Annotated in this window: 43 protein-coding genes and 3 pseudogenes; 20 read left to right on the top strand and 26 right to left on the bottom strand. The window is 69.6% G+C overall.

Features of this window, described 5'->3' with window-relative positions:
* Positions 1-106: 106 nt before the first annotated feature.
* Together ACIBLA_RS33140 and ACIBLA_RS33135 are read right to left on the bottom strand one after the other, a co-directional pair.
* A complete protein-coding gene (locus ACIBLA_RS33140) occupies positions 107-658 on the bottom strand; it encodes a TetR family transcriptional regulator (RefSeq protein ID WP_363245781.1) in 552 nt (183 codons plus the stop codon).
* A 127-nt stretch (positions 659-785) separates the two neighbouring features.
* Positions 786-1,994 carry an MFS transporter gene (locus ACIBLA_RS33135; RefSeq protein ID WP_399200774.1) on the bottom strand — a complete coding sequence of 403 codons (1,209 nt, stop codon included), beginning with the start codon at positions 1,992-1,994 and terminating at the stop codon, positions 786-788.
* On the opposite strand from ACIBLA_RS33135, the gene ACIBLA_RS33130 reads away from it, so the two are divergent.
* From ACIBLA_RS33130 to ACIBLA_RS33055, 16 genes are all read left to right on the top strand, one after another.
* Positions 1,875-2,738 carry a sigma factor-like helix-turn-helix DNA-binding protein gene (locus ACIBLA_RS33130; protein WP_399200776.1) on the top strand — a complete coding sequence of 288 codons (864 nt, stop codon included), beginning with the start codon at positions 1,875-1,877 and terminating at the stop codon, positions 2,736-2,738. The genes ACIBLA_RS33135 and ACIBLA_RS33130 overlap by 120 nt on opposite strands.
* Positions 2,739-2,815: 77 nt before the next feature.
* Positions 2,816-3,277 carry a cytochrome P450 gene (locus tag ACIBLA_RS33125; protein WP_399200772.1) on the top strand — a complete coding sequence of 154 codons (462 nt, stop codon included), beginning with the start codon at positions 2,816-2,818 and terminating at the stop codon, positions 3,275-3,277.
* Positions 3,278-3,631: 354 nt separating this feature from the next.
* On the top strand, positions 3,632-5,032 hold the full coding sequence (gene glyA / locus ACIBLA_RS33120) for a serine hydroxymethyltransferase (protein WP_363245778.1): 1,401 nt from the start codon (positions 3,632-3,634) through the stop codon (positions 5,030-5,032).
* Complete coding sequence (sbnA, locus tag ACIBLA_RS33115; protein ID WP_363245777.1) at positions 5,029-6,063, top strand: 2,3-diaminopropionate biosynthesis protein SbnA; 1,035 nt, start codon at positions 5,029-5,031, stop codon at positions 6,061-6,063. The genes glyA and sbnA overlap by 4 nt, the downstream gene beginning before the upstream one ends.
* Positions 6,044-7,105 carry a 2,3-diaminopropionate biosynthesis protein SbnB gene (gene sbnB, locus ACIBLA_RS33110; protein ID WP_399200771.1) on the top strand — a complete coding sequence of 354 codons (1,062 nt, stop codon included), beginning with the start codon at positions 6,044-6,046 and terminating at the stop codon, positions 7,103-7,105. The genes sbnA and sbnB overlap by 20 nt, the downstream gene beginning before the upstream one ends.
* A gap of 2 nt (positions 7,106-7,107) precedes the next feature.
* Positions 7,108-7,314: an MbtH family protein gene (locus ACIBLA_RS33105; RefSeq protein WP_363245775.1), complete on the top strand. Its 207-nt coding sequence runs from the start codon at positions 7,108-7,110 to the stop codon at positions 7,312-7,314.
* A complete protein-coding gene (locus tag ACIBLA_RS33100) occupies positions 7,311-11,948 on the top strand; it encodes an amino acid adenylation domain-containing protein (protein WP_399200769.1) in 4,638 nt (1,545 codons plus the stop codon). The genes ACIBLA_RS33105 and ACIBLA_RS33100 overlap by 4 nt, the downstream gene beginning before the upstream one ends.
* Positions 11,945-13,831 carry a hypothetical protein gene (locus tag ACIBLA_RS33095; protein WP_399200767.1) on the top strand — a complete coding sequence of 629 codons (1,887 nt, stop codon included), beginning with the start codon at positions 11,945-11,947 and terminating at the stop codon, positions 13,829-13,831. Before ACIBLA_RS33100 ends, ACIBLA_RS33095 begins: the two co-directional genes overlap by 4 nt.
* A gap of 7 nt (positions 13,832-13,838) precedes the next feature.
* Positions 13,839-16,235 carry a M20/M25/M40 family metallo-hydrolase gene (locus ACIBLA_RS33090; RefSeq protein WP_399200766.1) on the top strand — a complete coding sequence of 799 codons (2,397 nt, stop codon included), beginning with the start codon at positions 13,839-13,841 and terminating at the stop codon, positions 16,233-16,235.
* Positions 16,236-16,241: 6 nt separating this feature from the next.
* On the top strand, positions 16,242-18,200 hold the full coding sequence (locus ACIBLA_RS33085) for an ATP-binding cassette domain-containing protein (RefSeq protein ID WP_399200765.1): 1,959 nt from the start codon (positions 16,242-16,244) through the stop codon (positions 18,198-18,200).
* Positions 18,201-18,218: 18 nt separating this feature from the next.
* On the top strand, positions 18,219-23,600 hold the full coding sequence (locus ACIBLA_RS33080; protein WP_399200764.1) for an amino acid adenylation domain-containing protein: 5,382 nt from the start codon (positions 18,219-18,221) through the stop codon (positions 23,598-23,600).
* A 100-nt stretch (positions 23,601-23,700) separates the two neighbouring features.
* A complete protein-coding gene (locus tag ACIBLA_RS33075; protein ID WP_399200763.1) occupies positions 23,701-33,318 on the top strand; it encodes an amino acid adenylation domain-containing protein in 9,618 nt (3,205 codons plus the stop codon).
* A 32-nt stretch (positions 33,319-33,350) separates the two neighbouring features.
* Positions 33,351-34,133 (top strand): thioesterase II family protein, encoded by a 783-nt coding sequence (locus ACIBLA_RS33070; RefSeq protein WP_399200762.1) that lies wholly within the window; start codon positions 33,351-33,353, stop codon positions 34,131-34,133.
* Positions 34,134-34,149: 16 nt separating this feature from the next.
* Positions 34,150-34,533: a nuclear transport factor 2 family protein gene (locus tag ACIBLA_RS33065; RefSeq protein ID WP_363246801.1), complete on the top strand. Its 384-nt coding sequence runs from the start codon at positions 34,150-34,152 to the stop codon at positions 34,531-34,533.
* Between the two features lie 31 nt (positions 34,534-34,564).
* Complete coding sequence (locus tag ACIBLA_RS33060; protein WP_399200761.1) at positions 34,565-35,662, top strand: branched-chain amino acid aminotransferase; 1,098 nt, start codon at positions 34,565-34,567, stop codon at positions 35,660-35,662.
* Positions 35,663-35,693: 31 nt separating this feature from the next.
* A complete protein-coding gene (locus tag ACIBLA_RS33055) occupies positions 35,694-36,452 on the top strand; it encodes an alpha/beta hydrolase (protein WP_363246799.1) in 759 nt (252 codons plus the stop codon).
* Positions 36,453-36,510: 58 nt separating this feature from the next.
* Here the strand turns inward: ACIBLA_RS33055 and ACIBLA_RS33050 are convergent, their stop codons facing one another.
* The 9 genes from ACIBLA_RS33050 to ACIBLA_RS33010 form a co-directional block, all read right to left on the bottom strand.
* A complete protein-coding gene (locus tag ACIBLA_RS33050; protein WP_399200760.1) occupies positions 36,511-37,062 on the bottom strand; it encodes a flavin reductase family protein in 552 nt (183 codons plus the stop codon).
* The gene (locus ACIBLA_RS33045; protein WP_399200759.1) at positions 37,063-38,739 is read right to left on the bottom strand and encodes an AMP-binding protein; all 1,677 of its coding nucleotides are present in this window, start codon (positions 38,737-38,739) and stop codon (positions 37,063-37,065) included.
* An 11-nt stretch (positions 38,740-38,750) separates the two neighbouring features.
* Positions 38,751-39,053 (bottom strand): acyl carrier protein, encoded by a 303-nt coding sequence (locus ACIBLA_RS33040; RefSeq protein ID WP_399200758.1) that lies wholly within the window; start codon positions 39,051-39,053, stop codon positions 38,751-38,753.
* Complete coding sequence (locus ACIBLA_RS33035; RefSeq protein WP_363246795.1) at positions 39,050-40,249, bottom strand: acyl-CoA dehydrogenase family protein; 1,200 nt, start codon at positions 40,247-40,249, stop codon at positions 39,050-39,052. Before ACIBLA_RS33035 ends, ACIBLA_RS33040 begins: the two co-directional genes overlap by 4 nt.
* Positions 40,250-40,258: 9 nt before the next feature.
* Entirely contained in the window at positions 40,259-41,098 is an 840-nt protein-coding gene (locus ACIBLA_RS33030; RefSeq protein WP_363246794.1) for a hypothetical protein, read from the bottom strand.
* A 15-nt stretch (positions 41,099-41,113) separates the two neighbouring features.
* Positions 41,114-42,157, bottom strand: coding sequence for a U32 family peptidase (locus ACIBLA_RS33025; RefSeq protein ID WP_363246793.1), 1,044 nt, complete (start codon positions 42,155-42,157; stop codon positions 41,114-41,116).
* 77 nt (positions 42,158-42,234) lie between these two features.
* Positions 42,235-43,452 (bottom strand): cysteine desulfurase family protein, encoded by a 1,218-nt coding sequence (locus ACIBLA_RS33020; RefSeq protein ID WP_363246792.1) that lies wholly within the window; start codon positions 43,450-43,452, stop codon positions 42,235-42,237.
* A complete protein-coding gene (locus tag ACIBLA_RS33015; RefSeq protein ID WP_363246791.1) occupies positions 43,427-43,825 on the bottom strand; it encodes an iron-sulfur cluster assembly scaffold protein in 399 nt (132 codons plus the stop codon). The genes ACIBLA_RS33020 and ACIBLA_RS33015 overlap by 26 nt, the downstream gene beginning before the upstream one ends.
* Before the next feature lie 4 nt (positions 43,826-43,829).
* The gene (locus ACIBLA_RS33010; RefSeq protein WP_363246790.1) at positions 43,830-44,996 is read right to left on the bottom strand and encodes a hypothetical protein; all 1,167 of its coding nucleotides are present in this window, start codon (positions 44,994-44,996) and stop codon (positions 43,830-43,832) included.
* A 142-nt stretch (positions 44,997-45,138) separates the two neighbouring features.
* Between ACIBLA_RS33010 and ACIBLA_RS33005 the strand changes: the two genes are divergently transcribed.
* The 3 genes from ACIBLA_RS33005 to ACIBLA_RS32995 all read left to right on the top strand — a co-directional run bounded on the left by ACIBLA_RS33005 (position 45,139) and on the right by ACIBLA_RS32995 (position 47,041).
* A complete protein-coding gene (locus ACIBLA_RS33005) occupies positions 45,139-45,501 on the top strand; it encodes a BlaI/MecI/CopY family transcriptional regulator (RefSeq protein ID WP_363246789.1) in 363 nt (120 codons plus the stop codon).
* A 120-nt stretch (positions 45,502-45,621) separates the two neighbouring features.
* Entirely contained in the window at positions 45,622-46,497 is an 876-nt protein-coding gene (locus ACIBLA_RS33000) for a M48 family metalloprotease (RefSeq protein ID WP_363246788.1), read from the top strand.
* A gap of 58 nt (positions 46,498-46,555) precedes the next feature.
* Entirely contained in the window at positions 46,556-47,041 is a 486-nt protein-coding gene (locus ACIBLA_RS32995) for an SRPBCC family protein (RefSeq protein ID WP_399200757.1), read from the top strand.
* 100 nt (positions 47,042-47,141) lie between these two features.
* Here ACIBLA_RS32995 and ACIBLA_RS32990 read toward each other — a convergent pair whose 3' ends face one another.
* The 5 genes from ACIBLA_RS32990 to ACIBLA_RS32970 form a co-directional block, all read right to left on the bottom strand.
* A complete protein-coding gene (locus tag ACIBLA_RS32990; RefSeq protein ID WP_399200756.1) occupies positions 47,142-48,734 on the bottom strand; it encodes a DHA2 family efflux MFS transporter permease subunit in 1,593 nt (530 codons plus the stop codon).
* A gap of 192 nt (positions 48,735-48,926) precedes the next feature.
* Positions 48,927-49,658, bottom strand: a complete 732-nt coding sequence (locus tag ACIBLA_RS32985; RefSeq protein ID WP_363246607.1) for a cation transporter — start codon at positions 49,656-49,658, stop codon at positions 48,927-48,929.
* Complete coding sequence (locus ACIBLA_RS32980) at positions 49,658-49,993, bottom strand: metalloregulator ArsR/SmtB family transcription factor (RefSeq protein WP_363246606.1); 336 nt, start codon at positions 49,991-49,993, stop codon at positions 49,658-49,660. Before ACIBLA_RS32980 ends, ACIBLA_RS32985 begins: the two co-directional genes overlap by 1 nt.
* 71 nt (positions 49,994-50,064) lie before the next feature.
* Positions 50,065-51,741, bottom strand: a complete 1,677-nt coding sequence (locus tag ACIBLA_RS32975) for a serine/threonine-protein kinase (RefSeq protein WP_399200755.1) — start codon at positions 51,739-51,741, stop codon at positions 50,065-50,067.
* Positions 51,742-51,853: 112 nt separating this feature from the next.
* Entirely contained in the window at positions 51,854-52,522 is a 669-nt protein-coding gene (locus tag ACIBLA_RS32970; protein WP_363246604.1) for an O-methyltransferase, read from the bottom strand.
* A 196-nt stretch (positions 52,523-52,718) separates the two neighbouring features.
* Between ACIBLA_RS32970 and ACIBLA_RS32965 the strand changes: the two are divergent.
* Positions 52,719-53,250 (top strand): annotated as a pseudogene (locus ACIBLA_RS32965) (dihydrofolate reductase family protein).
* A 58-nt stretch (positions 53,251-53,308) separates the two neighbouring features.
* On the opposite strand, the pseudogene ACIBLA_RS32960 reads toward ACIBLA_RS32965, so the two are convergent.
* The 10 genes and pseudogenes from ACIBLA_RS32960 to ACIBLA_RS32915 all read right to left on the bottom strand — a co-directional run.
* A pseudogene (locus ACIBLA_RS32960) lies at positions 53,309-53,521 on the bottom strand (WYL domain-containing protein); the annotation flags it as partial.
* Between the two features lie 51 nt (positions 53,522-53,572).
* Positions 53,573-54,910, bottom strand: a complete 1,338-nt coding sequence (locus ACIBLA_RS32955) for a gluconate:H+ symporter (RefSeq protein WP_363246603.1) — start codon at positions 54,908-54,910, stop codon at positions 53,573-53,575.
* A 91-nt stretch (positions 54,911-55,001) separates the two neighbouring features.
* Positions 55,002-57,821 carry a LuxR C-terminal-related transcriptional regulator gene (locus ACIBLA_RS32950; RefSeq protein ID WP_399200754.1) on the bottom strand — a complete coding sequence of 940 codons (2,820 nt, stop codon included), beginning with the start codon at positions 57,819-57,821 and terminating at the stop codon, positions 55,002-55,004.
* A 909-nt stretch (positions 57,822-58,730) separates the two neighbouring features.
* Entirely contained in the window at positions 58,731-59,999 is a 1,269-nt protein-coding gene (locus ACIBLA_RS32945; RefSeq protein ID WP_363246601.1) for a cytochrome P450, read from the bottom strand.
* Positions 60,000-60,043: 44 nt separating this feature from the next.
* Complete coding sequence (gene cysC / locus ACIBLA_RS32940) at positions 60,044-61,888, bottom strand: adenylyl-sulfate kinase (protein WP_399200753.1); 1,845 nt, start codon at positions 61,886-61,888, stop codon at positions 60,044-60,046.
* A complete protein-coding gene (gene cysD / locus ACIBLA_RS32935; RefSeq protein WP_399200752.1) occupies positions 61,888-62,790 on the bottom strand; it encodes a sulfate adenylyltransferase subunit CysD in 903 nt (300 codons plus the stop codon). Before cysD ends, cysC begins: the two co-directional genes overlap by 1 nt.
* Positions 62,787-63,734, bottom strand: a complete 948-nt coding sequence (locus ACIBLA_RS32930; protein ID WP_363246598.1) for a sulfite exporter TauE/SafE family protein — start codon at positions 63,732-63,734, stop codon at positions 62,787-62,789. Before ACIBLA_RS32930 ends, cysD begins: the two co-directional genes overlap by 4 nt.
* 122 nt (positions 63,735-63,856) lie before the next feature.
* On the bottom strand, positions 63,857-74,347 hold the full coding sequence (locus tag ACIBLA_RS32925) for a type I polyketide synthase (RefSeq protein ID WP_399200775.1): 10,491 nt from the start codon (positions 74,345-74,347) through the stop codon (positions 63,857-63,859).
* A 50-nt stretch (positions 74,348-74,397) separates the two neighbouring features.
* Positions 74,398-85,860, bottom strand: a pseudogene (locus ACIBLA_RS32920) (SDR family NAD(P)-dependent oxidoreductase); the annotation flags it as partial.
* Between the two features lie 54 nt (positions 85,861-85,914).
* Positions 85,915-86,787 (bottom strand): phosphopantetheine-binding protein (locus ACIBLA_RS32915; protein ID WP_399200751.1); only part of this gene is annotated, 873 nt, incomplete at its 5' end.

Raw genomic sequence — 86,787 nt, 5'->3', positions numbered from 1 at the left:
GCAAGCGCGAGGGTTTCGAGGTCTGTCGTCACAAACGGACCAACGAGACCCTCGCTTCATGCACACGACCACGACTTCGGACTTACTCATCTAGGCGCCACGCGGATCAGCCCGCGGTGGTCGTGGTGATGCGGGTGATGGCCTCAAGCGTCAGTGTGCGGTCGTGCGGTTCGCGGGCCAGGGCGCGGTGGAGTGTCAAGCCCTCGATGAGGGCATCGAGTTGGCGGGCGGTCGCCGGGTCGAAGTGTTTCTCCAGGTGGACGCGGCTGCGGCGCATCCACTCGTGGGTGAGTTCTCGGTAGTCCGGTTGACGTGAGGCGAGGGTGTACAGCTCCTGGGTGAGGACGAGGTCGCGCTGCGGCCCCTCGGACAGGGCGTGGACGAGGTCGGCCACCGCCGCTCGTGCCTGGGCGCGGTCGGTGGGGGCGGAGAGATAGGTGTCGAAGACCTGGACGATGTGGTCGGTGAAGCGGCCGAAGGCTTCGCGCAGCAGTTCGTCGATGCCGCTGAAGTGGTATGTCATCGAGCCCAGGGGCACGCCGGCTCGCGCGGCGATCTTGCGGTGGGAGACGCGGGCAAGGCCCTCTTCGGCGATGAGGTCGAGAGTGGCGGCGATGATGCGTTCGCGGCGCTGCGGGTCGGTGTGTCCGGTGGCCATGTCGTCGCGCTCAGAGGGGACGGACCGGGCGTACGGCCCGCTGTGGGCGGCGGACGGTCTTCGTGCGCGGGTCCTGCCCGCGGTGGTCCATCGGCATAGGTGGGAACGTACATGGACCAGCGGCCGATTACCTGTCTCGGGGCCGTAGCACCCCTGCCAGCAGCATCACGCTCAGCCCGGCCAGGGGCACCACCAGCAGGCCGACCCGCAGGCTGGTCGCGTCGGCGACGAGCCCGACGATCGGCGGCGAGAGCAGGAAGCCGAGCCGCATCAGCCAGGAGACGATCGTGAGCCCTGAACCCGGCTTGAGGCCGGGCAGTTCGTCGGCCTCGTGCATCGCCGCGGGCACCAGGGTCGCCACCCCGAATCCGGCCGCGGCGAACCCGAGGGTCGTGCCGGTCGCCGTGGGCACGGCCAGGGCCAGGCCCATGCCGACGGCGACGACGAGCCCGCCGAGGCGCGCGACCGTACGCTGGCCGAACCGGTCGACGAGCCTGTCGCCGATCAGGCGGCCGATGAACTGGGCTCCGACCAGGGCGATGTAGCCGGAGGCGGCGAGCGTCGCCGAGGCGTGGAGCGAGTCGGAGAGGTAGAGCGCGGCCCAGGAGCTGCCCGCGTCCTCGACGAGCGTGCCGGCCGCGCCGATGACGACGAGCGCGGCCAGCACGTAGCGGATGCGCGGCTGGACTTTCGTACGCTCCTCATGCCCCGGCTCGCGCTCCCGCTTCGGGTCCCCCGCGTCCGGCTCGGTGTCGGGCCCGGTCAGACAGAACCGCAGCGCCACGCAGGCGGCGGTGCCGAACACCACCGCCGAGATCAGCAGATGCTGCCCGCGCGGCAGCCCGAGCGCGATGGCTCCGGCGGCCATGGAGCCCCCGACGACCGCGCCGACGGACCAGATGGCGTGGAAGGAGTTGATGATGGAGCGGCCGTAGCGGCGCTGCACGCGCAGCCCGTGGGCGTTCTGCGCGACATCGGTGATCGCGTCGCTCGCCCCGGCCAGGAAAAGGGCCGACGCGAACAGCACCACGGAGTCGGCGAGACCGGCGGCCAGGACGCCCGTGCCGGTCAGCAGAGTGCCTGCCACGGCCACGCGTCCGGATCCCAGTCGGCGGACGAGCACCCCGGCCGCCAGGCCGGCCGCGATGGCGCCCGTGGGGAACGCCGCGACGGCCAGCCCGTAGGCGGCGTTGCCGATGCCGAGGTCCGCCTTGATCTGCGGAAAACGCGGCAGAAGGTTGGCGAACAGCGCCCCGTTGGTGAAGAAGAGCACGGCAACGGCCGTGCGGGCCTGCCGTTCGGCAAGGGCGGGCGGGCGCAGTACGTCAACAGTCATGAGCGCGAGCCTACAATCAGAGCGTACGAACGTACACTCCTCCCCGTAGGCTGCCGGTTCTCGGGTCAATGGATCCCCGAGCCGCTGCCCGAGCCCACGGAGTGGGTCACCGGGCGGCCGGGTGACGCCACGCTCGACCCGGCCGACCGGATCACCCTGGACGAGTCGGTGAACATGGCCTTCCTCGTGGTGCTCGAATCCATGACCCCGGCAGAGCGCGTCGCGTTCATCCTCCATGACGTCTTCCGCTACGCCTTCGCCGAAATCGCCGAGATCACCGGCCGCACACCGGCGGCCTGCCGCCAGCTGGCCTCCACGGCCCGCCGCCGAGTCCGCGTGTCGCAGGAGGCTCCCGCGACTCCGACGGCGCGGCAGGCCGGCATCGTGAGGGACTTCAAGCGGGCATGGGAGACCACCGACATCGCCGCCCTCATCGGCCTCCTGGACCCCGATGCCACCATGACCGCCGACAGCGGCGGACTCGTCAGAGCCGTACTCCACCCCATCGAAGGCGGTGCACAGATCGCGCGCACCTATGCCGACATCACCAACGCGGCGCCTCCCGGCCTGACGATCCGGGAGCGTACCGTCAACGGCCGGCCCGGCCTGGTCTCGCAATTCGACGGCGTCACCGTCACGGTGTTCGCCTTCCATGTCGTGGGCGACCGGATCAAGCACATCTGGGCAGTGCGCAACCCCGAGAAGCTCCGTACCTGGACGGACGGCCAGAAGACGACGAGTTGATCGCCGATCTGGTCAAGGGCGCCCCGGCGCAACGGACTTGAGAAAAAAGCAGACGATCCCGCCGTCTTCGCCGTGGCATGCTGGCGACGGCGCTCGAAGGGGCGCGCGACCACGGGGAACGGGGACACGGCGCCATGAAGACGGGCCGCTGCACTGGGTACACGTGCCTGACGGGGCGGCGTCGCGCCGGGCCTTCGGCCATCGGGGACACGGTCATCCCCGCGGGGGATCCGGTGCTGGTCGCGCTGGCAGCCGCGAATCGCGACGAGAGCAAGTTCGAGGACTCCGAGCGCTTCGACATCGAGCGGGACACCCACGGGCACCTCGCCTTCGGACACGGGATCCACTACTGTCTCGGCGCCCCGCCGGTCCGGACCTCGTCCTGGACGCCGAACCGGACGATCTGGAGTGGCTTCCCGGCTCCCCGCTGGGCGGAGTCCGGCGACTCCTGGTCCGCTGGCAGCTCCCGCGGCACACCCGGCCGGCAATCACCATCGCAACGTTCGCATTCGCACATCACGAGCACGTCGCCGCGATAGCTGAATAGGGCATGAATCCCCGTCCAGGAGGAGCCGGCCGGGCCGTGCGACCGGATACCGGTTAGGTAACGTGCAGCCCCGCAGAGGTTAAAGTTGGGACTGGACGCAGGGTGTCGCATATGACATTCTCAACCTCACCGGTCGAGCCGAGGACAGGCTCCGGCCGAGAGGGCTTTATCATTGCGATAAGCGGGGGAAGCTTTTCGCGGAAACCATGCCGTACGCACCCTGGTCAAGGTGCGTGCGTGGTATTTTTTCGCGCTCTCCCCGTGAGTTCTCAGAACGTCGTGCCATTACGTCGCACCGTCCTCGGCAGGACGGCGTGACGATTCACCCGGGGGGGTACGCTGCCGCATGGTTTTCCAAGGACGCCGGGCCGAACACGGCGGGCAGTTACGTTCGGCGCTGGGGCCTTTCCTGCAAGGCGGGGCGGATCTGCTCGCCCTGGAGGACCCCCTGCTGCATCGCGCGCTGACGGCCGAACACAACCGGCAGAACGACACGTTGATGATGGTGGCGTCGTCCAGCATCGTCGATCCGTCGATCCTGGCCTGCATGTCGTCCGTCGCGATGAACGTCACCGCTGAAGGACTCCCCGGTGCGCGCTATCATGCGGGCTGCCGGGAGATCGACCCCGTCGAGCAGTACGCGATCGACCGGGCCATGGCCGTTTTCGGGGCCCGTTACGCGAATGTGCAGGCCCACTCGGCCACGACCGCGAATTACGCCGTCCTTTCCGCGCTCCTCGATCCGGGCGATGTCATCCTGGGAATGAAGCTGGACCAGGGCGGTCATCTCACCCATGGATATCCGGTCGCTTATTCCGGCACCTACTTCAAGGCCGTCAATTACGGTATCGACGACGCGGGACGCATCGACTACGAGCAGGTCAGGGAACTCGCGCTCGAACACCGCCCTAAGATGATCATCTGCGGTGCCACCGCCTATCCGAGAACCGTCGAATTCGCCCGGTTCCGCGAGATCGCGGACGAGGCCGGCGCCCTTCTGCTGGCGGACATCTCCCATATCGCGGGCCTGGTGGCCACCGGTCTGCACCCCAGTCCCATCGACCATGCGCACATCACCACGACATGCACGCACAAGCAACTCGGCGGCCCGCGCGGCGCGCTGATCATGTCCGGCCGGGACGCGGACACCCCGACGGGCAAACGTGGGAAACCGCTCTCGCAGCAGCTGTCACGGGCGGTCTTCCCGTACTTCCAGGGCGCGCCGGTCCTTCCCGCCATCGCGGCCAAGGCGCGGATGCTGCACCTCGTCCAGGGCGAGGAGTACCGCGCGACCGCACGGCGGATCGTCGACAACGCGGCGCTGCTCGCCGAAGCCCTGACCGAGCTGGGCTACCGGGTCATCACCGGGGGCACCGACAACCACATCGTGCTGCTGGACTTCATCGGTTCTCCGTTGAGCGGTCTGGTCGTGGAACGGGCCCTGGAGGAGGTCGGAATCGTGGTCAACAAGAACCACATACCCGGCGACCCGAGGCCGTCCGCCGTCACCAGCGGTGTGCGCATCGGGACGAACTCCATCGCCCAACGCGGCTTCGGTGCCCTTGAGATGCGCCAGTGCGCGCGGCTCATCGACTCCGTCCTGCGCGCCGTCCGCCCGCTCGGCGACCGCGACTACGAGCTGGAGGAGTTCACCCGCCAGGCCGCGCGTACCGAAGTCCGCAAGCTCACCTCGCAGTTCCCGATCCCGCGATACGGCCCGGTCGACCGCTGGGAGCTCGACGAGTGAGCGCACTGCTCGGCAGGCTCGACATGCTCAGCGCGTCCTTCGGGGAGACGCCGGTCGTCAAACTGGCGGACGACAAGGTCGAGTTGTACGCGAAACTGGAATTCGCCAACCCCAACGGCAGCAGCAAGGACCGCTCGGCGTTCTGGATCCTCAAGCGGGCCATCGAGCGCGGTGACGTCACCCAGGACACCACCGTCGTCGAATCCTCCTCCGGGAACTTCGCGATCTCGATGGCCTCGTTCTGCCAGGCGCTCGGCATCCGTTTCGTCCCGGTCATCGACCCCAACTGCAACGCGCCCACCGAGGCGTACCTGCGGAACATCTGCGAGCGGGTGGTCAAGGTCGAGGACCCCGACGGCTCCGGCGGCTATCTCCGTACCCGGCTGGCACGGGTCAAGTCGCTGTGCGCCGAACTGGCCCCGGTGTACTGGCCCAACCAGTACACCAATCCGGACGCCCTGGAGGCTCACTACCGGATGACCGGGGGTGAACTGAGCGGTGTCTTCCGGAACATCGACTACGTCTTCGTGGGTGTGAGCACCGGTGGCACCATCGCCGGGGTCTCCCGACGGCTCAAGGAGCGCTTCCCGAACATCACCGTGGTGGCTGTCGACGCGGCGGGCTCGGCCATCTTCGGCCAGCCGCCCAGCCCCCGGCGTATCCCCGGCCTCGGCTCCAGCGTCGTACCGGAGCTGTGCCGCCGGGCGGAGATCGACGACGTCGTCATCGTCCCGGAGCGCCAGGCCGTGGACGGCTGTCACGAGCTGTTCCGGCGCCACGGCCTGTACGCGGGCGGCTCAACGGGCAGCGTCTACGCGGCGATCCGCGGCTACTTCGAACGATTCCCGCCGCCGGGCAGCCGGCCGACGGTCCTCTTCCTCTGCGCCGACCGAGGCGTGAGCTACGCACACACGATCTACGACCCCACCTGGGTGCGCGAGCACCTCGACGACGACGCCGCCCCCGCGCGGACCATCGTGCTGTCCCAGTCGGTGGGCCGAAAGGAAAGTCATGCCGGGTACGTCCTCTGACCCGTCCCTGCCCACCCCACCGCCGCTGCCCCCGCTGCCGTCCCTGCGTACACTCACCGGCGCCGATGTGCTCAAGCACGTCGAGGGCAACCGTCCCGAGTGCGTGGACGTCGTACGCCGCGGCTATCTCACCCACGCGAGTGGGGACAGCTCCAATCCGCACAGCGCTTTTCTGCGCTTCCCGCACCGCCCGACCTCGCGGATCATCTCCCTCCCCGCCTATCTGGGCGGTGAGTTCGAGGTCGCGGGCATCAAGTGGATCGCCAGCTTCCCGGAGAACCCGTCGGCCCGCGGTATCCCGAGGGCGTCGGCCACGCTCGTCCTCAACGACACCGAGACCGGCTACCCGTTCGTGTGCATGGAGTCGTCCATCGTCTCCGCCACCCGCACCGCGGCGTCCGCCGTGCTCGGCGCGGAGACCCTGACCGGCGGCCGGGGCGCCGCGCGGGTCGGTGTGGTCGGCACCGGCCTCATCGCCGGGCACGTCTGGAAGTTCCTGCGCGACCTGGGCTGGAAGGTCGGCGGGTTCCGCCTGTACGACCAGAACCGCGCGCACGCGGAGCGCTTCGGGCGGATGCTGGCCGACGAGGGCGCCGAGGACGTGGTCGTCGTCGACGAGGTGCGCGAGTCGTTCGCCGACTGCGACCTGGTGGTGCTCACGACGGTCGCCGGCGAACCGCACATCCACGACCCCGGTCTGCTGGCGCACGCGCCCGTGGTGCTCCATCTGTCGCTGCGCGACCTGGCACCGGAGATGGTGCTGAGTGCCCAGAACATCACCGACGACGTGGACCACGCCGTCCGCGAGCGGACCTCGTTGCATCTGGCCGAACAGCGCGCCGGCAACCGGGACTTCATCGACGGCACCATCGCCGGTGTGCTGAGCGGCGAGGTCTCCCTCGACCGCACCCGGCCGGTCGTCTTCGCGCCCTTCGGGCTCGGCGTGCTGGACCTGGCGATCGGCAAGTGGGTCCACGACCGGGCCGTCGCCGAGGGCGACGGACACGACATCCCTGATTTCTTCGGCGAGGCAGTGAGGTAGTCATGAGCGACGACACCATGCGGTACAAGGTCGTGGTCAACCACGAGGAGCAGCACTCGATCTGGTTCGCCGAGCGGGCGCTGCCGGCCGGCTGGACCGAGACAGGTTTCGCCGGGACCCGCGAGGAGTGCCTGGAGCACATCGCCGAGGTCTGGACGGATCTCACCCCGAAGTCGGTCCGGACGCGTCTCTCGGGAAGGGCCACGTGACTTCCCTGGACGAGCGCCTGGCGGCTCTGCCCGCGAATCGCCAGGCGCTGCTCGCCAAGCTCCTCGCGGAGCGTCGCGCGGCTGCCCGGCCCGAGATACCCCGAGGTGAGGGACCCCGGCCGCTGTCCTTCGCCCAGTGGCAGTTCCACTTCCTGTGGCAGCAGGACCCGGACAGCGGTCTCTACAACGTGCCCATGGCCCTGCGGCTGCGCGGCGAACTGCGCGCGGCCGAGGCGCAGTCGGCGCTGCGCGAGGTGGTGCGCCGCCACGAGATCCTGCGCACCACTTATGTCGCGCACGGGGACGAGCCGCGGACGGTCCTCGGCGATCACGAGGACCTGCGCCTCGCGCGTACGGACCTGTCCGCCCTCCCCGAGGACCAGCGGGAGCCCGCCGCGCGGGCGCTGGCCGCCGACCTCGCCGCGGCCCCGTTCGACCTGGCACACGAACTGCCCCTGCGTGCCGCGCTGATCGAGCTGGCGGACGACGACCACGTCCTTCTCATCGTGGTCCACCACATCGCCACCGACGGCGCGTCCACGGAGATCCTGTTCCGCGAGTTCTCCGCCGTGTACGGCGCGCTGTGCGCGGGTGAGCGGGCCACGCTCCCCGAACTGCCCGTCCAGTACGCCGACTACGCGGGCTGGCAGCGCACCCGCACCGAGGGCGAACGGCTGGAGAAGGGCCTCGACTTCTGGGAGGCCTGGCTGGAGGGCGCCGAGACGTCGCTCGACCTGCCGACGGACCGGCCCCGCCCGGCCCGGCCCACGCACCGCGGCGGCCGACGGCGCCGGCGACTGCCGCGTGAACTCGCCGCGCGTACCCACGCGTTCTCCGCGGAGCACGGCGTCACCCCGTTCATGACCGCGCTGACCGCGCTCGGCGTGGTGCTGCGCCGGCAGACAGCGAAGCGGGACTTCCTCATCGGTACGCCCGCCTCCAACCGGCCGACACCGCACACCGAGGGAATCATCGGCTGCTTCGCCAACACGCTGGTGCTTCGGGTGCGCCCGCAGGGCACGGCGACGGCCGTCGAGGCGGTGCGCCAGGTACGGGACGACGTGGTGGCCTCCTACGACCATCAGGACGTGCCGTTCGAGAAGGTCGTGGCCCGGCTGCGGCCGGAGCGCACCCTCGCGCGCAACCCGCTGTTCCAGGTGATGTTCGTCTACCAGCAGGTCCCGGAGGCCGGCGCCCTGCCCGGTGTCGGCGTCGAGCGGTTCGACCTGCACAACGGCACCGCCAAGTTCGATCTGGACCTGTCGCTGCTGGACGGGCCCGACGGCATCGACGTCAGCTGCGAGTACGACGCCGACGTCTTCACGCCGGAGCGTATCGACGCCCTGCTGGGCCATCTGGAGCACGCCCTCACCGCCCTGGTCTCCGACCCCGACACGGTGCTCTCGGCGCTGCCCGTCCTCGGCGACGAGGAGGCCTCCCGCACGGCTCACGAGTGGAACGACACGGCTGTCGACCTCCCCCACGACAGCACGATCGCCGAGCTGTTCGCGCGGCGCGTGGCGGCGTCCCCCGACGCCCCGGCCGTCCGCACCACCTCCGGCACCCTCAGCTACGCGGAGCTGGACCGGCGCTCGAACCGGCTGACGCGGATCCTGGCCGAGCACGGCGCGGGCCCCGGCACGGTGGTCGGCATCGCGACGGACCGGACCGCGGACCTGCCGCTCTGCGTCCTGTCTGTGCTGAAGGCCGGCGCCGCCTATCTGCCGCTGGACACCGCGCACCCGGCCGGCCGGCTGGCGCTGATGCTCGACGACTCCGGGGCGACGGCGGTGCTGAGCAGCGGCTCGGTCCGCGAGCGGCTGCCGGAGACGGACGTACCGGTGCTGGTGCTCGATGAACTGACGGAGCGTCTGGAGGGCCTGGAGGACAGGCCGTTCGACTCCCCGGCAGTTCCGGACGACCTCTGCTACGTCATCTTCACCTCCGGTTCCACCGGGCGGCCCAAGGCGGTCAGCCTCGACCAGCGGGGCCGCGTCAACAACTTCGCCGACTTCAACAGCCGCTTCACCGTGGGCGAGGGTGACGCCGTGCTGTCGGTGTCGTCGCTCGGCTTCGACATGACGGCGTACGACGTCATCGGCACCCTGCTGGCGGGCGCCGCCCTCGTCCTGCCCGACCCGGCACGTGAGCGCGACCCCGGCCACTGGCTCGACCTGATCGCCGAACACCGGGTCACCGTCTGGCACTCCGTGCCCGCGCTGCTCGGTCTGCTCATCGACGCGGCGGCCGACCTGAGCGTCGAGCGGCTGGACACCCTGCGTGTCGTGCTGCTGGGCGGCGACTGGATCCCGGTGACGATGCCGGACCGGCTGCGTGCCCTGTCCCCCGGCGCCCGCGTCATCAGCCTGGGCGGGGCGACGGAGGCGTCGATGGACTCCACGATCTTCGAGATCGACGAGGTCGACCCGGACTGGCGGAGCATCCCGTACGGACGGCCCATGGCCAACCAACTCGCGTACGTCGTGGACCCCGAGGGGCATCTGGTCCCGCAGGGCGTGCCCGGTGAGCTGTTCCTCGGCGGTGTCGGGCTGGCCCGAGGCTATCTGGGTGCCGCCGCGCAGACGGCGGAGCGGTTCGTGCCCAACCCGTACAGCGGGGTGCCGGGCGACCGCATGTACCGCACCGGCGACCTGGCGCGCCAGCGGCCGGACGGGGTCCTGGAGCTGCTGGGCCGTATCGACTTCCAGGTGAAGATCGCGGGCAACCGTATCGAGCTGGGCGAGGTCGAGGCGGCGCTGCGCGCCCAGCCCGAGGTCGCCGAGGCGGTGGTGGCCGCCCCCGAGACCGGCGGAGTACGCGCGCTCGTCGGCTACGTGGTGCCGGCGGCCGGTACGGAACCGGACACGGGTGCGCTGCGCGAGCGGCTGCGCTCGGTTCTGCCCTCGTACATGGTGCCCGCCTCCCTGGTCCGCCTGGAGCGGATACCGCTCACCCCGAACGGCAAGGTGGACCGGGGACGGCTGCCGGCCCCCGGTGCCGAAGTCCCCGTCGGCGGGGCCGCCGGTGGCGGCCGGGCGCCGAGCACGCCCACCGAGCTGACGCTCGCGGAGGTCTGGCGCGAGCTGCTGGGGCGTGACGACATCACCGCCGACGACGGGTTCTTCGCCGTGGGCGGTGACTCGGTGGCCTGTATCCGGATGGTGACCCGCGCCCGCGCGGCCGGGCTCGAACTGTCGGCGCGTCTGGTGTTCGAGCACCAGAGCATCGGCGAGCTGGCGGCGGCCGTGGACCGTGCGGCGGCACAGGAAGCGGAGAAACCGGCGGAGCGGCAGAGCGGCGACGCCGTGGACGCGGCAGGTGAGGCGTCCCAACTGGCGCCGATCCAGCGGCACATGCTGTCCGTCGCCGGGCAGCGCCCGGTGCCCGGTCTCTATGTCATCCAGTCGGCGTTCCCGCTCCCCGGCGACCTGGACGAGAAGGCGTTCCACGCGGCCTGGGAGTGGCTGTTCGAACGTCACGCGATCCTGCGCACCTCCTACCGCGACCTGGCGTCCGGCCTGCCCCGGCCGGTGGTCGCCGACCGGGTGGAACTGCCTCTCGTCTCACGGGACTTGCGCGGGATGACGCCCGAGGATCAGGAGCGTGAGGTCCTGGCCGAGCTGGACGAGCAGCAGCGCGGCGGTTTCGCGCTCGATACGGCTCCGCTGATCCGGCTTCTGTCCTACCGACTCACGGACGAGGTGCGGCTGGTCACCCAGCTGCATCACTACAGCCTGCTGGACGGCTGGTCCTGCATGCAGCTGCGGCGTGAACTGCTCGTCGCCTACCTGGCGTTCGCCGCCGGTGAGCAGCCGGAGCTGCCCGAGCCCCTCGCGTTCTCCCGGCATGTCGAGTGGATCGCGGACCAGGACCGGGGCGGCGCCGCGCGGTTCTGGGCGGAGTATCTGCGTGACTGCCCCGGCCCCTGGGCGCCGGATCCGGCGGACGGGCCCGCGGAGGTGGGCCGTCCCGTCCGGCTGGTGCACGAGCTGGACGCCGAACTGCTGGCCGCGCTGGACACGTTGGGCCGTGAGCGCGGCGTCACGTTCGCCACGCTGGTCCAGCTGGCCTGGGCGGTGGTGCTGGCGGGCCGCTCGGGCACCGACGACGTGGTGTTCGGCATCACCGCGTCGGGCCGGCCCCCGCTCGCGGGTGCCGACGCGGCCGTCGGGCCGTTCATCAACACCATGCCCGTGCGGTTCACCGCTCGGGAGGACGAGCCGGTGGTGGACGCCGCGCTGCGGCTGCAACTGGAGCGGGCCACCGCCGAGGAGCACGGTGTGCTCCCGCTGGGGGAGATGGCCGGGGGACGGGACCTGGCCACGGTGCTGGTCTTCGACAACTACCCGGTCGACGAGTCCCTGAAGGCGGCCGAGCTGCCGGTCGCGGTCGACCATCCGCTGCTCACGCGCGATCTCGGCCTGGCCCAGACCGAGTTCCCGGTCCGGGTCGACATCCTGCGCGGCGCACAGGACGCACTCGCCCTCACCTTCGCCGCCGACCGGCCCGTGCCGCCCGACGCCGACCGCCTCGGGCCGGGGCTCATCGCCGTACTGGAACACCTGCGGTCGGGGGCCGAGGCTCCGCTGACCGGGCTGGTGACGCGCATCCGCAAGGAAATGAGGGACGCATGAAGACGGTGACGACGGTGGAGCTCTCGGTGTTCGAGAGGATCACCCCACTGGTGTCCGGCTATCTGGAGGCGTACGCGTCGACGGACCCGGTGGTCAGCAAGGAGTACCGCTTCGACAAGTACACGACCAGCATCAAGACCCCGCTCGACACCATCGCGCGGGATCTGCTTGCCAAGGACTCGGACGTCTTCGCGTTCTCGGCGTACGTCTGGAACATCGGCCTGGTGCGGCCGTTGGTGAAGATGCTGCGTGAGGCGAAGCCGGACGCCAGGATCATGCTGGGCGGCCCGCAGGTGATGCACCACGGGCTGCGCTATCTCGACCCGCACGACGAGAAGCTGTCGCTGTGCAACGGTGAGGGCGAGGTCTCCTTCACCGAGTATCTGCGGGAGCTGACGGAGCCGCGCCCCGACCTCAGCAAGGTCGCCGGGCTGAGCATCTATCAGGACGGCGAGCTGGTGAACACCGGCGACCGGGCCCGTCTCAAGGACCTGGACAGCATTCCGTCGCCGTTCCTGTCCGGGCTCATCGCGCCCGAGTACACCATCAGCATCATCGAGACGAACCGAGGCTGCCCGTACCACTGCGGCTTCTGCTTCTGGGGCGCGGCGACGAACGACCGGGTGTACCGCTTCGACGAGGAGCGGGTGCGCGACGAGCTGACGTGGATGTCGCGCAACGGCACGCTGTTCCTCTACATCGCGGACGCCAACTGGGGCATGCTCGCGCGGGACGTGGAGTTCTCCGAGCACATCGCGTCGCTGACGCGTGAGAACCATCTGCCGAACGTCGTCTACTTCTCCTCGGCGAAGAACAAGCCGCACGCCGTCACGAAGATCACCGGCATCTTCCAGGAGGCCGGGCTCGTCACCTCGCAGCCGGTGTCGATGCAGACGCTGGAGCCGGAGAGCCTGAAGATCATCCGCCGGGACAACATCAAGCTGGACGCCTTCGGTTCGGTCCAGGACGATCTCCGTGACCGGGGGCTGAGTTCGTTCATCGAGCTGATCTGGCCGCTGCCGGGCGAGACGCTGGAGACGTTCAAGGCCGGCATCGGCACGCTGTGCGAGAAGGACGCGCACACGATCATCTCGTACTCGCATCTGCTGCTGAACAACACACCGCTCTACCACAACCGGGAGAAGCTGGGCCTGGTCACCCGGCCCGCCGGCGGGGGTGTCGCCGAGGCGCAGATCGTGGTCGCCACCGAGCAGGTCAGCGCGGAAGAGTTCGTGGAGGGCATGCGGTACTTCTACGCGGTCCACGCGGTGCACAACACCCGCAGTCTCCGCGCCACCAGCAAGTATCTGACCGGCAAGGGCATCATCACCTTCCCCGAGCTGTTCTCCGCATTCGTCGAGCACTGGCGCTCCCTGCCCGAGGACGATCCGATCGTCGAGTACGTCGAGCGGTCGATCCGGGACGCGCTGTACTACGACGTCGGCAACTACGGCCTGTTCATCCACACAGTGCTGCACGAGCACCGGGCGCTGTTCACCCGGCAGTTGCGGGAGTTCGCGAAGGCGCAGCCGTGGTGGTCGGACGAGACGGCGCGCGGGCTGTTCGAGATCGATCTGCTCAACCGCCCGTACGCGTACAGCACGACGCCGCTGGAGGAGCACGACCACGCCTTCGAGGTCCTCAAGGTGACGGGCCGTGAAGGCCGCACATACACGGTCGAGTTGGAGCCGTCCTGGCACGAGGCCCTGGCGAGCGCGGTCCGGCTGGACCCCGCACCGCCGAACGGCTCGGTGTTCACCGTGGACCACAGGCGGTTGCAGTACCCGTTCATGGCCGGCCAGAGCAACGATCACCACGGCAACTACTGCCACGGCATGATCGAGAAGATCGAGAACATCGTCCCGTTCTGGCGAACGGCCTGAGTCCGCCATGTCCGTGAACACCTCAGAGCAGTTGTCCCGTGACACGGCGCCCGACGCGCCCGACGCCCGTGTCCGGGGCGCGCACCGCGCGGTGCTCCCCGCCGTCCTGGCCGTACTGGCGCTCCTCGGCGTCGTGGCGGTCATGGCCGCCGCACCGCCGCCCGCGAAGGACGCGAACGCGCCCTCGGCGCAGTTCTCCGCCGGGCGCGCCGAGGAGCATCTGCGGCAGATCGCGCAGCGACCGCACCCGCTGGGCACCCCCGACAACGCGCGGGTGCGCGGCTACATCGCGGACACCGCGCGGGCGCTGGGCGCCGACGTCCGGGTCGAGTCCGGGGACGTCATACGCCCGGCCTGGGGCAATCCGTTCCCGGCCGCGACGGCGCACAACGTGATCGCCCGCGTGCCGGGCAAGGACCGGCGGCTCAGCGACGGCAAGGCGCTGCTGCTCGTCTCGCACTACGACTCCGTGCCGACGGGTCCGGGCGCCGCCGACGACGGCGCCGCCGTCGCGGCCATGCTGGAGACAATGCGCGCGGTCACGAGCGCCGGAGGGCTGCGCAACGACGTGGTGTTCCTCTTCACCGACGGCGAGGAACTCGGCGCGCTCGGTGCGGAGATGTTCGTACAGAAGAACGGCCTCGACGGGTACGGGGCGGTGCTCAACTGGGAGGCCCGTGGCAGCCGGGGCCCCGTGATGATGTTCGAGACCAGCACGGGCAACGGCCGGCTGATCGACTCGTTCGCGGACAGCGGCAGGCCGGTGGCCAACTCGCTGGCGTACGAGGTCTACAAGCGGATGCCCAACGGCAGCGACTTCACCGTCTTCCGTGACGAGGGCGCCGTCGGTCTCAACGCGGCGTTCCTGCACGGCTTCCACGACTACCACTCGCCGCGGGACGACCTCGAACAGCTCAGCCGGGACAGTGTCCAGCACCAGGGCGACCTGATGCTCGGTCTGGTCCGGGGGCTCGGCGAGCAGGACCTGCGGGAGCTGCGCGAGGGCGGGAACAGCGTCTACTTCGACCTTTTCGCCCGTGTTCTCGTGCACTATCCGGGTGGATGGGCGCTGCCGCTCGCCGTGCTCACCGTCCTGGGTCTGGCCGTCGTCGTGTGGCGGGGCGCGCGCGCCTCAGCGCTGCGGGTGACGGGGGTGCTCGCGGTGGCGGGCACCGGTTTCGGCGCGGTGCTCGTCGCGGCCCTCGGTGCGCTCGGGCTGTGGGCCGCCGCCGCGGCGCTGCGGCCGGAACTCGCGGCGCTGCCGCTGTCGGAGCCGTACGAACGGGGCTACTTCGCGGCCGGGTTCCTGGTGCTGGCCGCCGCCGCGCTGTTGGCGGCGGTCCGGCTGCTACGGGGGCGGCGCCCGGCGGAGTCGCTGGGCGGCGCGCTGGTCGTCGGGGCGGTGCTGCTGCTGGTGCTGGTCATCGTGGTGCCGGGGACGAGCTTCCTGTTCCAGTGGCCGCTGCTGGCGGCGCTGCCCGCGCTGTGGTGGTCCTGCCGGGGCACCGAGGAGGAGCGGTCCGCGGCGCCGGCCTGGGTGGGGACACTGCTCGCGGCGGCCGGCCCCGCCGTGGCGATCGTGCTGTTCGCACCGCTGGTCGACAACCTCCTGATCGCGCTCGGTATCCCGCTGGCTGCGGTGGCGGTGCTGGTGGCGGGCATCGGCGCCGTACTGCTGCTGCCGTTGCTGGCCCGGCTGCCCCGGCCGGGGACGCTGGCCGCCGCGGCGGGTGTGCTGGCTCTGGCGCTGGTGGGCACCGGACTGCTGCGCTCGGACTTCGACGCCGAGCACCCGCGCCCCAACTCCCTGCTGTACGTGAAGGATCTGTCCCGGAATACCACGAAGTGGATCACCGGCGACCCTGAGCCGGACGCCTGGACACGGAAGGTGCTGGGCGAGAGCCCGGAGCGTGTCTCGGCGGCCGACTACTACCCGCAGCGCGGGGACGAGCCGGTCCTGACGGCCGGTGCCCCCGGACTCGACCTGCCGGCGCCCACCGTGAAGCTGGTCGACGACTCGACCTCGGGCGACACCCGGCGGGTGCGTTTCAAGGCCACCTCGCAGCGCGAGGCGTGGCGGATACAGATCCGGCTGCCGCGTGAACCGCTGAAGTCCTGTGTCGTCGCGGGCGTACGGATGGACAAGGCCGCGCTCGCCAAGCAGGGCGAGGGCGCCGAGGGAGTGGTCTTCCAGTTCACCGGCGCGGGCGCCGTCGATGGGGTGGACATCTCCTGCGACACCGAGGCGGGCGCCGAACTGCCCGTGGACGTGTCCGACTACACCATCGGGCTGCCGGCCGAGGTCGCCGCGCTGGTCGGCCCGCGCCCGAAGGGGACCGTCCCGGTGTCCTTCGGTTTCGCCCCGGACGATTCTGCGGTCGTCCGTCAGATCACCACCCTCTGAGGAGACATGGCGCGCAACGACGAGGCCACCGCGATCGAGGTCCGTAACCTCACCCGCACCTATCAGTCCGGCAAGCACGGCGAACTGGTGCGCGCGAACGACGATCTGACCTTCAGCATCGCCCGCGGCGAGGTGTTCGGTCTGCTGGGCGCGAACGGGGCGGGCAAGACCACCCTGGTCTCCCAGCTCCTGGGGCTGGTGCGGCCGACCTCGGGGTCCATCCGCGTCGAGGGGGTGGACGTGGTGTCGGATCCCGAGGCGGTCAAGGCGGTGACCGGATTCCTGCCGCAGACCGGGCTGTCGATGAGACTGGTCGAGGTCCGGCGGGCACTGCACTACACGGGGCGGCTGCGCGGACAGTCGGAGAGCGAGGCGAGGCGTCAGACCGGTGAGCTGATCGAGGAGTTGGGCCTCGCCGACGTGGCCGACCGTTACGTCGACCAGCTCAGCGGCGGCATGATGCGGCTGGTGAACTTCGGCATGGCGCTGATGGGCCGGACGAAACTCCTCATCCTCGACGAGCCGACGAACGAGCTGGACCCGCACAATCGGCGGCTCATCTGGGACATGGTCGCCCGGCGCAGCGCGACGGAGGGCACGACGGTCGTCCTGGTCACGCACAACGTGCTGGAGGCGGAGAAAGCCGTGCACCGGGTCGGTGTGATGCACGCCGGCCGGATCACCGCCCTGGGCACGCCCGGTGAGCTGAAGGCGCGGCTGGGCGACAAGGTGCGGATGGAGCTGTTCGTCAAGGACGGCAAGGCGCTCCTGTCCGAGGAGATCGACATGCTGGGCGGTGTCGGGTCCGTCGTCGCCGGGAGCCGCGAGGGTACGTATCTGATCCACTCCGACCCGGAGCAGATGGCGGGGCTGGTGCAGGCCGTCACGCGCGATCTGGGCATGGCCCGCGTGGACGACTTCCGGCTGACCCGGCCATCGTTGGAGGACGTCTATCTGAGCATGGACGGCGGGGTCCTGGCCGGGGCGCCGGAGACGGAGCCCGAGACGGAGCGGGAGGCCGAGCCGGAGCGCGAACCGGTGCCCGTATCCGCACCCGTACAAGAGGGGGAATCCGCACCCGAGTTGGAGTCGGCGCAGGGCGGCCTGCGGACCGTCACCAAGGCCTCGCCCACTGCGGTCTCGTCCGCCGTCTCGTCCGTCACCCCGCGCTCTCCCGCGCCCGCGCCCGCGCCCGACGGGAAGACGGCGCAGGGACGCGCCCGTCGGCTGCTCGTCGACCTCAAGTACCTGTGGCTCGAACAGATGCTGGAGGTACGCACCACCTGGACCTGGAGCCTGCTGTTCGGCCTGCTGATGCCGGTCGCCATGGTGTTCGGCCTGTCCCGTATCGGCGGCGGGCTCAACGACGCGAACAGCCTGCTGTACATCGTGAGCGGCGCGGCGATCTTCTCCGTCGCCACCGAAGGCGTCGCGACGCTGGCCCAGCGCATCGGGGTGATCAAGAACGACGGCATGATGGTCTATTACGCGTCACTGCCCATCAGCAAGGCGTCGTTCGTGGCGGCGATGATCCTGTCACGACTGCTGCTGATCATGCCGGGACTGATCACCCCGATGATCGCCGCCGGGCTGATGTACGACGTGGACTTCGTCATCTCACCGGCCCTGGTGATCGTCCTGCCGCTGTCCTGTCTGGCGCTGTCCGCGATCGGTCTCGCGATCGGCACGCTCATCGACAGCATGGAACTGATCGTCGTCATCACCAATCTGCTCATCTTCGTGCTGCTGCTCGCGGCCCCGGTGCTGATCCCGCCGGACTCGCTGCCGCTGCCGCTGCGGATCATCGGCTATCTGCTGCCGCCGACCTACGCCGCCGAAGCGTTGCGCCACACCCTCACCGGTGACCTGGACGCCGTATTCGCACTGGACATCGCGGTGCTGGCCGCCATGACCGTGCTCGGGCTGGCAGGAGCCACCCGTTGGATCCGCTGGCGTCTTGCCTGAACTAGAGGAGTACCCGTTATGGACCAGTCTGTTGTCAGCGCTTCGACGTTCGTCGACGTGGTTGCCGAGCGGGCAGCCCTGTCGTCGGGCACCGCGTTCCAGTTCGTCACGCCGGGCAGCCCCGAGCGCCCCGCCCTCACCTTCCCCGGTCTGCACGACCGCGCGCGTGCCATCGGCGCCCTGCTCGCGGACCGGGTCGACCCCGGTGACCGGGTCCTGGTGCTGCTGCCGCCCGGCCTGGACTACGTCGCGTCCTTCCTCGGCTGTCTGTATGCCGGGGCCGTCGCCGTACCCCTGTACCCGCCGAGCAAGGGCAGCTACTCGGCGCGCCATCGCGCGGTCCTGGCCGACTCCGCTCCGGCCGCCGCGCTCGTACCGGGCAGCGTCCTCGCCGACCCGGCCGAACTCGTGGGGGCCGCGGGCATACCCGACCTCCCGCTGATCGCGGTGGACGGTGAGCTGCCGGCGCCGGACGAGTGGCGGCGGCCGAAGATCGACGCGGACAGCATCGCCTTCCTCCAGTACACCTCGGGCTCCACCGCCACCCCGCGCGGCGTGGTCGTCACCCACCACAACCTGGTGGTCAACTCCCGGCAGATCCAGGAGCGGTTCGGCGCCTCGGCCGACACGCCGGTGGTCAGCTGGCTTCCGCCGTACCACGACATGGGGCTCATCGGCGGCATCCTGCAACCCGTCTACGCCGGCGCGACCGCCACCCTGTTCTCGCCCGTCTCCTTCATCACCCGGCCGTTGGAGTGGCTGAGGCTGATCTCGGAGACCGGCGCCCGGATCAGCGGCGGTCCCAACTTCGCGTACGACTTGTGTGTGGACCGTATCCCCGAGGCCGCTCTCGCCGAACTCGACCTGTCCCACTGGGAGATCGCCTTCAACGGCGCCGAGCCGGTGCGCGCGAGGACCCTGGAGCGGTTCGCCGAGCGCATGGCCCCTCTCGGCTTCCGGCCCGGTTCCTTCTTCCCGTGCTACGGCCTCGCCGAGGCCACCCTCATGGTCTCCGGCCGCAGGGTGGGCGACGCCCCGGTGGCCGAGTCGTTCGACGCCGACTCACTGGCGCCGGGTCGGCCGGCCGTACCCGCCGACGACGGGCTGCGGGTCGTCGGCTGCGGGCCGGTCGCCGAGGACCTGGCCGTCACCGTGGTCGATCCGGAGACGGGCACCGTCTGCCCGCCCGGCACCGTCGGCGAGATCTGGGCGGCCGGCGAGAACGTCGCGGCCGGCTACTGGGGCCAGGACGACCAGGACGGAAAGACGTTCGGCGCCCGGCTCAGCGGGGACGACCGCGGCCATCTGCGCACCGGGGACCTCGGGTTCCTGCGGAACGGCCAGCTGTATGTGACGGGGCGCAGCAAGGACCTCGTCGTGGTGCGCGGTCGCAACCACTACCCGCAGGACCTGGAGCAGTCCGCCCTCGACGCGCACACCACGCTGCGCCGTGGAGCCGCCGCCTTCGCGCTGGAGAGCGAGCGCGGCGAAGAGGTGTGCCTCGTCCTGGAGACCGCGGTCGGTCACCGTACGGAGGAGATCGGAGAGGTGACCGTTGAGGTACGCGATCGGGTGGCCAGGGAGCACGGCGTGGCCCCCGGCACGATCGTCTTCGTCCGGCCCGGCCAGATCGCCCGTACCACCAGTGGCAAGATCCAGCGGTCGCGGACGCGGGACCTGCTGTTGGACGGTTCGCTGAAGGTGGTGCACCGCTGGAACGCCCCGGCCGCCGGAGCGCCGGGGCTGCGTGACACGCTCGCCGCGCTGCCGGAGCACCAGTGGCAGCGGACGGCGCGGGACACGGTGCTGGAGCTGGTCGGCAGCAGGCTGAACACCGTGGTCGATCCGGCGCTGCCGCTGGTCTCCCAGGGGCTGGACTCGCTCGCCGCCATCGACCTCAAGGTCGTCGTGGAGGAGGCCCTGGGTCTGGAACTGCCGCTGGATGCCCTGCTCGCCGGGGCGAGCGTGGACGAACTGCTTGACTCGGCAACGCCGTTGTCCGCCGAGACGTCCTCCCCCATCGGCGCCGGCTCCGACGCCTCGGACTCGTCCGACGGTGGACGCCGGCCGCTGTCGAGCAACCAGCAGGCGCTGTGGATCCTTGAGCGCCAGCACCCGGACAGCGCCGTCCAGCACATCAGTGTCGCGCTCAGGCTGCTCACCGACGTCGACACCGACGCCCTGCGCCGTGCCTTCCAAGGACTCGTCGACCGGCATCCCACCCTGCGTACCGCCCTGCACTGGGGCACGGACGGCGAGTCGTACCAGGAGGTGCTGGACCACCAGGGTGTCGCGTTCATCGTCGAGGACGCGGCGCATCTGGACGAGCGGCAGCTGAGCGAGCGGCTGCGCCGTGAGGTCCGCGGCGAGCGCATCGCGCTGTCCGCCGGGCAGGTCCTCCAAGTGGCCCTGTTCCGCAGGCCGGACGGGGACGTCCTGTCGTTCGTCGTGCATCACATCGCGGTCGACATGTGGTCGATCGCGATCCTCACCGACGAACTCGGGAAGCTGTACGCGCGGGAGACCGGTCACGGCGTCGAGCTGCCCGCACCGCCCGCCGCCCGGTACACGGAGCTGGCCCGGCGCCAGGCCGCGCTGCTCGACGCACCGCGCGGCCAGGCGCTGTGGGAGTACTGGCGCGGCGAACTCGACGGCGCCAGGCCCGTATGGGAACTTCCCGCCGACCGTCCCCGGCCGCCGTCCCTGACGTACCGGGGCGACACGGTCGTGCTGGACATCGACGCCGGTACGACGGCGGCCCTGCGCGAGCGCGCGGCGAGCGAGGGCACCACCCTGTTCGTGGCGCTGCTCTCGGTCTTCCAGAGCCTGGTCCAGCGCTACACCGGAGAGGACGACTTCCTGGTGGGTGTCCCGGCCTCCGGCCGTACCGACGCCGCGCTGCACGGTGTGGTGGGCTACTTCGTCAACCCGGTGCTGATCCGCTCCCGGATGGACGGCGCGCGCTCGTACTCCGAGCAGCTGCGCGAGACCAAGCGGTCCGTCGCCGCCGCGATGCGGCATCAGGACATGCCCTTCCCCGTCCTCGTCGAACGGCTCGGGCTCGCGCGCGAGGCGTCCCGGCCGCCCGGCTACCAGGTCATGTTCAATCTCACCAAGTCCCATCTGGCCGACGCCGGGGACCTCACGTCCCTCGACTTCGGCCGCGCCGGCTCCCGGCTGAACCTGGGTGAACTGCGCGCGGAATCGCTGGAGTTGGCCCGGAAGACCGCGCAGATCGACATGACGATGGTCGTCACGGAGACCGGCGACCATCTCGAAGCGGCCATCAACTTCTCCACCGATCTCTTCGACCGCGAGACGGTGGAGCGTTTCGGCGCGAACTTCGCCGACCTGGCGGCCCGCCTGGTCGAGCAGCCGGCACTGCCGCTCGCCGACGTCCCGTCCGCCGGTGAGGACGATCTGCGCCGGATCGAGGCCTGGAACGACACGTCCACCGCGTACCCGCGCGAGCGGACCGTCCCGGAGCTGTTCGCCGAACACGTCGCCGCCCGGCCCGACTCCCCAGCCCTCACCTACGGTGAACTCTCCTACAGCTACCGGGAGTTGGACCGGGTCTCCAACGCCCTCGCCCGCCGGCTGCGGGAACTTGGCGTACGCGCCGAGACACCGGTCGGCCTGTACGTGGACCGCGACCCGGCGGTCGTGGTCGCGATGCTGGCCGTCGCCAAGGCCGGTGGCGCGTACGTGCCGTTGGACCCGGCACACCCGCCGCACCGGCTGCGGCACATCCTCGCGGAGTCGGGGGCCGCCGTCGTACTCACCCGGCCCGGAGGCTCCCTCGCCGAGCTGGTCGGCGACGACCCGAGCGACGACCCGGGCACCGTCTCCGGGCTGCCCACCCTCACACCGGGCGACTTCATGACGCCCTCGATCGCCGCGGACCCGGCCCACGACACCGCCGCGCCCGTCGCGCACGCGGGGGCCGGTGCCTCCGACGGTCTGCTGTACGTGATGTACACCTCCGGTTCCTCGGGCACGCCCAAGGGAGTCTGCGTCACCCACCGCAATGTGGTCCGGCTGGTCCGGGACACCGCGTATCTGTCGCTGAACCCCGGTGACCGGGTCACCCAGATCTCCAACGCCGCCTTCGACGCGGCCACTCTGGAGATCTGGGGAGCCCTCCTCAACGGCGCCCAGCTCGTCGGCTTCGGCAAGGAGACGGTCCTGTCGCCCCAGTTGCTCGCCGCCGCGCTGCGGGAGCACGACATCCACACCGTCGTCATGGCCACACCGCTGTTCACCCAGGTCGTCGGGTACGACCCCGCCACGTTCGCGCACACCCGCCAACTCCTGGTCGGCGGGGACACGATGGACCCCAAGCGGGCCCGCGAGGTGGCCGAGCTGGGCGGCCCCGTCCTCACCAACGGGTACGGCCCGACGGAGTCGGCCACCTTCGCGACGACCGTGCGGCTGGCGGAGGTGGCCGAGGATGTGTGGCGCCTGCCGATCGGCGGGCCGATCTCCAACACCACGGTGTACGTCCTGGACGAGCGGCTGCGACCGGTGCCCGTCGGGGTGCCCGGCCAGCTGTACATCGGCGGCGACGGCCTCGGCCGCGGCTATGTGGGCCGACCGGACCTCACGGCCGAGAAGTTCCTGCCGGACCCCTTCGGCCGGGAGCCGGGCTCGCGGATGTACGCCTCCGGGGACCTGGCCCGCTGGCTGCCGGACGGCACCGTCGACTTCCTCGGGCGGGTCGACTTCCAGGTCAAGGTGCGCGGGTTCCGGATCGAGCCGGGCGAGATCGACGCCGCGCTCGTCGCCCACCCCGGAGTCCTGGAGGCGATCACCGTCGTCGACGAGACCACCGGCGAGAAGCGACTGGTGGCCTACTACGCCGGCACGCCCACGGTGGCGGAGCTGACCGCGCACCTCGCCGAGCGGCTGCCGGAGTACATGGTGCCGTCGGTCCTGGTCTCTCTGCCGGAACTGCCGAAGAACCCCAATCGCAAGATCGACCGAGCCGCGCTGCGGCTGCCGGAGCCGGGGGCCGGTGGGGCGTCCGGCGATGGCACCTCGGGCGGTGTGGCCGGGGAGGCGGGGGCTGTCGCGCCCGGACTGCGGGAGGAGGTCGCGGAGATGTTCGCCGAGGTGCTGGGGCAGCCTGAAGTCAGCCCCGACCACAACTTCTTCGAGATCGGCGGGCATTCGCTGCTGGCGATCCGCCTCCTGGCCCAGATCAAGCAGCGCTACCAGGTCGACCTCGCGCTGAACGAGTTGTTCAACGACCCGACGGCACGGGCCGTCGCCGACCAGATCTCCGAGCAGCGGGGCGAGGCGGACCGCGCGGGGGCCGCCCCGGCCTCCGTACCGGCCGCGCCGGCCGGGCCGACCGCCGTGTCGCGGAGTGCGTACGTGCGCGAGACCGGCAGCCGGTAGCCGACAGCGGCGCCCGCGTCCGTCCCCCGCGGACGCGGGCGCCGACCCCACAGGGGTGCGGGGTGCCTGTCCCTGTCCCACACGAAAGTCGAACACTAGGGTGAGCGAGGACCAGATGAATTCGGGCCAGGTCTATGTCATGCCGGCGTCCCCGGCACAGGTCGGCCTGTGGCTGCTTGTGGAGCTGGACCCGACATCCACGGCGTACAACGTGCCGGCGGCTATGCGGCTGACCGGCCCTCTGGACTTCGGCGCACTGTCGCGCGCAGTGGACGGCCTCTGCCGGCGGCACGAGATTCTGCGGACCACGTTCACCGTCGCCGACGGAGCGGTGTCACAGGTGATCCACCCCGAGGCTCAGGTCGGGGTGGACCGGCTGGACCTCACCGGATTCGGCGCGGACGCCGAGGCCACCTGCCGCAAGGAGTGCGCCGAGCGAGCCGCCGAGCCGTTCGATCTGACGGACGGGCCGCTGCTCCGTCTCACGGGCTTCAAGCTCGGCGAGGACGACCATGTCGTCTCGCTGCTGATGCACCACATCATCACGGACGGCTGGTCGATGGGCCTGTTCGTCAAGGAACTCGCCGCCCTCTACACGGGGGAACTGGTCGGGGCCGGGGACACGCTGCTCGCCCCGCCGGCCCTCCAGTACGCCGACTTCGCGCTCTGGCACCGCGAGTGGCTGGACTCAGGTGTCCAGGACGAGCAACTCGGCCACTGGCGGGGGGCGCTCGCCGACCACGAGTTGTTGCTGGACCTGCCCACCGACCGGACCCGACCGAGGGTGCCCACGTTCCAGGGCGACCGCGTCACCACCACGCTGGACGAAGAGTTCAGCCGCAGGCTGCGTACGACGGCCGCCGGGCACGGCGCGACGCCGTTCATGGCAGCGCACGGCGCGTTCGCCGCCGTACTCGCCCGCAACGCCTCGCAGGACCACGTCAGGATCGGCGTGCCGTCGGCGAACCGGAGCCACGCCCACACCGACGAGGTCATCGGGTTCTTCGCCAACACCCTTGTCGTGGGCACGGACTGGGGCCGGTCGACGACGTTCGGCGAACTGCTCACGCAGGTGCGCGAGCGCACGGCCGAAGCACTCGCCCACGGCGACGTGCCTTTCGGGGAAGTGGTACGCGCACTGGGCGGGCCGCGTGACCGCTCGCACAGCGCCTTCTTCCAGGCCATGGTCGCCATGGACAACGCGCCCGACAACTTCGACCTGGCACCCGGCCTGCACGCGCGGCGCTTCGACGTACCGCTGCACACGGCCAAGTTCGACCTGACGCTCTTCCTCCACGACGGCCCCGCGGGCCTGGAACTGACCCTGGAATACGCGACGGACCTGTTCACTCGGGACACCGCCGTACGGCTGCTGGAGCAGGTGCTCGACATCCTGCGCGCGGGCACCGAGGCACCGGATCAGGCGCTCGGCGGGCTGATCACCGTCAGCGACGAGCAGCGTCGCCGGCTCGACGACTGGTCGCGCGGCCCGGAGCCGGTCTCCCCTGCGGCCTCGGGTCCGGACGGTGCGCGTACGGCGCTGGACCTCTTCGTCCGCCAGGTGTCGGCCGCCCCGGACGCCCCCGCGCTGGTGGCCGGGGACCGTACCGTCAGCTACGCCGAACTGGACGCGCTCGCGGACCGGACAGCCGCGGGACTCGCGGCGGCGGGGGTGCGGGCGGCGGACCTGGTGGGCGTGTCGCTGCCGCGCTCCGTCGAGCTGGTCGCGTCCCTGCTCGCGGTGTGGAAGCGGGGCGCGGCTTACGTACCGCTCGACCCCGCCCAGCCCGCCGCCCGACGTGCCGCGATCCTCGCGGACGCCGCTCCGGTGGCGGTCATCGGCACGCCCGGCGACGACACCGGGGGTGGGGGCGCGCCGGTCCTGGACGTGCGGGAGTTGCTGTCCGGTGGCGACGACGCCGCGACGGCCGCACCGGCGATCGGCGCGGCCGACCTCGGATACGTGCTCTACACCTCCGGCTCCACCGGAACCCCCAAGGGCGTGCAGATCACCCAGGCCGGACTCGTCAACTACCTGCGCTGGGCGGCGGCGGAGTACTGCCCCGACCGGCCGCCGGTGGCGCCGCTGCACACCACCATCGGCTTCGACCTGACCGTGACCAGCCTGTGGGTCCCGCTGACCACGGGCGGCTCCGTGCACCTGGTCGACGAGGACTCACCGGTCGACGGCCTGGTCGCCGCCCTGTCCGGGCCGACCCGCCCCAGCCTGGTCAAGCTCACCCCCGCACATCTGGAGGCGGTCTGCCGGCTTCTGCCGCCGGGCGCACTCGCCGGGCTGCGGGTCTGCTTCGTCGTGGGCGGCGAGGCGCTGGCCCCGAGTCTGGTACGCCGATTGTTCGCCGTGGCGCCGGACGCCAGGGTCGTCAACGAGTACGGGCCGACGGAGACCGTGGTCGGCTGCGCGGTCGCGAGCGCCGTGGCCGCCGACGACCTGGGCGAACGGCCGGGGATGCCGATCGGGCGGCCGGTGGCGGGGACCCGGCTGTATGTGGTGGACGAGTCGCTGGAGCCGGTGCCGGTGGGTGTTCCCGGTGAGTTGGTGGTGGGCGGTACGGGTGTGGGCCGGGGTTATCTCGGTGATCCGGGGCGGACGGCAGCCGCGTTCGTTCCCGATCCGTTCTCGGGTGTGAAGGGTGCGCGGCTGTACCGGACGGGCGATGTGGTCCGTCATCTTCCCGACGGGCAGCTGGAGTTCCTGGGGCGCCGGGACCACCAGGTGAAGATCCGGGGGCAGCGGATCGAGTTGGGTGAGGTCGAGGCGGCGCTGCGGTCGGTGGACGGGGTCACCGACACGGTGGTCACAGCGGTCACCGACCAGCTGGGCCAGACACGCCTCGCGGCTTATGTCACCGGTGCGACGGATGCCGAGACGGTACGCGCGGCTGTCCGGGCCGCACTGCCTGACGCGATGGTGCCGTCGGCGGTGGTGGTTCTGGATGCGCTCCCGCTGACTGCGAACGGGAAGATCGACCGCGCGGCGCTGCCGGTGGCGGAGTTCGCTGACCGGTCGGTGTTCGTCGCGCCGGTGAGTGCGGAGGAGGAGCGGGTCGCGGCGGTGTTCTCCGAAGTCCTCGGCGTCGAACCCGTCGGTCTCGCCGACGACTTCTTCGCGCTCGGCGGGCATTCGCTCCTCGCCACACAGGTGGTGGCACGGCTGCGTGAGCACTTCGCCATCGAACTGCCACTGCGTGCCCTGTTCGAGTCACCGACGGTGGGTGACCTGGCCGCGGTGGTGGCCGCTGCCGGTGGGTCGGCGTCGGTGCCACTCGTACGGGTCGAGCGAACAGGTCCGGTGGAGGTTTCGTACGCACAGCAGCGCATGTGGTTCCTGCATCAACTGGAGCCGGAGAGCACGTCGTACAACGTCCCGGCCGTAGTCCGGCTGCGAGGACCGCTCGACGCGAACCGACTCCGCCAAGCACTGGAATCGGTCGCACACCGCCACGACGTACTGCGCACCATGTTCGATGAAATCGACGGACACGTCGTCCAGATCATCGGAGACACACCACTCATCGACTTCACGGAGAACGACCTGCGTGGAGCCGAGGACGCCGACGCGGTCGCCCAACAGCTCGCGGCCGATCTCGCGGCCTTGCCGTTCGCACTCGACGGTGGTCCGCTGAGCCGCTGGGTGTTGAGCCGGGTCGGAGACGAGGAGTACATACTCGCCCTTTCCATGCATCACATCGTGTCGGACGGTTGGTCGGTGGGGGTGCTGCTGCGTGAGGTACAGGCCGCCTACGCGGGAGAGAAACTGCCAGAACTCCCCGTGCAGTACGCGGACTTCGCCGTCTGGCAGCGCAAGTGGCTGGCATCAGGCGTCATGGACGAACAACTCGCCCACTGGCGAACCGCCCTGGCCGGCGCACCACCGGTACTCGATCTCCCCACCGACTTCCCACGACCCGCGATCCCTACTTACCAGGGCACACACCTGCGCGCACGCGTCGACACCGGCACTGCGGCAGCGCTCAACACACTCGCGCGTGAACACGGCACCACGCTCTTCATGGTGCTTCAGTCGGTCTACGCCGCGCTGCTCGCCCACCGAGCAGGGCAGGACGAAGTCGTCATCGGGATACCGGTGGCCAACCGCTCCCGTACCGAACTCGAAGACCTCATCGGCTTCTTCATCAACACGCTGGCGCTGCGGATCCGAAGCAACGCGCGCGAGTCCTTCGCCGAACTCCTGCGACAGGTGCGGCAGGTGTCGCTCGATGCCTTCGCGCACCAGGACGTTCCGTTCGAGCGGCTGGTCGAGGAACTCGCCCCGACCCGCGATCTGTCGCGCAACCCCATCTTCCAGGCCATGTTCGTCTTCCAGAACGCACCCCAGGGAGCGGCTGCCGGGCTGGCGGACGTCACGATGGAGCACCTTCAAATAGAAGAGGGGATGGCGAAGTTCGACCTCACTCTCATTGTCGAGGAATCGCCGGAGGAGCAATCCCTGGAGGTCGTACTGGAGTTCGCGACGGACCTGTTCTCCGAGGGCACGGGCCGGGCGATCCTGGACGGTTTCGTACGGGCCTGCGAGGTGCTGGCGCGGGAGGGCGCGGCCTCGGTGGTGGGTGAGCTGACGGCGGTGTCGGAGTCGGAGCGCCGGCTGCTGGTGGAGGAGTGGAACGCGACCGGCCGGGACGACGTGCTCGGTGGTGTGGTCGAGCGTATCCGCGCACTGGCGGCGGACACACCGGAAGCCATCGCAGTCCAGGACGAGCACGCCACTGTCAGGTACGCCGAGTTGGTGGAGCGGGCCGACGGGGTGGCGAACGGGTTGCGGGAGCGTGGGGTCCGAGGGGGTGAGCGGGTCGTACTGTACTTCGACCGTGGTGTGGGTGCGGTGACGGCGGTGCTCGGTGTGTTCGGTGCGGGCGCTGCCTATGTCCCCCTCGACACCCGCGCACCACACACCCGCAGCGCCGCGATCCTGAACGACAGCGGCGCCACCATCCTCCTCACCAACCACGACGGCGAACACGGCGCACGCCAACTCGCCGCAGCGTCAGACCAGGACGTGAAGGTTGTCCTCATCGAGGACCTGCCCACCCCCACAGGCCCACCGACCCACCCACACAGCGCACCCGACGACCTCGCCTACGTCATCTACACCTCAGGCTCCACCGGACGCCCCAAAGGCGCCATGGTCGAACACCTCGGCATGGACAACCACCTCCTCGCCAAAGTCGAAGACCTCCAACTCACCCACACCGACACCATCGTCCAAAACGCCGCACTCACCTTCGACATCAGCGTCTGGCAAATGCTCAGCGCCCTCACCGTCGGCGGCAAAACCCTCATCATCAACGACAACACCGCACTCGACGCCACCGCACTCTTCCACCACACAGCCCAACACCACACCACCATCCTCGAAGTCGTCCCCTCACTCCTCCGCGCCACCCTCGACGCCTGGGACACCCTCGGCACCACCCCCCAACTCCCCCACCTACGCCACCTCGTCGTCACCGGCGAAGCACTCCCACCCGACCTCTGCACCCGCTGGCACACCCACCACCCCCACATCCCCCTCACCAACGCCTACGGCCCCACCGAATGCTCCGACGACGTCACCCACGCCCACATCACCCCCCACACCACCATCAACCACACACGCGCACCCATCGGCCACCCCATCCGAAACACCCAACTCTACGTCGTCAACGAGTCACTGGAACCCGTACCCATCGGCGTCCCCGGCGAACTGATGGTCGGCGGAACCGGCGTCGGCCGCGGCTACCTCGCAGACCCCGCGCGGACAGCAGCCACCTTCATCCCCGACCCCTTCTCCGGTGTGGCGGGTGCGCGGCTGTACCGCACCGGCGACATCGTCCGCCACCTCCCCGACGGACAACTGGAATTCCTCGGACGCCGCGACCACCAGGTCAAAATCCGCGGCCAACGCATCGAACTCGGCGAGGTCGAAGCAGCACTCCGCTCAATGAACGGCGTCACCGACACAGTCGTCACCGCAGTCACCGACCACCTCGGCCAGACACGCCTCGCCGCATACATCACCGGCAACACCGACGCCGAGACGGTACGCACGGCTGTCAGGGCCGCCCTGCCCGACGCCATGGTCCCCTCTGCTGTGGTGGTCCTGGATGCGCTCCCGCTGACTCCGAACGGGAAGATCGACCGCGCGGCGCTGCCGGTGGCGGAGTTCGCGGACCGGTCGGTGTTCGTCGCGCCGGTGAGTACGGAGGAGCAGCGGGTCGCGGCGGTGTTCTCCGAAGTCCTGGGCGTCGAACGCGTCGGCCTCGCCGACGACTTCTTCGCACTCGGCGGGCATTCGCTCCTGGCAACGCAGGCGGTGGCACGGCTGCGTGAGCACTTCGCCATCGAGCTACCGCTGCGTGCCCTGTTCGAGTCACCCACCGTCGGCGACCTGGCCGCAGCGGTCGCCGCTGCCGGCAGGGCGGCATCGATACCACTCGTACGGGTCGAACGCACAGGACCGGTGGAGGTGTCGTACGCACAGCAACGCATGTGGTTCCTGCATCAACTGGAGCCGGAGAGCACGTCGTACAACGTCCCGGCGGTAGTCCGGCTGCGAGGACCACTCGACGCGGACCGACTCCGCCAAGCACTGGAAACGGTCGCACACCGCCACGACGTACTGCGCACCAAGTTCGACGAAATCGACGGACACGTCGTCCAGATCATCGGAGACACACCACTCATCGACTTCACCGTGACGGATCCGGACGAAGGTGGTGATGCGCAGAAGACAGCCGAGAAACTGTCTGCGCTGCTGGCGGCCCGGCCGTTCAGCCTGGAGCATGGACCGCTCCTGCGCTGGGCGCTGACGCCGCTGGGTGACGACGAACACGTCCTCGCAATGACGATGCATCACATCGTGTCGGACGGCTGGTCGGTGGGGGTGCTGCTGCGTGAGGTACAGGCCTCCTACGCGGGCGAGGAACTGCCCGAACTCCCCGTGCAGTACGCCGACTTCGGCGTCTGGCAGCGCGAGTGGCTGGCATCGGGCGTCATGGATGAACAACTCGCCCACTGGCGCACCACCCTGGCCGGCGCACCGCCCCTGCTCGACCTCCCCACCGACCACCCGCGACCAGCGATCCCCACCTACCAGGGCACACACCTGCGTGCACGGATCAACCCCCGCACGACAGAAGCGCTCAACACACTCGCACGCGACCACGGCACCACGCTCTTCATGGTGCTCCAGTCGGTCTACGCCGCGCTACTCGCCCGCCGAGCAGGGCAGGACGAAGTCGTCGTCGGGATACCGGTGGCGAACCGCTCCCGTACCGAACTCGAAGACCTCATCGGCTTCTTCGTCAACACACTCCCGCTCCGTATCCGAAGCAACCCACAAGAGCCGTTCTCCGAACTCCTCGAACACGTGCGGCAGGTGTCGCTCGATGCCTTCGCGCACCAGGACGTACCGTTCGAGCGGCTGGTCGAAGAACTCGCCCCCACCCGCGATCTGTCCCGCAACCCCATCTTCCAGGCCATGTTCGTCCTCCAGAACGCACCGCGCACGAGTCTGGCCATGGACGGTGTCGAGCTGACCCAGCTGGATGTCGAGGACGGAACAGCCAAGTTCGATGTGATGCTGCTGGTCGATGAGTTGGGGTCAGAGCTGGGCGTGACGTTGGAGTTCGCGACGGACCTGTTCTCCGAGGGCACGGGCCGGGCGATCCTGGACGGTTTCGTACGGGCCTGCGAGGTGCTGGCCACGTCGTCCGGTCCAGTGACGGTGGGGCAGCTGACGGCGGTCTCCCCGGACGAGCGGGCCCAGCTGTTGGCGGAGTGGAACGCGACCGGCCGGGACGACGTGCTCGGTGGTGTGGTGGAACGGATCCGCGCGCTGGCCGCGGACACACCAGACGCCCCAGCCGTCCAGGACGAGCACACCACCGTGACGTATCAGGAACTCGTCACGCGAGCGGACCAGCTCTCCCACCTACTTGATCAAGCCGGTGTGCGTCCGGCACAGCGCGTCGCTCTCTATCTCGACCGTGGTGTGGGTGCGGTGACGGCGGTGCTCGGTGTGTTCGGTGCGGGCGCTGCCTATGTCCCCCTCGACACCCGCGCACCACACACCCGCAGCGCCGCGATCCTGAACGACAGCGGCGCCACCATCCTCCTCACCAACCACGACGGCGAACACGGCGCACGCCAACTCGCCGCAGCGTCAGACCAGGACGTGAAGGTTGTCCTCATCGAGGACCTGCCCACCCCCACAGGCCCACCGACCCACCCACACAGCGCACCCGACGACCTCGCCTACGTCATCTACACCTCAGGCTCCACCGGACGCCCCAAAGGCGCCATGGTCGAACACCTCGGCATGGACAACCACCTCCTCGCCAAAGTCGAAGACCTCCAACTCACCCACACCGACACCATCGTCCAAAACGCCGCACTCACCTTCGACATCAGCGTCTGGCAAATGCTCAGCGCCCTCACCGTCGGCGGCAAAACCCTCATCATCAACGACAACACCGCACTCGACGCCACCGCACTCTTCCACCACACAGCCCAACACCACACCACCATCCTCGAAGTCGTCCCCTCACTCCTCCGCGCCACCCTCGACGCCTGGGACACCCTCGGCACCACCCCCCAACTCCCCCACCTACGCCACCTCGTCGTCACCGGCGAAGCACTCCCACCCGACCTCTGCACCCGCTGGCACACCCACCACCCCCACATCCCCCTCACCAACGCCTACGGCCCCACCGAATGCTCCGACGACGTCACCCACGCCCACATCACCCCCCACACCACCATCAACCACACACGCGCACCCATCGGCCACCCCATCCGAAACACCCAACTCTACGTCGTCGACGAGTCACTGGAACCAGTGCCAGTAGGTGTCCCCGGTGAGTTGGTAGTGGGCGGAACGGGCGTCGGCCGCGGCTACCTCGCAGACCCCGCACGAACAGCCGCCGCCTTCATCCCCGACCCCTTCTCCGGAATCCAAGGCGCACGGCTCTATCGCACCGGTGACATCGTCCGCTACCTCCCCGACGGACAACTCGAATTCCTCGGACGCCGCGACCACCAGGTCAAAATCCGCGGCCAACGCATCGAACTCGGCGAGGTCGAAGCAGCACTCCGCTCCATGGACGGCGTCACCGACACAGTCGTCACCGCCGTCACCGACCACCTCGGCCAGACACGCCTCGCCGCATACATCACCGGCAACACCAACGCCGACACCGTGCGCGCCACCGCCAAAACCACCCTCCCCGACGCCATGATCCCCTCAGCCGTCGTACACCTGGAAACCCTCCCCCTCACGCCCAACGGGAAAATCGACCGCGCCGCCCTGCCCACACCCGAGTTCGCCGACCGGTCCGTCTTTGTCCCGCCCGTCACTCTCGTGGAACACCGCGTCGCCGCGGTGTTCTCCGAAGTCCTCGGCGTCGAACCCGTCGGCCTCGCCGACGACTTCTTCGCACTCGGCGGACACTCACTCCTCGCCACACAGGCGGTCGCCCGCCTCCGGGAACACTTCGCCATCGAACTGCCACTCCGCACACTGTTCGAGTCACCCACCGTCGGCGACCTGGCCGCGGTGGTGGCCAAGGCGGAGGCCGAGCAGGCGACCGACTCCAGCGTGGCGGAGCTGGAACAACTCCTGGCCGAGGTCGAGGGGTTGTCGGACGAGGAGATCGCGCGGAGGCTCGCACCCGACGACGGACCCCTCACGGCATGACACCCTCACCCACGACCTTCTTGGGAGCGCATGTGAAACCCCAGCCCGAGCCGCGGCCCGGCGCAAGCCGTTGGTTCCCGCCGACGGCGACCGCACCGGATGCGACGGCTCAACTCTTCTGCCTGCCCCACGCGGGCGCCGGCGCCGCGACGTACCGGGACTGGCAGTCCACGATCGGCGGGGACGTCGAGGTGGTACCGGTGGAACTCCCCGGCAGAGGCGCCCGGTTCGCCGAGCCGCTCGTCACCTCGGCAACCGAGAACGTCGAAGCGCTCGCCGGGCCCCTGCTGGAGCGGGCGGACAAGCCCTTCGCTCTCTTCGGCCACAGCATGGGTGCGCTTCTGGCGTACGAGCTCGCGCATGAGCTGGTCCGCCTCGGACGCCCGCCCGTGCATCTCGTGGTGTCCGGGTACGCGGCGCCCCAGCTGTCGCCCCGCTCCCGCGGCGGCCAGGTGTACACACTGTCGGACGACCGGCTCGTCCAGCACATCAAGGCCCTCCAGGGCACGGCCGGCGAGGTGCTGGACCACCCGGAGCTGCTGGAACTGCTGCTCCCCGTGATCAGGGCGGACTACCAGGTCTGCGAGACACACGAGTTCACCGAACGGCCGCCGCTGCCCGTGCCCGTCACCGCGCTCGGCGGCACGGAGGACCCGGCGGGCGACGACGAGGCTCTGCGGGGATGGCGGGAGCTGACCGACGCCGAATTCCGTGTCGCGACCTTCCTCGGCGGTCACTTCTTCCTGCACGAGCACTTGGACGACGTCGCCGGCATCGTTCGTCGGGCCGCCATCTCCCAACCATCAGCCATCTGACGAGGGGACACCGGAGATGACTTCTTCCGACGGAGTGTCCGGCGGCGACACCCGGCTGCGGCAGATCCAGCGCTACTACGAACTGGTGGACGCGGGTGACGTATCCGGGCTGGTGGCACTTTTCGCACCGGATGCGGTCTACCGTCGTCCTGGTTACGAACCTCTCGTCGGCACCGCCGAGTTGGAGCGCTTCTACCGGGAGCAACGAGTGATAAAGGAGGGTCGGCACGCGCTGTCGTCGCATCTCGTTCAGGGCGACGAGGGGGCCGTGCACGGCACGTTCGAAGGCGTGCTGCACGACGGGCGTGAGGTCTCGGTGCGGTTCGCCGACTTCTTCGTCTTCTCCGACTCGGGGGCCTTCCGGAGCCGGGACACTTTCTTCTTCGCGCCGTCGGTGTGAGTGGGTTCGATCCGAACGAGAGGAGTTGACCATGGCACGGATCACGAGCGGCGCCGGGACCGCCAACACCGGTTTCGGCGAGCGGTTCACGGACCACATGGTCACGTTGAGATGGAGTGCCGAGGGCGGCTGGTCCGGGCGGCCGGAGCTGCTGCCGTACGGTGATCTGGCCTTCAGCCCCGCCATGGCCGGGCTGCACTACGGCCAAGTGGTGTTCGAGGGGCTGAAGTCGCACCGGCTGGCGGACGGCGGACTCGGTACGTTCCGGCCCGACGCGCACGCGCGCCGTTTCCAGCTCTCCGCCCGGCGCCTGGCGATGCCCGAGCTGCCCGAGGAGCTGTTCCTGGAGGCCGTGGACGCACTCGTCGCGGCGGACGGTGGTGTGCTGCCGGCCGACGATCCCCATCTCAGCCTGTATTTGCGGCCGGTGCTCTTCGCGACGGAGCCGTGCCTGGCGCTGCGGCCGGCGCGGGAGTACATGTTCCTGCTGATCGCCTTCGTCACCGGCGGCTTCTTCTCCGACCAGCCGGACCCGGTGTCCGTGCTGATCAGCCGGGACTTCTCACGCGCCGCTCCGGGCGGCACGGGAGAGGCGAAGTGCGCCGGGAACTACGCGGGCGCGTTCCTCGCACAGCAGGCGGCGGCCGACGCGGGATGCCGGCAGGTCGTCTGGCTGGACCCGGTGGAGCGGCGATGGGTCGAGGAGATGGGTGGAATGAACCTGTTCTTCGTGCGCGGTTCGGGCCCGTCGGCCGACGTCGTATCACCTCCCCTCACGGGGACACTGCTCCCCGGAGTGACCCGCGATTCCCTGCTGACCCTCCTGGCCGGGTCCGGCCACACGGTCCGTGAGGAGCGGATCTCCGTGGAGCAGTGGCGGGCCGAGAGCGAGGCGGGTGTGATCACCGAGACGTTCGCGTGCGGCACCGCCGCCCTGGTAACACCCGTCGGCGAGGTACGCGACGGCGGGGAGGGCTGGCTGATCGGCGGCGCGAAGCCCGGCCCGGTGACCCTGGCGCTCCGCGACGCGCTCACCGATCTGCATCACGGCCACGCGGCCGACCCACACGGCTGGATGCGGCTGCACACGCGGCCCGCCCACCGGTCCCCCACGCCCAGCACCACCTGATCCGAACCAGCGGAAAGAAGGCACAACAAACATGACGTTGCTCTCCCATGACGTGGCGGGTGCCGGCGACACGGTCGTCCTGCTGCACTCCTCCGTGTGCGACCGGCGCATGTGGGACCCCCAGTGGGCGGTGCTCCTGGACGCCGGATTCCGCGTCGTGCGCTGCGACTTCCGGGGATACGGGGAGACTCCCGTACCGGACCGGCCCAACAACGACGCCGACGACGTGCTCGCGCTGCTGGACGCGCTGGACATCGACCGGGCGGCCGTCGTCGGCTCCTCCTACGGAGGCCGGGTCGCCGTCGAGTTCGCGGCCCGCTGGCCGGGCCGGGTGAGCGCGCTGGCGCTGCTGTGCGCCGGATCGCCGTTCCATGAGCCCACCGCGGAGCTGGACGCCTTCGACGAGGAGGAGGAGACGCTGATCGACGCCGACGACCTGGACGGCGCGGTCGAGCTGAACGTACGCACCTGGCTCAGCCCGGAGGCCGGCGACGAGGTGCGCGAGAAGGTGCGGGGCATGCAGCGGCACGCGTACGAGGTGCAGCTCGCCGCGGAAGAGGAGTTCGACCAGGTGGAGGAGGAGAGCGACCTGTCGGCGATCAAGGCGCGGACCCTGGTGGTGTCGGGCGCGCTGGACCTGGACTACTTCCAGCAGGTCGCCGCCGATCTGGCCGTACGGCTCGCCGACACCCGGCATGTGCACCTGCCCTGGGGCAGTCACCTGCCGAGTCTTGAGCGGCCCGATGAGACGTCGGCGCTCCTCAGGGACTTCCTGGTCGCATCCCCCTGACTCCGGTGGGAGGAGCCTGCCGACAGCGGGCGGGGGGACCTGCCGTCGGCAGACTCGGTCAGGTGAGGCCCCGGTACGCGCCCCGGTGACGTACCAGGGGCCGGCCTCGTCCTCGCTCGGCGTCGCCGGCGGCGTCAGTGTCCGCGTCGGCATTCGTGACGGAGCCGATGAGGATGGTGTGGTCCCCGCCGGGATACGTGGTGTGCACCCGGCAGGTGATCGAGGCGAGCGCGTCGTCCAGGACGGGCACGGTGTCCTCGTAGTGGTGCGGTACGCCGGAGAACCGCTCCAGCAACGGCTTTTCGGCGAAGATCTGCGAAATGTCGTCCATCGTGTCCGGCAGGACGTTCACCGCGAACGCCTGGTGACGCAGGATCAGGTCCAGTGTGCCGGAGCGGTGGTGCAGACAGGCCAGGACGAGCATGGGGTCCATGGACAGCGAGGTGACGGCGCTGGTGGTCATGCCGACGGGTCCATGGGGGGATGTGGTGGTCAGCACCGTGACGCCGGCGGGCAGTTCGGCCATGACACGGCGGAACCGCCGCTGACGCTGTTCGTCGGGTGCGGTCCGCACGGGCTGTGGCGGACGGGGCACGGTGCTGTGCGTCATTTAGGCCGACCCTCCGGTCAGGTAGTGGTCGCGAAGCTGACCGCGGCGGCGTTTGCCGCTGGTGGTACGCGGGATGCCGCCACGTTTGAGGACGATCACCTCGTGGAGGTTGAAGCCGTACGACTGGCGTACGAGCATGGCGACTTCGCGTCGGATCCGGTCGTGGTCGTCTGCGCGAACGCGGGTCTCGACGACGGCGGTCACGCGTTCGCCGGTGTCGTCCGTGTGGGAGAAGACGGCGCTGTTGCCGGCGTCGATGTCCGGGTGCGTCTCGATGCTCTGCTCCACGTCGTACGGCGGCAGGTTGCGGCCGTTGACGATGACGAGTTCCTTGACGCGGCCGACGATGTAGAGGTCCCCGTCCCGTGTGAAACCGAGGTCGCCGGTGGCGTGGGTGCGGTTGTCGAGGGGACGGGGTACCCCGCCGGGGCCGAGGTATCCGGCCATCACGAAGTCGCCGCGCAGATGGATCTCGCCGATCTCGTCGTCCGGGAGCGAGGTGCCGTCGGTGTCGCGGATTTCGACGGTCAGTCCGCCGAGGGGCCGTCCGCAGGCGACGACGGTGAGGGAGGGCCGGTCTCCGGCGCAGTCGGTGACCTTGTTGTTGTGGTGCAGGTCCTCGCGGTCGAGCCGTACGGCCTTCGTACGGCCCCAGCTCAGCTCACCCGCCGCCCGGCGGTCGAGGGCCATGGTGGCGGCCAGGACGGTCTCGGCCATGCCGTAGCAGGGGATGAAGGTCTCTTCGGCGAACCCGTGCTTGGCGAACGTGTCGCGGAAGTCCGTCAGCACGCCCAGCGGGATGGGTTCGGCCCCGACGTACGCCTGCCGTAGACGGGAGAGGTCGAGATCGGGGTCGGGGGTGCGGCGGTAGCGGTCGGTGGCGGTGCGGTATCCGAATGGGGGTGCGGTGGTGATGGTCGCGCCGCGCCCGGACATGTGCCGCATCCAGGACAGCGGGTCGCGCAGGAAGCTGATGGACGGCATCAGATCCAGCGGGACCCCCTTGGTCAGGGTCGACAGCGTGAGGATGAAGCCCATGTCGTGGTGGAGCGGCAGCCAGTGGCAGACGCGGTCGCGCTCCGGCGTCATGTCCAGCGCCGTGTGGATGGCCCGGACGTTGGCCGTGACCTGGGCGCAGGTCAGCACCGCCGCCTTGGGGGCGCTGGTGGAGCCGGACGTGAGCTGGATGTGATGGGGGTCGTCGGGGCGGCGTACGGGCAACTCCCCCACCGGAAGCGCCGGGTGGTCAAGATCGGCGACGCTCAGGTATGTGGGCCCTGGGACGGCGGCGAGCGCGGCGGCCGTCTCCGGGTCCGGGGCGATGACGGCCGCCGGTTCAGTCACGCCCACCACGGCCGCGTACTGGCGCATGGCCGTCGACGCGGGGTCGTCGGGGTTGCCGGGGACGACGATCGTGCAGGGGACGAAGCCGGCGAGCAGACAGCCCAGCAGCGCGGTGAGGTGGTCGGTTCCGGTCGGCAGCGGGAGCAGGATCCGGTCGCCGGGGACCAGTCCGCGGGCCAGCAGCGCGCCGGCGGCGCCGCGTGCGCGTGCGTCGAGTTCCGCGTAGGTGACTTCGGCGGTGACGCCGCGGGAGTCGAGGACGGTGACGCCCGCGCTGTGGTCGCCGATGGTCCGGTAGTCCAGCTGGTGTTCGTCGATGGTGTGGACGGCCATGGACTGGTCCTTCACTTGGCGGCGCGGGCGGCTTTGGCCTGGACCCGCTCGCGGACGAAGTCGGCGATGTCGCCGACCTGTTGGAAGCCGAACGCCTTCTGCTCGGGGATGAAGACCTCGAACTCGTTCTCGACCCGTGTCATCGCCGCGACCAGGGTGATGGAGTCCAGCGGCAGGCTGAGCAGCGGTGTGGTGGGGCCGATCGAGTCGAGGTCGACCTGGGCGAGGTCCGCCGGTTCGAGGAGTTCGGCCAGCGCCTCGCGCAGGGTGCCGAGAATGTCCGCGTCGGTCGGGACGGCGGGTGGAGTGGTCACGGCCGGGTCTCTCCTGTGGGTGCGGGAATGGTGTCGCTGCGGGGGTCCAGGCCCAGGGCGGCCTTGCCGATCATGTCGCGCAGCGCGTCGAGGTTGGCGCCCATGACGGCGCCGGCGCGGGCGTCGCGGTAGTGGCGTTCGAGGGGGTTGGAGCGCAGGAAGCCGTGGCCGCCGGTGACTTGCATGGCGGTGTCGGCGACGGTGATGGCGGCCCGGTTGCACACGTACTTGGTCATGTTGAGGGCGCCGAGTGCTTCGAGTCGGTCGTTCTCCGCCGTCCACGCGCCGTGCAGGAGGGACAGTCGGGCGGTGTGCACGGTGGTGGCCATGTCCGCGACGTGCAGTCGTACGCCCTGGAAGGCGGCCAGGCTCTGGCCGGTCGGGGCGAGGGTGCGGCGCATGACGTGGTTGTTGGCGAAGTTCTGGGCGGCGCGGGCGATTCCGAGGGACGCGGCGGCCAGTCCCAGGATGAGTGCCGGGAGGGCGTGGGTGAGCAGGGGCATGCCGCCGCCGTGGCCGCCGACGCAGTTCTCCGCCGGGATACGGCAGTTGAGGAGGAGGGTGTTGGCGCTGTTGGCGCGCATGCCCATCGCGTCCCAGGTCTCCTTGACCGTGAGGCCGTCCTGGCCGGCGGGCAGCAGGGCCATGGTCTGGCTGCGGCGGAATTCGGTTTCGCCGCTGTGGGCGTTGATGACGTAGTAGTCGGCGTGGCCGGCTCCGGTGCAGAACGCCTTGGTGCCGACGAGATGCACCTGGTCGCCGTCGTGGGTGGCGCGCAGTTGGGGGTTGAGGATGTTGCCGCCGGTTCCGGGTTCGGAGAATGCCCAGCTCAGCAGTCGGCCGTCGGCGCAGATCTCCTTGAGGATCCGTGCCGCGACGGGGTTGGTGCCGGCGTCGGCGGCGAGCAGCCGCGCGGCGCCCGAGTGCATCGCGAAGATCAGGGCGGTGGATCCGCAGGCTTCGGCGAGTTCGGCGACGGCCAGTCCCCACGCGGTCAGGTCGGCGCCGGTGCCGCCGTACTCCTCGGGGACGAGCAGCCCGAGCAGTCCGGCCTCGTGCAGGTCGGCGATGTTCTCGCGGGGGAAGTCGGCGGTGCGGTCGTGGGTGGTGGCGCGGGGTGCCAGGCAGCGGCGGGCCACCGCCCGTGCCTGGTCGACGATGTCCTGCTGATCACTGCTCAAAGCGAGGTCAACCATGACGGTCTCCTAGAAAGACGCCGCCGTCGCATGGGGACGGAGGGTGGTGATGCGGTCGGCCAGTGCGTCCGGGGCGTGGAAACGGGCGTCGATGATGACGTCGTCCCCCTGGGGCGTTGCGGTGGTCGAGGTGGCGTAGACGGCGTTGCCGTACACCGTCAGCGGCACTTGGCGGGGGCGGTCGGCGACCGGGATGGGCTCGCGGTGGCCGTGCCCGAGCTGCCACCGCTGGGCGGCGACCAGGCTGGTGGGGGTGTCGCACAGGGTGTGACAGTCCGGCGGGGCCTGTTGGTGGTGGCGGGCGGTGGGGCAGGAGCGGGCCCAGGCCACCGGTGTGACGTCGGCGAGGCGCCGGGTCGACCAGCCGGGCCGTTCGGGTACGACGGCGTCGGCATCCGTCTCCAGGATCCGTACCCCGAACTCTTCGAGTTCGGCGAGGTAGCCGTCCTCGTACACGGCCGCTTCCAGCGGGCCACGGGGGGCTTCGGCGGAGTGGTGCGGTCGTCCGGGGAACAGGGCCAGTCCCACCGCGAGTTCGCAGTTCGGCAGGGACCGCGCGGCGAGTACGGCCAGGGTGCCCAGGTCGTTGACGCTCACGGTGAGCGGTCCGTCCTCGGCCAGTGCGGTGGTGAGGGTGACGAGGTCGGCGGCGCCGCGCTGCCATCCGGCGGGCAGGACGAGACCGGCCCGGAGTCCGGCGGCACGGACGCGTCCGACCGCCTCGCGCAGTACCGCCGGCTCCGGCAGCTTCGCGGCGCAGCCCTCCTGCCCGATGCTGACGGCGTCGACGGGCAGGTCGAGGACTTCCGTCAGCCGAGCCGGTGTGGTCAGGCGTATTTCAACGGTCATGGATCGTCTCCCGGCTCACACGTGGGCGCGGCGTTGAGGGGTGTCGCGGAAGCGGCAGCGCCGCTGCTCGCACATGCGCGGCACCCAGCCCATCTGCCACGTCAGCTCGGTACGGTCGATGTCGGCGACGGTCTGCTTGGTGCTCCAGCCCTTGGCCACACCGTCCAGTGCCCGCCGGTACATCTGGGTGACCTTGGCGTTCTGGCGGACGATGGGGCTCTCCCGGCCGGGGATCTGCAAGGCGGCGACACCGAGGGCCACCAGGGACGGGATGTCGCACAGGGCGCAGTCGGAGGCTCCGTCGAGGAATCCTCCGAGGTCGCCGGGGCCGGTGCCGATCTGGAGCGGTTCCTGGTAGCCGGCCCGGCAGCCGAGGCCTGAGCCCGGCTGGTCGGGCAGCCGGCAGTGGTGGCAGTCGGCTCCGGAGCCGGTCTGCACCGGTACTTCGACCTCCAGGCCCTCCACCGCGCAGAACGCGGCGATCTCGTCCAGCGTCGCGGCGTGGGGCATCACGACGCGCCGTACTCCGTAGGCGGCTCGCAGGTGCTCCGCGTACGCGACGGTCGTCACCCCCAGGGCGGCGCCGGCCACCAGCGGGATGCCGGGGTGGGCGTCGGCGATCCACCGGGCCGCGGGCAGGGCGCCGACGATGACGGTGTCGGCGCCTGCCTCGATGCCCTGTTCGACATGGGTCAGATACGCGGTGCGCGCCTCGGCGGGGACGGCCGGCGCGTCCACGCCGAGGTGGACCCGCAGGCCCGCGGCGTGGGCCTGGGTGATGATCTCTTTGAGCAGGCGCCGGTTGGAGACCTGTGTGGGGTCTCCGTCGCGGGTGCCGGGCAGGGCGTCGAAGCTGGTGTCCTGTCCGGCCGGGGTGCGGTGCGCCAGGTAGATCTCGGTGGCGCCGCCGGTGATCTGCAGTTCCAGCATCTGCAGGTTCCGTACGGGCGCGTCCAGCGCGACCCGTGCCGCGGCGGCGGGGTCGGGCACCGCGACGAACGGTGCCTCACGGGTGGTGTGCGGGGGCGCGAGCGCCCACTGGTCGGTGATGTCAGCCATCGGTCCACTCCCGCCTCGCGGTGTGGCCGCTGGTGGAGTGCCCGGTGGGCCGGGTCTCGTTGGTGCGCACCGGTCTCCTAGGCGTGGCTGGGTTGCGGTACGAGGGCCGGGCCGAGTGCGCGCAGCTTGCCGACGGCTTCGACGGTGGCCGTGGCGGCCTCGGCGATGTCGGCGAGCGTGGTGGTGCGGCCGGGGCTGAACCGTATGGAGGAGCGCGCCCGTTCGGCCGCGATGCCCATGGCGGTCAGGACGTGCGAGGGCTCGTCGCTGCCCGCGTGGCAGGCGGATCCGGCCGAGACGCAGATGCCGTGGACGGCCAGGACGTCGACGAGGGTGTCGCCGCGGATGCCGGTGAACGAGACGTTGAGGGTCTCGGGGACGCACGGGGCGCCGTGGCCGTTGACCTCAAGGCCGTCCGCCTCGCGCAGTGCGGTGAGCAGGGCGGTCCGCAGGGTCCGGCGGTGTTCCTCGAAGGCCGGGTCGGCGAGGTGCCGCAGGGCCTCGGTGGCCGCCGCGGCCATGCCGAGGATGCCGGGGACGTTCTCGGTTCCGGCTCGCAGTCCGTGTTCCTGGCTGCCGCCCCGGATCAGCGGGGACAGCGTGACGTGCGGGGCGACTTTGAGCGCGCCGACGCCCTTGGGGCCGTAGAACTTGTGGGCCGAGACCGACACCAGGTCCGCACCGATGTCCGCGAGGCTCACCTTGCCGGCGGTCTGCACGGCGTCGGTGTGCATCAGCGCGCCCGCCCCGTGGGCGATCTCCGCGATGTCGGCGACGGGTTGGAGGACACCCGTCTCGTTGTTGGCGTGCATCACCGACACGAGGGCGGTGTTCGGGCGCAGCGCCCGCCGGATGTCGTCGGGGTCGATCCAGCCTCGGGAGTCCGGGCCGACGATGGTGACCTCGGCGCCCAACTCGGCGGCGAACGCGCAGGATTCGAGGACGGCGGAGTGCTCGATCGCCGTGGTGATCACATGGACGCGGCGGTCGGCGGCGGCCAGGACGGTGCCGCAGACGGCCAGCGCGTCGGCCTCGGACCCGCCGCCGGTGAACACGACGTCGTCCGCCGAGCAGTCCAGCAGTTCGGCCAGCTGGACGCGGGAGGATTCCAGCGCCTCCTTGGCCTTGTCGCCCGCGGCGTGCCGGCTGGAGGGGTTGCCGGTGATGCGCATGCCGCGCAGTACGGCCTCGGCCGCTTCGGGGCAGACCGGGCTGGTGGCGGCGTGGTCGAGATAGATGCCCGTCGGGTCCGGCAGGGCCGGCAGCGGGTCACGCACAGATGAGGGGTGCGTCATCGTCCACTCCGTCCTGGTGGTTGCTGACCAGGCGGTGTGCCACCTGTCGGCCGAGGGCGGCCACATGTCGCTGGTCGGGGGCCAGGCCGCCGAGGAGCGTTTCCACCCGCTCGTCGTCCCACGCCTGGATTTCCCGCAGTTCGCTGCCGAGGGCGGCCTCGGTGATGACGCTCGCCGCGGCGAGGGAGGCGGCGCAGCCGTGGGCGCGGAAGCGGATCTCGGTCACCCGGCCGTCATTGACGGCGGCGGTGAGCATGATCTGGTCTCCGCAGACCGGGTTGCCGATGAACGCCCGTACGTCGGGGTTCTCCAGTTCGCCGGGGTTGCGCGGGGTGGTGAAGTGGTCCACCACGGTGGGGCTGTAGCGCGGCACGTGTTCAGCCCTCCACGGAAGCGGTGGCGGCGGCATCGGCAGCGGCGGGGACCTCGCACTCGGCGACGATCTCCTGGCTGTCGATGAACTTCTCGATGCTCACCGCGCAGCAGCCGAGTTCGGCGCCCTGGAGGCGCCGGCGGAAGGAGACCGTCTGGCCGGTCCGGCCGCACGGGCACGGTGTGTGGTCGACCTCGCCGACGTCCTCGCTGAGGATGAACGCCGGGTAGGAGGAGCTGAGGGCGTCGAGCAGGGCGATCACGCCGGTCTTGCCCGGCGCCAGTTCGACGTCCGTGTTCTCGACGTCGCGGATGCTGATGTACGACCACGGCGGCACGTGCTTGCGGTGGTGCTCGCACTCGATGGCCAGCATGTTCGACTCGATCATGCCGTACATGTCGCGGACCCGGTCTGCGGGTATGCCGAGGTACTTCTCGATCTTGGCGTTGAACTCTTCCCGGCTGATGCTCTCTCCGGTGTACCGCTTCCAGCCGCCCAGCGTGATGACGAGCGAGTCGGGGTCGAGCTTGAGGGTGATGTCCTCCAGCTCCAGGAAGCGCAGCAGCCGGCCGACGAGGAACGGCGGGCCGATGATGTGGCGCGTCATCGACTCCTCCCACGAGTCGAGCAGACCGATGGCCTCCTGCGGGTCGAACGCGTAGTCGCGCACCACATAGGCGTGTACGTCGAGCAGCCCGTTGAGGACGTTGAACGCCTTGACCATCCCCATCTCGGGCGTCTCCGCGGTGGACGGGCACAGGAAGAGTCCCGCGCCCTTTCCGACCTGGAAGAACTCCCGGTACTGGGCGAAGATCGCGCTCATCACACGGCTGACGGTGGTCACGTCGCGGCGCGCCACGCTGGGCACACCGCCGGTGCCGGTGCTGCGGATCTCCAGCTCGACGTCGGTCAGCGAGGCGGTCATCAGCACATGCGCGTCGGGCTGCTTGAACATCCGGACCGGCAGCAGCGGGATCTTCACCAGGTCGGCGAGTGTCGCGATGTCGTCCGGCTTGATGCCCAGTGCGTCGGCCTGGGCGCGGTAGAAGGCGTTGTGTTCGGCGTGCGCGGCGAAGGCGCCCCGCAGGGCCTCGGTCACCGAGGCTTCCCATTCCTGGGCCGGCTGACGGTAGGCGGCGTCGGGACAGCCGAGCATGGCAGCGAGTTCCATTGAATCCCCCTGGAATTCTGGCAGCAGAAGTTGCGGCGCACGGTCGGGTATCGGTGATCGAGTCCGACCGCGGCGATGGCTACTATCGCAGTAGTACTACGTGGATAGTCAAGCGCCGCCCGAATGTCCTATGCTGATCGCCATGGCGAGACTGGGCGACCTTGAGCGAGCGGTTCTGGATGCTCTGTGGCAGTCCGGTCAGCCGCAGACCGTGCGCGAGGTCCATGAGGCGCTGGCCGAAAGACAACTCGCGTACACCACCGTCATGACCACCCTTCAGCGCCTCGCGCGCAAGGGCCTGGTCACCCAGGATTCACACACCCGGGCCCACCGGTTCAGTGCCGTCGCCACCCGTGAGGAGATGTTCGCCGAGCTCATGACCGACGCTCTGGGCATCGCCGGGGACGAGCACGAGGCGATGCTCCGGTTCGTCGACGTCATCAGTCCCGAAGCACGGGCCGCACTGGCCGAGACGCTCAACCAGCAGGACCGCGACACGAGGTGACGTAGGAACCGCGCGGCTGCCGCAGTGGGTGCGGCGGCCGGCTGAACGAGGGGTCGTTCAGCCCACCGGCGCGACAAAACGATCGATGTAACGGGGGGTTACGTGGATGCGCTCTGTCTTGTGCTGTTGTCCGTGCTGCTGATCGCCACAGCGACCACTGTGGTCACCTCGGCGCGCTGGCCGCAGCGGGCCCCGTGCGCGGCGCTGTGCCTGTGGCTCGCAGGATGCGTCGGCGGGCTGAGCGCACTGCTGTGCGGGACCTACGCCCTGTTCGCGGGGCTGGAGGAGATCCTGACCCATCGGACACTACGGCTGCCTGCCGACGCGTCGGCCGTGGTCCTCGCCTGGATCTTCATCTTCCGGGTGATCGCGGCCTACGTCCAGGTGGGCCGCCGGGCGCGCAAGCGGCGTGAACGGCACGTGGCACTCCTGGAGTTGTTCGGGGTCGCGGCGCAGCATCTGTCGGCGGTCGTCCTGCCCAGCCGGCAGCCGCTCGCCTACAGCGTTCCGGGCCGTGGGGCACACCGCGGGCACACCGTCATCTCCGATGTCGTCCTGGCGGAGTTCACCCGCGAGGAGGTGCAGTCGGTCCTCGCGCACGAGCAGGCGCATCTGAGGCAGCGTCATCATCTGCTGGCGCAGCTGAGCGAGGCGCTGTGCACCTCCCTGCCGCGTGGACGGTTCACCCTCCGTTTCAGCGACCGTATAGGCAACCTGATCGAGATGCGCGCGGACTGCGCGGCCCGCGTGAAGTGCGGACGTCTCACCCTCGCGCAGGCGCTGGCCCGGATGGCGCCGGGCAGGAGCCCGGAGCCGGACGCCGGTTCGCCCTGCCCGGTCGCCGCCCGGCGCCGCCATCTGCTGACCAACGTCCGATGTTGTACCTCCCTCACGTCCTCCGTGGTCTTCGGCGCGGCCTGTTCGTTCGCCGCGGCCCCCACGGCCCTGACGTCGATCGGCGCCCTCGCCGCCGTCTGCAACTGGATCTGCCGATGACCGCCCCTCGTGCGACGCACGGGGGTTTTTTGCTGACCGACCTGGAAGAGAGACGCACATGAGCGACCACGTGTCCGAGACGATAGAGATCGGCGTCCCACCGCGCGTCGTGTACGACACGGTGACCGACGTCGCCGGGATGGGCCGTTGGAGCCCCGAGTGCACGGGCGGCGACGTGAAGGACAAGACGGCCGGGGAGTTGCGGGCCGGGATGCGCTTCACCGGCCACAACATCTCCGCCAAGGCCCGTCCGTGGTCGACCAACTGCACGGTGACGGTGGCCGATCCGGGCGAGAAGTTCACCTTTCTCGCCCGCGCCGTCGGACTGCGCATCGCCATCTGGAGCTACCACTTCGAGCCTCTCGACTCCGGCCGGGCGACGAGGGTCACCGAGACGTGGACCGACCAGCGCGGACGGCTCATGCACTTCATCGGCCCGCGCGTCAGCGGCATCCATGACCGGGCCACCCACAACCGCGGGACGATGAAGGTCACTCTCCAGCGTCTGAAGGAGACGCTGGAGAGCGAACACCGGTCTGCCTGAGCGGAGCCGCGGCGGTCGGCCCGCCGCGCCGAGGGGCGGACACCGTACGCGTACGGTGTCCGCCCCCGCTGCACGTCTCCGGGACGGTCCACAAGTGCCGCTAGGCGGTGGCCCCTTGGGCCTCCGCTGCCGTTCCTCCGACCAGCGGCTCCTTCGCGCGGGCCGGCAGCAGCGCCACCACCAGCACCGCGACGACGGCGGCGAGCGCGGCGCAGATCAGCGCCACCGTCGACATTCCTGCGACGAAGGCGTCGCGCGCCGAGTCGGCGATGGCACGGGCCTGCTCGGCGGGCAGACTCTCCGCCGCCTTGGCGGCCCCCGCCACGTTGTCGCCGATCGCCTCCCGTGCCGGAGCCGGAAGCGCGGCGGGGATGTCGTCCTCGACGTTGCCGCGGTAGACCGAGTTGAGCGAACTGCCCAGAACGGCGACACCGACGGAGGCACCGATCTGCCGACAGGCGTTGGCAAGTGCCGATCCGGCTCCCATCTGGTGGGCGGGCAGCGAGCTGAGGATGGCGTCCAGTGTGGTGGGCATCGTGAAGCCCAGGGCGGCGCCCATGACGGCCAGCGCGGTGCCCGTCAGGAGGAAGTCGGTGTCGGCCTCCACCGTCGCCAGCAGGCCGAGGCCGACGACCCACAGCACCATGCCGATCGCGACGATCGCCTTGGTACCGATACGGCCCACGAGCCGGCCTCCGACACCTGCGGCGACCACCAGGGCGCCGATCATGGGCAGCAGGTGCAGCCCGGTGTCCATGGCGTCCTTGCCCTGGACCTGCTGGAGGAACTGCGGCACGACGAACAGGACGCCGAAGAGGATGAACATCACCGAGGAGATCGCCACGGTGGACCAGGTGTAGCGGGCGTTACGGAAGAAACCGAGGTCCACCAGGGGGTTGGCGGCGCGGCGCAGCCAGACCACCAGCAGCCCGATCAGGACGATCCCGCCGATCATCGTCAGCAGCACGAGGGGGTCGGACCACCCGGCGTTCGGCACCTCGATGACGCCGTAGACGAAGGCGGAGACACCGACCAGGGACAGGGCGGCGCCGACGAGGTCGAGCCGTTTGGCGTTCGGGTCGCGGGTCTCCGGCACGAACAGCAGGATTCCCACGACGGCGACGACGATGACCGGGATGTTGATGAGGAAGATCGAACCCCACCAGAAGTTGCTCAGCAGCCACCCGCCCGCCAGCGGCCCGAGCGGCAGCCCGAGCGCGAATCCGGCGGTGGCGATCGCCATCGCACGCGACCGCTCCTCGGGCGGGAACATCAGCGGCACGATCGACAGGGCGAGCGGGGTGATGGCCGCGGCGCCCGCGCCCATGACGACACGGGCGAGGATCAGACCGTTCGGAGTGTCGACCGCCATGACGAGCGCGGAGCCCACACCGAAGAGCAACAGACCCCCGATCAGGACCAGTCGGCGGCCGATACGGTCACCCAGCACTCCCATCGCGAGGAGCAGACCCGCGAAGGGAAGGGTGTAACCGTCCGTGAACCACTGGAGTTCGGTGGTGGTCGCGTCCAGGTCGGTGGCCAGAGTCGGAAGGGCGACGGTCAGAATCGTCGCGTCCAGTCCGACGATCATCAGTCCGAAGACGGGGGCGGCCAGAGCGAGCCAGCGGCGACGCACCAACCCGCTCTCGGCCGGGGCCTTCTGATCGGTCGACCCGTTTTCGGGCATGCTCATATCTGCTCCTCGGCAGGGCACGTTGAGAGATGTTCGATGTGAGGGGTGTACGGCTCCGAGTACCGCCGGAGCCGGCGCGGTCGCGGCCGTGTGAGGGCGTGCCTGAGCGACGGGGGGGACACCTTGTCGTAAAGCGCGGCCCCCGGAGGCCGTACGGAATTCAGTCGGGCGGCAACTCCGCCCGGACCGGGGTCAGTTGCAGCAGTCGCATCCAGGTGCGCAGCCGCAGGCGTCCCCGGCGTCCGCCTTGGCGGCGGTGACCGCGTCCGCGTCGACGGTGACCGAGGCCGGGACGCAGCAGCCCTCGCCGCGCCACGCCTCCCTGCCCTCCTTGACCGCGATCGCGGCGATGACCAGGGCGGCCACCGGGTCCGCCCACGACCAGCCGAGGGTCGCGTTCGCCACCAGGCCCACCAGCAGGACGGCGGAGAGATAGGTGCACAGCAGGGTCTGCTTGGAGTCCGCTACGGCGGACGCCGACCCCAGCTCGCGGCCCGCCCGGCGCTGGGCGGCGGAGAGGAACGGCATGACCGCCAGCGACAGCGCGGCCAGCGCGATGCCGACGACCGAGCTGTCCGCCTCCCCGTCGCCGGTCAGGGCCCGTACGGCGTCGACGCTCACGTACGCGGCGAGGGCGAAGAACGACACCGCTATGATCCGCAGCGTCCGTTTCTCCCGCGCCTCCCGTACGGCGTGCTCGCGCGCGGAGAACTGCCAGGCCACCGCCGCGGCCGACGACACCTCGACAACCGAGTCCAGGCCGAAGCCGACCAACGCGGTCGACGAGGCCAGTGTCCCGGCGGTGATCGCGACCACCGCCTCGATCACGTTGTAGACGATCGTCGCGGCGACCAGCAGCCTGATACGCCGGGTCAGGACGTCCCGTCGTGCGGGTGAGGAGCCGAGGGACACCTGAACAGTCATCAGCAGCAGTCCTTCTCTTCGGCGTCCGGGCATGTGCGGTCGTCGGCCACGGCCACCACGGCGGACCGCAGATCGTCCAGGGCATGCCCCAGGCGCTCGTCGGCCAGCTCGTACCGCACACGGCGCCCGACGGGGACGGCGACCACCAGGCCGCAGTCCCGCAGACAGGCGAGATGGTTCGACAGCCGGGTACGGGAGATACCCAGCGTGTCGGCCAAGTCGGAGGGATGTGCCGGGGCTTCACGCAGCGCGAGCAGCAGTCGGCAGCGGAGGGGATCTGCCAGCGCGCGCCCGAAGCGGGCCAGCACCTCGATGTCAGCGGCAAGGTTCAGCACACGCTGACCATACACAGAATCGTGGATTCAGGAAACTCTGAACTGACAATCGCTTCCGTCAGGCCGGACGCTCAGGAGCCCGTCCGTTCGAAGGACCTGTGCGCCTCGATGAAGTGGGTCTCGCCCTCCGCCGCCCGACCGGCCGGCGCGGAGACCCACAGGTCGTACATCTTGCCGCCCTCGTCCCAGCTCAGGTCGAACGTACGGCGCGGCCCGCCGTCCCCCGCGGCGCCGTCCCAGGTGAACTCCCAGACGGCGGCGGGGAAGCCGTTGTGCGTCGTCTCGCGGACCGAGCCGTCCCGATAGCCGGGGTAGTCCGACGGACCCGACTGGTGCGCCTGCCGCATCACCGCGGCGGGGCCGGCCGGGTCGAGCGGCTGGGGATGGACGCCGATACGGAAGGCGTTGTCCGGCGAGTTGTAGAAGACGCGGGGCGATTCGTCGACGCGTACGAAGCCCCTGGGCGTCACCATCGTGAAGCCCGACGGATCGGAGACCGTACGGTAGCCCTCGGGGGCCGGATCAGCGGCCGGCGGGGCCTCCGTCGGCTTCGCGTCCTTGTCCTTGCCCTTGCCGTCGTCCAGCGGTTCGGGCGTGTCGGAGGGATTCTTGCCGAGATCCTTCGGCTTGGAGGGGCTCTTGGAAGGGTTCGCCGTCGGCGCCTTGGAATCCCGGTCCTCCCGTACCTCCTCCGCGGGACCGTCGTTCCCCGTCGCCTCTGTCCCCTGACCGGGATCGTCCCTCGTGAGCACCCACGCACCGGTGCCACCCGCCGCGAGGACGGTGGCCAGGGCTCCGGCGAGAAGCGCCCTGCGGATCCGGGGGCGCCCGGCCGGTGCGGGGGCGGAGCCGAGCACGACCGGGGCGCCGGAATCGGACGGCGCACCGGACTTGGGCACCGGCACGTGCGGCACGGTCGGCATCCGCTCCTGCGTCAGAAATCCGCGCAGGGACCGTTCCACCTCGTCCGCGCCGAGCCGCCGGCCGGGATCGCGCTCAAGGAGCCCGTTCAGGACGGGAAGCAGCGGACCGGCCGAGTCGGGCACCTTGACCTCGTCCATCACCACGGCGTGCAGCACCCCCGCCACCGAGTCGCGGCGGAACGGCGACTCCCCCTCAACGGCGGCGCAGAGCAGCACACCGAGCGACCACAGATCGGACTCCGGGCCCGTCCGCCTCCCCGACATCCGCTCCGGGGCGGTGTACTCCGGGGAGCCGACGAACGCGCCCACCTCTGTCAGCGTCGTCTGCCCGTCGACCTGCGCGATCCCGAAGTCGGACAGCACCACCCGCCCCGTTGCCGCCTCCAGGAGTACGTTCGCGGGCTTGAGGTCACGGTGCAGCACCCCGGCCGTGTGCGCGGCGCGCAGCGCGGCCACCAGGGCGAGACCGATACGCGCGGCCTCGGCGGGCGGGACCGGGCCGTCCATGGCGATCCGGTCGGCGAGCGAGCGGCCGTCGATCAGCTCCATCACGAGCCAGGGCTGCGCCTCGTGCTGGACGACGTCGTGCAGGACCAGGACGCCCGGGTGTTTCACCTGCGCGACCGAGCGCGCCTCGCGCATCGTGCGTTCGCGCCGGCTCTCGGCCTCGGCGGGCGAGAGCCCTTCGTCGACGTGCAGCTCCTTCATCGCGACGGCGCGGCCGAGCAGTTCGTCGCTCGCCCGCCAGACCGTGCCCATTCCGCCGCGTCCCAGTGGTGCCGTGATGCGGTAGCGCCCTGCTATGAGATCCCCGTGACTTGCCATGGCGGCATCATACGAACTCCCGTTACGGAAGGTGCAGTTGAGGTAATTGATGGTCATGGTGCGCAAGAGGCGTGACCGAGCGGTGAAGAGGAGTGCGGTGGCGCCCCCGGCGTCAGCGTTTGCGGGCGAGAGTCAGGCCGTCCGCGATGGGCAGGAGCACGGACTCGACCCGGTCGTCGGCGCGGACGTGCGCGTTGAACTCCCGGATCGCCAGGGCGTTGCCCTCGGCGTCGGTACGTGCCGCCTCGCCGCCGTACAGCACGTTGTCGGCGAGCAGCAGCCCGCCCGGACGTACGCGCGGCACGAGTTCGTCCCAGTAGGCGCGGTAGCCCGGTTTGTCGGCGTCCAGGAAGACGAGGTCGATCAGCGGTTGTGACGGCAGGGCCCTGAGGGTGTCGAGGGCCGGGGCGATCCGGAGGTCGATACGGTCCTGGACCCCGGCCTCCTTCCATGCCTCCTGGGCGATCGAGGTCCACTCCGTGGAGATGTCGCAGGCGACGACACGGCCGCCGGGGGCCAGTCCCTCGGCCAGCGCGAGGGTCGAGTAGCCGGTGAAGGTGCCCACTTCGACGATGCTGTGCGCGCCGGTCAGGCGGGCCAGCAGGGTGAGCAGGACGCCCTGCTCGTGCGGAACCCGCATCCGGGCGGGACCGCCGAGCGCCTGGGTGCGGGCGATCAGCCTTTCCTGGACGGGGGTTCGCGGTTCCGCCTGGGCCACCACGTAGTCGTACAGCTCAGGGGTGAGGGGGACCGACTTGATCGCGTCCGCGCTGCTGCTCATGTCGTGAGTCCTTCGGCAGGAGTGAGGGGGTGGGGCAATTGTGCCTCGCACACATCGCCGCCCAGGGGACGCCGGTGTGCGGCGCATTCCGCGTCGTGGCCACGGAGGGCGCGTTCCGTCGATCGCTGACGGTCCGACGTCTGATGAACCATGCTGGGACCCCGCCTGGCAGCACACCCGTGGAGGAGAGAGAGCGATGAGCAGAGTGACCTGCGACCTGTCGGTCTCGGCCGATGGTTACTCGGCCGGACTCAATCAGACCGAGGAGCGGCCGTTCGGCGACGACGGCGGCGACGGCTGGGGCGACAGGCTGCACTCCTGGATGTTCGAGACCCGTGCGTGGCGAGTGGGATCCTCAGTGGAAGGGCTGGTGGGGCGACAACCCCCCGTACCACGCTCCGGTCTTCGTACTCACCCACCACCCGCGCGACCCGCAGCCGATGGAGGGCGGCACCATCTTCCACTTCGTCACCGACGGGATCGAATCCGCGTTGCGTCAGGCGCGCGAGGTGGCCGGGGACGGCGACGTGTCGATCCACGGCGGCGCGACCACGGTCAACCAGTACCTCGCGGCCGGCCTGATCGACGAACTGCGGTTGCACATCGTGCCCGTGACGCTCGGCGGCGGTACGCGGCTCTTCGACGGCGTACCGCCGCTGCGTCTCGAACAGGTGGCCTCGCGGGCAGCCGGCTCGGTCACGCATGTGACCTATCGCGTGCTGTCCTGACCAGGATCGGTCGTGGTGCGCGGCGGTCACGGCAGCACAGTGCGTGGCGGCACCGGAGTCATTGAAGTGGCTGAGCAGCGTAGCGGGTGGCGATCGCGGCGGCGCGGTCGCGCAGTGAGGTACGCAACCACTGCGGGGCCAGGGCTTCCGCGTTCGTGGCGAGCTGCCACAGTGCCCATTCGGCGTGCCGTGAATCCTGGAAGGTCACCTCCAGCCGCAGCCAGCCGTCCGCCTCCGCTTCTTCGGACCGGACGGCCAGCGCGGTGGACAGCCGTCGCGTGAGGCGGCCTTTGGGCCGGAAGAGGCCGGGTGCAGGGGGCGTTCACAGGTTGAGGACGTCGAGGACCCACTCGGCCGCCAGGACGCCGCCCAGACCGAGGACGGCGAGCACCGTCGTATAGCTGGTACGGACCTTGATCGCCTCGATGACGGAAAGGTTGAAGTACTCCTTGAACAGCCAGAATCCGGGGTCGTTGACGTGGGAGAACGCGATGGAGCCGCAGGCGACGGCGAGCACCATGATCTCCGGGTGGACCCCACTGCCCGCCAGGAGCGGCAGCACCACACCGGAGGCCGTGACGACGGCGACCGTCGCCGAGCCCAGTGCGATCCGGAGGATGACGGCGACGAGCCAGGCGAGGACGATCGGTGAGATGGACCAACTGTCCGTGGTGTCCTTGATGTAGTCGGAGATCCCGCCTTCGACGAGGACGTTCTTGAAGGCCCCGCCGGCGCCGATCACCAGGAGAATCATCGCCATCGCCTTGGCCGCCGAGGCACAGGAGGCGCCGACCTCCTCCAGGCTGCGGCCGATCCGCGGCCCGAAGGCCCACATCGCCAGGCACAGGGCCAGCAGCAGCGCGATCGGCGCGGAGCCGATGAAGGCGACGAAGTTCAGGAACGGGCTCTCGGTGGAGGTGGCCATGTCGGTGACGGCGGCGGCCACGATCAGCGCCACGGGGAAGAGCGCCACACCCAGCGCCCAGCCCAGGCCGGGCATCTCCTCGTCGCTGAACTCCCGCTCGCTGACCAGCCCTTGGGGGATGGAGGGCGACATCGCCTTGACGAACGGAAGGCGGGGCCAGACCAGGGCGATCAGCACGCCGGCGGGGACGGCGATGAACAGGCCGTAGAACAGCGTCAGTCCGACGGAGGCGTGGAACGTGGCGGCGACGGCGGTGGGGCCGGGGTGCGGTGGCAGGAAGCTGTGCATCGTGGACAGGGTGATGGACATCGGCAGTCCGACCCAGAGCAGATTCGCCCCGGTGACCCTGACCAGGGTGAACGCGATGGGCACGATGATGATGAACGCGACCTCGTAGAACATGGTCACGCCGATCAGCATGGACGTGACCACCATGGCCACCTGGACCCAGCGCGGGCCGAAGGCGTCGAGGAGCGTGCCCGCTATTCGCTGGGCGGCGCCGGAATCCCCCATGACACGGCCGATCATGGCGCCGAGCCCGATGGTCAGCATGGTGTCGCCGATCTGGCCCCCGATGCCCTCGGAGAGGACATCCGGAATGGTCGCCACCGGGATGCCCTGGACCAGCGCGACGCCGACCGCGACGAGCAGCAGGGCGGCGAAGCCGTTGACCCGCAGCCGGGTCATGAGCAGCAGCAGGATCAGAACACTGACCCCAACCACGAGGATGGGCACGGCAGTTCCCCCTTGACCCGCACACAGGCGTCGTCCACGTATGCAGATGGAGGTTAGAGTCGTGAACCTGACAAGGTCAATGGGTGTGCGGTCACGGCACGATGCGTGCCAGGTCAACTCGGGACTGGATTGCGAGCTTGCGGTAGATCTGGCGCAGGTGGAAGCCCACGGTGTGCGGGGAGATGAACAGTTCGCTCGCGACCTGACGGTTGGTCAGCCCCTGTGCGACGAGCCGGGCGACCTTGGATTCGGTGCCGGTGAGACTGGACCAGCCCGTCTCGGGCCGGGCTTCGGGGCTCCAGTGCCGACGGCGGACTCCGAGTCGCCGCAGTTTGCGCCGGACCCGTGCCGAGTCCCATTCCGCCCCCACCTCCTCGTAGATCGCCATCGCGTGGCTCAGTTGCTTCACCGCCTGCTCGCGATCGGTCCCTCGATGGAGCGAGCCGAGGTCTTCGGTGACCGACGCCACCGTCCACGGATCCCCGTACAGTTCGCCGATCCCGGCGAGCGCGGTGAGATCGCAGTCCAGCAGCGCCCGGCCGTGCCTCGCCGCCGCCACGACCGGGCCGTGACGCTGATTGACCGAGGCGATCTCCTCGGCGGTGGCCACGATCTGCTCGGCGAGTGGCCGCTGATCCGCCGCCAGAGCGGTGCGTACCGACCACGCGGTGCCCAACGGGGCCTCAAGCACCAACTGCCTGCGCAGAGCAGGGTCCCGTGCCAGCTCGCGGATCTCGTCGATCGCCGCGTGCGCTCCCGATTTGGCCGAGGACACCAGCCCGGTGAGCAGTCGCCACATCACCGACCACCGATGGACCGCTTCGGCGGGCATCGACTCGCCCAGCCGGCGCAGCCTTTCGACGGCCGCTGCCAGATCCCCGCGCCGTAGCGCACAGAAGACCAGAACCGCCCGGAGCGGGGGGTCGTAGAGCGGCATCTCAACCCGCCTGGACGCCGCGAGTCCCGCGGCCACCTCCGTCTCGGCGGCGGCGATGTCACCCTTGACGAAGAAGATCATCGCGCGCAGGGCGAGCGGGACCGGGGAAACTGCGCCCGTACCGTCACAGTCGATGGTGCGGCGGGCGGTGTCGGCCGCGGCCAGCGCCTCGTCGAGCCGGTGGAGCCTGGTCAGCATCCACGCCTTGGTCCACAGTGGATCGCTCTGACAGGACTCGGTCAGCTGCTCGCGCAGCCCCACCGCGTCCTCCACGGAGGCGAGCGCCTCGTCGAGCCGGCCTTCACGCCAACTCGCCATCGCCCGCACGTTCAACGCCGCCATCCGCACCTCGACGCTGTACGCGCCGGGGCCCGCGAGCACCCGGTCGGCCAGGCCGGCCTTCGCGGTCTGGTTGTCGCTCGACAACGTGTTCAGCACCAACAGTTCCGGGGTCGGGTCCGGACCGTCCGCGGAGGCCTCGGCGGAGGAGCACTCCCGAGAGACCTGCTGCGCGGCAGAGGCGTCGCCGCGCAGCATCAGCGCCATGGCCAGCCAGCTGCGCAGTGGCCGGATGGACTCCTCCGGGGCGGACCCGGCCACCTGGAGGAGTTTTTCGGCGAGTTCGGCGGCCTCGGTGAGCCTGCCCTGCCGGACCAGCCCCGCGGTCGCCGTGGTCCCCAGCGCCAGATGGTCGGGTCCGCCGGGGTCGGTGGCCCGCAGCGCGCGAGTGGCCAGCGCCGCGGCCGACTGGGGCGAGGACGGCAGCAACCGTCGCGCCGCCTCTCCGATGGTGGCAACCGCCTCGGCGTCACCAACCTCCGTGCAGTGCACCAGATGCACCGCCACGTCCAGGGTCGGCTCCCCCGCGCTGACGAGCAGCATCGTGGCGGCCTGCCGGTGCAGGATCGACCGCAACGGCGCCGGTACGGTCCCGAGCACCGCACGCCACACCGGTTCGCGGTGGAACACGAATCCTTCGCTGTCGCTGCTGAGGAGCCCCGCGCTCATCGCCTCCTGCAACGGGCCCAGCAGCTGGACGGGACGCTCGCCCAGCATCTCCGCGAGGTCGTTCGGGGTGAACGCGCTGCCCAGCACCGCCGCGACCTGCAACATGTTCTGCGCCCGCTGGGACAGTTCGTCCAGCCGCCCGCGCACCGACCGCAGGAACGGCGGGGGCAGATGCCCGACCGGATCCTCCGCGACGGCCACGGCGATGCCCGAGTTCATCGGCCCCGTACCCAGCGACGCGATCCCGTCGCCGACCACCACGCAGTGTTCCTCGCCCAGTTCACGCACCAGGTCCACGATCGCCTGCGGGTTGCCGCCGACGCTCTCGCACAGCTCCACCAGGTCGCTGTCGGGAGCCGCGCCGAAGAGGTCGCCGACGAGGCCGACGACTGCGTCACTGGACAGCGGGCCCAGCGGTCCGAGCCATTCGCCGCGCTGGGCCCGAGTCATCCCCCGCAGCACCAGGCTGTTGGACGACTCGCCCCGTTCGGCACGCAGCGCGACCAGCCACAGCACCGGCGAGTCGTCCAGCTTCGGCATCAGGCCCCCGAGCGCCCGCAGCACCGCGGGGTCCGTCCACTGCGCGTCGTCGAGCACCAGCAGCACCGGACCGCGCCGGAGACCGGCGTCGAGCTGTGACTCGACCTGCGCGGCCAGCCAGCTGATCCGGTCGGTGTCGTGCCGGCCCTGGCGGGGACCGACCATGGTGATCGACTTCGGCACGCCGTTGAACACGGCGAACCCGTTCCGCTCGGCCAGCGCCATCGCTTCGGACAGCAGCCTGGTCTTGCCGGTGCCGATGCCGGCCTCCACGACCACGAGGTGTGCCCGGCGCTCCTCTGCCGTCGCGCGCATCAACCGTTCGATGCGGTGCACCTGTTCCTCACGGCCGTACAACGACCAGCCGGCCGACTGCGACTGCGGTGTCGCGGCCTCCGAGAGCTTGTCAAGAATCCGAGGGTCCACAATCTCTCCCCTGTCGGCGGTGCACATCTGCTGTCGTCAGTCCCTGCGGGAATTCACGCCCGCAATGCGCAGCCGTCCGCGAATCGCGGGCTCAAGTCAAGAATGGGCAATTTCGCGTCCGTATGCGTCGGACTAGGTGGAATATCCGATACGTTCGACTTAAAGGAATCCGTAACGGGCACCAAGATCAGCCAACCGGGCACGCAAACGACCGGGTTCGGGCATCGATAAGGGCGGAAAGCCACAACAGGCGCCGCAGAGCACACGGGGAGAATTCGCCGTGCGTCACTCCGAAGGCGAATGCGATCTTCGCGCGAATATTACTCGCGTCCGGTAGGCACGCTTCAGCACGGGAATTTCCGGCACAGAAAGGAAGCATGCACCATCATCGTCGGTGGCCACCGGAGCTCTACCTCAGCCCGCGCCCCGCCGGTCTCGGGAGTCCATCCCCGTCCGAATACGTAGCAGCCCGTTTCTCTCCCGTCAGGTGCCGAAACGCGTTGCGCCGATGCGTTCGTCCTGGGAATTTCACGAGCGTTTCATGACACTCTTGGGTCGGGTGCGTCGCCGACAGAGCGGGCGAGACGTGGCGATCCCCGGCCGCCATATGGCGCGCGATCCCGGAACCACCATTCTCTCTCCAGGGACCGCCCGGACATCGACCTAAATGGACCGGTAACCAACTCGCCGAGTAATCCACCACAGCCTCCTCACGAGCAAACGCCGATATCGCAGAAACGGGCAGGGACGATTCAGCCTTCGGTCAAGCCCGAGTAAATTCAACTTAGCATCCGGAACAGCTACTCGGCTACGCCCCAAGAAACCCACGGGACGGACGCGACACCAAATGACAGGAGTGTGGCTTTCCCTGCGAATTTCAGGGAAAGCCACACTCCTGCCATCAGAAGTTCAGTTTGCGCCCGCCCGCACCGGCAGGCTGGTCAGCCCCCGCAGGAGGATGCTGCTGCGCCAGCTCAGCTCGTCCAGAGGCACCGCGAGGGTCAACTCGGGGAACCGGGCCAGCAGCACCCGGAAGGCGATCTCGCCCTCCACCCTGGCCAGCGCCGCCCCCAGGCAGTGATGGATGCCGTGCCCGAAAGCGAGACCACCCCCCTTGGGACGGCCGAAGTCCAGCTCACCGGGCCGGTCGAACACCTTCGGATCCCGATTGGCCGAGCCGATCCCCAGCAGCACCAGCTCGCCTGCCGGGATGGTCGTACCGCCGATGGTCACGGGCTCTGCGGTGAACCGCGTGGTGGCCATGCTGACCGGGCTCTCCAGGCGGAGGAACTCCTCGACCGCGCCCGGCAGCAACGCCGAGTCCTTGCGCAGCCGCGCCAGTTGGTCCGGGTCGCGCAGCAGGGCCAGTACCCCGTTGCTGATCAGGTTCGCCGTGGTCTCGTGTCCGGCCATCAGCAGCAGAGACGCCATCGAGGTGGCCTCGGCGGGCGACAGCTGGTCGGCGCCCTCACCGGGGGCCAGGATCGCGGAGAAGATGTCGTCACCGGGAGCCGCCCGCTTGGCGGCCACCAGCTCGTCCAGGTACTCGCGCATGGCCGCCGACGCCGCCATCTGCTCCTGCGGTGTCGCCGACGTCAGGATGGTGTGGGACCACTCGCCGAACTCGCGTCGCCGGTCGTCCGGCACACCGAGGATCTCGCAGATCACCGTCATCGGCAGCGGGAACGCGTACTCCTCGATCAGGTCGACCGAGTCCGCCCCGGCTGCCAGCTTCGCCGCCATCGCCTCGGTCAGATCGGTGGCCAGCCGCTCGATGTCCGGGCGAAGCCGATCGATGGCCCGTCCGGTGAACGCCTTGTTCACCAGCTTACGCAGCCGGGTGTGCTTGGGCGGGTCCGAGTTGAGCATGTGGTCGTGCAGGCCCATGTCCAGGTCCACGGCGTCCTCGGGCAGTTCGGCGGCGCGGCGCAGGATCCTGGCGATCTCGCCGGCGTCCTTGCGCAGCCGGGAATCGGTCATCGCGGCGCGCACGTCGTCGTACGTGGTGACCAGCCAGAACGGCGGCGCCATCGGCACCCGCACCCTGGTCACGGGGCGCTGGGTGCGCAGCAGTTCGTAGAGCGGGTACGGATCGTTCATGAAGGCTTCGTCGAGATCGACCACTCCGTCACCGGAGTCGGGGATCGTATGTCCGGCGGGGCACTTGGATGTCGTCATGACAGTGGTACTCCTCTGGGTCGTCGGCGGCTCGAACCGCCGTGTCAGTCGGGGATCGGGCCCATCAGGCGGTTCAGTACGAGGGCGGCCATCGCGGCGGGGTCACCGTCCTCCGGCCGCAGCACCAACTCCGGGGACTCGGGCGCCTGGTACGGATCATCGATCCCGGTGAAGCCGGTGATCGCACCCGCGCGGGCCCTGGCGTAGAGCCCCTTCGGATCCCGTGACTCGCAGACCGCCTGCGGGGTGTCGAGATAGACCTCCAGGAACGGCAGCCCGGCGAGATCGTGCGCCGCCCGCACCTTCGCCCGGCCCTCGGCGTACGGGCTGATCAGCGAAACCACCGCGACCAGTCCGGCGTCGGCGAACAGCCTGGCCACCTCGCCCGCGCGACGCACGTTCTCCGTACGGTCGGCTTCGCCGAACCCCAGCCCGGCGCTGATCCCGTGCCGCAGGTTGTCCCCGTCCAGCAGATAGGCCGGGCGGCCGGCGGCGACCAGCAGCCGCTCGATCTCCACCGCCACACTGGATTTCCCGGACCCGGACAGCCCGGTCAGCCAGATGGTGGCGCCGCGCGAGATCCGCTCGTCCCGGCTCACCGCGGTGGCGTGCCAGACCACCTCCGGCCGGGCGGACGGGGCCAGGACGGTCCCGGCGGCGACGGTGTCGTTGGTCCGCTCGTCGACCAGGATGAAACTGCCGGTGACCCGGTTACGGCGGTACTCGTCGACGTACAGCGGCTCCTGCGCCCGCAGACTCACCCGGCCGATCTCGTTGAGCGTCAGCGAGTCCGCCGCCTCGTCGCGGTGCAGCGTGTTGATGTCGAGCCGGTACTCCACCGAACCCACCAGCGCGCGCGTGGTGCGGGTGGTGTGCCGCACGAGGTACCTGGTGCCCGCCGTCAGCTCGCTGCGTTCCGTCAGCCAGCACACCATCGCGTCGAGCTCGCGTACCGCCCGCGGCTGGTTGCGCGGGCGGCAGAGCAGATCACCCCGGCCGATGTCGTGCTCGCCGTCGAGCTGTACGGTGACCGCCTGCGGCGGGAAGGCCTCGGCGAGCGGCGCGCCGCCGGGCCCGGTGATCGCCGCGATCGTGGTGCGTACACGGGACGGCAGCACCAGCACCTCGTCACCCGGTTTGAACACCCCGCCCGCGACGGTTCCGGCGTAACCCCGGAAGTACCCCGACCCGCCCGGCGTACGGATCACGTACTGCACCGGCAGGCGCGCGTCGATCAGATTGCGATCCGAGGCGACGTGCACCTCCTCCAGGTGGTGCAGCAGCGAAGTGCCCTCGTACCAGGGCATCGCGTCGCCGCGGTGCACCACGTTGTCACCGGTGAGCGCGGACATCGGGACGAAGCTCAGGTCGTGCACGTCGAGTTTGGCGGCGAACGAGGCGAACTCGGCGCGGATCTCCTCGAATCGCTCCTGCGAGAAGCCCACCAGATCCATCTTGTTCACACACAGCACCAGGTGCGGAATCCCCAGCAGTGACGCCAGCAGCGCATGCCGCCGGGACTGCTCCAGCACGCCCTTGGCGGCGTCGACCAGGACCAGCGCGAGGTCGGCGGTGGACGCCCCGGTGACCATGTTGCGGGTGTACTGGAGATGGCCCGGAGTGTCGGCGATGATGAACCGCCGCCTCGGGGTGGCGAAATAGCGGTGCGCCACGTCGATGGTGATGCCCTGTTCGCGTTCGGCGCGCAGGCCGTCGGTGAGCAGGGCGAGGTTCGGGTACGGCTCACCGCGGTCCCGGCTGGCGCGTTCCACCGCGGCCAGCTGGTCGGAGAACAGCGATTTCGAGTCGAACAGCAGCCGCCCGATGAGTGTGGACTTGCCGTCGTCCACACTGCCCGCGGTGGCGATTCGCAGCAGGTCGATGCCCATCAGAAGTAGCCCTCCCTTTTCCGGTCTTCCATGCCCGCCTCGGATATCCGGTCGTCGGCGCGGGTGGCACCGCGTTCGGTGATCCGGCTGGCGGCGACTTCGGCGACGACGTCCTCCGGGGTCGCGGCGGCGGACTCCACACAGCCGGTGCAGGTCGCGTCGCCGATGGTGCGGAAGCGCACGGTGGCGTCGTAGGGCTGCTCGCCGGAGCCGGGTGCCAGGTACGGGTTGACCGCGAGCACCATGCCGTCGCGCTGGAACACCTGCCGCCGGTGGGCGTAGTACAGCGAGGGCAGTTCGACCTCCTCGTCGAGGACGAACTGCCAGATGTCGAGTTCGGTCCAGTTGGAGAGCGGGAAGACCCGGATGTGCTCACCGCGGCGGTGCCTGCCGTTGTACAACTGCCAGAGTTCCGGCCGCTGGTTGCGCGGATCCCACTGGCCGAACTCGTCGCGGAAGCTGAACACCCGTTCCTTCGCACGGGCCTTCTCCTCGTCGCGGCGGGCGCCTCCGAACACGGCGTCGAAACCGTGCTCCGTGATCGCGCGCAGCAGGGTGGTGGTCTGCAACCGGTTCCGGCTGGGTTCGTCGGCCACCCGCCCGGCGTCGATGTCGTCCTGGACGGCGGCGACTTCCAGCCGGACGCCGTGCCGGGCCACCGCCCGATCGCGGAAATCGAGCACCTCGGGGAAGTTGTGGCCGGTGTCCACATGCAGCACCGGGAACGGCAGTGGCGCCGGCCAGAACGCGCGCAGAGCCAGGTGCAGCATGACCACCGAGTCCTTGCCTCCGGAGAACAGCAGCACCGGCCGTTCGAAGGTGGCCGCGACCTCGCGGAAGACGTGCGCCGATTCGGCTTCGAGCGTGTGCAGATGGGAGAGCTGGTAACTGCCCGTCGTCATATCTTGTGCTCCTCCGCGGCTGGTTGGGGGATGTGGCTTTCGCGTGCCACGGGGTCGGGTCGGCGTTCCTCGCGCAGGTCTCGGCGTTCCGCGCGCAGTGAGCGGACCGCTGCGAACACCCCGGCCGCCCACAGCGCCACGACGACGGTGTACGTGACCGTGAGCACCCAGCCCGCGGCCTCGAACTCGCCCAGCAACGTACGGGCGTTGGTGAACACGATCAGCCCACCGGCCAGCGCGCCGAGCAGCCGTGGCGGCATGTGCCGGACCAGCCAGGCCGCCGGCGGGGCGGCGATGACGCCACCGATCATCAGGGCGAGAACCACCGTGTAGTTGAGGTGGTCCTCCTGCGACAGGGTGAACAGGAAGCCGACGCTGGCGGCCAGCGCGACGATGAACTCCGAGGTGTCCACCGAGCCGATCACCTTGCGGGGCTCCAGCCGGCCCGAGGACAGCAGTGTGGTGGTGGCCACCGGACCCCAGCCGCCGCCACCGGTGGCGTCGACGAACCCTGCCACCAGTCCGAGCGGCGCGAGGAACTTCGCGCCGGGGCGGCTGCCGGTGATCAGGTTGCGCAGCTTGAGAAACGAGAACCGGATCAGCACGTACAGGCCGAGGAGCAGCAGGACCGTGGTGATCCACACCGCGGCGTTCTCGGTGGACAGCGAGGTCAGCACGTACGCGCCGAGCACCGCGCCGATCGCGCCCGGTGCGGCGAGGATGCCGACGGTTCTCCAGTCGATGTTGTCGAACTTCCAGTGGGACAGGCCGGAGGCCAGCGTGGTGCCCACCTCGGCGAGGTGCACGGCGGCCGAGGCAGCCGCCGGGGCGGTACCCACGGCCAGCAGCGTGGTCGTCGCGGTCACCCCGAACGCCATGCCCAGGGTGCCGTCAACAAGCTGGGCCAGCAGGCCGGCCAATCCGAACAACAGGAACGTGCGCATGGGAACCTCGGCTCGCAGGGGGGGCACGGCTGCCGGAACCGCTCGGGCTCCTGTGCTCAGGCGCGTAGGGCGTGGGGGTGCGGGGCGTGGGGGGTATTGCGTGTTACGTGGGGCGTGAAGCCCTAGACGGCACCTCGGTAATCCATGGACGAGGGGCGGCCCTCGACGGGCTGGGCGAGCCAGTCGTTGACCACCCGCGCGGTGACCGCTGCGAATTTGTCCAGGATCGTCAGATGGTTTCCCGGTACATCAGCCAAGGTGACCGACGAGGAGCTGTTCCAGGTGAACATCCAGTCTTCGTGGGCCACCGGGGCACCCATCCGTTCGGTCGCCCGGACCTGGAGAGTCGGGATGTCCAGATGATCCGGAGACCACCACGGAAACGACTTGTAGTGGGCCATGGCGGAGATCCAGCTGTCGTCCCCGTTGTCGCCGGCCTGCCTGATGTTCTCGAACAGTGCCGCCAGCAGCGCCCCCGAATCCTCTTCGAAAGTGGTGAGGTCGTGTTGGGAGACGGTGTCGAACAGGGTGATGCCCACCGGGGTCACTCCTCTGCGCACCAGCTCGGCGGCGACCCAGTGCGCGATCATCCCGCCGCTGGACGCTCCTCCCAAGGCGAAGTCCTGGCCCGCCGGGTTGTCCCTGAGGATCGCGTCGGCGTAGGCGGCGGTCATCGTTTCCAGGTCCCGTGGCAGCGCCTCACCGACGTGGAAGCCGGGCAGCTTCAGCAGTGACACCTCCCGGCTGCCCTGGAAGGCCCACGCCAGCCGTACGTACGCGAGTTCGTCCGGCGCCATGAAGGGCGGGAACAGGTACAGCTTCGGCTGCCGGCCGCCGGTAGCGATGCGTTTGGGCGGCGGGATCGCGGCACCGGCGGCCTCCGCCCCGAAGGTCGGCCGGAACTTGGCGAGATTCTCCACCGCATCCAGGAAGACAGCGACCCTGTCCTCGGCCTCGGCGCGCATGTACATCTCTGCGAGGTCCGACAGCCGGACCATTTCCGTGGAGGGAGCCTCGGCGGTTTCGGCCGGGCTCGCGGCGGCGAGCCCGGCCAGGATGTGCGCGGTCAGCGTGGCCGCGTCGGGGTGGTCGAAAATCAGCGTCGCGGGGAGCCGCAACCCGGTCGCGGTGGTGAGCCGATTGCGCAGCTCGACCGCCGTCAGCGAGTCGAAGCCCAGATCACGGAAGGCCGCGTCGGCGTCGACCCCGTCGGCCGTGGCATGGCCCAGAACGGCGGCGGCGTGGGTACGTACCAGATCCAGCACCGCGGTGCGGCGCTCCTCGACCGACAGGTCGGTCAGCTCGCCCCCGCCGGCGGAGGCCTTGGCAGCGGCGCGGCGTGCCGGGCCGCCGGCCAGCTCGCGCAGGAGCGGTGAGGCAGTCCCGGCGGCACGTATTCGGGCCACGTCCAGCCGGGCCGCCACCACCAGCGACCTTTCCACGCGTCGTGCGGCATCGAACAGCGCCAGCCCCTGCTCGTCGGACAGAGCCCGCATCCCTGCACGCGCCAGCCGGGCCAGGTCGACCTCGGCCAGCCCACCGGACATCCCGGACCGCTGCTCCCACAGACCCCAGGCGAGTGACTGGCCCACCAACCCGGCCGAACCGCGCCGCAGCATCAGGGCGTCCAGCGCGGCGTTGGCCGCGGCGTAACTCCCCTGGCCCGGAGAGCCGAGCGTGGCCGCCGCCGAGGAATACACCACGAACAAGCCCAAGTCCTGATTCCGCGTCAGATCGTGCAGGTGCCACGCCGCGTCCACTTTCGCGCGCAGCACCGCGGACAACCGCTCAGTGGTCAGCGACTCCACCGTCGCGTCGTCCAGCACCCCTGCGGCGTGCACCACACCCGACACCGGGTGCTCCGCCGGCACCGTGTCCAGTGCCGCGGCCAGCGCGTCGCGATCGGCTACGTCGCAGCTCTGGATCGACACCCGAGCGCCCAGCTCGGCGGCCAGGCCCGCAGCCCCCGAAGCGTCCATGCCCCGCCGGGACAGCAACAACAGGTGCTCGGCCCCGTGCTCGGTCACCAGGTGCCGGGCCAGCGAGGCACCCAAGCCGCCGGTGCCGCCGGTGATCACCACCGTGCCCTGCGGATCCAGGCCTGGCGGCGCGGTCGCCGGTCGGGCGGTCCGGACGAGGCGCCGCGCGGACAACCGGCCTGATCGCAGCGCGAGTTCGGGTTCGCCGCTGGCCACCACCGCGGGGAGCACGTCATCGAGCGGCACGGCGTCGAGCAGCGCGCCGTCGAGGCTGGTGTCCGCTTCGAGATCGAGGAGGATGAAACGTCCGGGGTGCTCCGACTGTGCCGAGCGCACGAGGCCGGTCACCGCGGCGGCGGCCAGATCGCTGCCGTCGGTGGCGCCCTGGGTGAGGAGCAGCAGTCGGGAGTCCTCGGTGGCCGGATCCGCCAGCCAGGTTTTCAGCCAGTCAAGCACCGTGGCCGTCACCGTGTGCACCGGCTTAGGGCTCTCGCCGGTGCCGGCCGGGACGTGGGCCACCACCAGCGTGGGGACGTTGGGCCCTCCGAGTTGCTCGTGCCAGGTCCAGTCGACCGCTTCGGCAGTGCGCTCCGGCTCGGCGAGCGGCTCCCAGTCCACTCCGAACAGCGACCGTGCCGCCTCCCTCGCCGCTGACGCGGCCGGGTCGGTGGTGACCGGTCGCAGCATCAGCGAGTCGGCACTGAACACCGGCTGCCCTGCCGGATCGAAAGCCGTAACCGCGAGACCACCGTCGTCCCCGTGGGACAACCGCACGCGCAGTGCTGCCGAGTTGGTGGCGTGCAGGTGCACGCCACTCCATGCGAAGGGCAAGCGCACGCCGCTTTCACCGGACTCGTGAGCGAGAGCGGTCAGGCCGATGGGGTGGAGGGCCGCGTCCAGCAACGCCGGGTGTATCCCGAACCCGTCCACCTCGGTCCGCTCGGGCAGAGCCACCTCGGCGTAGACATCTGTGTCCGTCTGCCAGACCGCGCGTACCCCCTGGAACACCGGCCCGTAGCCATAACCGTCCTCGGCCATGCGCTCGTACACGCCGTCCACCGGCACCGCCCGCGCACCCTCCGGCGGCCAGGAACCGGTCCACACAGGGGTGGGGGCTGTCTCCGCGTTCAGCACACCATCGGCATGCTGAACCCACTCGTCGTCATCGTCAGCGCGGGAGAAGACTCCGACGCCGCGGCGACCGTGATCGTCGGCCTCGGCGACCCGTACCTGAATCCGGACCCCGCCCTGCTCGGGCAACAACAGCGGTGCCTGCAAGGTCAGTTCGTCCACCACCGGGCAACCGACACGGTCACCGGCGTGCACGGCCAGATCCACCATGGCCGTGCCTGGCAGCAGCACGGAGCCAAGAACGGTGTGATCAGCCAGCCACGGATAAGACGCCAGTGACAACCGCCCAGTCAGGACCACCCCGTCCCCACCGGCCAGCGTCACAACGGCGCCAAGCAGCGGATGACCCGACTCACCCTGCCCCAGAGCCTGAACATCACCCGCCCGGCGCGTCATCGAGGGCCAGAACCGCCGGCGTTGGAACGCGTACGTCGGCAACGACAACGACACTGTGCTGGAACTCTGAGCGCCGAGGAGCGCGGTCCAGTCCACGGCGGACCCGTGGGTGTGCAGCCCCGCGATGGCGGTCAGCAGCGTCTCCGGCTCGTCACGCTCGGCCCGGAGGGCTGGAAACCACACGCCGCTGTCCGGAGTCGCCATCGCGCTCAACGTCCCGGCAGGACCGGCCTCAAGGAACAGGCCCGCACCGTCTTCACGTAGCTTCAGGACCGTGTCGTGGTAGCGGACAGTGTCGCGCATGTGCCGCACCCAGTAGGTCGGATCTGTCACGTCGGCATCGGAGGCGCCCGACACCACCGGGATCTGCGGCTCGTTCCACGCGACTTGGTCCAGCACCCGCCTGAACGGGTCCAACACGGGTTCCATCAGCGGGGAGTGGAACGCGTGACTGACCCGCAGGCGTCGTGCCTTGCCGCCCTGCTCCCGCCATCGCTTGGCCAGCCGCCCGACCACGCCCTCGTCACCGGAGATCACCGTCGAGGCCGGACCGTTGACCGCCGCGAGTCCCACGCCGGTGTGCTCGCCGATCAGGTCCAGCGCCTCGGCCTCGCTCGCCGACAACGCCACCATCGCCCCGCCGGTGGGCAACTCCTGCATCAACCGACCCCGAGCCGCAACCACCGCAGCCGCATCCGCCAAATCCCACACACCCGCAATGTGCGCAGCACTCAACTCACCGATCGAATGCCCGGCCACCCACTCCGGCACCACACCCCACGACGAAGTCAACCGGAACAGCGAGACCTGCACCGCAAACAACCCAGCCTGCGTATAAAGCGTTTCATCCAGCAGACCAGCCTCACCATCGATCACATCCCTGACCGAACGCGGCAAATGCCGATCCAGCTCCCCACACACCTCGTCAAACGCCTCCGCGAACACCGGGAACGCAGCCGAAAGTTGTGAGCCCATGCCGAGGCATTGACTGCCCTGACCGGAAAACACCACCGCCAACCGCCCGGAACCCGGCGATCCGCTCACCGTTCCGGAGCCGGCCCGCCCCTCCGCCAACGCCAGGACTCCCTCGGCAAGTGCTCGGCGGTCCCGGCCGAGCACCACGGCCCGGTGTTCGAACGCCGGTCGAGTCGTGGCCAGCGCCCGCCCGATGAGCACCGGATCGGTCTCCGGCCGGTCAGCGGTCCAACGGCTCAACCTGGCTGCCTGCTTCTGCAGGGCCTGCGCCGACCTGGCCGACACCAGCCAGGGCACCAGCCCACCAAGGGCTTCGGGCGCCGTCGCCGACACCAACTCGGGCTCGGATTCGGGTTCTTCGAGGATGACGTGCGCGTTCGTGCCGGAGATGCCGAACGACGAGACCCCAGCCCGCCGCGGCCGGCCGTCGGTCTCCCACGGCACCGCCTCGGTCAGCAACTCCACCGCACCCGCCGACCAGTCCACATGCGACGACGGCGCATCCACATGCAACGTCCGCGGCAACACCCCATGCCGCATCGCCAGCACCATCTTGATAATCCCAGCCACACCAGCAGCCGCCTGCGTATGACCGATGTTGGACTTCACCGACCCCAGCCACAACGGCCGCCCCACCGGCCGGTCCTGACCGTACGTAGCCAGCAATGCCTGCGCCTCGATCGGGTCACCCAGCCGAGTCCCGGTGCCGTGAGCCTCCACCGCATCAACCTCAGCCGAAGACAACTGAGCGTTGGCCAACGCCGCCCGAATAACCCGCTGCTGCGAAGGACCATTCGGCGCCGTCAGACCGTTCGACGCACCATCCTGATTGACCGCACTCCCACGCAACACCGCCAGCACCCGATGCCCGTGCCGCCGAGCGTCCGACAACCGCTCAAGGACCAGAACCCCGGAACCCTCACCCCAGCCCGTCCCATCCGCAGCATCCGCGAACGGCTTACAACGCCCATCAGCAGCCAGCCCGCCCTGACGCGAAAACTCCGCGAACACGCCGGGGGTGGACAACGCCGTCACACCACCGGCCAGCGCCATCGAACACTCACCCGACCGCAACGCCTGCGCAGCCAAATGCACCGCCACCAGGGACGACGAACACGCCGTATCCACCGACACCGCCGGGCCTTCCAAGCCCAGCGCGTACGACACCCGGCCGGAAGTCACACTCGCTGCACTGCCGGTCAGCAAGTGCCCATCGACGTCGTCCGAACCGGCCGCGAGCACCGAGCCGTACTCGGACCCGCCCACACCGACGTACACACCGGTGTCCGAACCCCGCAATCCAACCGGGTCGATCCCGGCCCGCTCCAACGCCTCCCAGGCCGTCTCCAGCACAAGCCGCTGCTGCGGATCCATTGCCACCGCCTCGCGCGGCGAGATACCGAAGAATCCCGCGTCGAAGTCCGTGACTTCAGGGACGAAGCCGCCGATGCGGGCGTAACCATTCTGTTCGTCGTCCCAGCCACGGTCCTGCGGGAACGCGACAAGGGCGTCCTCGCCCGCAGCGAGCATCCGCCAGAAGTCGTCGGGACTGCCCACATGTCCGGGGAATCGGCAGCCGATTCCCACGATCGCGACCGGTTCGTCGGCCACCGCGCCCGACGCCGGTGTCGTAGCTCCAGCCTCGATACCGAGCAGTTCCGCGAGCAGGAATTCCGCCAGCGCGGTCGCGGTGGGGTAGTCGAACACCAACGTCGCCGGCAACGTCGAACCGGTCAGTCCCGTCAGCCGGTTGCGCAGCTCCACCGCGGTCACCGAATCGAAACCCAGCTCCCGGAACGCCTGACCAGCCCCCAGCCCCTCAGCTGTGTCGTGCCCCAGAACGGCGGCGGCGTGGGCCAGCACCATCTCTTCGAGCGTCTGCCGACGCCGTACCTCAGGCATCGCCCGCAATCGGGCGACCAAGCCACTGTCCGCGCCCGCTCCGGATACCGGCACCGAATACGCATCGACCTGTGCTTGCGGGATCTCCGCCAGCAAGGGACTCGGGCGAACTGACGTGAACGCGGCGGCGAACCGCCGCCAGTCCATATCGGTCACGGTCACACAGCTCTCGCCCTGACCCACCGCCTCGACCATCGCCCACAGGGCGCGTTGCGGATCCATCAGACGGACACCGCGCCGCTGCATCGCCCGGCTCTCCTTGGAGTCGGCCATCCCCGCACCGGCCCACACACCCCAGGACACGCTCGTCACCGCATGCCCGGCAGCGCGCTGTCGGGCGGCATAAGCGTCCAGGTACGCGTTGGCCGCCGCATAGAGTCCCTGCCCGCCACCACCCCACACACCAGCGCCCGAGGCGAAGAGGACGAATGCGTCCAGCGGACGATCAGCATCCCGTACGAGCAGCTGGTGCAGGTTCAGCGTCCCCGTCACCTTCGCTGCCAGGGCCCGCTCCACCGCCTCCGGATCGGTCTCCGGGTCGGTCTCCGCGATCGGAGTCAGCTCACCGACACCGGCAGCGTGAACCACCGCGTCGATACGGCCCACCTCAGCCAGAGCCGCGGCCAACTCGTCCCGATCGGCCACATCCACGCCCAGAACGGTGACTCGCACCTGTCCCCCTGCGCTGAGGTCTTCCACCAGTTCGGCTGCCCCCGGAGCCTGGACGCCGCGCCGCGACGTCAGCACGATGTGTTCGACATCCTGATCAGCCAGCCAGCGCGCGACATGCCCGCCGAGACCGCCCGTACCGCCGGTGACCAGGACGGTGCCCGAAGGCGCCCACGTACCCCCGGACCGTGTGGTGGGGGCGGGCACCAGGCGACGCCCGTACACACCACTGGCACGTACGGATACCTGGTCCTCACCGTCCCATCCGGCCAGCACCGCGCAGCAACGGCGGCCGATGCCCTCGTCCGGTTCGGCGAAGGGCAGATCGATCAGCCCGCCCCACCTCTCCGGGTACTCCAGCGCCACCACGCGGCCCAGGCCCCACGCTGCGGCGGCGTCAAGATCACCCGGGCCGTCGGGGCCGGCCGCGCCACGGGTCAGCACCCACAACCGCTGCGACGCTCCTGAGTCCGCGAATCCCTGGACCACCGCCAGAAGTTCCGTCACCGGCGCACCGCCGGGAAGGAACACCACGCCGGCCAAGTCCTCTTCGGACAGTGCGTTCCGCACGACCTCGGCAACCGCCGCACGATCACTGGATACGGTCACCGGAAGTGGCGCCGCCCCCTGATCGGCCAGCATTACGGCGACCTGACCAGCCCATTCGGCCACGTCCGGATGGTGCATCACCAACCACGAACCGCTCAGACCGGACGGCCGCACTCCCTTCAGCGAGGCCCACTCCACCCGATACCTCCAAGTGTCGACGGCCTGCCTGTCCAGCTTCCCCCGGCGCCAGGCGGCCAACGCGGGAAGCACCGGACTCACCTCGTGCTCATCGACGCGCAGGGTGGTGGCGAGAGCCGCGCTGTCCGAGCGCTCGACCGCCTGCCAGAACTCCGCCTCGACGCCGTCGACAACATCTGCGGTGGCCGGGCGCGCGTTCTCGGGCCAGTACCGCTCACGCTGGAAGGCGTACGTCGGCAACGACACCGGGTTGGGGTTTCGAGTGCTCAGCAGCGCGGTCCAGTCCACGGCGGACCCGTGGGTGTGCAGCCCCGCGATGGCGGTCAGCAGCGTCTCCGGCTCGTCGCGTTCCTTCCGCAGGGCCGGGAGCCAGACGCCGGTGTCCGCAGTGGCCATCGCGCTCAGCGTCCCGGCAGGACCGGCCTCAAGGAACAGGCCCGCACCGTGTTCACCTAGCTTCAGGACCGTGTCGTGATAGCGCACGGTGTCGCGGACGTGCCGCACCCAATAGGCCGGATCTGTCACGTCCGTACCAGGAATGCCCGAAATCACGGGAAGCTGCGGCTCGTTCCACGCGACCTGGTCCAGCACACGCCTGAACGGGTCCAACACGGGTTCCATCAGCGGGGAGTGGAACGCGTGACTGACGCGCAGCCGCTTTGCCTTGCCGCCCTGCTCCCGCCATCGCTTGGCCAGCCGCTCGACCACGTCCTCAGCACCGGAAATCACCGTCGACGCCGGACCGTTCACCGCTGCCAGCCCTACGGTGCCGTACTCGCCGATCAGTTCCAGCGCCTCGGCCTCGCTCGCCGACAACGCCACCATCGCCCCGCCGGTGGGCAACTCCTGCATCAACCGACCCCGAGCCGCAACCACCGCAGCCGCATCCGCCAGATCCCACACACCCGCAATGTGCGCAGCACTCAACTCACCGATCGAATGCCCGGCCACCCACTCCGGCACCACACCCCACGACGAAGTCAACCGGAACAGCGAGACCTGCACCGCAAACAACCCAGCCTGCGTATAAAGCGTTTCATCCAGCAGACCAGCCTCACCATCGATCACATCCCTGACCGAACGCGGCAAATGCCGATCCAGCTCCCCACACACCTCGTCAAACGCCTCCGCGAACACCGGGAACGACGCATACAACTCCGAACCCATGCCAAGGCGCTGACTGCCCTGACCCGAAAACACCACCGCCAACCGAGCAGCGGCTGCCTGTCCGGTCACCACACCGGCGCTCGGCCGGTCCTCGGCAAGTGCGCGCACGCTGCTCACCAGCGCCTGCCCGTCTCGCCCCAGAGCCACCGCCCGATGCTCAAACACCGACCGGCCCGTGGCCAGCATCCGGCCCACCGCCACCGGATCGATCTCCGGCTGATCGTCAGCCCAGCGGCTCAACCGGGTGGCTTGCTCACGTAGCGCCTGCGGCGTCTTGGCCGACAACAGCCACGGCACAACGCCGGGAGTCGGCTTGTCCGGTGGCTCGACAGCCGGTGCCTTTTCGGGTTCTTCGAGGATCACGTGCGCGTTCGTGCCGGAGATGCCGAACGACGAAACGCCCGCCCGGCGCGGCCGGCCGTCGGTCCCCCAGGGCACAGGCTCGGTCAGCAACTCCACCGCACCCGCCGACCAGTCCACATGCGACGACGGCGAGTCCACATGCAACGTCCGCGGCAACACCCCATGCCGCATCGCCAGCACCATCTTGATGATCCCGGCCACCCCGGCGGCAGCTTGGGTGTGACCGATGTTGGACTTCACCGACCCCAGCCACAACGGCCGTCCCTCCGGCCGGTCCTGACCGTACGTAGCCAGCAATGCCTGCGCCTCGATCGGGTCACCCAGCCGAGTCCCGGTGCCGTGAGCCTCCACCGCATCAACCTCAGCCGAAGACAACTGAGCGTTGGCCAACGCCGCCCGAATAACCCGCTGCTGCGAAGGACCGTTCGGCGCCGTCAGACCGTTCGACGCACCGTCCTGGTTCACCGCACTGCCACGAATCACGGCCAGGACCTGATGCCCGTGCCGCCGGGCATCGGACAGCCGCTCCAGCACCAGCACCCCGGCGCCCTCACCCCACCCGGTCCCGTCCGCAGCGTCAGCGAACGGCTTGCAACGCCCATCAGCAGCCAGCCCGCCCTGACGCGAAAACTCCGCGTAGATCCCAGGGGTGGACAGCACCGTGACACCGCCGGCCAGTGCCATCGAGCACTCACCCGACCGCAACGCCTGCGCGGCCAGATGCACCGCCACCAGGGAGGAGGAACAAGCGGTGTCCACCGTCACCGCCGGGCCTTCCAGTCCGAGCGTGTACGACACCCGGCCGGAAGCCACACTCACGGCGTTGCCGGTCAGCACATGACCGTCGACCTGGTCCGAACCGGACGCGAGCAGCGATCCGTACTCCGATCCACCCGCGCCCACGTACACGCCGGTCGAGCTGCCTCGTAGCGAGTCCGGCGCGATCCCGGCCCGCTCCAACGCCTCCCACGCCGTCTCAAGTATCAGCCGCTGCTGCGGTTCCATCGCCACCGCTTCACGCGGCGAGATGCCGAAGAAGCCCGCATCGAACCGCGTGGCCTCGGCCACGAACCCGCCTACGCGGGCGTAGCTCCCCTGATCCTGCTCGGCGTCCCAACACCGGTCCGTCGGCCACGGATCCATCGCGTCGCGGCCCGCGGCGACCAGGTCCCACAGCTTCTCGGGGCTGTCCGACCCGGCCGGGAAGCGGCAGGCCATCGAGACCACGGCGATGGGCTCGCTCACACGAGCCTCCAGCTCGTGCAGGCGGTTCTGGGTCTCCAGCAGGCTCGTCGTGGCCTGCCGCAGGTACGTCCGCAGCCGCTCTTCGCTGCTCATGACGTGTGCCTTCCCTCGGAGATCGCGATCTTGTCGAGGACGTCGAACAACTCGTCGTCGGAGGCCTCGGCGGCATCGACCATCGACGCCACCCCGGTCCCCGCCGACCGGGTCTCGAATCTGCGGACGAGTTCTCGCAGCCGGCCCACCAGCCGCTCCGAACCGTCGCCGTCTCCCTCGGCCAGGGCGGGGATGGCCCGTTCGATCCGGTCCACATCGTCGAGCAGGGACTCCGCGAGGCTCTTTTCCTCTGGCGTCAACCGGAGCCGCAGCTGGCGGGCGAGCTCGGTGGGACTGGGGTAGTCGAAAACCATGGTGGCCGGTAGTCGTAGCCCGGTTACGGCGGTGAGCCGGTTGCGCAGTTCCACCGCGGTCAGCGAGTCGAAGCCCAGATCACGGAAGGCCGCGTCCGCATCGACAGCGTCGGCCGCGGCGTGCCCCAGGACGGTCGCCGCCTGGACACGTACCAACTCCAGCACCAATGCCTGGCGCTCCTCGACGGGCGACGCGGCCAGCCGGACGGCCAGCTCACCCCCACCGGCCGGGGCCGCGGCGGCGGCCCGGCGTGCTGACCCTCCGACCAGGCCGCGCAACAGCGGGCCGGCGCTTCCGGCCGCCCGCATACCGGCCACATCCAGCCGAGCCGCCACCACCAACGGGCGTTCGAGACGCGTCGCAGCGTCGAACAATGCCAGGCCCTGCTCATCGGACAGCGCCCGGACCCCGGTCCTGGCCAACCTGGCGAGATCCATCTCGTCCAGCGCCCCGGTCATTCCCGAGCTCCGCTCCCACAGTCCCCACGCCAGCGACTGCCCGGTCAACCCGGCGGAACGCCGGAACTGCGCCAGCGCGTCCAGTGCGGCGTTCGCAGCCGCGTAGCTCCCCTGCCCGGCCGAGCCGAGCGTGGCCGCCGCGGAAGAATACACCACGAACAGCCCGAGGTCCTTGTCGCGGGTCAGCTCGTGCAGATGCCATGCCGCGTCGACTTTCGCCCGCAGCACCAAGGCCAGCCGCTCCGGGGTCAGCGATTCGATGGTCGCGTCGTCGAGAACACCGGCGGAATGTACGACGCCAGCCACCGGAAACTCCGCAGGCACCGCGTCCAGCACCTCGGCCAGCGCTGCCCGATCAGACACATCGCACGCTTGGATCGACACCCGCGCGCCCAACTCGTGAAGTTCCTCGGTTAGTTCGTCCGCCCCTGGGGCTTCCGCGCCTCGCCGGGACAGCAGCAGCAGGTGCTCAACCCGGTGGTCGGTGACCAGGTGACGGGCCAGCAGCGCGCCCAGGCCACCGGTGCCCCCGGTGATCACCACTGTGCCCCGCCGGTCCAGGCTCACCGGCAGCCGGAGCACCACCTTGCCCACGTTCCGCCCGGTCTGCAGGTGACGCAGGCCGTCCACGGCCGCGGCCGTCTCGAACACGGTCAGCGGCAGCGGCTCCAGGTCCCCGGAGCCGAACAGGTCCACGATCTCGGCCAGCATCTGGCCGATCCGCTCCGGACCCGCCTCCATCAGATCGAAGGCCCGGTACGCAGCGCCGCGATGCCCGGCCGCGATCGCAGCCGCGTCCCGTACGTCGGTCTTGCCCATCTCGACGAACCGGCCGCCCGGCGCGAGCAGGTGCAGTGAAGCGTCCACGAACTCCCCGGCGAGGGAGTTCAGGACCACGTCAACGCCTTGCCCCTCGGTGGCAGCCAGGAATTCGTCACGGAAGTCCAGGTCGCGCGAGGACGCCAGGTGGGTCTCGTCGAACCCCTGCTCACGCAGTACCGGCCATTTCCCGGTACTGGCGGTGCCGTAGACGTCCAGGCCCCAGGACCGGGCGAGTTGAACCGCTGCCATACCCACGCCGCCAGCCGCGGCATGAATCAGGATCCGCTGACCGTGCTGCACCTCAGCCAGGTCCCGCAACGCGTAGAACGCGGTCAGGAAAACGATCGGCACCGACGCCGCCCGAGTGAACGCCCACCCCTCCGGAACCTTCGCCACCAACCGATGATCAGTCACCGCCAACGGACCCAACGCACCCGCGAAAACGCCGAACACCCGGTCACCGACCGCCAGTCCGGTCACATCCTCGGCGACTTCGACCACCACACCGGCCGCTTCACCACCCATCACCGCGTCGGGGTCGGGATACAGGCCGAGGCCGACCATCACGTCCCGGAAATTCAACCCGGCTGCGCGCACACCGACTCGGATCTGACCGGACGCCAACGGCGCCACGGCGGACGGGCTGTCCAGCACCGCCAGATCGTCGAGGCTGCCCCGCTCAGGCACGTCCAGCCGCCAGCCCAGCCGCTCCCGGCCGGGCACCACCAACTGCCCGGTCGCCCGCACCAGACGCCGCACCTGCAACACACCGGCACGGAGCGCCAGTTCCGGCTCACCACTGCCCACCACCGCGGGCAGTACGGCGTCGAGGCTGGTGTCCGCTTCGAGGTCGAGGAGGATGAAGCGACCGGGATTCTCCGACTGCGCGGAACGCACGAGGCCGGTCACCGCGGCGGCGGCAAGGTCGCTGCCGTCGGTGGCGCCTCGGGTGAGGAGCAGCAGTTGGGAGTCCTCGGTTGCCGGGTCGGCCAGCCAGGTTTTCAGCCAGTCCAGCACCGTGGCCGTCACCGTGTGGACCGACTCCGGACCCTCGCCGGTCCCGGTTGGGACCTGAGCCACCACCAGGGCGGGTACCTCACTCCCGACCTGGCCGTGCCAGGTCCAGTCGACCGCTTCGGTGGTGCTGCTCTCCGGCTCGGCGAGCGGTTCCCAGTCCACTCCGAACAGCGACCGTGCCGTCTCCCCCGCCGCTGACGCGGCCGGGTCGGTGGTGACCGGTCGCAGCATCAGCGAGTCGGCACTGAACACCGGCTGCCCTGCCGGATCGAAAGCCGTAACCGCGACGCCGCCGTCCTCACGATGCGACAACCGGACACGCAACACCGACGCACCCGTCGCGTGCAACTGCACACCACTCCACGCGAACGGCAGGGTCACCCCATCACCAGCCTGGTGCGAGGCCGTCAACCCGATGGGGTGCAAGGCAGCGTCAAGCAACGCCGGGTGTATCCCGAACCCGTCCACATTGGTCCGCTCGGGCAGAGCCACCTCGGCGAACACTTCTGTGTCCGTCTGCCAGACCGCGCGGACACCCTGGAAGACCGGCCCGTAGCCGTAACCGTTCTCGGCCATGCGCTCATACACGCCGTCCACCGGCACCACACGTACACCCGCCGGAGGCCAGACTCCGGCCCACACCGGCACTTGGCCGGCCTGCACGCCCAGCACCCCATCGGCATGCTGAACCCACTCATCCTCATCATCAGCGCGGGAGAAGACCCCGACGCCTCGATGACCATGATCATCGGGCTCGGCGACCCGCACCTGAACCTGCACGCCACCCTGCTCGGGCAACAACAGCGGGGCCTGCAACGTCAGTTCGTCCACCACCGGGCAACCGACACGGTCACCGGCGTGCACGGCCAGATCCACCATGGCCGTACCGGGCAGCAGCACGGAGCCAAGAACCGCGTGATCAGCCAGCCACGGATACGCGGACAGAGACAACCGCCCAGTCAGAACCACCCCATCCCCACCGGCCAGCGTCACGACGGCGCCAAGCAACGGATGACCCGACTCACCCTGCCCAAGCGCCCGCACATCACCTGACCTCGCGCCTGCCGCCGAGGGCCAATACCGCTCCCGCTGGAAGGCGTACGTCGGCAGGTCCATGACGCGGCCCGCGTCACCGAGCTGTGTGGTCCAGTCGACGTTCCCGCCGGCGACGTGAACACCTGCCAGGGACCGCAACCACCGACCCCGGCCACCGTCATCACGACGCAGCGTGCCCGTCACCGTCAGACCCTCACTGGCCTGCTCAACGGCCATCGCCAGTACCGGATGCGCACTGACCTCGACAAAGGTGCGGTGCCCGGCGTGCACGAGCGTTTCGATCACCTCGGCGAAACGCACCCGCTCACGAAGGTTCCGATACCAGTAGCGGCCGTCAAGCCCGGCCGTATCGACAACCTCCGCGTCCACCGTGGAATGGAGCGGTATGCCCCCGCTCGCCGGGGTGAGGCCGGCCAGATCAGCAGCCAACTGCTCCTCGACCGCCTCCACCTGAGCCGAATGCGACGCGTAGTCGACAGCGATCCGCCGCACACCCTCACCGGAATGCCGGGCGACGAACTCGTCACACGCCGCCACAGAGCCCGAGACCACCACCTGCCCCGGACCGTTCACCGCAGCCACGGAGAGACCACCGGCCCACGGGCCAATCCACTCCTCAACCTGCGCGAGCGCAGCAGGAACCGACACCATCCCCCCAGAGCCCGCCAACCCCACAATCGCCCGACTCCGCAACACCACCACCCGAGCGCCGTCCTCCAGCGACAGACCACCAGCCACCGTCGCAGCGGCGATCTCCCCCTGCGAATGACCCACCACAACGGCAGGCGACACACCGGCCGAGCGCCACAGCCCGGCGAGGGACACCATCACCGCCCACGACACCGGCTGCACCACATCAACCCGCCCCAGCAACCCCACATCACCCAAAGCATCACGCAACGACCAGTCCACCAACGGCCCCAACGCCGCCCCACACCGCTCCATCCACTCCGCAAACACCGGCTCCGAATCCCACAACTCCAGACCCATCCCCACCCACTGCGCACCCTGACCCGGAAACACAAACACCGGCCCCGACGCAGCCGGCCCCGCCGTACCACGAACCACCGCCGTGGAAGTCTCCAAATCCCGCAACGCAGTCACAAACCCGCGTACGTCCTCCGCCACCACCACCGCACGATGGTCGAAGGCCGAACGCGTCGTGGCCAATGAACGCCCCACCAGCACCGGATCAACCCTCGGCTGGTCAGCGACCCACCGGCCGAGCCGGGCGGCCTGCTCCTGAAGGGCCTGCGACGACTTGGCCGACAGCAACCAGGGCACCGCCCCACCGGTAGCCTCTTCCGGCTCCACGTCCGCTACCGATTCAGGTTCTTCGAGAATCAGATGCGCGTTCGTGCCCGAGATACCGAACGACGACACACCCGCGCGACGGGGATGACCATTGACCTCCCAAGGCACCGCCTCGGTCAGCAACTCCACCGCACCCGCCGACCAGTCCACATGCGACGACGGCGCATCCACATGCAACGTCCGCGGCAGGACACCGTGCTGCATCGACAGAATCATCTTCATGATCCCCGCCACACCAGCAGCAGCCTGGGTATGACCGAGGTTGGACTTCACCGACCCCAGCCACAACGGCCGACCCTCCGGCCGCCCCTGGCCATAAGTAGCCAGCAACGCCTGCGCCTCGATCGGATCACCGAGCGTCGTCCCCGTGCCGTGAGCCTCGACGACGTCCACCTCGGAGGCAGCGAGCCGCGCACTGGCCAACGCCGCCCGGATCACCCGCTGCTGCGAAGGACCATTCGGCGCCGTCAGACCGTTCGACGCGCCATCCTGATTCACCGCACTCCCACGCAACACCGCCAACACCCGATGCCCACGCCGACGCGCATCAGACAACCGCTCAAGAACCAGAACCCCGGCACCCTCACCCCAGCTGGTTCCGTCTGCTGCGTCGGCGAAGGGTTTGCACCGGCCGTCAGCTGCCAAACCGCCCTGCCGCGAAAACTCCGTGAACACCCCTGGGGTCGCCATCACCGTGACACCACCGGCAAGCGCCATCGAGCACTCACCGGACCGCAGCGCCTGGGCCGCCAGATGCACCGTCACCAACGACGACGAACACGCCGTGTCCACCGTGACAGCCGGACCTTCCAAGCCCAACGTGTAAGCGATCCGACCGGAAGCCACACTCCCCGAATTACCGGTACCGCTGAACCCGTCACTGTCGGCCGGGTTCAAAGCCGTCTGAGCCATGTAGTCGTGGTACATCAAGCCGACGTACACACCGGTATCCGAGCCACGCAGGGAATCCGGCACAATCCCCGCCCGCTCAAGCGCTTCCCACGCCGTCTCCAGAACGATCCGCTGCTGCGGATCCATCCCAACCGCCTCACGCGGCGAAATACCAAAGAAGCCCGCGTCGAACTCCGCCGCCCCCAACAAGAACCCACCGTGCTTGGTGTAACTCGTACCAGCACGAAGCCGATCCGGGTCATAAAGACCCTCCACATCCCAACCCCGATCAGACGGAAACTCCGCCACCCCCTCACCACCAGCCGCCAGCAACTCCCACAACGCCTCCGGCGAATCCACCCCACCCGGAAAACGACACCCCATCCCCACAATCGCAATCGGCTCATCCAACGCACCGGTCACCACGGGCGCCACCACATCCGAAGCACCGGTACCAGTCCCGAAAAGCTCCGCCACCACAAACTCAGCCAGCACAGACGCCGTCGGATAATCGAAGACCAACGTCGCCGGCAACCGGAGATCCGTTACGGCCCCGAGCCGATTACGCAACTCCACCGCCGTCAGCGAATCAAAGCCCAGATCACGGAACGCCGCATCAGCATCAACGCTTTCGCCAGCGGTGTGGCCCAGAACAGTGGCCACCTGCTCACGCACCAACTCCAGTACCACCGACTGACGTTCACCCACCGGCAGGGCCGCCAACCGGCAGGCCAACTCACCACCACCAACCGAGGCGGTAGCCGCAGCACGCCGCCCCGAACCACCGGTCAATGCCCGCAGCAGCGGTCCCGCAGTCCCGGCGGCGCGCATCCCCGCCAGGTCCAGCCGGGCCGCCACCACCAGCGGCCGGTCCAGGCACACCGCAGTGTCGAACAGTTCCAGTCCTTGCGCGTCGGACAGGGCCCGAACCCCGGCGCGGCTCAGCCGTGCCATATCGACCTCGTCCAACGCCCCGGTCATCCCCGAGCTTTTCTCCCACAACCCCCACGCCAACGACTGCCCGACCAGCCCAGCGGATACCCGCTGCTGCACCAGAGCGTCCAACGCGGCGTTCGCCGCCGCGTAACTCCCCTGACCCGCCGAACCCAACGTCGCCGCAGCCGAGGAGTACACCACGAACAGATCCAGATCCAGATCCGCGGTCAGCTCATGCAAATGCCACGCCGCGTCGACTTTTGCCCGCAACACCGCAGCCAGCCGATCCGGCGTCAACGACTCCACCACCGCGTCGTCCAACACACCAGCCGCATGCACCACACCCACCAACGGATGCTCGGCAGGCACGTTGTCGAGCACCGCCGCCACCGCACCACGATCAGACACATCACACGCCACGATCGACACCCGCGAGCCCAACTCAGCCGCCAGCTCAACCGCCCCAGGAGCATCCATGCCCCGCCGCGACAACAGCACCAGATGCCCAACCTCGTAAGAGGCCACCAGATGCCGGGCCAACAACGCACCCAAACCACCCGTCCCCCCGGTGATCACCACCGTGCCCTCGGCCAGCCGATCCGGTGCCACCACGGCCTGCCTGCCACCTGCGGCCCGCACCAGACGCCGCACCACCAACTCTCCGGCACGTAGGGCGAGTTCAGGTTCCCCACTGGCCACCACCGCAGGCAGGAGACCTTCGAGATCGGTGTGGAGGTCAGTGTCGAGATCGGTGTCGAGGAGGATGAAGCGGCCAGGGTGCTCCGACTGAGCCGAACGCACCAGCCCGGTCACCGCAGCGGCGGCCACGTCGCTCCCGTCGGTGGCACCCTGGGTGAGCAGCAGCAACCGGGAACCCTCAGTAGCCGGGTCGGCCAGCCAGGTCTGCAACCAGCCCAGCACCGTGGCCGTCACCTCGAGGACCGCCTCCAGACCGGCGCCGGTACCGACTCGGGCCGCCACCACCGCGGGCAACTCTCCTGCGACCTCGCCGTGCCAGGCCCACTCCACCGACGTGGCTGGGGAGTCGGCCAGCGGCAGCCAGTCCACTCCGAACAACGACCGATCCGTGTCCCGGGCCCCGGCGAAAGCCCGGTCGATGGTCACCGGCCGCAGCATCAACGAGTCGGCACTGAACACCGGTTGCCCAGCCGGATCGAACACCGCGACCGCGACCCCGCCGTCCTCGCGCCGGGACAATCGCACACGCAGCATCGTCGCGCCCGTGGCGTGCAAACGCGCGCCACTCCAGGCGAAGGGCATCCTGACCTCGCCCCCACCGGGTTCATGAGCGAGAGCGGTCAGACCGATCGGGTGCAGGGCAGCATCCAGCAGCGCCGGGTGCACGCCGAAACCGTCGACCTCAATCTCCTCGGGCAACACGACTTCCGCGAAGACTTCGGTGTCTGCTTGCCAGACTGCTCGAACACCCTGGAACACCGGCCCGTAGCCATAACCCTCCTCGGCCAGGCGCTGATACTCACCGTCCACGGACATCTGCTGCGCGTCGGGCGGGGGCCAGGTGCCGGTCCACACCGGAGCCGGGATGTCCTGTGGGCTCAGCACACCATCGGCATGCTGAGCCCACTCGTCGTCATCGTCGGTACGGGAGAAGATCCCGACCGCCCTGCGCCCCTGCTCGTCGGGCTCAGCGACGCGAACCTGAACCTGCACCCCACCCCGCTCAGGCAACAACAGCGGAGCCTGCAACGTCAGTTCCTCCACCACCGGACACCCGACACGATCACCCGCATGCACCGCCAGATCCACAAACGCCGTCCCCGGCAACAACACCGAACCCAGCACCGCATGATCAGCCAGCCACGGATACGCGGACAGCGACAACCGCCCGGTCAACACCACCGCGTCTCCGCCGGCCAAAGCCACCACCGCACCCAGCAACCCATGACCCGACTCACCCAGCCCCAACGCCCGCACATCACCCACCCGAGAGACCACCGCAGGCCAGAACCGCTCACGCTGGAAGGCATACGTCGGCAACGACACCCCACCCGAACCCCGAGCACCCAACAACGCCGTCCAGTCCACACCGGCCCCATGGACATGCACCCCAGCCACCGCCGTCACCAACGTCTCCGCCTCATCACGATCGGCCCGCAACGCCGGCAACCACACACCACCCCCCACACCCGCCATCGCACTCAACGACCCAGCCGGCCCCGCCTCCAAGAACAGACCCGCCCCCTGCTCCCGCAGGCTCAACACCATGTCGTGGAAACGCACCGTGTCCCGCACATGCCGCACCCAGTACGCAGGATCGGTCACCTCCGCACCAGCGGTACCCGATGCCACCGGGATCTCGGGCTCGCGCCACGAGACCTGCTTGAGCGCCTGCTCGAACTGCGCCAGCATCGGCTCCATCAACGGCGAATGGAAGGCATGACTGACCCTCAACCGCCGGGCCTTGCCACCTCGATCACGCCATCGCTGCGCCAGTTCGTCCACCACGTCCTCAGCACCGGAAATCACCGTCGACTCCGGACCGTTGACCGCCGCGAGCCCAACCAGCGGGTGCCCAGCAATCAGCTCCAGCGCCTCAGCCTCACCCGCCGACAACGCCACCATCGCCCCACCAGCCGGCAACTCCTGCATCAACCGACCCCGAGCCACAACCACCGCAGCCGCATCCGCCAGATCCCACACACCCGCAATGTGCGCAGCACTCAACTCACCAATCGAATGCCCCGCCACCCACTCCGGCACCACACCCCACGACGAAATCAACCGGAACAACGCCACCTGCACCGCAAACAACCCAGCCTGCGTGAACACGGTCTCGTTCAGCAGATCCGAGTCGTTGTTGATCACATCCTTGATCGGACGCGGCAAATGCCGATCCAGCTCCCCACACACCTCATCAAACGCCTCAGCGAACACCGGGAACGACGCATACAACTCCGAACCCATACCCAACCGTTGACTGCCCTGACCCGAAAACACCACCGCCAACCGCCCAGAACCCACCGACCCGCTCACCACACCCACACCCGACCGACCCTCGGCCAACCCCTGCACACCCTCCACCAAAGCCTGCCGACCCCGACCCAACACCACCGCCCGATGCTCAAACACCGACCGGTCCGTAGCCAGCGAACGCCCAGTCAGTCCGAGGTTGATTTCCGGCTGTTCAGTCGCCCAACTGGCCAGCCGCGCCGCTTGCTCGCGCAGTGCCTGCGGCGACTTGGCCGACAGCAGCCAGGGCACCATCCCACCCGGAGCCTCATCCGGCTCCGTCGCCGACACCAGCTCGGGTTCGGCTTCCTCCAGGATCAAATGGGCGTTCGTTCCGGAGATACCGAACGACGAAACGCCCGCCCGGCGCGGACGCCCATCCGTCTCCCACGGCACAGGATCGGTCAGCAACTCCACCGCACCGGCCGACCAGTCCACATGCGACGACGGCGCATCCACATGCAACGTCCGCGGCAGAACACCGTGCCGCATCGCGAGCACCATCTTGATGATCCCGGCCACACCAGCAGCCGCCTGCGTATGACCGATGTTCGACTTCACCGACCCCAGTCGCAGCGGCCGATCCGCCGGCCGATCCTGCCCATAGGTCGCCAGCAGCGCCTCCGCCTCGATCGGGTCACCCAGCCGAGTCCCGGTGCCGTGAGCTTCGACCACATCGATTTCGGCCGGGGACAACCTGGCGCTTGTCAGCGCAGCTCGAATCACCCGCTGCTGAGCCGGTCCGTTCGGCGCCGTCAAACCATTCGACGCACCATCCTGATTCACCGCACTCCCACGCAACACCGCCAACACCCGATGCCCACGCTTCCGCGCATCAGACAACCGCTCAAGAACCAGAACCCCGGCACCCTCACCCCAACCCGTCCCATCCGCAGCATCCGCGAACGGCTTACAACGCCCATCAGCAGCCAACCCACCCTGACGCGAAAACTCCGCGAACACACCAGGCGTCGACAACACCGTCACACCACCCGCAAGCGCCATCGAACACTCACCAGAACGCAACGCCTGCGCAGCCAAATGCACCGCCACCAGTGAAGCCGAACATGCCGTGTCCACGGTCACCGCAGGGCCTTCCAGGCCCAGCGTGTAGGACAAGCGGCCGGACATCACGCTCACCGCGTTGCCGGTCAGCAGATGCCCCTCGCCGCTGGTCCGCCCATCGGCGGCTATCGCGGCGTAGTCCTGGCCATTGGTCCCCAAATACACACCGGTCGCGCTGCCCCGCAACGAGTCGGGCGCGATCCCGGACTGCTCCAGCGCCTCCCATGCCGTCTCCAGCGCGAGACGCTGCTGCGGATCCATCGCAACCGCCTCACGCGGCGAAATACCAAAGAACCCCGCATCGAACTCGGTCGCATCGGCAACGAATCCGCCGATGCGGGCGTAGCCGGGGCCAGCCTGATCGGACTCGGCATCCCAACCTCGGTCCTCCGGGAACGCGACAAGGCCGTCTTCGCCCGCAGCGAGCATCCGCCAGAAGTCATCAGGGTTCCGCACGTTCCCGGGGAACCGACAGCCGATCCCGACGATCGCGACGGGTTCGTGTTCGCCTGCCTCGACCTGGCGGAGACGTTCGCGTGTCTCATGCAGATCCACCGTGAGCCGTCGGAGGTATCCGAGGAGCTTTTCATCATTTGTCATCGCAGCTACAACACCAATCCGAGTGGAACGAACACCTGCGAGATCTGCTTATGACAATCCGAGATCGTTCTCGATGAATTCGAGAATTTCGTCGCGGTCGGCAATGTTGAGCTTTTCGGCGAGCGCCGACGTTCCATTCCCATGCGGTTTTTCCAGGCTGGCCGCGAGTCCTCGAATCCTGGCGACGAGTGTCGTACGTAGTTCGCTGTCGGCATCCAGCGCGGCCAGCCGAGACTGGAGTGTGTCGAACTGCGCGAGAAGTGGCAGTTCCTCCGCGGGTTCACCCTGGACGAGTTCGCCGAGGAGGTGTTCGGAAAGCGCGGCGGGAGTCGGGTGATCGAACACAAGCCCGGCCGGCAGCGACAGACCTGTCACCGTCGCCAGTCGATTACGCAACTCGACCGCGGTCAACGAGTCGAACCCCAGCGAGCGGAACGCAGCGCCCTCGGCGACCCTCCCCGCACCGGCATGACCGAGCACCACTGCGGCCTGCTCGCGTACCATCGCCAGCGCCATCGACGCCCTGCGGCCCGCCGAGGCACCGCGCAGGCCCTTCACCCACGAAGAGTCCTGGTCGGCCCGGTCCGCGACGCTCGCCTGCGCGTCAGGCAGATCCGTCAGCCACGCGCCACCACCGGCGCCCAACTCCAGTACGCGGCCCCAGTCCACGTCGGCGACCGCCAAGTAGCCTTCGTCCAGGGCGTGTTCCAGAGCCGTGACCGCAACCGCCGGATCCATCGCCCCGACACCGGCGCGACGATGACGAGACTGGACCAACTCGGTATCGGCGAGTCCCGAGCCGGCCCAGGCACCCCATGCCACCGAGACCATCGGCGCACCCTGCGCCCGCCGCATCTGCGCATAAGCGTCCAGGAACCCATTGGCCGCCGCATAGTTGCCCTGCCCCGGCGAACCCAGCAA

Source organism: Streptomyces sp. NPDC050433 (assembly GCF_044458565.1).
Lineage (GTDB): Bacteria > Actinomycetota > Actinomycetes > Streptomycetales > Streptomycetaceae > Streptomyces.
Note: the sequence above shows the minus strand (reverse complement) of the source record. Positions and strands in the feature narration are given on the sequence as shown.

Coding starts and splice junctions, on each gene's coding strand:
- ACIBLA_RS33140 (WP_363245781.1), bottom strand. CDS start 658: ATGGCCACCGGACACACCGACCCGCAGCGCCGCGAACGCATCATCGCC.
- ACIBLA_RS33135 (WP_399200774.1), bottom strand. CDS start 1,994: ATGACTGTTGACGTACTGCGCCCGCCCGCCCTTGCCGAACGGCAGGCC.
- ACIBLA_RS33125 (WP_399200772.1), top strand. CDS start 2,816: ATGCTGGCGACGGCGCTCGAAGGGGCGCGCGACCACGGGGAACGGGGA.
- glyA (WP_363245778.1), top strand. CDS start 3,632: ATGGTTTTCCAAGGACGCCGGGCCGAACACGGCGGGCAGTTACGTTCG.
- sbnB (WP_399200771.1), top strand. CDS start 6,044: ATGCCGGGTACGTCCTCTGACCCGTCCCTGCCCACCCCACCGCCGCTG.
- ACIBLA_RS33105 (WP_363245775.1), top strand. CDS start 7,108: ATGAGCGACGACACCATGCGGTACAAGGTCGTGGTCAACCACGAGGAG.
- ACIBLA_RS33095 (WP_399200767.1), top strand. CDS start 11,945: ATGAAGACGGTGACGACGGTGGAGCTCTCGGTGTTCGAGAGGATCACC.
- ACIBLA_RS33090 (WP_399200766.1), top strand. CDS start 13,839: ATGTCCGTGAACACCTCAGAGCAGTTGTCCCGTGACACGGCGCCCGAC.
- ACIBLA_RS33085 (WP_399200765.1), top strand. CDS start 16,242: ATGGCGCGCAACGACGAGGCCACCGCGATCGAGGTCCGTAACCTCACC.
- ACIBLA_RS33080 (WP_399200764.1), top strand. CDS start 18,219: ATGGACCAGTCTGTTGTCAGCGCTTCGACGTTCGTCGACGTGGTTGCC.
- ACIBLA_RS33065 (WP_363246801.1), top strand. CDS start 34,150: ATGACTTCTTCCGACGGAGTGTCCGGCGGCGACACCCGGCTGCGGCAG.
- ACIBLA_RS33060 (WP_399200761.1), top strand. CDS start 34,565: ATGGCACGGATCACGAGCGGCGCCGGGACCGCCAACACCGGTTTCGGC.
- ACIBLA_RS33055 (WP_363246799.1), top strand. CDS start 35,694: ATGACGTTGCTCTCCCATGACGTGGCGGGTGCCGGCGACACGGTCGTC.
- ACIBLA_RS33050 (WP_399200760.1), bottom strand. CDS start 37,062: ATGACGCACAGCACCGTGCCCCGTCCGCCACAGCCCGTGCGGACCGCA.
- ACIBLA_RS33045 (WP_399200759.1), bottom strand. CDS start 38,739: ATGGCCGTCCACACCATCGACGAACACCAGCTGGACTACCGGACCATC.
- ACIBLA_RS33035 (WP_363246795.1), bottom strand. CDS start 40,249: ATGGTTGACCTCGCTTTGAGCAGTGATCAGCAGGACATCGTCGACCAG.
- ACIBLA_RS33030 (WP_363246794.1), bottom strand. CDS start 41,098: ATGACCGTTGAAATACGCCTGACCACACCGGCTCGGCTGACGGAAGTC.
- ACIBLA_RS33025 (WP_363246793.1), bottom strand. CDS start 42,157: ATGGCTGACATCACCGACCAGTGGGCGCTCGCGCCCCCGCACACCACC.
- ACIBLA_RS33020 (WP_363246792.1), bottom strand. CDS start 43,452: ATGACGCACCCCTCATCTGTGCGTGACCCGCTGCCGGCCCTGCCGGAC.
- ACIBLA_RS33010 (WP_363246790.1), bottom strand. CDS start 44,996: ATGGAACTCGCTGCCATGCTCGGCTGTCCCGACGCCGCCTACCGTCAG.
- ACIBLA_RS33005 (WP_363246789.1), top strand. CDS start 45,139: ATGGCGAGACTGGGCGACCTTGAGCGAGCGGTTCTGGATGCTCTGTGG.
- ACIBLA_RS32995 (WP_399200757.1), top strand. CDS start 46,556: ATGAGCGACCACGTGTCCGAGACGATAGAGATCGGCGTCCCACCGCGC.
- ACIBLA_RS32990 (WP_399200756.1), bottom strand. CDS start 48,734: ATGAGCATGCCCGAAAACGGGTCGACCGATCAGAAGGCCCCGGCCGAG.
- ACIBLA_RS32985 (WP_363246607.1), bottom strand. CDS start 49,658: ATGACTGTTCAGGTGTCCCTCGGCTCCTCACCCGCACGACGGGACGTC.
- ACIBLA_RS32975 (WP_399200755.1), bottom strand. CDS start 51,741: ATGGCAAGTCACGGGGATCTCATAGCAGGGCGCTACCGCATCACGGCA.
- ACIBLA_RS32970 (WP_363246604.1), bottom strand. CDS start 52,522: ATGAGCAGCAGCGCGGACGCGATCAAGTCGGTCCCCCTCACCCCTGAG.
- ACIBLA_RS32945 (WP_363246601.1), bottom strand. CDS start 59,999: ATGACGACATCCAAGTGCCCCGCCGGACATACGATCCCCGACTCCGGT.
- cysC (WP_399200753.1), bottom strand. CDS start 61,888: ATGGGCATCGACCTGCTGCGAATCGCCACCGCGGGCAGTGTGGACGAC.
- cysD (WP_399200752.1), bottom strand. CDS start 62,790: ATGACGACGGGCAGTTACCAGCTCTCCCATCTGCACACGCTCGAAGCC.
- ACIBLA_RS32930 (WP_363246598.1), bottom strand. CDS start 63,734: ATGCGCACGTTCCTGTTGTTCGGATTGGCCGGCCTGCTGGCCCAGCTT.